The organism is Streptomyces sp. NPDC057617, assembly GCF_042800555.1.
In the GTDB taxonomy this organism is placed as follows: Bacteria; Actinomycetota; Actinomycetes; order Streptomycetales; family Streptomycetaceae; genus Streptomyces.
On sequence record NZ_JBHVGV010000004.1, the window covers coordinates 433,889 to 532,926 of the forward strand.

A 99,038-nucleotide genomic window follows, 5' to 3' on the forward strand; every position below is an offset into this window, starting at 1 on the left:
GGGGCCCGGCGGGATTTCCGCGATGGCACGGCTCGCTGGGAAAAGTGTGGTCGTAAGCACACCCAGAGGGGGGGCCGAGACTTGGGGGTCGCGCCCCCTCGTCGCACTGTCGGATGCCGGCCAGCGGGTGAGATCCAGGCCTCGGTATTCCTCTCGACAGAGACCGCCCCACGTGGAGCCTCTACGGGTGCTGCGTGCCATTCGTAGGGGTAAACAGCCGTTACTACGGGCACCATCCGTCCGGTGCTCAAGGTGGAGTACGTCCACCGGCACACCTTCACCACCCGCACCGAGGCACGGCTGAAGATCGCCACCTGGATCACCGGCTTCTACAACACCCGCCGGCTACACAGTGTGTGCGGATACCGGAGCCCGACCAACTTCGAACGAGACCATCAGGCCGACTCCGCCGTGGAGTTGGCCGCTTGAAAGATCTCCACAGCGCGAGGGGATTGACGGTCAGCGGGTCCCGTTCACAGCAAGAGCGCCCGAGCCGACCGAAGCCGACCCGGGCGTCCAGCCAACACACGTGTACGGATGCCTACTTGACGGCCCGGTAGGCCCGGTGGATCGTCTGCTTCAGGGTGTTGCCGGCCGCGTCCGTGAGCGTCACGCGCAGAGACACCGTGCCCGCCTTCGCCGGGTGGCGCAGGTCGAGGCGCTTGCCGTCGACCGCCTTCGCCGGGTGCCAGGTCCGGCCGTCGTCGTACGAGACGGAGAAGGCCAACTTGCGGGCGGTGCGCGCGGTGGCCGCGCCCTCGACCGTGAACGGGACAGAGAAACGCGTACCCGCCTTGGCCGTGCTCTCCGTGGACAGCCGGGGCGTGAAGCGGACCACTGACAGCGGCAGCCGCCGCTCGGCACCGGTGACGTGCGCGGAGGTGAAGGTCCACTCGGCGGTGACCCGGGTGGAGACCGACGAGAGGGAGGCGGGGCGGGAGACGTCCGTCGTCAGGCGGTACGTGCGCTTGGCGGCGGGGAGTTCGTACGAGACGCCGGCCAGGTCCGTGTTCGCGGCGAAGATCTTCGTGCCGCCCGCGTAGAGGGTGCTCCTGGCCTTGCTGTAACGGGAGTCGCCCACGTGCCCGGCGCCGTCGGAGAAGAGCGGAAGGTACGCCGTGAGGGTGTCACCGACGCGGACCGCGCCCGGACGGTCCTCGTTGCCGGTCAGCGGGCCCGTGAGATGCGGGCCGAAGACGCCGGTGTTGAAGCGCTCGGTGTACTGCTTGCCCGCGCTGTACGCCCGGGGGTTCACGGTCCACTGGCCGGCGTCGTGCACGGTTTCGCCGTCCGCGTCCGTGCCACTCGTCTGCCACACGGAGTACTGCCACCGCACGCCCGGCAGAACGTAGTCGGTGAGGGTGGCGGGCAGGGAGAACTCGGTCGGGTTGAAGTCGGCCCAGAATCCGCCCCCCGGCGTGAGGGGCGCGGCGACGAGCGACCCCTCCTTGTCCTTGGCGGGCTCACCGACGGGGATGGTGACCTTGGCGAACTGCGAGCGCTTCAGGTTCGCGGTGAAGCCGGCCAGATCGCCGGTACGGTTCATCGCCGGGCGGTAGCTCGTACTCCCGCGCGTCCAGGTGCCGTTGTACTGCGCGAACGCCTCGCGGGCGGGCAGCCGGGCGCCCAACTGCCCGACGCGCAGCTTGCCGAAGCTGCCCACCTCGTACGTGGTGACGCTCTGGTTCCCGTCGATGTCGAACCCGTAGTTCAAGGTGGCGTCGGTGTGCTTGGCCTTGGCGTCCGGCACCGTGATCCGGACCGGTTCGGCCTTGCGGGCGTCCATGACAACGGTGGTGTCACGGGTGAGCGAGAACTTGGGGTTGAGGAGGAGGGCCAGGCCCCCGGCGTCCGGGGTCGCGCCCGTCTCGATACGGCCTTCGAGGCTGTAACGGCCCCTGGGCAGCCGCACGGTGAACTCACCGTCCGTGTCGTCCGAGTAGTCGTTCCAGATTTCGTTGTCCAGCCCCTGTACCCCGGTCTCGGACCGCCCGGCGGGCTTTCCCTTGAGGTCGAGATGCCTGACGGTCAGGTCGTACGACTCGGCTTCGCGCTGTACGCCGACACCGGTCCGTACGGTGATGCCGGCGCCGTCCGTCGCGATGACCGAGCCGCCGAAGGCGCCGTCGGCCGTGCCCGCGCCGCCGTCGGCGGTGACCTGGGCGGTCGCGGTGCCGCCCGCCGGGACGGTGAGCCGCTTCGGCGAGACCTCGAACATGCCCTCGGCGGCGGGCTTTCCGTCCTCGCCGTACACCTCGGTGGCCAGGTCGAGGGTGCGGGGGCGGTCGCCGTCGTTGCGGTAGGTGACGGTCTTGGTGACCGGCTGGTCGTCGGTGTGCGGCCACTGCTGGGTGGGGAAGCCGAGGGTGGCCGGGCTGGTGGTGAGCTGCTGGCCGAGGGCGCGGGTGAGGTCCGTACGGCCCGTACCCTGCGCGAACGCCGAGACGCCGAAGGTGGGCTTGGCGGATGCGGTGAGTGCGGCCTTGAGGCGCTCACCGGTCCAGTCGGGGTGACGCTGGGCGAGGATCGCGGCGGCGCCCGCGACATGCGGGGTCGCCATCGACGTACCGCTCATCGACACGTAGCCGTCGGCGGCCGGGTCGCCCTCCGTGCCCTCGGCGGCCTTCGCGGCGACGATGTCGACGCCGGGGGCGGTGAGGTCGGGCTTGAGGGAACCGTCCGCTGTCGGGCCGCGGCTGGAGAACTCGGCCATCGCGTCGGCACGGTCCACCGCGCCCACGGTGAGCGCGGCGGCGGCGCTGCCCGGCGATCCGACGGTTCCGGCGCTCGGGCCCTCGTTGCCGGCGGCGATCACGAAGAGGGCGCCCGAGGAGGCGGACAGCTCGTTCACCGCCTGCTCGACGGGGTCGTCACCGGGGCTGTCGGGGCCGCCCAGGCTGAGGTTGACCACCTCGGCACCCTGCGCGACGGCCCACTGCGCGCCGGCGATGACCGCGGACTCCTCGCCGGAGCCGCCGTCGTCGAGCACCTTGCCGCTGATCAGCCGGGCGCCCGGCGCGACCCCCTTGTACTTGCCCCCGGAGTGCGCGCCGGACCCCGCGACCGTGGACGCCACATGCGTGCCGTGACCCACCCGGTCGACCGTGTCCGCTGCCGCGGAGAAGTTCTTCGCCGCGTCGATACGGCCCTTCAGATCCGGGTGCGTGCCGTCAACTCCGGTGTCCAGCACGGCGACCTTGACGCCCGTGCCGTCGTACCCCGCCGCCCGGGCCCCGGGGGCGCCGATCTGCGCGGTGCTCCGGTCGAGGGCCGCCTCGACCTTCCCGTCGAGCCAGATCTTCTCGACCCGGTCGGCGGCGGCCGACCTCTCCCGCGCCGTCCCCCCGCTGCCGGTGAGCGTCTCCCACAGGTCGGCGCCCTCGGACTTACGGGCCTTCAGCGCGTCTCCGTTGACGCTGGGCAGGTCCCGGCCGACCCGGGCTCCGGCGGCGGACAGCGCGCTCGGCGCGAGGGTGCGGCCCTTGGCGTACGTCACGATCAGCGGGAGGTCGGGGCGGGCCGCGTCGTCGTAACCCCACTCGACCAGCTGCGTCACGTCGAACAGCCGCCGGTCGGCGGTGCCGTTCGCGAGGAGCCGCTCGGCGTCACGCGGGACGACGTAGGTGCCGTCGGCGCTCCGCGCTATTCGGAAGGTGGTGCCTTCCCGACCCTTGCCGGCACGCACACCGGTGACGTGTCCGGTGGCGTCCAGCGTGACCCGGTCACCGGTGACGAGGGTGACTGTCCTGGCCTTGCCGAGGGCCCGGGCCGTACCTGCCGTACCGCTGTCGAACTGTGCGGCCCCGGATTCCGGGGCACCGAGCAGGGCCGAGGTAAGGGCGGCGACGACGAGCGCGGCGAGAGCGGAAGCCTCACTCGCTCGCCTCTTACGGTGATTCAAGGCATGCCTTTCTCTCCGGACTTTCGGGCATGGCGGAGCAGCCCGGCGGACGGGACAAAGAAACAGAGGGGAAAGAGGCGCCCCTTCGCGAAGGGGCGCGGGGTTACGGACTCAGACGAGCCGCTTACGGCCCCAGAGGAAGAGGAACGCCACGACACCGGCGGTCAGGGCGAACAGGATCGACGCCCCGAACCACTGCATGGCGTTCATCTGCGACAGCGGGAGGTACTGCGTCGACCAGCCCACGACATCGGCCTTGTCCAGGCACACCTGCCGTGCCGCGTCGGTCTCCGACCCCGAACAGGTGCCCCAGCCCAGCAGATCCCCGCTGCCGGTGACATACGACTGGTCGACTTCGTAGGCGCCGCGGGGGAGCGACGGGAACGCGTTCTCGTCCGTAACACCCTTGTTCGTCGTGACCGTGACGACGTTGCCGAGCGACAGCATGAAGTAGCCCCAGACGAGCTGGAGGACGACGGTGAAACCGAAGGTGACCACCATGGCCGTCAGCGTGCGCCGCAGCACCACACCGATCGCCACCCCGCCGAAGACGGAGAGGAGGGTGAGGGCGACAGGCACCGGGCCCGTCGTGTTGAACGCCTCGCCCGAGGTCCACTCCATGGCCAGGGCCTCGGACTTGACGGGGTTCCACCACCAGCCGAACACCGCCGACAACACGCCCGTGCTCACCACGACCACCAGTCCGGCCAGCGCCAGCTTCGTGGCGAGCCAGCGGGTCCGGCTCCCGGACTGGGCGGCGACCAGCTTGGCGGTGCCGTTCTCCAGGTCGCCCGCGATGAGCGGGGCGCCGAGGAAGACACCGAGCAGGACGGGTATCGCCTGGAGACCGATGGAGACGAAGGAGAATGCGTCACCGTACTGCGTGAACGTGCCGCCCGCCTCGTCGAGGCTCTTGCCGGGATAGCCGTAGCCGTCGAGGAAGTCGACCAGCTGGCCGCACTGGTAGACGATCCAGGCCACGGCGAGCGCGGTGGCGGCGAGGATCGTCCAGAACGCGGCCCGGTGCTGGCGCCAGACCAGCCAGGTCATACCGCTGAGTCGGGGGCGCCGGTTGGCCTCCGTGGTGGTCGCGTTCAAGGTCCCGTCGGTGGTCCCGTTCATGATCCCGTTCTTGCCGTCGCTCGTGGAGCCGGTCGAGGTGCCGGTCGAGGTGCTGGTCGAGGTGCTGGTCGAGCTGCGGGTGAAGGTGCTCATGCCGCCACCGCCCCGGTGCCGAACCCCTGGCCGTGGACCTGGGCGGTGGGGGTGATCAGCGGTGGTGCGTCGGGCGAGCGGAGATAGGCGAGCAGGAGTTCCTCCATGTTCGGGGCGTTTATGTCCCAGGGGCCGGTGACCGGGCCCTCGGGGCGGATGAGCGCGGTGAACTGCCGTCCGCTGGTCCGGGACTCGACGAGGGTGTGGTGCCCGAGGGCGGGAGGCATGCCGTCGCCCTCCTTGGCGCCCGTGACCAGGGTGTGCACGGACATCAGCTCGTCCACGTCACCGGCGAGGCGCACTCCGCCGCCGGAGACGACGACGAGGTAGTCGCACACGTTGTCCAGTTCGGCGAGGACGTGGGTGGACATCAGCACGGTGGTTCCGCGCTCGGCGGCCTCGGCGAGGAGGGTGCCCATGATCTCGTGGCGCACGACCGGGTCGAGGTCCGACATCGGCTCGTCGAGTATCAGCAGGTCGGGGCGCTTTCCGAAGGCGAGGGCGAGGGCGACGCGGGTGCGCTGGCCTCCGGAGAGGGTGCTGATCTTCGCGTCGAAGGGCACGTTGCCCGCGCGGATGATGTCCTCGGCGGCGCGCTGGTCCCAGCCGGGGTTCAGCTCCCGGCCCAGACGCAGGGTCTCCGCCACGGTGAAGCGGCGGAACAGGGGCTTCTCCTGGGCGAGGAACGCTGTGCGCCGAGCGGACTCCACCGAGCCCGGAGCCTCACCGAACAGGCTGATCGAGCCGTTCGTCGGCTGCAGGACATGGGCCGCGATGCTCAGCAGCGTGGTCTTGCCCGCCCCGTTGGGTCCCACCAGGCCGCAGATCCGTCCCGCCGGGAGCCGGAAGGAGCAGTCCCGCAACGCCCAGCCCCGCCGGTAGCGCATCCCCAGCCCGTACGCCTCGATCGCCGGTTCCCCCGCGTACATACCTTCACTCACCTGTGCTCCTAGTTGTCGTGGACCCCGTGGACCCCGTTGTCGTGGACCCCGTTGCCGCCACGTTCCCGGCGGCGTACTGCTTCTCCATCGCCGACGTGACCAGCGCGGCCACGTCCTCCTGCTCCAGACCGGCCCCGGCCGCCTTCGACATCCACGCCACCAGCTCCGCGTACAGCGGCGAGTCGGTGCCCGTCTCGGGGCGGCCCAGCGTGCGGCGTACGAAGGTGCCCAGGCCCGGTCGCGGTTCGACCAGGCCCTCGCGCTCCAGCTCGCGGTACGCCTTGAGGGTGGTGTTCGGGTTGACCGTGCTGGTCTCGGCGACCTCCTTGGCGGTGGGCAGCCGGTCACCCGGCACGAGTACGCCCAGCCGGAGGGCCTGCTTGGTCTGCTGCACGATCTGCTGAAAGGCGGGGACCCCGCTCCGCCTGTCGATGCGGTACTCCACGATCACCACCATCATTCCACTACTTGATTAGTGGAATGATGGTGGAGGGGTGCGAGGGCGGTTGTCAATGCCGACCGGGGACGAGGAGAAGCGGGTGGGAGGTACGCCGACCGTCTTTTTTGGGACATCAGCGGACAGGGAACAAGGCACGTCCAGCAAGAGACGCCTGATGGTGGCCGGTCTGACGATGGCCCTCATGGCCGGGCTCGGCGCATGCGGAAGCGGAAGCGGGCAGAACGACAACCCATGGGAGGACTCCACCGCCAGCGGGGGCAGCAGTGGCCGACGCGACGAGGGCCACAACGACGACCAGGGCACCGCGCCGGACACCGCATCGGAGGCGGCCACCGTCACCGGACTCCGCGACGCCGTCCGCCACGTCTCCAGGAAGACCACCAAGGTCACGCGCGCACACGGTCAGGAAGTGCACGTCGCCGGGTCGCCCCTTCCGGCGTCGCGGCTGGACCGGCAGGCCCCCTACCTGGGCGCTCACCAGTCGCCTCCTCGACCTGCTCGCGCTCCTCGGGCTCCATCGCCGAGCGTCGCAGTGCGCGCCCGCATGGCAGCGCCAGAGATCAGCAAGCACTATGGGGCACGGGAGCCAGTTGCACGAGACGCCGTGCGAGCAGCGGCATACGAGCCGGAGTTCATTGCGGAAGCGTTCGACTTCACCCGCACGCTGTACGTCGCCTACCGTCGCGCCGCTCGAACAGCCGAACAGGTCGAGGCTGAATACGAAGCCGCCTGGGCCCAGTTGGTTTTCGACCGGCCGCTACGGCTCTTCACCGGCTCGTTGCTCGCGATACCCGCGTGGATCACCATCGATGTCGTCTTCACCGCTGGGTGGCTTATCAATTGGGCGCTGCTGGTCTTTCTGACCACAGCCTTCGTGGCCGGCCTCATTCTCGTCGCCGATCAGCCCTCGAACCAGCGCGCACGCCAAGCGGCGGAGGTAGCGCGTTTACGCCTGTGGGTGACCGCGTGGCGCAAGGACCGCGCCGATGCGCGCACGAAGTGGAGTACGGCCCTCAAACAGAACGCGGTCCTAAACCCAGGTGAACGCCCCCGTACGCACCCCAGCACTGCACCAACACGGTTGGAAAGCGCGTGGGGGGCGACCCCTCACAAGTTCGAATCTCGTATCCTCCGCCATTGCTCTCACCGCGCAATACGTTGTAGGGCCCCACCACACGCGGTGGAGCCCTACAACGTTATTTCCCTCACTTAGCGCCTGAGCGCAGTGCCTCGGCAATGGCCTGGCCGGTCTCACGAGCCGTAAGGTACGGGCGCACGTCGTGAGCCTTGGTGCCGTTGTAAACCAGAAGGTCACGGATACGATCACCGAACGATGGCGCCAATTCTTTTGCGAGCGCGACAACGTCACCCGCGTCAGCGATGTTGGTCCAGCGCTTCACTGGAGCAGGCCAGCGGGCATGGCCGTTGACCGGTCGGGGCATGAGGCGTTCGAAGATGAGGTTGCGTACGGCCAGGGGTGAGCCCAACGTCACCAGCGTCAGATCCGGGCAGTCAGGAAGGGCGTGCAACGTCTCGTACGCGGCGACCGTCCCGAGCGAGTGAGCGACGATGACCTCGGTCTCACGAGTCACGCACCGGGCGATCCTGTCCCGGATGCCGGCACGCACATCGGGCTCGGTGAAATAGCGGCGTACCTGTCGGACACTGGCAATCATCATGCGTTCGCTGAGCCCGGCAAAGAAGGACGAATGACTGAGTGCGTCCAGGGCCCGCTGAACAAGGTGGGGGGTACGCAGCCGAGCCTGCGCGGCCGGACCCGCGACACGTGTGTCCCACTCTGACGCGAATTCCCACCACTGAAGCAGCAGTTCGCGCTCAAGGCCGTCTTTAACGTCGGAAGCGTCCAGCTCCGGGGCTCCGAGTCCACGGTGGCCCGCGGGCCGGAAGAGGTCACCGTAGAAAGCCATGGAGACGTCGTCGCGCGCCACACGCATGCCGGCCGCCAGAGCAAGGCCGTCGCTCAGGGCCGGATACCAGTCGGCGAGCAGCGTCCCGGGGCCTTTGACCTCCTGCGCGATGCCGTGGACGAGGACGATACGGGTCACAGGACACCCCGCTCCTTCGTGAGTCGCGAGGAGTTGAGGCGGAGCGCTACCACTCCCATGTCGGTCGCCGCGCACACCCGCCCGTCACTATCGAGTGCGATGCCGTTGATGCCGCTGCCGATGTCGAGTTCGGCCGTCCATGAGGGGGAGTTCATCTCCCAGACGCGCATCAGTCCGTAGCGATCGGCCGCGACCGTGGTGAGTGTGCCATCAACGTCTGCGGCGCGGATCGCCCGGACCGCCGAGGGGAAGGGCGCGAGTTCCAGTCCGGCGTCTTGCTCTTCAGCTATGTCCCAGAACCGTAGGCGTCCGTCGCCCGCTCCGGAGATGATGACGTCCCGGCCGTCCAAGTGCGCAATCTCCAGACCGAACGCACCCATCTCATGACCGCCCAGAGGCGCAGCGAACGGGCTGCCCTCGCCTATATCCCACAGCCGTACTGTCCCGTCACGGGAGGCACTCGCCACGACCGGGGTGCCGCCGACCACTGCCGACCGTACCGTCATCACATCGGCGGTGTGGCCGGTCATCGGGGGACATACGGGGGCCTGTGTGTGCAGATCCCAGGCATGGAGCGCGTAGTCACCCGCGACCGATACCACGACGGCACTGCCGTCCATCATCTGTAGGCAAGTCCGCCAGGAAGTACCCGAACGTTTGCCGAGACGCCTTCGGGACCCGAGACTCCACACCTCCGCCTCCCACCAGCTACTGCGCACCACCACGCTGTCGCCGTTCAGACGAACGGTCGTCGAGTCAGTGATCTGCTGCGCCGCCGAAGTGAGGTGGGCCGCCACCTGGCGTCCGTTGTCGAGATCATGTGTTCGTACGACGCCGTTGGTAGCTCCTGTGACGACAATCGAACTGCCTTCTGACGGCCGAAGGATGTCGACCGACACCAGGCTCCGGTCCTCGCCGCAGAGCGGCTCTCCGAAAGGACGCATGGCGACCGCATCCCAGATCCGCACATCACGTGAGGTGGCGATCAGCATCACCGGCGCCCCGTCGACCTGAGCGAACAACGGCGCCGCGAGTAGCCCCCGCGGGCCCCCGGTGAAGCCTTCCAACGGCGATCCCATTGGTGCGGCTGTCTCCAGATCCCAGATTCGGACGGTGTTGTCGGAGGCCATGGTCGCCACGACCGTGTTCCTGCCAAACCGACCAAGGGTTCCCACCATCACGTACCCGGTGTGCCCGAGAAACGGACCACCGACGGCTGAGCGGTTCGCGACGTCGTGCACATGAACGTTGTTGCCCTCAAGCATGGACAGCACCACCGGTCGTGTCCCATGAAATGCCACGCCAACGGCCAAAGCGGAGGGGGCGAGGTCTTCCACGTTGAAATGCGCATAGGGTCCGGTCGGCCAGCGGGCTCCACGGCCGGTCACTTGCCATACGTATGCGTGATCCGACGAGGTCGCGAGGACGATCTCCATTCCCCGGCCCGCACGGCGTACGGCAAGGTGGGAGATGCCTCCAGTGTGCCCGACCAATGGGGAGCCCACCGCATCTCCGGAGACGGCGTCCCAGATCCGAACCGTGCCGTCCTCACCACCACTGACGACGACCGGCACACCGTCCAACTCCCCAAACACGGCACAGCGAACCGCGTTGGTATGTCCCATTAGAGGCGGGCCCAGGGCAGCCCCCCGAAAGGGGTCCCAGAGCCGGAGCGTGGTGTCGGACCCACCCGTCGCGACTACCGCCCGCCCCCCTATAGCGCCAAAGGCCACAGCGGACACCTCGCCGGAATGCCCCTCCATAGGACTACCGATCAACGTACGGGTCCGTAGGTCCCACAGTCGGGCAGTGGCGTCCCTTCCACCGGTGACGACCATCGGGCGACCTTGGATATCGCAGAACGCCATGGAACACACCGGGCGCGTGTGGCCCTCGTCTGGTTGATCTGCCGTCAAATCCCATATGCGCGCGGTGCGATCGTCGCTGACCGTGACCGCCAGAGAAGCGTCTCCCCGGTTGGTGAGAGCTGCCGCGGTGATGCGCTCAACGTGACCGCGCAGCGGATGTCCGAGCGGCTGCAGGGTACGTAAATCCCACAGACGGGCTTCGTGACGTCCACTGCTCAGCGCCACCGGACGACCGTCGGACTCTCCAATCATGGCGGAGGCGACTCCGCTACCGGCCCAGTAGACATGGGCCGTGACCGGTTCGCCGATCTGCCGGCGATCGGCCAGGTCCCATCGGCTGAGCATTCCCGCTCCGTCTCCGACGAGTACCACGGTCCTGCCGTCAAGTCGCGTTACGCACACGGCCGTGACCGCTTGCGCCGGGCCGATGAGCGGACTGCCGTCGATGCGCGCGTCACCACGGTCGAAAAGCTCGCTCAGGTCCCAAATATAGACGGCCTTGTCATCACCGCCGGTGACCGCGATGGGACGTCCATCGAGCTCGCCCAGATCAGCGTCCCGTACCGTCCGCTTGTGCGCGCTCAGATCGCAGCCGAGTTGCTGCCTGCTGACGAGATCCCAGACCCGTGCCGTACCGTCCGCGCTCGCCGTCAGCACCACCGGGCGCCCGTGGACAGCTCCTACCACGATGCTCTCGACCCGGTTCGTGTGGCCCATCAGCGCTCGGCCGTACTCCTGGCCCGCAGACAGGTCCCAGATCCTCACCGTACCGTCCTGCGCACCAGTGAGGGCGACGGTGTAGTCGCCCAGATCCCCGATAGCGATGGCGCTCACCGCGATGCCCACGGACAGCGGATCGCCGATCTGACGCTGTGAGGTGAGGTCCCACACCAGAGCTGTCCCGTCCGCGCTTCCCGTCACCGCGATGGGACGCCCGTCAAGACTCCCGACCGCCACGCAGCCAACTACCTTGCTGTGGCCGTTGAGCAGCCTGTGCACGCCGCTGGTCGACCACCATGCCCAGCGTGCGGACCATGGAAGTGAGACGCCCAGTTCGCCGATGCGGTCGGCCAGTTGATCAGCCTCGCACCGGCGGGCCGACAGTTGCAGATCGGCAGCCCGCTCCCCCATCGCACGGTCGCTTGTCAGCCGGTGTGCGACCTGCTCGTACGAGCTCCGGATCCGTCTCGGCCCCTCGCCCTCGATCGACGCGAACGCCCCCAGCAGAGCAAGGCGTTCGGCGGCGAGCAAGAAGCCCGGATCTTCCACGAGGTCGGCAAGCACGCCCGCCGCCGCCGCGTGTGTGGCCATGTGCTGACGCACGTACGGAACAGCCACGAACCAGTCGGGGCGTCCGTCCGACGATTCCGGGACAAGGGAGTTGAGCGCTTCGACAACCGACCTCTGGATCTCTTCCGGCGGACGGTCAGCGGTCGCGCGCAAGTGCTCGGCCAGCGCCTTGTGGTAGAGCCGATAGGCGGAACGCCGGTCGTCGTCGATGACTTCGGCGATGTACGCCTCGGCGACATCAAGAACCCAGGAGACATCCTCCTCAGTGCAAGGAATCCCCGAGATCACCGAGCTGAGCGCCGTCCAGACCAGACCCCGGGGAAGCCCCTTGCCCTCGGAAAACGCGAGGGCGAGCAGCATACGGCGCACACGTGGTTCGTCCGGGCCGAAGCGGGCCAGGTAGTCGTCGAACGCCTCGCCGATCTCACTCGGTAATGCCTCCGCCCAGCCGGGGAGGCCGATGTCCACCGGGGTCCGGTCCGACCGCAGGGTACGTGCAGTCGTCCTCGCGTAGAGATAGACACCAGCGGCCTTCTCAGCAACGCCCTTCGCGACAGCCCTGGCGAGATCTCGCCGGCCACGGTACGGAGTGCGTACGTCGGACTCCTCCGTAGCGAGAAGTACCCGGGTGACATATCCGGCCACATCGGCCTCGCCAGCACGGTATTCGGGCCGGTCCAGGTCCATACAGGTGAAGGTGGGGCCGAGAGGCGCGACCAGTTCGTGGCGAGTCCCCACGAGAAGTCGTACCCCCTGGATCTCCGACATGGGACGCAGCAGTTCCCGAGTGATTCTGCGCGGCTCGCCATGGCCACCCGCGTCCGCCGCGGTGTCCGACCCAGCCTCATCCACGGCGTCCACGACAATAATCAGCGGCGGTCCCTGGCGGCCTCGCCTGGTGAGCTCCTGGAGCAGCGCGGCGGCACCGTCAGCCTCCACGTCGAGGGCGGTGGCGAGCCGTTCCACAACCTCTTCCAGCCGCTTGTGACGGGCATGCACAGCCGCTGTTACGCATCCCGCCGGCACTACAGTCCCAGGGTCGACACCCCCGAGGTCGAGTCGCGAGCGATACCGACTGTCCGACAACGCGACGATCCTGCCGAGAACCGCGGACTTACCACAGCCCGGACTGCCGGTAACCACCCGCCCCCGGCCGTCCCCGACCTCTGCGGTCAGCCAGGCCACCAGCTCGGACAACACACGCACCCGTCCGCTGAAGTACAGGCCCTGCTCCGACTCGAACTCCACACCGCGCGAGCGTGGTCCGAAGTGCTCGGTGAGGTCCCGCGCGACCACCCGGCGCTGCACTTCGAGGTCGGTACCGAGGGGTGGCAGTTCTTCCTGGTATCCGATGTTCGGCAGGAAGGGGGCCAGTCCTGTGACGAGACCACTGGTCAACTCGGCTCGCTGACCGCGTCCGTCGCCCTCGAAGCGTTCGTTGACCGCCTTCACCAGTTCGGTGAGGTCGAGATACTGCTGCCGCTGACCAGTACGCCCCGTCGTCGTCTCCACCGCCTCGCCCAAGGCAGCCACGAATGCACCGTCCTCGGCGATGTCCTTGCGACGGGCGGAGGCGAGGAACCACAGCCCCGTCGAATCGGCGTGCGCGTTGCGGTACGCGATCGTTCGCAGCGCGACCGCAGACGCTTCCGCGGCGCCCGCGCTGCCGGCACACGTGTCGAGAATCAGCAGAAGATGACGGAGATTACCCCTGCACAGGATGCGTACCAAGTCTTCGGTGGCCAGCGCTGTGGTCGCGAGGTCCTCGCCGCGCGAATCCCAGCAGAGCAGATAGTGCCGATCGCGCTCCTCCACCGAGCCGTGGCCCGCAAAGTACACAACAACCACGTCATCACTGGTCAGAGCGGTGTCCTCCGACCAGTGCGACAGCTTCTGGCGGATCTGCTCAGCCCCGTCGTACTCCCCGAGCCCTGACAGCACTGACTCGTACCCAAAGCCGGCGAGGAGCTCTGTCGTCGCGCGAACGTCGGTGGGCACGGATCGCAGTTGTTCGTCCTCAGGAAGATGACGGTACCGGCCACTCCCCAGCGCTATGAAAAATCGCCGACCCACTCGACCGCCCTACCGCTAGATATCGCCGAACCTGCGAAAACTGTAGCGACACGATCACTTACCGCACCCTGCGAGCCGAAGATTGGCGAGACGTCTCGGCTCTACGCACCCGAACGACCTCCATACGGAGCGGCCGTGCAGGCCAACTCCCCACGGGCCCCAGATCCTTCGGCCGGACGGCCTCTGCGAGTTTGGGGGGCGTCGACCACGATGCACTGTCAGCTCTGGACTGGGGCGGCTCTCTTCTTCCTGGTTGCAGTTCTGTTTGCCTTCAACGCTGTTCGGCGGCGTCCGGACGGCGCTGGACAGACTGCTCCACCGCAGATCAGGACGCCCTCACCCGCCCCTGAACCCTCGGACTGGCATCTGGAAAGCGTGCTGGTGCGTGCGAGCGGACGGGTCTCCGAATCCTTCCCATGCGCACACACCCCTCTGGCTATCGGCACGAAGTCCCTCATCGCGTACGCCAAGGTCACCCGAGTCGTCTTCGTAGTCGCTCCGCCACAGGCCAGCCCCCACTCCAGCCCTTCGGGGCGGTACACCAGGGTAAGAAGCGGGCAATTCAACCGGCTCAAGCACAACTCACAGGCCCAAGTAATCACTGGTCAAAGCACTGTGGTGCTTCCGTTGATTCCCAAGCTCAGAGCGCGAGTTCGATTCTCGTCACCCGCTCCGCATGAAAGCCCCAGGCCAGCGGCCCGGGGCTTTGTCGTTGTCTAAACCTCTCATGCTCTCACGCGCCACTTGAGGGGCCGAAACGTCCGCCCGGACGGCCGCCCCAAGCCCTTCGCCGCATGCTCAATGAGCATCCCGAATGGCGAGATCGTTTTCGCATGACCCGCGTCACACACGCACGCCTCGACCGGGTGACGCTCTCGCAGTGCCGGTCAGCCCCCGCGCACCACTGCTCCCACGTTGAGTTCGTGCATCGCACGGATCGTCCGAAGCTCCGGCCTCGTCCGTCACGTTGCCGCGTCGCTATCGTGGGGAACGCCTCTGTATCACGGTAGGCAGCACGTATGCGTGGTCTCGGAGATCACCTGAGCATCGGTGAGCGGATCGCCTTCCACCGCAGACGCCGTGGCTACACGCAGCAGGTACTGTCCGGGCTCCCCGGCCTTCTTCAGACCCCCAGGAGCTTAAGGACCGCGCCGCCCGCGCCGCTGCGGAACGCCGGGACTGCTGGGCCGTTTCCGCCCGGGTGCACCACCTCGCCGCCACCGCGCTCGCCAAGATCAAGGAGTCCGACGAGAACCGCTGGCAGACGAGCTTCGGACCGACGAATGTCCTGCTGCACTGGCTGTCGGCGCGGCTGGACCTCGACAACATCTCGTTTGTCGTGGACCACGGTCAGATCAATGTGGACCACATCCCCCGGAGCGCGGCGTCTCCCACCGCACCTCTCAACGATGCAGGGCGGCGGAGTGAACACCGCGAAGCGCGGAGTCCTCGGGGTCGTGGGCACGAGTGCCGGCGGAGTCGAAGCGTTGCGCACCGGGCTGGTGGAACCGGCTATGGCGCGTGGGTGGCAGGTCGCCGTGACGCTCACCCCGACGGCCGGTAGGTGGCTGCGGATGAACGGTGAGGTCGACCGGCTGGAGAAGCTGACCGGCCTGCCGGTACGAGACGAACCACGGCTGCCCGGCGGGGCAAGGGCCGCACCCGACCGTGGACTGCTACGCGGTCGCCCCCGCCAGCGCGAATACGGTGGCCGAACTCGCGCCGGGTATCGCCGACAACCGGGCGCTGACACAGGTTTGGGAAGCTATCAGGCACTCTGGGACTACCGGTCGTCGTCTTTCCAAGGGTGAACGCAGCTCATGTATGCCACCCCGCGTGGCGGCGCCATATCGCCGCGCTGCGAGAGGCCGATGTTCGAAGGTTGCTGCCATGCCGGAGATGGTCAAGCGGCACAGCGCAGGAACCGCACAGACGGACCACCGCACCCAGCGGTACACCCCATTCGGGCCCCTCAATGCCGTAGTTCGGCAGAGGCGGTGGCAGCGGTAAAGGCAACCCTCCCCGCAGAGGAAACGGCACCCGCCGACACCCGGCTCCGTCAGGCGATCTGCGTGGACATCGCCCCGCAGCTCCACCTTATGGCCCCCGTACCACACGCGGTCGTCGCACCCTCCGGCTGTGGGGTGTCCCCGAGGTCGCCGACAGCATAAGGCTGCGATCTCGGCGAGGCCAATCAGAGTCCGACGATGTCGAAGTGGTTGGGCGGTAGCCGACTACGCCGAAGTCTTGTGCGACGCGCCAACCGGCAACCACATCGACATTCGGCCACGCTCACCACACTGCGGCGTGATTGATGCAACGTTTACAGACGGACGCCCGCCCCCAGGCCGCAACTCTCCCATGCTCCGGCAAAGTTGATTCCAGTCGATCTTCTACCGTCGAGCCCAATGGTCACTTTTTCACACCTACAGTTCCCATACACCTTGTCAATCAAGAAAGGGTGTGTGGTTCATGCACTCACGAATAGGCCGCTCGCACGGAAGAACGAGAGCTCGGCTCGCGGTCGGGGCCGCCTTACTGCTGGTCGCGGAAGTCGCGCTCGCGGCGGGGACGGCAAGCGCCGCCACCCCGTCTGCGGTGGAGGATTTCTCGGCGGCCAAAAGCTCATCCTCCGAACCGGCCAAGGCCTCGAAGCCTCCCAAGGGGTCCAAAGGCTGGGCGATTTCCGAGGCCAAGAAGACCGGAGAGAAGGTGGTCGCCACGGACGAGACCACCGCGACCTCCTACACCGTCGCCAACGCGGACGGAACGCTGACCACTGAGCTCACCTCCGGGCCCGAGCGTGTGTGGCGGGCCGGCAAGTGGCGGAAGGTCGACGTCACCCTCATCAAGAACACGGACGGCACTGTCCGTTCGAAGGAACACCCCCACGGGCTGCGCCTGGCCGGCAAGGGGGGCACCAAGGCGACGTCACTCAAAGCCGCGCAGAACTCGTCGGCGCGGGACCTGGTCACGCTGGGAAGCGGCGACGGGAGCGTGACCCTCCAGTGGAAGGGTGCATTGCCAGAACCCGAACTCGACGGGACCCGCGCCCGCTACCACGACGCTGTCCCGGGCGCCGACGTGATCGTGGAGGCGACCCGTACGGGCTTCGAGCAGTTCGTCGAGATCTCCGAGAAGCCTGCCGCCACTGAGTTCGCGTACACCCTGCCGCTGCAGGCAGAAGGTATGAAGGCGAAGGCGAACAAGGACGGCTCGGTCACGTTCACCGACGCCGAGACCGGCGATGTCCGGGCCACGATGCCCGCCCCGGTGATGTGGGACGCCGCCACTGACGACCGGTCCGGTGAACACACGCACCGGGCCCGCGTCGACATGGAGGTCCTCGACAAGGGGCACGGGGAGATCGACCTCGTCGTCACCCCCGACCCGGGCTTCCTCGCCGACCCGTCGACGCAGTATCCCGTCACGGTGGACCCCTCCACCTCCGCGCTCGCGAACACTTTCGACACCTACGTGCAGCAGGGCGAGACCGTCGACTGGTCCGCCGATGTCGAACTTGACTTCGGCAACCCCGGCACCACCAACCCCGACGGGACACCCCGCACGGCGAGGTCCTTCATCACGTGGAACACCACCGCGTTCCAGGACGCGTTGATCGTCGACACGAACCTGGCGCTGTGGAACTTCCACTCAGGGAACACCGACTGCTCCGCACAGGGCTGGACCGTCGGGAACACCAGCGCGCCGTCGACCTCGTCACGGTGGACGAACCAGCCGACGTGGACCCAGTACCACTCGTCCACCCAGACGGCCGGCAACCCAGGCTGCACGAGCACCCAGCCCGACGGTTGGATCAACGCCGATGTCGACGCGCTGGTGCAGACCTGGGCCTCTGCCAAGGCGACCCGCGGGCACATGGGCCTGCGCGCGGCCAACGACAGCACCCTGGCCTGGAAGCGTGTCAACTCCGCGAACAACGCGTCCAACCAGCCCAAACTCAGCGTCACCTACAACTACCGGCCGCTGGACGGCACGGCCCAGCAAGCAGGCCCGCCGTTCCGGTCCTACAACGATGTATGGGGTGTCAACACCCTCACACCGACGCTGAGGGACAAGTTCGAGGACGCGGACGGCGACCTGGTGAGCGGCACCTTCCAGGTCTACGACGCGGAGACCAACACGCCGATCACCACACCGGCCGGCGAGGGGCTGCTCGTCTCCGACTACGTCACCCCCGGCGAGTGGGCGACAGTGCAGGTCCCGGACGGGCAGCTCGTGGACGGCAAGATGTACAAGTTCCGTACCAACGCCTACGACGGCACCCACTACAACCTCAACTGGTCCCCGTGGCGCACGTTCGTCGTAGAGACCGCAGCCGCCGGCGTGCCCACCACCCTTCAGCCAGGCGATTCCTACACCATCAACGACCCCGAGCTGATCGCCGACCCCGCCAGGGTGGAGGAAGTCCTGAACAGGGACGGCAACTTGGAAGCACTCGGCGTGCAGCCGCGTGGTGGCCCCTCCGCCCGGGAAGCTACCGAAACACGGGCCGTCTGGGAACGCACCTATACCATTCCCAGCACGAGGTTCCCCCGCGGTCGCAATCCCGAGACTTCGGGCTTCGATAAGTATGAGTATATCGCCGACGTCGACGAATGTGTCGACGCTGACGATTCGGACAACAGGGCCGGATATATAAAGAACCGTTTCTCCTACTGCCAGGAGACCTTGACGGTAATGCCGGCCATCAAGTGTGGACTGTGGCCGCCAGGATGCTATCTGCAAGGCACCTTCATATCGCGGAATACCCTTATCGGGCAGGGCAAAATAGGCGGCCTCGACAGCGGCCCGTTCACCCGGTACGTTGAATTCGACTTCAACGTGGATGTCTTCATCTCCAGCGGAGACTTCAATAAGGTCGGCGCCAAGCTGGACGCCTCCTTGGAGTGCGAGGGAAGTTGGGACGCCGGAGCCCCGCCGGAAGCCAAGGAGGAGGAGGCTTGCTACACCGGGCTCCACCCCGGCCGTAGCGATTCACCCAGCCAGTGGAAGTCTGACGGCGACACAAAATTCGACCTGTGGTCGTCGGCTCCGAAGCTCCCCGATGTCACCAATGGTGATCAGATCGCTACGGGATTGTTCACCCCGGTCCTCAAGTTCACGGTCCCCGGCTATGGTCAGGTCCTCCCCGCCGAAGGCGAGGAGGGGGAGGTTCGTTTCGACAGCGCTGCCTACAACCAGCGCGCCCAACTGGGTTCCGTATTTCCCGACGCCACACCCGCCTTCCGCTACGACAGAAGCGACACGAGCGATCCCGCTGCTCCTGGAGAGCCGTACCTGGGAGTGGCTGCGGTGGCCGACCACGTCGGCGACGCCCTCGAGAACCCGGGCAGCACCTTCCCGATAAAGGCCGACAAGAACCTGCCCGGCGGAGAAGCATTGCGGCCGATGCACCGCCTCGTACCAGCGGCCGGGGCGCTTGAGTTGACTCGCAACACGGCCAATCGCAGCGTTGTCACTTCCACCTGCAACAGCCCCGCGATGCCGGGTCGTCCCGGCGAGGGCGAGGCGCTCGACTGCGACGAGTTCCCCATGGCCTCTACCTATGAGGGAGCAGCGCGCGCGGATTATGAAGGAGCTCAGTACACCGACGAATTCTCCGTTCGCTACATCGATCCGGTTGAGAACCAAGAAGCCGGGCGCCGCCTCGGAGCCTGGTACAACAACGATCGGATCCTGAACCACGACCCCTTCATACTCGTCATCGGCGACTAACCAGGAAACAACCGGAAGTAGTCAAGCTGCGGGGCCGGCTCATCATGCCGGCCTCGCATCCTTTTCACCCAGCTTTGACATCGGCGGCTATCCGCCAAATCTGTACGAGGCAGTATTGATCTTTACCGCCCAACTCTTCTTCCTGCCCCGGCGGAATTTGCAAGGTGCGCCACGACAGTGGAGAGGTGAAAGGACCCCTCGCGCCGTTGAACATCCACTGCCAACGCATCTTGTACAGGCCGGGCGAGGGCAGGATCAGGGGGACCCGTTGCACCCCGCCGTCGATGGCATGAATTCCAAGGTCACCCCCGGGAAGTTCCACCTCCACCTCTTCCCGGCCGAACCAATGGGCATCCTTTTCCGGAGGGAGAGTGGACCAGCTCTCCAGCCGAACGGCTAAATTAATAACCTGGGACGGCACCTGCAAATAAACCAGGCCGGGGGCGGAGATCAGCCAATGCGCATCATCCGCATCTGGCCCATAGGTATCGACAGTTGTATCAACCAACCCAAACAGGCGGTAACTTGGGCTGACCACGGTTTCATATGTGTCCAGCAGTCTACTCAAGGGGCGCCCTCTCACATCGAAAGCCAAGTCACAAGTAAGCATGGATACCCGAACATTAAAGCACCCGCATCTCTCGGCTGCCTCGACGGATCTCGGCAAGAATAAGTGAGGTCACTGGCCTCTCGGTCTCGGGCGGAAGCAGACGCTGATCTTTTTGCAACCTCACGACGACGCGAGGCGAAGGAGGAAAGGGGGCCAGGACGATCGCGGTGATGCGGTTAGTGCTGCAGCGAAGCTTCCGCAGGGGGCCAGAACTTCAGGGTGGTCATGACCTGCTCGCCGAGGCGGCGGGCCTTGGCGAGCGTGCTCTTGTGTCACCGCTTGAGGCGACGGTCACGGAGGGCACCCGGACAGACCGTCGGCACCTTGGTGCGCCCGCGCCCACGTCGACAAAGGCTCCCTACAGGCGGCGACCTATTTCTGGGGCCTGTTCAGTACCGAATCCTGGGCTTTCGCGGGTGGGTTGTCACCGGTCGACTGCTGGAATCCAAGCCGCCGGCTGATGACGACGGCGGGCAGTTCCGAGGCGATAGTGCTCGTCGGTCTACGGGGTCGGTTCCTGTATCAGGCGGCTCCGGGCTCGGAGCCATCCATTGGGTGAGAGAGCGAACGAGCATCTGGATCCATGGTTTCCGACGCCTCCGGACCCGCGGGGAGGGACGCGATGACATCCTTGAAGCACTACTCAAACTGGTCTACTGCATGATCATTTGCCGCCGCGTCAGGAACGTTCTGCTGGCTCCTTCTACGAGGCTGCCCTGGTGCCGCCCGGAGCCCTGCGATCCTCGATGTCCTCGACGTGGGTTAGCAGATAGCGGGGCCCGTCCACGGTGTCCGCGACAACGGAGTTACGCATGGACGCCCGGACGAACGAGCCGTCGCGCCGCTTGAGGCGCAACTCGGCGCGGCCGCCCTCGGCCGAGGTGCGCAGCAGGGTCCCGATGTCCTCGGGGTGCACGAGATCGGAGAACGAGTACCGGCGCAGCGCGGACGCGGGCCGGCCGAGCAGCCGGCACAGCGCGTCATTGGCCCGCACGATCCGGCCGTGCTGAGCGCCCCCCATCTCGGCGACGGCCATGCCGCTCGGCGCGTACTCGAACGCCTGCCGGAACGACTCCTCACTGGCCCGCAGAGCCTGCTGCTCCCGCTCCAGGCGCACCAGGGCCCGCTGCATGTTCCCACGCAGCCGGGCGTTGCTGATGGCGACCGCGGCGTGGGCCGCGTAAACCTGAAGTGCCTCCCGGCCCCATGCGCCGGGGCGCCGCCCGTTGCGCGGCCGGTCGACCGATATGACGCCGAGGAGTTCCCCCTCAACCTCTCTCGGCAGGTACATCGGTGCGAACAGCCGGTCCGCGGGGTGCCATTCGTCCTCGAACTGGGGTGCGGGGCCCTCGGTGTACCACTGCGGTACGTCGTCGTTGTTGAGCACCCAGCCCTCGGTGTGCGGAATGAAACGGAGGGAGCCCCATTCCTCACCCATGGTGAGGCGCCGGTTCCAGGAGGCTCGCGAGCCCACTCTGCCGGTGATCAGAGAATCGGCGGCAGGGTCGCCGGAGAAGGCGGCTACCACGAGGTCGCCGTCCGGACGTACCAGATTGACGGCGGCGAGTTCGTAGCCGAGTCCCGCGACGACGCCGTCGGCGACGGACTGCAGGGTGTCGGCGAGGCTCCGCGCGGGCGACACGTAGCTGATGAGCTGGTCGAGCAGGCTCCGGAGGCTGGCGAGCCGGACGTACGGTTCCGTCTCGGTGACGGTCGACTCGCCGTAGTCCCCGGCGGTCGCCTGTGCCGCGGTCCAGTCGTCCCAGCCACGCTGCGAGGTCGCGGCCACGGGCACAAAAGCCGTGTTGCGGAGGAAGGGCGCTTTGCCCAGGCTGTCACGGCAAAGCCGGTGCGGCTCTGGCAGGGCCTTCAGGCCGAGTTCCACCCGCAGCCGCTGGTAGATCGTGTCCAGATCGAGGAATTCATCGCCCTCCAGGACACCGTCCTTGATGAGTCTGATCAGTTCGCCTGTGAACGCGGTGAACCGCTCGCCGGGTGGGGACACCGCGACCGCGTTCTCGGCGGCGGCAGCGAGCAGATAGGTGCCCTCGACCTCCAGTTCGGCGCCGGCGGACTGGGCGCCGAAGGTGCGCGCGCTGTAGCAGCAGTCGGCGATGAGGATCCGCCGGGCGGCGGGGCTGTGCTCGATCGACCGGCGGATCCACTCGTGCGGGACGGCCGTGTCGTGCACGGACATCCGGTCGCTGTCCCCGACGGCCAGGTGCAGTTGGCCCGTCCTCGGTTCGATCAGCCCGTGCCCCGCGTAGTACACCAGCAGGGTGTCCTCGGCGGCTTCCGCCGCCTCCGCCACGGACTTGGAGAGCTGACGCGGTGTCTGTGGATCGAGCACCACATGGCAGTTCTCCGGGGGAAGTCCCCAGATGTTCTGCTGTGCGAAGAGATCCGCGAGGGTCTTCACCCCGCTCGCGACAGCGGGCAGATCATCGAGCGTCTCGAAAGCGCCGACCCCTATGAGCACCGCGCGCGAGGTCGCGGGGTCAGGTGGGTTCGCCACGCCCGTCCTCTTGCCCGTCGGTCCAGTCCTCGCGACTGCCGGTCCGGTCGCCTCGACTGTCGGTCCCACCGTCAGTCAGGGACTCCAGCAGGCGCCGCGTCTCATCGGGCGAGGAGTCGGAGATAGTGACCCTGGCGCCGTCGGGGCGTTCCACCGTGACGACTGGCTGCCCTGGCCGTGTCGCGCGCCAAGAGGCCAGGGACAGCGCGAGCGAGGCGGCGCTGAAGCCGCTACTCACCACTAGCGAGATCAGGTCGATCACATCGCCCTGGGCTCCCGCCCGGGGCGACCGTGCCGTGTCGAGTACGGGTCGCGCGTGGCGACGGGCCGCAGGCTCCGCAAGCAGCCACGCGTGCAATGACCGCAGCTCGCCCTCTGCCGTATCGTCGTCGCCCAAGCCGACGCGCAGTCTCACCCACGCCCCCTTCGTTTCCCACCCGCCCACGAGGGCGGGTGGGACAGCTTAGGGCCCATGGCACGGAGCACGACATTCCGGTGATCAAGGGAACGGGAATAGGCAACGGGAATTACGAAGAGCGCGCATCAACTGGCGGTCTGACACCGTTGCGAGCCCTCCAGGGCTGATGACGACCACCGTGGAGGATCCGGACGGCCGCCGGTCCCTCGGCTCCTCATCGACCCAGGGGCTCCTCATCAACCCAGGCGAGTTCGCAGTTCGCAGCAGCATCCCGCAGTGCAACTGCCCAGATTACGGCAGGTGCTCATCATCCCAGGTGGATCCTCATCCAGTCCAAGACCGGCCGACCCCCTCGGCATGCCTCTCGCAAGCGCCCGCCTCACGCGGCGTTTTACGAGGAGCCGCATGCCACTACGTGCCATTGCCAGGGGTAAACAGCGGTCGCTACGGGCCCTGTCCGACCGCAGGCCAGGAGGACATCCGCACTGGGTTTTCGCTTGTCAGAGTCCTGCACGGCGGCCGCATGCCATAAGGCACCGATTGTCGCAGGAACGCCGGGCGCCAAGCGTCGAGGATGGGCCTGTCATGGCGGTGCGCCGACAATTCTGATCGATCGTCAGGCGTCCGCCGATGGCATCAAAGTCCTGTACTGACCGGCCCACGCCGAGGGGTGCCTGGAGCTTCGTGTTCCGGGCACCCCTCGGTCTACGTAGCCGTCTGGTGTCATGTCTGCTGGCCCAGTTCCCGCATCAGGAGGTCGGCGGAGCGCGGCACGGCGGTCTTGGGCTTACGTCGGCCCCGCTCCGGCCATGGTCCTGTCCGTGACAGCCGCCGACCTGCCTTTTGCCATCGGACGCGCACCCGCACCCGGAACGTGAGCCCTCGGGGTCAGTGCGATCGGGGTTTCGCGTGGGCGGGGCTGAAGAAGGTCGCGGCGTGGTGCGCGGCCTTCTGGTCCGGCAGTTCGCCGGTGCTGCGTGCCTGGTGCAGGAGGGCGCCTCCCCAGTGCATGTCCAGATAGCGTGCGGTACGCCGGAGCATGCCCACCAGGGGCTCGGCGTCGTCGGCCTGGCCGCGGGCGAAGGTGCTGACGGCCCAGAGGGTCTTGCCGCGCATCCGACCGCGGAAGTCCAGGTCGGCATGGCTCATCCACGCTGCCCAATGGTCCAGGTAGAGCTTGGTCTGCGCGGAGACGCTGTACCAGTAGAGCGGGGATACGACCACGATGTCCGTGTGCTCCAGCGTCGCGTCCAGCAGCAGCCTCTCGTGCCTCTCCCCATCAAGGCGATCGTCCTTCGCGAGGGCCGCGGAGGACGGGCCGAAGCCTTCCACTCCGGAGTGATGGAGCCCGCTGAGCCGCAGCCAGCTCCGTTCGGCCTCCGCGGGGAGGCCCTCGGCCGCGCGTCGGGCCAGCAGTTCCGTGGCACCACCCACGCGTGGGCTGCCCAGCATGAAGGCGAAGCTGCGCGCGCGAGGCCCGTCGAGAACCCTGCCCACCACCGTCGCCCTCCCGACCTCAGTCATGGGCCGGTACGGCGGCACCGGTGCCGGCCGCGAGGCGGAGGTGGCGCTCAGCATCCTGGCGCAGTTCCTCGCTGTACCGGATCTCGCCGCCCCGTCCCGCGTAGCGGCGGTCGCGCACCCCGCTGGTGCGGCGCAGCACGGTGATGCTGTTCTGCATCAGCTTCTGCGATTCCAGGAGGCTCACCACCTCCAGTTCTCCCGGGTTGGCCTGCTGGAACTTCTCTATGTAACGCAGCAGGGCCTCACCCTCCGGATAGGTCATCAGATAGTGCATGACCACGAGTCCGCCGTCCGGGTTGATCAGCTCCCAGAAGCGGTCGAAGAAGTAGAGGCATTCCCATGCGTCGACCCAGGCGAAGTCGATGGGGAAGAAGTCCTCGGGGAGACGTTCGGCAGCGTCCTTGAGGTCGGCGTTCACGACCGTGACCCGCGCGTCGAGGTCCAGCTCACGCAGAGCCTCCTGGACGCGGTCGGCGGAGGAGTCGGCGATGGACAGATTGTCCACGGCCACCAGGCGCGGGAGGTAGGGCTCCAGGTGGTGCGAGGGCGACACCAACGGAGGGTCGGCCAGCAGCCACGCGTCGTCCAGCTCCGCCCCTCGGCCGAGATGTTCTCGGGTCTTGGCGGCGAGCGCCCGGGACTCGAGCCGCACAGCGTCCTCCGCATCCGCGAGGGCACCGGCGAGGAAAGGCGTGGTGTACCCCATCCCCACTTCCAGGACGCGCTCCGGTCGCAGCAGTTGAACCAGATTCGCGAGCAGCGGGCCCACAACTTCGGTGCCCATACCTGGCACACTCAGCCCACCCACCACATTACGGAACTTTTCACTGTGAATTCTCTGGGCCATATTCATGTCCTCTTCCTGTGAAACCCGGCTCGGCAAGCAATCAAGGGGAGATACCTGATGCGCAGGAACGACTGTTTTGTATTTTTTTTGGGAGACTTGTCGGGCTCAATCCCCGGCGGTACTATCTGCACGCATTACACAATCGAACAGGAGGACATTTGGGGCACAACCGATGCAATCAGGAGGATTGCGGAGCAGTGCTCTGCGAGGTGGGGTTACTCCAGTACCGGGAGGCGGTATCGGTCGGCTCGATCGCCGCGGACTCGGTGACTCCTTGCATCACCGCCCTCGGCCTGCTGGAACCCGCAGCGGACGACGCCGGACACCTGATTCCCGTACCCCCCTCCGTGGCCGCCGGCCGAGCCCTGGCCCCCATCGAGAAGGAGGTCGCGGCCAGGCGCCAACACCTTCTCCACCTGACGGAGTCCTTTCAGACCGCGGAAGAGGTATTCACCTCGGCACGCAAAGGTGAACTGCCCAGCTCCACGGTGTTGCGCGGCGGTGAACTCATTGCCCGTACTATCGATGCCTCGGTGGCTGCCTGCAGGTCCGAGTTGCTCACCGCGCAGCCCGGAGGCCGCCGACCGCCGGAAATACTGGAATCGGTGGCGCAGCGCAATCTCAATCTCCTGGCGAGGGGAATCCGCCAGCGGACGCTCTATCAGCATTCGGTGTGGTCGCATCCACCGACCGTCGAATACATCAGGAAGGTCGCGGAGGCCGGCGGGGAAATTCGGACGGTGGATGAAATGTTCGACCGGCTTATCATCTGCGACCGGGAGGTGGCCTACATTCCCACAAAACCGGACTACTCCGACGAGGCGCTCGAGGTTCGCGATCCGGCGATCGTCTGGTTCCTCACCAACTTGTTCGAATACGCCTGGGCACGGGGTACCCCTGTCGAGCCGAACATGAAGAACCGCCCGCGCGTCGTCGTCTCCGAGATAGAGCAGAGCATCATCCGCTTCCTCGTCGCCGGGCACACCGAGGAGAAGGTCGCCCGTGGGCTCGGTATCAGCCGACGCACGGTGGCCGAGTACATCAGCCGCATCTCGCGCCAGCTCGGCAGCGTCAGCAGGGCGCAGCTCGGCTATCTCATCGCCATCCATGGTCTGCTCTCCGACCAGGTGGTCGTCGCCCCTCACGACGCGGCGAACCATGACGTCACTGAGTAGGCGATGTCCCGCCTTCACTCGCCCGCCGCCTTCCGCGGCGCGTCCACTCGGTCCGCGCGCTCCCACGTCGCGCAGAGGCGCGCCGAGAGAGGTGTCGCTGATCCGGTCGGCGATCTTGTCGGGGTGGCCCTCGGTCACGGACTCCGAGGTCAAGAGACGAACCGGCATGGCAGGTGCTCCGGAAAGAGGGGGAGGAAACGTGGACGCCGGTCAGCGGCCCGCGAGGGACACGGCGGCGACCTCGTCGCGGATGGCGGTGCATACCTCGTCCACATGCTCGAACAGGTAGAAGTGACCGCCCGGCCAGGAGCGGGCGGTGGTCCGGGCCGTGGAGTGCCCGCTCCAGGGAGCGGCGATCCGCGGACCGGCCACGGGGTCGTTCTCACCCGTGAAGACCGTGAGCGGGGCGTCGAGCAGCGGTCCGGGGTGCACCTGGTAGGTGTCCACGATCGAGAGATCGCCGCGTAGCACCTCGACCATGAGGTCCAGCAGGTCGGGCAGCTCGAAGACCTGCTCGGGAGTGCCTCCCAGCCCCTGCATGAAGGCGGTCAGCCGCTCTCTCGGCCACAGGTGGCGCTGGGCGCGGTCAGGCCGGTGACCGGGCGCGGGCGCCCCCGAGAGCCCCACCCACTCGGGCCGCAGGCCCGACGTCGAGAGCTCCCGGGCCGCTTCGAAGGCGATCAGCGCACCCATGCTGTGCCCGAAGACCGCATAGGGGCCGGACAGCAGGGAGCGGAGTTCCCGCGCCACGTACGCGGCGGCCTGCACGGAGGTACGGCAGGCCCGCTCCCCGGTGGCCATCAGTCGTCCCGGAAGGTCGACGGACCACAGGTTCCAATGTGCGGGAAGCTGTCGGGTGAAGGGTGCGAAGGACGCCGCCGACCCTCCGGCGTGGTGCAGGAACACCAGAGTGAGGGGCGCGAAGGAGGACTCGGTGCGCGTCCCTCCCCGGGCGGACACCGGCGCGAGCGAGTGCCGCAGATCCTTCACCCCGGCCCCCATGGTCATGCCGTTCATAGGCCTCGGTACTCCACTGCCGTAACGGCCCAGGTGAACCCCATGCCGCTGCTGGCGAGCAGCACGAGGTCGCCCTGTTCGAGCCGCTTGTCATCCATGAGGCCGCGCAGAGCGATCAACAGGTCGGATCCGCCCATGTGCCCGAGCCGGTCGTAGTTGAAGACGCTCTTCCGCGCGGGGATGCCCAGTTGGTTCAGCAACCGTTCGTGCATGCCCTTGTCACCCTGGTTGATCAGGAGGTACGCGACGTCGGAGAGGTCCCTGCCCAGCGTGGACAGGACGTCCCCGACCCGGGCCGGGAAGTTCTCCAGGTAGGCGTCGGCGAGGCCGGGCCTGCGGCCGCGTCGGCGCATCAGAATCCGATCGTCCTCGACGTCCCCCGAGTAGTAGTCCGCCCAGGACGGGTCCGTGCGCATCGACGACGTCAGCACCTCGAAGGCGCAGTCGCCCCGGCCGAGAAGCAGGGCCGAGGGGGCATCGCCGAAGTTGAACAGCGCCTTGGAGTCGGGATCCTGGTAGTCGACGAGTTGGCTGAGGCGGTCGCCGACGAGCACGAGGACGAATGGGCCGCCGCTCACAGCGAGTTCGTTGAGACCGGCACGTACGGCGGCCATGCCACCGTTGCAGAAGTTGGTCACCTCGAAGCAGTGCGCGCGGGAGATGTCCAGTTCCAGCGCGACCCGGGCAGCCGGTGACCAGAAGGGCAGATCCCACTCGCCCGAGCCGGTGTAGATGACGTGACTGATCTCCTCGGGCGACACCGCGTTGCGCTCCAGCACCGCCCGTGCGGCCTCGGCCGCCAGCTCCCACGCCTGTTCGTGATCCCCCAGGACGGGGAAGTCCTCGGTGTGTGTGATCGCGAGGATGTCATCGATCGGAATGCCGGATTCCGTGTGCATGTGGTACGCGTCCGCGCGGGACGTGGGAAAGCGCACCTCGAAGTCGACTATGCCGCCCATGGTCCTCTCCGTTGTCGTGTCGTCGGGGTCCGGTCCGCCCGTCCGTGTCCGCTCACCGGGCCCCGTCGTCCTGGGCGGAGAGCATGCGCAGCCGGTTCAGGTGGGTGAGACCTGTCAGGACCGAATGCGTCGGCAGTCCGAAGTCGATGAGACAGGCCACCTCGTCCACACCGATCTCCCGGAAGCGGTTCACGGTGTCCCGTACCTTCTCCGGCGTGCCCAGCAGACCGCCGCCGTCGTAGTAGCGGTCGAAGGAGCGGTTGACGATGAAGTCCACGTCCTCGGGAGCGAGCCGCGACGCATCGATCCGGCGACCGTCCAGCTGGGAGCCCAGGAGCAGACCGAGCGAGCTGCGAAGGTAATCGGAGAGCGGACCACGGACCGCCGCACGGATGGTGTCCTCGTCATCTCCCAGGAAGGTGTGCACCATGAGGCCCACATGACCGGTCCACCCGTCGGACCTGCCCTGCTCCATGACCGCCTTGCGGTACTCCGCGATCTTCAAAGCGAGGTCGTCCAGGTCCTGGCCGAGGAGGTGGGTCAGCAGCCCGGCGCCGAGCCGCCCGGCGTTGCGGAAGGTCTCCACTCCGCCGGCGCTGGTGACCCAGACGGGCAGCTCCGGCTGGACCGGAGGCGGGAACACACCGAGCTGCTGTGTGGTGCCGACGCCGTCGGTCACCGACAGCTTCTCGCCCCGCCAGAGCGCCCGTACCTGCTCGACCCGCTCCAGCAGCAGTTGCCGGCGGTTCTCGTAGTTCTCCGGGTAGAACGCGAAATCGGCGGCGTGCCAGCCGGAGGCGAAGGACAGCCCGACCCGGCCGTTGGACAGGTTGTCCACGACCGACCACTCCTCGGCGATCCGCAGCGGATGGTGCAGCGGCGCCACCACACTGCCCGCGCGGACTCCGACCCGCTCGGTCACCGCGGCGACCGCCGCCGCCGTGACGGAGGGGTTCGGGTACAGGCCCCCGAAGGGGTGGAAATGCCGTTCTGGCGTCCACACGGCGGAGAAGCCGTTACGGTCCGCGAACCGGGCGCCTTCCAGCAGGAGCTCGTAGCGGTCCTTCTCCTTCTCGGTGCTGTCGTTGGCGAAGTAGAAGAGACTGAAGTCCATGGGTTCTTCTCTCCGGGCGGCCCAGGGCCGACCCGCTCGGCGGACGGACTACGCGACGGACTCTTCGACGCCGGACGGCGGCGTCCGGCGGGTCCCGGCGGCCCATGAGGCCACCGCCGGCGCCACCAGTCCCGCGGCAAGCAGCAGGGCAGAGAAGACCAGCCAGCCGGCCGCGCCCAGACCGGCGATCAGCGCGGTGGCCAACGCCGGCGTCACCACCGTCCCGAGCTGGGTGGACATACCGAACATTCCCTGGTACTGGCCCTGGGCGTGGTCCGGTGCCAGCCCGAAGGCGAGCGACCAGGAGCCGGCGCTGTAGAACATCTCGCCGACCACATGGACGATGGCTCCCGCCAGCAGAATCAGCACGGCGAGCCACACGGGCCGGTCTGCCGCCAGGGCGAAGAGCACACAGCAGACCGCGAGCAGAACACCCGACTTACGCAGCGTCCGGGCTCCGCCCGGCACGTCGTCGCTGCCCTTGCCGGCCCGCACCTGGAACAGCACGACCATGATGGTGTTGAGGATGATGATCAGCGAGTACACCCACGTGGGCGCCGTCGTCCGGTCGGTCAGCCAGACGGGCAGCGCAACGGTGAGGATGGCGACGTTCATCACCAGGACCGAGTTGAGCAAGGCCACGAAGGCGTAGGGAACGTCGCGCAGCACGATCCACTTCGAGCCGGACTGCTCCTTGGGAACCGACGCGACCTGCGGCACGGTCAGGTAGGCCAGCCCGGATACCACGAACATCGCCCCGCCCGCGATCAGCAGACCGACGTAGCCGGCCCGGTTGTCGAAGAACAGGGCGACCGCCCCGGCGGCGGCCCCCAGTGACACGCCCAGATTGCTGACCGCTCGCATGTAGGACCAGGCCCGGACCCGCTCCTGCTGCGGAATCAGCCCGGCGATCAGCGCGCCGCGGGCCGCGTCCGTCGAGGACTCCGCCATCAACGCCAGGCTTGTGACGACCACAAGGCCCGGGAACCCGTCGACGAAACCGTAGCCGCAGACGAACACACCGAGCAGCAGCAGGAAGCCCACCGTGGTGTTGCGCGGCCCGGCCAGGTCCGCGAGCCGGCCGGCCGGGATACTGGCGGCCATGCCCACCGCGGCGCCGATCGTCATGGCCAGACCGACCCGTTCAGCGGGTATGCCCACGGTCCGCGTGAAGAACAGCAGGCTGACGGACATGAGAATGCCGTGGCCCGCTGTCTTGGCCAGGTTGCTCAGGCACAGCGTGCGCACCACGCCCTTGGGCGGGACGATGTTCTGAAGGATGGACACTGTGATCTCCTAGGCGACCGTGGACGCCGGATCCGGTGACATCAGGTCGGACGTGATGCGGAGCCGGTCGATCTTCCCGTTGGCGTTGAGCGGCATCGTCTCCAGATGCCGGAAGCGGCGCGGCACCATGTGGAGGGGCAGCTGCTTGCGCAGCGCCCGGGCGAGGATGCCCGGCTCGGCCGGCTCGCCGGTGTAGCAGCCCACGAGCTCGGTCTCGTCCCCTCTGCGCAGCGCGACCACGACGGCCTGCTGCACGGCGGTGTGCCGGCGCAGGGCGGCCTCGATCTCGCCGAGTTCGATGCGGTAGCCGCGCACCTTCACCTGGTTGTCCAGCCGGCCCAGGTGCACGAGATGTCCGTCCTCCCACCGCACCCGGTCGCCGGTGCGGTAGTAGTGCTCCGCCGTCAGCTCGCCCGTACCGTCGTACACGGCGACGCCGTCCCCGCCGTGCAGCAGGAAGCGCCCGCTGTTGTCGGCCGGGTCGAGGTAGCCGTCGAAGCGCTGGGACCCGCGCACCACCAGCTCGCCCTCCTCGGCGGGGTGGCCCTGCTCGTCGAGGACCAGATGCTCCAGGAAGCCGTAGACGGGCCCGATGGGGACGGTGTCGTTGGACGTCTTCGGCCAGTCGCCGATCTCGGCCGGCAGGGTGTACTCGGTGCAGGCAACGGTGAGTTCGGTGGGGCCATAGACATTCACGAGGGTCGCCTCGGGGGCCACCGTGTGCCAGGCCGCGGTCTGGTCGTACGACAGCTGTTCGCCGATGAACACGCTCATCCGCAGGTTGGTCGCCCGCCCTGCCCGCAGGTTGCCCAGTTCCTGTCCGACAGAGACCACGGACGGCACCGAGAACCAGTGCGTGATCTCCTTGTCCACCACATAGTCGACCGGCGACAGCAGTTCGGCCCGGTCGGGCACGACGAGGGTCGCGCCGGCGCCCCAGGTGACGAACAGGTCGAAGACCGACGGGTCGAAGGTGAGGTCGAATGTGTGCGACATCCGGCAGCCCCGCCCGATACCGAAGCGCGCGATGTTGTGCGCGAGGTACGGCGAGACGTTACGGTGCCGGATGGGCACGCCCTTGGGCCGCCCCGTCGATCCAGAGGTGAACAGCACGTACGCCACATCGTCCGGGGACGCCGTACACGCGGGCAGCGGGCGCGTCGGCGGGGTGCCCGCGCGCCCGGCGGACGCCACCTCGTCCGCGGCCAGCCGCAGTTCGGTCGGCACGACACCGCCCAGCTCCTTGTCGAGCTGTGCGGAGTCGGCGGCGTCCGCGATCAGTACCTCGCTGCCCGCCAGTTCGCAGATCACGCGGTTGCGCGAGGCCGGGAAGGCGGGGTTGACCGGGGTGACCGCGGCACCCAGGCGAAGCGCCGCCAGGTAGCCGGACAGGGACACCACGCTGCGAGTCGCGATCACGGAAACCCTGCTGGGTACCGTGCCGTGCTCCTGGAGGATCCGGCCCGCGACCGCCTCGGCGGCGGCGTGCAACTCCCGATAGGTGAGCCGTTCGCCACCGGCTTCGAGAGCCGGCTGACCGGCGTGGCGGTCGACGGAACGCTCGAACCACTCGTACATCGTCAGCACGTCAGTCACGGCCCACCTCCCCGGCAGGCCGGGCCGTCCCCAGGTCGGGCGCGTCGAGACGCATCGTGGTGGGCGGATCCTGCCGGACAGGTTCGATGTGCAGCAGCTCGACGCCCTCGTGGTCCGCGGCATCGGCCTCGCCGCGGAGGACGTCGGAACGCTCTCCCTCGTACGGGGCGAACCCCGCGAAGCGGTAGGCGACCTCCATCATCCGGTTGCGTTCGGTGCGCCGGAAGTCCGCGAAGAGCCGTACCCCGGAGCGCGCCGCCTCGTCGACAAGCCAGCGCAGGAGCACCGCGCCGGCGCCGAAGGAGACCACCCGGCAGGACGTGGCGAGCAGCCTGAGCAGCCAGGCGCCGGCGTGCCGCTCCAGCAGCACGATGCCGACGGCCCCGTGGTCACCGAACCGGTCGCGCAACTGGACCACGAGGACCTCGTGCCTCGGGTCGGTCAGCAGGGCACGCAGGTGTTCGTCACCGTAGTGGACACCCGTGGCGTTCATCTGGCTCGTACGCAGGGTCAGTTCCTCGACCCGGGCGAGGTCCGGTTCGACTGCCCGGCGGATGGTCATCTCCAGGGCAAGAGTGCGCAGGAACTCCTCGTCGGGCCCGGCGAACTCCTCACGGGCCGTCTCACGGCGGAAGCCTGCCTGGTACATCTCGCGGCGGCGGCGGGAGTCAACGGTGACGACAGGGCTGAACTCCGGCAGCGAGCCCAGCTCCACGGCCTGTTCCGCCGGGTAGCAGCGCACCGCGGGCAGGTAGTGGGCGACCTCGGCCCGCTCGGCGGGCTGGTCGTCGACGAAGGCGATCGTGTCGAGCGCGAAGTTGAGCTGGTCGGCGATCCGCCGCAGGGACTCGGACTTGGGACCCCACCCGATGCGGGGCAGCACGAAGTACTCGGCAATTCCCAGCTTCTCCAGCCGCGCCCAGGCGTGGTCGTGGTCGTTCTTGCTGGCCACCGACTGCAGGATGCCGCGCTCGTCGAGGGCCTTGACCACTTCGCGTATCCGCTCCGGCAGCGTGACCTCCCCGTCCTCCAGGAGGGTCCCGTTCCACAGCGTGTTGTCCAGGTCCCACACCAGGCACTTGACCGCTTTGGCCGGTCCCGGCGGGGTGGAGGCGTCGGCCTCGTTCATCCTGTCCATCTCCGTCTCGCTTCCCGCTTTCGCCACTGACACGGTCAGACCTCCCACAACGTCACGGCCCAGGCGGCGACCGGGCTGTTGTTCAGGACCAGAACGAGGTCGCCCTGCCGCAACTCGCCGCGGGCCAGCAGCCGGTCGAGGTTCAGCACAACGTCCATGGCGCCCAGATGTCCGTAGGTGGCCAGGTGCTCGTTGCAGACCGGGTGGATGGGCAGACCGAGGAGGGACTCGTAGAACTCGTAGGCGCTCGCCGTCACGTTCTGCATGAGGGTCGCGGCGACGTCGTCCTTGGCCACGCCCGCCTCGGCGAGGGCCTCGTCCACCATCCGGCCGAGTCGCAGCCGGCTGTGCAGGGCCAGATCGAAGCGGTAGCGGTCTGCCGAATTGCACTCCTCGCGCCACTCGTAGGACGGCACCTGTTTGTAGTCGACCCGGAACAGGTCGTGGAAGGAGCCGTCGGTCTCCATTCGATGGGCCCGCAGTACGGGACGCCCGCCCCGCACCAGGGTCATGGCGCAGGCGCCGTCGCCGATCACGGTGACCGGGTGGCGGACCCGGTCCAGGCCGGTGGGCCGGCTGCCGTGGGCGATCAGCACGCTCTGCCGTGAGGGATCGGCCAGCAGCAGGTCGCGGCCGAGTCCCCAGGCGGCGCTGGAGCCGGTGCAGCCGAGCCCGTCCACGGTGAACGCGAAGGCACCGTCGAGCTTGGTGTCCGCCTGCACGCGGCACACGTCGGAGCCGAGCAGCACATCGGGCGCGCGCGGAGCGACCAGCATCAGGGTGTCCGGCCGCTGCGGGGCACCAGGCGTGTCCTCGTCCAGCCGGGCCAGCAGGCCCTGGACGGCCTCGACCGCCAGGTCTCCGGCGGTACGGCCCTCAAGGACACCCACCGTCGCGATGCCGCTGCTCTTGAGGAACTCGGCTTCGTCAGGGCCGAGTTCGGGGACCTCCGGGAGGTCCCGCACGTGCACGGACTCGGTGGGCAGCACACAGTGGATGGCGCCTATTCCGATGGTCATGACCACACCGCCAGTGCGTGCTTGCCCAGCAGCAGCTGGCTGATCTCGTTGCTGCCCTCGATGATCTCCATGAGCTTCGCGTCGCGGTAGGCGCGCGCCACCGGCCCGCCGTCGCCGGCTCCGGCCGAGGCCATCACCTGCACAGCCGTGGCAGCGCCGCGCGCCGCCTGCCCGGCCGCCAGGTGTTTGGCGGTCACGGCGGCGGTCACCAGTTCGGGGCTCCCCTCGTCCCAGCAGCGGCTGACGTGCTCGCAGCAGCGGGTGGCGGCCTCCTGGGCGACGTGGAGCTCCGCGAGATGCCGGGCGACCAACTGGTGCTCGGCCAGCACGACTCCGAACTGCTCTCGGGTGGCGGCGTGCCCGCAGGCCGCCCGCAGGCAGGCACGCAGTATGCCGACGCAGCCCCAGGCCACCGAGATCCTGCCGTAGGTCAGCGCCGAGGTCACCAGCCAGTCGATGGGCAGACCGGCGCCGCCGAGCAGGCTGTCGGCGGGCAGCCGCACCCCTTCGAGCCGGATACCGGCGTGGCCCGCTGCCCGGCAGCCCAGCGGATCGGCCACCCGCTCCACGCTGACGCCCGGGGCGTCGGCGGGGACGACGACCGCGGCCGCTCCCGTGCCGTACCGGCCGAAGACGACCAGGAGGTCCGCGTACGCACCGACGGTGACCCACACCTTGCGGCCGTCGACGACGACGGTGTCGCCTTCCCGCCGGATCGTGGTCGCCATGGCGGCGAGGTCGCTCCCGGCGCCGGGCTCGCTGAACGCGACACCTGCCAGCTGACCGGACGTCAGCGCGCCCAGGTAAGCGGCCTTCTGTTCCTCGTCGCCGAAGCGTTCCACGGCCCAGGCGGCCATGCCCTGGGAGGTCATCACGCTGCGCAGGGAGGAGCACAGGGAGCCGACGTGCGCGGTGAGCTCACCATTGGCGACGCTGCTCAGGCCCGGGCCACCGTACTCCGCCGGGACCTGGGCCGTCAGCAGGCCCTTGCCGCCCAGCTCGCGCAGCAGGTCGCGGGGCAGTTCTCCGGCCAGGTCCCAGGTGTCCGCGCGGTCGCCGACCATGTCGGTGGCCAGCCGCTCCAGCTCCGGCCGCGCCGCGTCCGGGGACGGCACGGGCTCCCGCGTCTTCCGTTCACGCATCGGTACCGCCGCGCAGGCGCAGGACGAGTTCGGTCATCCGGTTCACGCTGCGGAAGTTGTCCAGGGTGAGGTCCGGGCCGGCCACCTGCACCACGAAGGTCCGTTCCACGTGGACCAGTAGTTCCATGGCGAAGAGCGAGGTGACCAGACCAGTGGCGAAGAGGTCCACGTCGGGAGCGACATCGGTCCTGGTACGCCCTTGCAGGAACTCGGTCAGGTTCTCGCGGATCGACTGGGCGGTCTCCGCCTGGCCGGTGGGGGTGGTCATGACGCGCTACCTCCGTACTCGAAGAATCCGCGGCCGGTCTTGCGGCCGAAGTCGCCCGCCGCGACCTTGTCCAGCAGCAGGGCGCAGGGCTCGTAGCCGGCGTCGCCGGTGCGCTCGTGCAGTACGCGCAGCGAGTCGACCACGTTGTCGAGGCCGATCAGGTCGGCGGTGGCGAGCGGGCCGGTGGTGTGGCCCAGGCAGCCCTGGAAGGCGGCGTCGACGGATGCCGGGGAGGCGATGCCGTCGGCCACGATGCGAGCCGCCTCGTTGATCATGCGCTGGAGGATCCGGTTGATCACGAAGCCCGGTCCGTCACCGACGACGATGCCGTTCTGCCCCAGCGTCCGGAGCAGGGCGCCGGCCGCGGCGACGGCGTGCTCCCCGGAGCGCGGCCCACGGATCAGCTCCGCCGTCTGGATCATGTAGGGCGGGTTCATGAAGTGGATGCCGACGAGGTCCTCCGGCCTCCGCACCGCATCCGCCTGTTCGTCGATGGGCACGGCGGAGGTGTTGGAGACCAGCAAGGTCCCCGGGGCGACCAGCGCGGACGCCTCGGCCAGTACCTTGGCCTTCAGCGGGGCGAGTTCGGTGACCGCCTCGATCACGGTCGTGGCCCCGGCGATGTCCTCCAGGCGGGTGGTGACGACCAGGTCACCGGTCACGCCCTCCCGGGGCAGCTTGCCCATCATCCGGGCCAGCCGCAGCTGGTTGGCTATGTCGGTGCGGGCCTTGCCGAGGACGTTCTCGTCGAGATCGACCAGAACGACGGGCAGACCGTGGCCGACGGCCAGGGTGGTGATGCCCTTGCCCATGACGCCGGCGCCGATCACCGCGAGCCGGTGGACCGGCCCCTCCGGGCCGGCCTCCGGGCTCTGCGCGGCGCCGGGGGTGTGCCTCTTCTCGTTGCCGGTGTCGCTCATTTCTCCTCCTTCGCGGCGTTCCGCGCGCCCTCGGCCGCCAGCTCGGGCAGCAGGGAGCCGATCTCGTCGGTCCGGTGGGCCAGGAACGACAGGCCCCTGCGCAGCTGCTCACCGCTGACGACGGGGGACAGCCGGGAGCGGCGCAGCCAGGGCTGCCAGCCCTTCGCCTGGACGCCGGCCTCGTCGAGTTCGTGACCCTCCATCTCGTACAGCGCGGTGGCGGAGAGCACCTTGCTGCCAGTGGCCTGGGCCTGCTCGGCGATCAGCCGCTGCCACTCGGTCAGCGGCACGACGCGGGTGGGCAGACCGGCCTCCTCCAGGGCCGCGAACAGGTCCTCCAGGCTGGGCGAGGTCTCGTCCACCAAGTGGTACGCGCGGCCGACGGACTTGGCGGACAGCATGAGTTCGGCGACCGCACGGGAGAGCACGTCCACCGGCGAGACCGGCATGCCACGGTCGTCGACCGGACGCGCCCCCACCACCAGGCCACTGGCGAGCAGGAACCAGATGAGGTCCTTGTCGTTGCAGGCACCGGACTGGGAGGAAGCCATGATCAGGCCGGGCCGGAAGAGCCGGACCCGCATACCGTCCTGGTCCGCGCGGTCCAGAATGCGTTCGCCGACCCACTTGCTCACGCCGTACCCACCCAGCTGCGGGTCCAGCGCCTGATCGCGGGTCTCCAGCAGCCGTCCCTCGGGCCCGGCGGGCGCGGTGGCGGCAACCGTGGAGATGAAGCCGATGTCACGGATGCCCAAGGGACGCATCCAATTGAGCAGCCCGACCAACGGCAGGACGTTGTCCTCACGCAGCATCCGGTACGGCTCGGTGAAGACGACCTTGGCCGCGCAGTGCAGGACGTGCCCGATCCGCGTGGCCAGCTCACCGCCCCGGTACTCCCCGCACACGGTGCCGATGTCCCGCAGATCACCAGGGACTGCGTGCACCCGCTCCGGATCCGGCTCCGGCAGTCCGAACTTGGCCGCGGCGGCCTTCAGCCGAGCCATGCCCTCGGTTTCGTCCGCAGCCCGTACGACGCAGTAGACGCGGCCCTTGGAGGCGGAGACCAGTGCGTCGAGGAGGAAGGCGCCGAGGTAGCCGGTGGCGCCGGTGAGCAGCACGTCCCGGCCGGGGGCCGACTGCTTGGCCAGCGGCTCCAGCGGGATCTGCAGGTCCGCGTCGATCATCGCACCGTCGCCGTCGGCGGCGGGGTCGACCTCGGCGTCGCCCAACCCGGCACCGTTCTGCAGCCCGGAGACCATCTGCGCGAGTCGGCGGAGGGTGGCCTGGCTGCCGCCTGCCCGGTGGATGTTGATGAGGACGCCGTACCGCTGCTGGATCTCCAGAACCATCCGCACGGACAGCAGGGAGGTGCCGCCCAGGGAGGCGAACTCGTCGTCGAGGCCGATGGTGTCGTGACCGAAGAGCTCCTTCCAGAGCTCGGTCAACTGCGCCTCCAGGGTGGTGGGCGCGACGCCCGCCGGACCCGCGGTGCCTGCCGCAGAACCCGACCCGGCCGGGGCGGTCACGCCGGTGTCCGGCGGTCGCGTCGCGGGCTGGTCGAACCCGGGCAGCCGGTCCAGGGCCCAGTGCCGCTTGCGGGTGAACGGGTACGTCGGCAGCGTCACCCGGCGCCCCCTCCCGTCCGCCAGCGCCTCCCAGTCCACCTCGACGCCGTACAGCCAGGCCGCCGTCGCGGCCTCGTCCAGGAGTTCGGCCACGGTGTTCTCGTCCGCGTCGGCGCAGGACTCCGCGGTGATCACATGACGGTCGTCGGCCGGCTCTCCGTGCCCGGCCAGGAGCACGAAGCGCCCCTCGGACCCCTTCTCCAGGGGGTCGGTCACGACCTGTGTACCGGTCGGCAGCGCCGTCTTGAGCCCCGCCACCAGCGCGGCGGGCGGCTGCGGTGCCCCGGCCGGCGGAAGCACCACCAGCGCGGAGCGCGCACCGTCGATTCGCCTGGTCCGTACGGAGGGCGGGCGCGGCAGCCGGAGCGCGGCGGCCAGCCGGTGCGCCGGAGCGGTGACCACCCGTCGCTCGTCGAAGGCGGCCCGGCCGACCCGGAGCGTGTGGGCGACATCCGCGGCGGGCAACTCGCCCTCGTCGAGGGCGTCGGCCAGCCTGCGGGACTGCTGGTCCAGCTCGGCACGGGTGCGTGCCGACAGGACCAGCCGTACCGTGGACCGCCGCGGCGCGACGGGCCGTACCGGCTGGGGCGGCGGGGCCAGCACCACGGCGGCGTTGGTGCCGCCGACACCCATGGAGTTCACGAGCACATGGCGCTCGGGCTCCGCGCAGTGCTCGGGCGCGGTGGTGACGAAGAACGGGCTCTCCTCCAGGATGCCCGGGTCGCGGGGCCTCTCGAAGGTCGGATGCGGCGGAATCTTGCCCGTGCGCGCCACGTGCACCGCCTTGATGAAGCCCGCGATGCCGGCTGCCGGGCCGGTGTGTCCGATGTTGGACATGACCGAACCGAGACCGCAGTAGCCGCTCTTGGCCGTGGTGGCGCGGAATGCCTTGGTGAGGGCGATGAGTTCGATGTTGTCGCCCACCGGGGTGGCGGTGCCGTGGGCCTCGACGTACCGGAGCCGGTCCGCGGAGACGTCGGCGGTGCGCAGCGCGGCGGCGACCACGTCGGCGACGCCGTTGGGGCTGGGGGCGATGAAGCCGAGCCGGTCCCCTCCGTCGTTGCCGACCGCACTGCCGCGGATCACCGCGAGCACCTCGTCACCGTCGGCGAGGGCGTCCTCCAGACGGCGCAGGGCGACCACGCCGACGCCCGAGCTGTAGGTGGTACCGGTGGAACTCGCGTCGAAGGAACGGCAGTAGCCGTCCTCGGAGAGCACCCCCCCGAGCTGGTACTGGTAGCCGCGGAAGGGCTCCAGCACAGTGGCGCCGCCGGCCAGCGCGATGTCGCACTCGCCGGACAGGAGGCTCAGGGTGGCGTAGTGCACCCCGTACAGGGAGGAGGAACAGCCGGTCTGGATACTCAGGGCCGGGCCCCGGAGCCCCAGCTTGTAGGCGACCCGGGAGGTCATGAAGTCGGCCTGGCCGCCAACGGTGAGTTCCAGGTCGTCCACCGCGGCGCGCAGCCCGTGCTGCCGGGCCTTGGCGGCGAGCAGGGCCGCCGAATAGTTGCCCGCGGCACTGCCGGCGAAGACACCGGTCACCGGCCCGTCCCTGCGTGCCGGGTGTCCCGCGGCCTCCAAGGCCTCCCAGCACGCCTCCAGGAAGAGCCGCTGCTGGGGGTCGATCGTCTCTGCCTCGCGCGGCGGGTAGCCGAAGAACTCGGAGGCGAATTCCTCCACTCCCGGCAGCGAGGTGGCCACGCCCACGAAGGCGGGGTCGGCGAGCATCTCGTCGGTGACGCCGGCGGCCTTGAGCCGCTCCGCGGACATCTCCCGCATCGAGATGACGCCACGGTCTATGTTCTGCCAGAACTCGTGCGGGGTGGTGGCGTCCGGGTAGCGGAGGCCGACACCGATGACCGCTATGTCCGTGCTGTTCGTCATGGATGTGTCCCGTTCGTTCGCCATCACTCGGATACGAGCTGGCTTCGGCGCGCCCGTCTCAACAGGCCCTCACGGTTGTGCGCGCCCAGCCGGGCGGCCGGCTCCTCACCGGTCTCGTCGGAGCCGGCGAGCAGGGAGACCTGCGCCTGGACAGTGCTGTGCTGGAAGAGGTCGGAGACCTTCAGGGTGCGGGAGGCGAGCGGGTGGAGCTCTTCCCAGAGCATGATGAGCAGCAGCGAACTCCCGCCCGCTTCAAGGAAGTTGACATCGTTGGGCACCTGGTCCGCGCTGTCCAGGTCGAGCACGTCGGCCCATGCCTGCCGGACCTTGAGGAGAAGTTCCGTCTGGTTCGGGGCCGACGCCTGCTCGGCTGTGGCGTCATTCACGGCATGCTCCTCTTGAGTGGATGCGAATCCGGGTCGGCGACCAGGTCCGCGGCTGCCACCGCCATGTCGGCGAGCAGCGCGCGCACCGTGTCCTCACCGAACAGGCCGGTGTTGTAGGAAAAGGCCAGTTCCATGTCGTGCTCCCCGTGCTCCGTCACCACGAGTTCGAGCTCGTACTTCAGGTGCAGCGGGTCGAGCGGCAGATAACGGCCGGGGTTACCGGGGCTGAGCTCGTCCGGTACAGGTGCCGTGTTCTGGGAGCTGAGGTAGACCGGCGTGAGGGCCGGGCGGCTCAGGTCGCGGTCGGGGTGCAGCTCGGCGGCGAGCGCGTCCAGCGGGACGTGGGCGTTGCGGTACGAGGTCATGCTGCTCTCCCTGACCCGGGCCAGCAGATCGGCCCAGGTGGTGCTGTGCCGCAGGTCCACCCGTAGCACCAGGGTGTTGACGAGCATGCCGACCGCCTCCGCGCTGCCCCGGGTCTCCCGGCCCGCCCAGGGAAAGGCGAAGAGGAAATCCCGCTGACCGCCGAGCCGGGCCAAGGTGACCGCGAGCAACGCGGCACTGGTCATGAACATCGTGCAGCCGAGGGCCCCGCTGGTGACCGTGCGCAGCTTGGTGACCACCTCACCGCCGATCCAGGTGGTGCACAGCCCGGCGTTGGTGGTCTGCAATTCGCCGCGCGGCCGGTCGTGCGGCAGGACGACATCCACCGGTGCGCCGCGCAGGTGCTCCTGCATCGCCGCCGTCTGCGCGGCGGCGTCCGCGTCGGTGCGCGTGTCATGGGCGGTGTCGAGCAGCGCGGGGTGCACGGCATCCCGCAGTTCCGGTTCGCGGCCGCTGGTCCGGGCCCGGTACACCTCGGCGATTTCGGCCATCAGCAGGTCACGCGACCACCCGTCAGCGACGATGTGGTGCACCACGAGCACCAGCAGTGTGCGGTCCTCGCACACCACGATCTCCGCCTGGGCGGGGGTGCCCCGCGCCAGGTCCATCGAGGCCCAGCAGAGCCGGGACAGGTGCGCTCGCAACCGTGCCGCGTTCCAGCCGGAGGCGTTCGTGACGGACGTGTTCGCCGGTACGCCGTCCGTGCTGTAGTACACCTGCCGCTTGCGGCGATCGAGGAAGAACCGGGAGCGCAGCGAGGGGTGCCGGGCGAGCACCGCGTCCACCGCGGCCCGAAGCGCGTCGCAGTCCACCGCGCCGGCGTACTCCACGACGGTCGGAATCAGGTATGCCGCACGCAGCGAGGGCAGCCGGTCCAGGAACCAGAACCGCTGCTGGATCGCGGACGCCGGGTGCTGCTGCTCGTCGGTGACCGTGACGGCCGGCGGACGGGCGGCGCCCGACGAGGCGCTCTCCCCGGCCACGGCCTCCGCGGCGGCGAGCAGCCGGCCGAGACCCCCGACCGTCGGGTCGGCGAGGAAGTTCCGGGGCGAGAGCACGAGACCGTACCGGCGCTGGGCGTCCGAGAGCAGCGTGACAGCAAGCAGCGAGTGGCCGCCGAGCACGAAGAAGTTCGCGGTGGGCGCGAGAAGCGCCGGGTCGACCGCCGGGCCGGAGTGGTCCCGGCCGGAGAGCGCGGCGGCGAAGAGTTCGGCCGCCCGGCGCTCGTCCCCCGTTTGCCCGGGCCGCTCGGCGAGTGTGGCAGAGCGGGCCGTCACCGGATTCGTCATGCCGCTTCCTGACGTCACGGGGACGCGTGCGGCGACGGGCCGCGGCAGCGGTGGCAGCGCCTCGGCGGGTGGCTCCCCCGGCAGCGGGGGGAGCTCTCGCAGCGGGGCCGAGGGTTCCTCGACGACCCACTCCAGCAGTTCCGCCAGCCCGTCCGCCACGGCCTCAGCCGTCTCCGCGGGGTAGCGGTCGGTGTCGTACTCGACGGTGACGAGGAGCCCGTCCTCGGTCTCGTCGACCATCAGCAGCAGATCGAACTTGGCGGTACCGGTCCCAAGCACCTCGGGCGGCGTCCACCAGGTGTGCGCCGACCGCGGAACGGTCATGTTCTGGTAGACGAACCCGACGTCGACCAGTGGCCGTCTGCCCTCCCGCTGCGCCACGGTGGCGGCCGCGGTGAGCCGGTCGAACGGAATGCTTTGATACGTCAGCGAGCGGAACGCCTCGCGCCGGGCGGCGCCGCACAACTCGGTGAAGGACTGTTCCGGGTCGACCCGGCAGCGCAGCGGCACCGTGTTGACGAAGAACCCCACCGCCTCTTCGAGGTCGGCGTGCGCCCGGTTGGCGGTCATCGTCGCGAGCAGGAACTCGCTCCGTCCCGACCAGCGGTGCAGGACCGCCTGGAACGCCGAGGCCAGCACCACATACGGAGTCACCCGCAGCGAACGTGCCAGCTGTGCCACGCCCTTGCGGACCTTCTCCGGAACGCCGCGGGCGACCTGCCGCCCCGGGCGGGAACCGTCCGGGGCGGCGAGGGCCGGCATGCGTCCGGCCAGCTCCAGGCCCACGGGAATGCTCAGCAGCTCCGCGACCCTGTCCTCGACGCCTTGCCGAAGGGCGGGATCGTCCGCCGTACGACGCTCACGCGCGGCGAAATCCTTGTAGGCGGCGGGCAGAGCGGGCAGCGCCGCGTCGCGACCGTCCAGGGCCGCGTCGTAGGCCGCTGCCAGGTCGTCGAAGAGCGGGGCGAGCGACCAGCCGTCCACCGCTATGTGATGGACCGTCAGCAGGACGGCGTTCCCGCCCTCCGGCAGCCCCTGCCACACCGTGCACCGCAGCAGCGGCCCTTCGGCGAGATCGAAGGGCAGGCGGCTACGGGCTGCCGCTTCCGTGCGCACCCGTGCCCCGGCATCCGCCGAGCCCGCGACGTCGACGACCTCCACCTCGACGGGGCGTGCCTCCAACACCCTCTGTACGGGCCTGCCGTCGTCCAGTCGGAAGACGGTCCGCAGCGGCTGGTGCCGTACCGTGACCGCTTCCAGGGCACGGGCCAACGCCGCGGCGTCCAGCGGCTGGTGGCAGCGGAACAGCAGTGGGACGTTGTAGGTGGCGTTCCCGGGGGCCGCGGCGTCCACGAACCACAGCCGCTCCTGCGCGAAAGACAGCGGAAAGACCGGCGGCTCGACCCGAGCGGCGGTGTTCCCGGTGCCAGTTCCGGCCGTCACGATACGGTGACCTCCCGCTCCGGTCCGGCCGGCTCGGAGCCGGCCGCGAGACCTTCGCCCGGAAAGGCGCCGGCCACATGGACGGCCAGTTCCCCCAGGGTGTCGCACAGCAGCACCGCGCCCGCGTCGACGGGTGCGTCGAGACGTTGCCGGGCCCTGGCGGCCACCTGCATGGCGAGGATGGAATTGCCGCCCAGTTCAAGGAAGTTGTGCTCGGGGAGCACCTGCTCGGTGCTCAGCACCTCACGCCAGATATCGCCGAGCACGGCCACGAGCTCAGAGGTGACGGGCGGCTGCGCCAAGGTAGTTCCGGCCGTGGGGGCGGAGCCGGCCGGGTCCGGGGCAGAGGGCGCGGCCGAGAGCAGCTTCAGCAGCTGCGCCCGGTCGGCCTTGCCGGTGGAGCCGAGCGGGACCCTGTCCAGCACCAGCCAGCGGGCGGGGCGCATGTAGTTGGGGAGGGTCCGGGCCAGCCTCGCGTCCAGCAACGCGGGCAGTTCGGCGACGGCACCGGCACCCACCGCGGCGAGTCCGTCCGCGGACGGCAGGACGAAACCGACCAGGGACGCGGCCGGGCCCTCGCCGACCTTCTCCACGAAGGCGGAGTCGGCGAGCCCGCAGTCCAGCGCGGCACGCTCGATCTCCTCCAGCTCGATGCGAAAGCCGCGCAGTTTGACCTGGCGGTCGCTTCGGCCGAGGAGTTCGATCGCCCCGTCCGGAAGTTGCCGACCGGTGTCACCGGTGCGGTAGATCCGCTCCCCGTTCTCGGGGAGGGTGGTGAACCGCTCGGCCGTGAGCTCCGGGCGACGCAGGTAGCCGAGGGCGACGCCGGGGCCGCCCACGCACAGCTCGCCGGTGTCACCGGTCGGGATCGGCTTCAGGTCCTGGTCCAGCAGGTGGAGTGTGGTGTCCTGGAGCGGGTATCCGACGGGGATACGTTCCAGACCGGCGAGGGTGTCCTCGGTGCAGTCGAAGTAGGCGGCGAAGGTCGTCGTCTCCGTCGGTCCGTATCCGTTCACCAGCCGGCCCGGCGGTTCGGCCGCCAGCACCTTCCGCACGGCCGCCATCTCCAGCTGTTCGCCCCCGACCACAAGGTTGCGCAGCGTGCCGAACGCGTCCGGACGCTCCCTTGCCACGGTGTGGAACAGGGAGGTGGTCAGGAACATGGTGTCGATCCGCTCGCTGCGGATCAGCGCCGTCCAGTCGTCAAGGGGCAGGCCGGTGGCCGAAGGGAAGACGACCACCGTTCCGCCGGCGGTGAGGGCGTTCCACAGTTCGAACGTGGTGGCGTCAAACGCGGGATTGGCGGCGCTGGCCACCTGGTCGCCGGGCTCGACGGCGTAGAATCTGGGCCGCAGGGCCAGCCGCAGTACCGCGCGGTGGGGGACCACAACGCCCTTGGGCCGCCCGGTCGAGCCGGAGGTGAAGGACACGTACGCGGGGTCGTCCCCCTGGCTCCGCACATCGGGCACGGGATGCCCCGGATCCTCGTAGAGCACGGGGAGCGGTTCCACCCCGCGGGGCAGCCAGGACCTGAGCTCCGCCCAGCAGCCGGCCGGCCCGGCGAGCGAGTCCTGGCGGGGCGAGTGGACGGCCCAGCGCGTGCCCGACTCGGCGACGATGCCGGCAAGCCGGTCCTTCGGGGCGAGCCCGTCCAGCGGCAGGTAGGCGGCGCCGCAACGCAGGATGCCGAGGAAGGTCACGACGAGGTCGACGGACCGGTCCTGGGGGACCGCGACCAGATCCCCCTGACGGACTCCGCTCCGCGCCAGCTCCGCGGCGAGCCACCCGGCCCGCTCCCAGAGTTCGCGATACGAAAGCCCCTCCCCTTCTGCCGGATCACGTACGGCGCAGCCGTCGGGTCGCTGCTCGACCTGTTGTGCCACGACGTCATGCACGCTCAAAGCTGCCATCACAGCCCCACCCTCATTCCTGCACTGGAATTCCGGCTCCGGAAGGATCGAAATGCGCACGCCGCTGTCGCCATTACGGCGTCAGGGGCCCCACCCATGGTCGGCAAGCACCTTGACCTCGGCCGCCCCAGATGCACTGTGCCCGGCAATGATCTGCGCCGAAATAACGCACGAAGAAGCGCCGAATATGACGGTAATTGCCATGCCCAAGAGCCCAGAAAATGATCTATTCACGTACTTTCCCCCTGAATGGAAAGTTACCTTGATAAGACAATTCGCTCAGGACTCAATCCTTGCGAGTGGCCAAAACCCACACAATAGATTTCGCCTGCACATCCATGCGCTGCACGATCACGCTAGGATGATTTACCAAGACATATATGGACACCACTGACTACATTTCGGCCATCAGCGCCCAACCCTTCAGTTGTAGTGCGCTGATCAGGTTCGTCGGGGTGACTTTCCGTCCTGGAAGAGTGGTGCGGTGAGGTTTCACAAGTAGCCGAGTGGGACGCCGAGTCGGAGGAGTTGTTGCCGCAGGTCGGCGACGTCTTCCCACGGGCGGACTTGCGGCGGCGGGCGAAGGCGTGTGTGTACGCGGGTTGTTGGGCCCGGTGTCGCGCGCGAACGGTCGGCAGTTGGCCGGTGGCAGTTGGCCGGGTAGCCGTCTGGCGTCGTCCCGACGGGCAGCAGCACGTGCTGGACCGGGCGAAGTGGGAGGTTGACGAGTTGCGCGACCGCGTCCGCCGGTATGCGCCGGACGGGCCGGCCGACAGCGCGGGCGGGGTGCTGGTCATCGATGAGACCGGGTTCGCCAGGAGCTGCCGCGTGTCCGGGCCGACGATCGCGAGCGCCGCGCGACCGCGCATGTGCCCGGGACGGTGGGCTTTGCCACCGAACCCCGCATCGCCGAGAGCCGACAACTGCCTTACGTGGTCAACGTCTCCGGCGCCCGGACGGTACTGCCCCGGCCGGGCCGGCGGCGGATCGACAAGCTGGTCGCCGCCGCGGGCCACAAGCCCAAGCAGCTCCGCTACGAGGGCTCCCGGCCGCCTTGCGATCGCACGCACCGGACGCCGCTCCTTGACGGGCAAACACTGCCGGTCGCGGCACTAGCATGGTTCGGCACTGCGACCGAATACCCGGAAATCACGAACGCGGGAGACTTACTGTGGCACTTTTCGGCCATCTCTTGTCCGAAACTGCAGAGTTGCGCCCACTGGAACCCTGGCAAGCCACGGCATTCGCCGCCTACGTGGACCGGCTGCGCCCCCACCTGTCGCCCTGGCTCCCCTGGGCCCACGTCATCACCGACACGGAATCGGCCCGTCAGTGGCTCCAGCGGTATGCCGATGAACAGGCCAAGGGAAATGGCCGGATATTCGGAATCTGGGTGGACGGAAAACTAGAAGGCGGCGCCCTGTTTCGGGTCTTCGACACCCAGTCCGGGGTGTGCGAACTCGGCGCCTGGCTCTCCCCCGAGGCAGGAGGAAGGGGACTGGTGACCCGGGCGGCCGACCACCTGGTCAACTGGGCGGTGAAAGAGCGGGGGATGGCCCGCGTGGAATGGCGGGTCACCCCCGCGAACACCCGGAGCATCGCCGTCGCCAAACGCCTGGGAATGCGCCACGAGGGAACCCTCCGCGAGGTTTTCCCCTTTAACGGCCTCCGCCAGGACCTGGAGATCTGGGCGCTCCTCGCCAGTGACCTGACGACGGGTCGCCCCACGGACTGACCCTGCCGAGCAGCGCCGCCGGCAATCGGGTCGTTCGCCAACAGTCGTTCCCACTGACCGTCTCCGCCGACCCGATCGGCGGGATCGGGTCCTGACCCGGTCGGGGTGTATCCAGCGCCACCGCATGGCCGGGTGGTGTGCCCAGTGTTCTGTGTTCTTGCTGTCCGTAGCGTCTTGGGCATGGCGCAGGGTGCGTCTCGGTGGAAAGGGCGGCGGGCATGTTTCAGGGGAAGAGCGGGGCTGGAGTCACCGGGAGCGGTGAAGCGCCGTGGCAGGCCGGGGCCGGCAGTGTCGGCGGCGGGCGAAGCGGTCTTGCTCTCTTCTTCGCTGTTACGTTTACGACGACCTGGGTGTTCTGGCTGATTGCGATGGTGCTGGGCGGGTCGCCGACGGGTTCTCCGGCTGCTGTTCCGTATCTGCTGGGTGGGTTCGGCCCGGTGTTCGGTGCGATCGCGGTACGGGTTCGCCGTACCCGCCGCGGGGAACCCGTGCCCGCCCGTGCGGTGAGGTTCCGGCAGGGCGTGCGGCTGTTGTGGGTGCTGCCTTTGCTGGTGGCGGCTTCGGGGAGTGTGGTGGCGGGTGCGCTGCTCGCGGACTTCCTGGGGGTTGCGGGGGTGAGCCTGGCCGGGGGCAGGGAACTGATCGCGAGCGTCGGCGGCATCGTGCCGTTCTTCGTCGGCATGCTGGTCGCCGGTCCCCTGTCCGAGGAGCCCGGCTGGCGCGGCACGGCATACCCGCGCCTGCGCGCCTCCATGAGCCGTCTCCAGACCGGCCTGGTGCTGGGCGCGGTCTGGGCGGTATGGCATCTGCCGCTGTTCTTCATCGAGGGAACGGTCCAGGCCGAACTCGGCCTGTTCAGCTGGAGCGGCCTGATGTTCTCACTCAGCGTCATCCCCGTGGCACTCCTGACCGGCTACGCCTACGAACGCGCCGGCCTCGCCGCATCCATCGCCGTCCACCTCGCCACCAACACCACCATGGCCATACTCACCATCGACACCCCCGCAACACAGGCACTCGTCCTGACAATCCAGACCATCCTCGCGACCACCCTGCTCACCACACAACACGACCACCGCACACAACCACCCGTACAGACGGCGGCCCCCCACCCACACCACACCACCACCAACACATCCCCCCACATCAGCCCCACCCGAGCCTGACCGATTCCGGGCCTGGGCGATCACCTCGGCCGTGAGGCCCGCCGCCAGGAGAGCCGTCAGCATCGCGAGCGGTGGATCAGGTACGCGAACGACTGGCCGCCGGGCGCGAGGCCGAACGGGAAGATGGCCGACCGGTCGTCGCCGATCACTGGCTTCCGCCCAGTGGCAGGCCGGCCCCATCCCAGCCCTTCAGTGCGGTACACCGCGGTCGGAAGCGGTCAACCCGACCGGCTCCGATGCGGCTCGCAGGCCCAAGTAATCCCTGTTCAGGGCAGTGCGGCGCTCCCAGGCGCCGTTGATTCCCAAGCTCAGAGCGCGAGTGCCTCGGTCCCGCCGGGGCAGATGTGTCCATAGGTCCGGGCGAGTACGCACACTGCGTCAGCCATGGCCTGACGCAGTTCTTCCGGCGCGACGACCTCGACATCGGTACCGAGCCGTAGCAGCTCGCCACACGCATGCTCGGTGCTCTCGGTCGGGATGACGGCCTCGCTCCAGCCGTCGGCGCCGACCGCGGTCGCGGTGGCGTCGAATGCCCGTACCACCTCAGGGGGGACGTTGGCAGCCAGCCGCTCGCGCCCTCTCGGCGACAGTCGGATGGTGGCGGTGCCCGTATAACGACGCGCCTGGAAGCCGTCCAGATAGGACGACCAGTACTCGCCCAGGACGAAGTCCTCCGGCCGTTCGAAGCGCTCATCGCTCAGAACCGCGTCGAGGACCTGGGTGACCCGGTAGGTGGCGGTCCGGCCCTGGGCCGCTGCCACGAGATACCAGGTACCGGACTTGAGCACGAGGCCATAGGGGTACAGCCGGCGGTCCACTTCTTGCGGTTCGCGCCAACGCCGGTACCGTACGTCCACTGCCCGCCGGCGGAACACCGCGTCCACGAGCACGGGCAGATACGGAGTCGCCTCGGCCTCCCGGTACCAACCCGGGGCATCCAGGTGGAACACCGCGTCGGTCCGCGTCGCCTCTTCGCGCATGCCTGCGGGCAGAGCGGCCAGCAACTTCAGCCGCGTCGCGGCCACTTCCTCGGCGAGCCCCAGATCGGCGGCGGGCGTGGGCAGTCCCGCGAGGAACAGCACCCTGGCCTCGCGCTCGCTCAACCCGGTGAGGCGGGTGCGGTAACCGTCGAGCAGCTGATAGCCGCCGGTGCGGCCCTGCTCGGCGTAGACCGGGAAGCCGGTGGCGCGCAGACGGTCCAGGTCGCGGTAGGCGGTACGCACGGAGACCCCCAGCTCGTCGGCCAGCCGTCGTGCCGACATGCGGCCACGGGTCTGGAGCAACAGCAGCATCGACAGCAACCGGTCGGCGGACATACGAGGATTCTGCTCCGAAACACTGACAGGCACTGGCACACCTGGGCCCTACCGTCGGCACGGGCCGGTCCACCCGGCTCGAAGTGTGGGAAAGACTCGAAGTATGCGAAAGAACGGAGTCCGCTGTGCCCGGAACCGGCCCCGCCGTCCGCCCTGCTGTGATCGAGCTGCGCCAGTACACCCTGCGCCCCGGCCGACGGGACGAGCTCATCGAGCTGTTCGACCGGGAGTTCGCCGAAACGCAGGAGGCGACCGGGATGGTCGTCCTCGGCCAGTTCCGCGACCTCGACGATCCGGACCGTTTCGTCTGGCTGCGCGGCTTCACGGACATGGAGGCCCGGCGGCAGGCACTGTCAGCCTTCTACGGCGGGCCGGTCTGGGCCGCGCACGGCCCCCAGGCCAACGCCACCATGGTCGATTCCGACAATGTCCTGCTGCTGCGGCCCCTGCCGGCCTGGCGCGGTTTCGGGGTGACCCCGTCCGAACGGCGGCAGCCAGGCGCCACTGCACCGGACCGGTTCGTGGCCGCCACGCTGTGGCACTTCCCTCCGCACACCCACGACGGCATCGAACTGATCGAGGACGGCCTCGTCCCGGTGCTGCGGCAGACAGGGCCCGCACCGTTCGCCGTACTCACCACGGAGACGGCAGCCAACACATTTCCCAGGCTCCCGGTCCGCACCGGGGAGAACGTCGTCGCGGTCTTCACCTCGTACCCGGACGAGAACGCTCACCGCCGCCACCTCGCCGATGCGATGGCCCATCCCCTCGTACGGAACAAGATTCTTCCGGACATCGAGCGGGCGCAGACCGCGGCCCCCCAGCTCCTGCGGCTGGCGCCCACAGTCCGCTCACTCATCCGTTGAGGTAACGGGGCGCCCTCTCACACCCGGCGGGGTATTGGCCCCCGACAGCAGTCAATACGAGGGCCACAGCCACAGGTCTGCAAGAACGCACCTCACAGGCGCGTCTCCGCAGGCCAGAACCACCTTCCGGCACCAAGCGCCGGGTGATTCCAAAGCTCAGAGCGCGAGTGCGACTCTCGTCACCCGCTCCGTGAAAGCCCTGGACCTTTTAGCTCGGGGCTTCTTTCTTGGTCCCTCACGCGACCCCTCAGCCGCGTTTCTGTCGCAGGTGACGGGAGGCTGCCAGACAGGAGGAAAGCCATGCCGCCTCCGGTCGATTAATGATCAGTCCGTCGACAGTGATCATCCCATCCATGGGGCCGTCGACCCGAATCGAGTGATCACCGACCCGGAACATCTCCCAGTCCGCGTCGCTGTGCCAGAGCCGGGCTGTCTTGTCGCCCCGGCGTTGGGCGAAAACGAGTTCCTCGCCGTACTCGTTCAAGAAGTAGCCGACGTAGTCCTTGCTGGTGATGGTGCCACCGCAGAGCCGTGCCAGGAGCGGCTCAATCGCCGGCGGGGTGTCATTCATGCCGTGGGTTCCTCGATTGGGTCCGGGTCCGGCCCTGCCGACGAGAGCGCCAGCATCCGGGCCGCCGACTCCAACAGGGTCTCGTACGTGATCACTTCTATGCGTGCCAGGTGCGTGTTGTAGGTCCGCAGCGTCTCTGCGACCTCCTGAGGTGTGATACTCCCGCTCACGTACTTCGGGTGCCCGATCACGACTGTGGCCGAGGCCCTGCGAGTATCGACGCCGTACCGCGCGAGGATAGTCTGGCGGTTCTCGTCCATGGTCCGCAGGTAGTTCTGTGCCTGGGAGACCGCGTGGTGTGCTGGGGCGCCCAGCATGAGGTGGCCGCTGGGCCGGATGACCAGTTTCTCGACGTTGGCGCGCTTGAGTTCCACCACATGCAGAGAGCCATCACCACGCAGCAGCGGAATGTCGAGAATCGTTTCCGGGGTGTACTGACGGCGGGCAAGCTCGGCCACAAAGGCGCCACCGAAAATCCACTCCTGGTTTTTCAGACAGGCGTGGAGGGCGCCCTCGGAGCTGTCAGGGTCGTCCACGGTGGCGCGCAGGGACGCGAGGCCGGCCCGCCTGGCCTTCAATTCGAGTAGTTGAGCCAGCATTCCTACGTCCGCGTCCGCGAGGACATCGCTCATCATCCGGGCGGCTTCGGCGGAGGCCGGCCGGGGCAGGTTTCGCAGGACCAGCTCCATGTGCCCATATTCCTGAAGGCGCTTCAGGTACTTGGTGGACAGCTGGATTCCACCCTCTCCGGCCCCGATACCCAAGTGGTCAGTGGAGCGGGCGATGCCGCGGAAGAGGGCATGGGCGTCGGCAGCGCTTGCGCTGGGGTTGTCAGCGCACAGGGCGTCCAGGACGGCCACCGCTCGCTCGGCGCCGATGGCAGCCATCCGCCGCATGTATTTTTCGCTGCGCTGCCTCGCCTTGTCGTCGTAGTAATTCTCCAAGGTGTCGAGGAAGAGTTTGCCGTCGGCGTAGCCGGCGAACCTCTGGAAGCGCTGGGCGAGCGCGATGTCCGAGTGCAGGAGGGACTCTTGAGCGACATCCTCCAGGGCATCCACCAACGGTCTGCCCTTGCCGTACGTCCCGCCCAAGCCATCCCCCATGATGCGCAGCACCACGTCAATGCGCTCCCGCACGCTCGCATGCTCGGTGAGCTTCCGTGCCTCTTCGACCATGAACCGGAGCGAGTAGCTGGATCGGAATGTCGCCATGCAGGTAACCCTAGGAGTTGCCACTGACAACCACGGCTCGTGAGATCCGAGGCAACAGAAGGGGTGTCAGCGCACAACTGGCACGATGACTCGATACGTAAGATTATTGGTCGGCCCTTGTAGGCGCTGGTGAACTCCTGCTTCCCGGCGACGGCGAAAGCTGGAGGAGCGTCGAGAGGGTGCTGAAGGACTGCCGTCGGCAATCCACTGCCACTCCGTTGATCACCACTACGAGATCACCGAGGCCAAGGGACCCTGATCGGGCGAAAGGCCCGTTGTCCGGCGGTGCAGGAGTGCAACGGCTTCCTTGACATATCCCTTCCGAATGAGCAGCTCCGCCAGGTTGGTCTCATTTCTTCCGGCATGGCAGGTTGGCCGCAGGACCACGATGGCCTCGTCCAATCGGCCGGCATCAGCCAGTAGATCGGAGAGATGCCATGCCCCGTACCAGGTGTCGGCCTCGGGATGCGCGCGCAGCTCCGCGATTGCCTGTTCCGTTCGGCCGCCGTAGGACAGAAGTCAGAGGCTTTCGCGGAACAGCTCAAACCACATCCCGTCGGCCTGCGCGGCAAGATCGTCGATGAAGGCCATTGCCTCCTCTGCGCGTCCCTGATCAGCAAGCAGCGTTCGGACCACCCACTCGGGGTCGCCGATGCGGGCCGGCACCGGAAGCAGGACCTCGACAGCCTCGTCGGCGCGACCGTGCCTGGTCAGCAGTTTGGCCAGCCGGACAGCCACACTCGGTGAACCGCCGACGGCGAAAGGCCGCATGACCTCGACAGCGCCCTCGATGTTTCCTCGCTCCTCCAGCGACTTGGCCAGGTGGCGGACGGCATCCTCGTCGCCTGCGCGCGCGATGTACTCCCGCAATTCGGGCAGACGGTCTTGCCGGACCTGCAAGTCGGCGAGCTGGTGACGGCCGTTGACCACCGTGGCACGGCTGGTGTGCAGCAACGCCACGGTTTCGTCAACCGGCCCCTGCCGCTCACGTACCGTGGCCAACAGCCTCACGGCGTTTGAGGGTTCGGCGCGCCACACGCAAAGCCTCGACATGCGGAATCAGCAGATCGGCCACTTCTTCGTCCCGGTCCAGGCCACCAGTCACATCGACCAACTCCTCCGCAAGGAACCAGTCCTTGGTGTGCGGGCCTAACAGCCCGAACGCCTCGTCGCCGCAGCCGTGCCGAGTCAGTAGCCTCGCCAGATACTCCAAGGCGAGCTGCTCCCCCGCATCCGCGTGTGGCCGGGCCAGAGCGATCGCCTCGTCCGTACGACCCCAGCCGTCGAGGAGGTCGGCAACCACTTCGGTCGCGCGCCACCACTCGGCATCGACGAACGGGACGAGCACGTCCAGGGCCGCATCCCGCTCATCCTGTTCGATCAGCGCCTGCGACCACGCTCTCGCGCAGTACCAGTCCCCGCCGCGCGCTTGGAGCCGCACTTCGTCGAGGTGTCCGTGCTCGACCATCAACGAGACCGTCCAGGGCGGGATCCGACCGACGTCAACGACTGAGCCCCGTATATCTCAGTTTCCGCATCTGCCTGGCGTGCCACTACATGCCAGTCATTGGGGTATATGCCAGTCAACAAGGGACTCTCCGGAACCTGGAAGACCTCCTCTTGCGCGGCCATTTCGGCAGGTCACCGGGGTTAAAGACGGTCGAGTACTGGTTGATCCCCAGGCTCAGAGCGCGAGTTCGATTCTCGTCACCCGCCCGGCCTTGAAAGCCCCAGGTCAGCGGCCCGGGGCTTCGTTGTTGTCTAGACCCCTCATGGCCAACCCTCTTGCAGGAGTGAGGAGTTGAGTGGTCACAGGTGGAGCCTCAGCCGCTCCACCGATGCCGATTCCCAGGCTGAGGAGACCGCGTCAGGGGCCGACACGTGTCGCGTCGGCCCCTGAGTGCGGGTGTCGGAGCGGTCAGGCTTGGCGCACCACTGGCGCACCATTTGAGTCGCTGCCCGAGTCGGACCGCCCGTCGCCGCGGTTGCTCGTGGCGTCCTTCCGTGCGACCCGTACGCGGGCGTCGAGGCCCTGGGCGACTTCCTTCTGCCGGTCCATGCGCGTGCCGCCGGACTGGGCGACGAGCGTGTTACCCGTGTGCCGCAGGTCGTAGAAGCGGAAGCTAGGCGGCAGCCCGACCTTGTCCCGGGCCTTGTGCCACTTCCGCCCGAACGTGGAGCGGCGGAAGAGAGCGGCCCGCTCGCTGTCGAACAGCAGTCAGTCGGGCTCCTTGGCGGCGAACCAGTCGAGACGCCGACGCACATCGACATACAAGAAGCAGTGAGGTGGTGGTGTGAGTCACCTGCTTCGAAGTGCAAGGAAGCTGCGTGCAGGCATGGGGTGCTCAGCCTGCGGGTTTGCGATGACCGCGTGGGGGGTGACCCCGTCGCCTCCTACTGGAAGACGGCTACGCCTGCGACGTCGGCCGCTGAGCCGCCGGCGTGAAGTGGCGGGAGCGCCCCCGAGCCGGGGAGCGCCCCGTCACCCATTACCTTTCGGGCGGTCCGGCGCCGTCGGCTACGAGGACGTTTCGCGGCGGATCTCGTAGCCGTACCCCTCGTCGGCGTCCGTGTCGAAGTACAGTTTCGGGCGCACGCCCGCTTCCTCGACCTGCAGAAGCGTGGACTCGGAGTCGTCCGAGAAGGAGCCTGCGGCGTCGAAGCGCAGCTCGATGGTGCCACTGCTGTCGTCGCCACCGTCGAGGCTCCACCGCCCCCGCCCGGAGAGCTTTCCGTTTCCGGGCGGGGGGTCGATGAAGCCGAACTCGATGGCGCTCCGCGGGATGCCCGACATCGCGAAGCTGCCGTCGTCGTCGAACTCGACCCGGCCGCCCCCGGCGCCCTTCCAGACCCCGGCGACCTGCTTCGCGTCCAGTTCCTCCGGCGCGCCCCCGCCGCAGCCCTCCAAGGCGAACAGGCCGCCGAGGAGCAGTACGGGGACGGCTGCGGCTATCGCGCACCCACGAAGTACCTTCACGCCCTGCCTACTTGTAGATCGTTTCTTGCCACTTGATCTCAACCCGGTACCCCGCGAAGTAACCGCCAGTGTACTGCGGAGTACCGTTGAAGGATTCCTGCCACTTGCTGTGCCCGGGGACGAACGACTCGTTGTCGATGTCCGTCCACGCTCGGTAATTGACAGTGAGGGTGTCTCCCTTGGACTTCGTGACGTTGTACTGCAGCGAGTAGGACCCCAGGACGCCCTGTGCCTTCCGGTCTTCCTTGCCCACAACCAGACCGCCGAGGTCGGAGACGTACACACCGGCCATCTGCAGGACGTTGAGGTCCTCGCCGTCCCGGTTCTTCGTCGTGCTGTAGTCCTCGCGTCCGCTCTTCTTTCCCGTGAACGCGAAGTTGGCCGCAATTGACTCGCGCGCGTCCTTCATGCTGGAGCTCTCGACCAGGATGCGCGTCAGCTCGTCGTCGCCGTCGAAGTTCTGGTCGCCCATGCGGTTCTTGAGTTCCGGGCTTCCCCAGATCCAGCGCCAGGCCAGGCTCCACGGACCACCACTGCGGACCTTTCCGTCACCGCCGAAGTCCTTGCTCGCCAGTTGGCCGGAGGGCGGCCGGTTGGACATCTGGGCCTCCATGAACATCTTCTGGAGCCTGCGCATCTCCGGGCTCTGGCTGAACGTGATCGGCAGCGGGTCCGGGCCCATCAGCAGCACCACCGGTTGGAACTGCGCCAGGGTCAGCGGCAGACCTCCGCTGGGCAGCACCGACGACGTGCCAGCAGTGCCCGAGTTGCCACTGGAAGTGCCGGAGCTGCCACCGGAGTGGAACGGCGGAGCGACGTTCTTGTCGGCCTCGATCATGTCGTCGGAGCAGTCCACGCCAATGGTGCAGCTGATCGAGCCCTGACCGCTGGGGTCCGCGAGGGTCACCGGGTTGTTCTCGGCGTACCCGTAGCCGTTGAGGGACTGGTGCTTCGCCGTCTCCAGGAGCGGGTCGACGCTGATGAAAGCGCCGAGTACCGGGTCGTACTCCCGGGCCGCGACATGGGTCAGGCCGGTCTTCTTGTCGGACGTCTTGCCGAGGAACCCGCGGTCGTCGACCCAGGTGCCGACCGCGGCCTGCGTCCGCTCCTCGCCGAAGGCGTTCAGTGAACGCCGGGTGATGGCACGCGTCCCGGCCTCGATGGCCAGACTGGATGTGCCATGGTGGTCGCCGACGAGGTAGTAGAGCTTGTTGGTGCCGCTCTGGTTGGTGCGGACGGCGACCGTCAGTTCCTGGGTCCCGTAGTGGCGCTGGGCCCAGACGGTACCGTTCTTGCGCAGGTGGACCTCGGTGGCCCCAGCATAGAGCACCCGCTCACCGTTCGCGGCGGCCCGGATGAACAGGTTGCCGTCGGCGTCGTACGTGTAGTCGGTCGCGTCCGTCCCCTCGGTGAGCCGGGCGAGCCTGCCCTCGGCGGACCAGGTCAGTTCCTGCCTGGCCGTGGCGCCGGGGCGGTGCCAGGTGTTGCCGGACGCGTCGTAGTCGTAGGTCTGCGCAGGGCTCGCGCAGTCGCCCTTGGTTGTGGTGCCGGTGACCGCATGCTTGGCGGCTGCGGCAAAGCAGTAGGTGGTCGTGGTGTCGCCACCGCTGATGTGCTCGGTCTCGGTCTTTCGCTGGCCGGCTTCCGTGTAGGAGTAGCTGGTCCAGTACGGGGCCGGACCGCCCAGGCTCGTGGCGCTGCGTACGGCGGAGCAGCTTTGCGAGGCCGGGGTCCAGGCGTCGGTCAAACGGCGGAAGCCGTCGTAGGCGAAGCACTGGGTCTCGGGCTTGGCGCCGGCAACCGTGCTCGGGTCGCTGATCGACTTGATGTTGCCGGCGTCGTCGAAGGTGTAGTTCAGGTCTTGGACCAGACCGAGGGTGAGGTCGGTGACGTGGCTGCGCAGCAGCCGTCCGGTGCCCTCCTCGTAGGTGTGGTTGACATACGTCTTCTTCTGGTCCTCGGTGTTGGCCTGGCCCAGCACGAGTTGCTGAACCTGGCCGAGCATGGAGTAGTCGGTGTCCAGGAGGTAGCCGGTGGAGCCGTTGACGGACTTCACCTGAGCGAGGCCGGTATATCCGTACTTCACGGCTTCCGAGGGCAGTCCGCCCAGTGCGGGCTCGGTCTTGTTCTCCAGGGTTCCGTCAAGGTTGTAGTGACTGCTGAATGCGATGGTCGAGGGCACTCCCGCCGTCACCAGGGCGTCGTCCGCGGGTAGGACGATCTCCGTGGCCACCGCGCGGTCGAGGCTGTCGTACTCGGTGACCTTGCGGATGTAGGCCTTGCCCGTGGTACCGCTGCCGCCGACGTAGCGGATCGACTGCGACGGCTTGCCCTTGACGACATCGTCGTAGACCTGTTTGGTGAGCTGGTTCGCCGCGGTCTTGGAGTTGGCCCAGGTAGCGGTGATGCGGCCGATGTCGTCGTAGTCGGTCAGCACGGACTGCTGTCGGGCGTCCGTGACCTTGACGGCCTGGTCAAGGACGTTGTAGTCGGTGTGCGCCGCGCCCTTGTCCGGGTCGTCGACGTTGGTGCGCCGGCCGAACAGGTCGTACCCGTAGGTCCACTTCGCCTGGTCGGGACCGGTGACGGCGAGTTCCTTGTCGTCCAGCGTGTAGGAGGTACGCACCGAGGTGTAGGCGGCTCCGGCGTCGTCGCCATACTCCAGGTCCGCCGGGCTCTGTCCGGCGTACTGACGGGTCTCGACGGTCCGTCCCCGCCCGTCGACGATGGTGCGCTGGGCCACACCGCCCTCCAGGGCCGACGTCGCGATCGAGTCACCGGTGTACGTGGTGGTGCTGGTCCAACGCTTCACGCCGTAGAAGTGGACCGTACGGCTGGTCTCCCGCTCGGCGCCGTCGTAGGTCGTGGTGGTGTGGGTGGGCGACTGGCCGTATTCGGTGCGGGTGTAGGTGCTGGTGGGAGTGGTGGTGGAGTCGTAGATGTCGGCGTACGTCTCGTACGGCATGCCGCGCGAGTTGTAGCGGGTGTCGGTCAGGACGCGGCCGGTGCCGGCCGGGGTGGGCGACTGGGTCTGCAGCTTGCGCAGCAGTGCGTCGTAGAGGTCGTACGTCGTGTTGTAGGTCTTGCCGTCCGCCTTGAGCGTCGACGTGGACACCCAGGACGGCTTGGTGGCGCTGAGCTTGTAGGCGAACGTGCTGTTGGCGGCGTCGCTGGCGCGCTTGCGGTTGGGCAGCCAGACGGCGGTCAGCCGGCCCATCGCGTCGTAGGCGAGTTCCGTCTTCTTCAAGGCGGCGTCGTAGGTGCGCTCGGCCAGGCCGCGCCGCGGGTCGATAAACGTGGTGGTCTTGTGGCCCATGGCGTTGGTGACCACGGTCTTGGTCAGCGGACCGGCCGTCGGCGGCGTGTACTCGGTCGTGGTGGGCTTCTGGCCGGCGTCGGTGATGCCGACGACGCGACCGAGGGTGTCGTAGGTCGTGGTGCTGATCGTCTGCCAGCCGGTCGGCAGGCGCAGGCCTGCCGCGTCGGCCGTGGCCGGGTAGCCGGTGGCCCGGCCCGTCCAGGTCACCTCGCCCTTGGTCGGCTCCTGCGCCGGCTTCCAGGTACTGGCTCCCGCGGTGTCGTACACGCTGGCCGTGTCGGACAGCACATCGCCGCGCTTGTCGACGGCCGCGGGCAGCGACAGGGAGCCGTCGGTGACCGGGCAGAGCCTGCCGACCACCTGGACCCGTGAGGTCAGGCCGGTGATCCCGATGGTGTCGTTGCGCGCGTACCAGGTGCGCGTGCAGGTCTCGTCACCGCTCTTGGCGGTGTCACCAGTGTCCTCCGCGGCAGTGATCATGCCGTAGTCGTCGTAGGTGTTGGCGATCGTGCGGGCCCGCCACGTCTTCGGTGCCGTCAGGTACGTGTAGGTGGTGGCCTCCGCTCCGCGTACATATCGGGATCGGTGGTCGGTGGCGCCGGGCACCGTCTGGTGGGCGGTCTCCTTCGACCACGGCTTGTTCACGGTTGCCTTGATTGGCGTCGTACCGTTGTGGACGACCTGCTCGCGCAGTTGCCCGGCGTACTGCGGGCTGTCGGTCAGCGAAGGCAGTCCCAGGGCGGGAGTGGCCAGCGGGGCGAGGCTGACCGAACGGGTGGTGCCATCGGCCTTCTTGTCGCCGTCCATGCCCTGGAAGAAGAGCGAGACGGTCTTGGAGCGGGTCGAGCCGACCGCGCCCTTGGTGACGGTGACCTCGCGGTAGCCGCGCCAATCGGACCAGGTCCGCTCGTCCGAGGGCGTGAACGGATCGTCGTTGAAGTGCCAGGCCGCACCGGTGTAGTCGTAGGCGTTCTCCACCGGCTCGTTGTTACCGGCCGGGTCAGAGGTGACCACGGCGAGTACGCGGTACTTATGGAACCAGTCCACCGATGCGTTCTCAGCGCCGTTGATGTTCCAGTACTGCGGGTAGCAGGAGCGCGTGTTGGTGTCCTGCGGAGCGTTGATGACGCTGCCGCGCACACACTCCTCCGACGACAGTGTGACCGTTGTCAGGGCACCGGTCTCCGAGGTGATGGTCGAGACGCGCGGCCGCCGCAGGGGCAGGATATCGTCGGTGCCGTCGACCCGGTTGGGCCGCATCTGGTAGGTGAAGCCGATCGGTTCGTTGGCGATCTCGGTGCCCGCCTTGGCCGTGCGGCGGATCGACATCAGCGCCAGGGTCTGGTCACTACTGTCGCCGATGTCGCCGCCGTCCAGGTATTTCTGGGTGAGGTCCCAGGTGTCGACTGCCTTGTAGGCGCTGTCCGCGGCCGACCAGGAGAACGTGTTGATCTGGGTCAGGCGCTTGCGGGTGAAGAAGGCCGGGCCCGACGAATTGCATTCCTTGTCGCCGTCGGAGCAGATCGCGTCGAACGGCACGTCCGGCCAGTTCTTCGCCGTGTCCTTGGTCAGCGAGGAGCAGTCGTCGGCGGTGCAGCGCTCCGCGTGTCCGAAGGTGACCTTCGCGTCGGCGTCGTCGGTGAACAGCGCGTCCTTGCGCAGGCCGTACTTGATCTCCTTCAGATAACCCCCGCGTGTGTAGGCGGTATTGGCGGTCTCGGCCTTGTTCTTCTTGTAGTGGTTGGTTTCCTTGGCGTACCAGTACGTGCCGGCGTTACCGCGGGTGGTCTCGACATAGTCGAGGTTCCACCGCCAGGCCTGGGTGAGTGCGCGGTCACCGAAAGCGTCGCCCTTGACGTAGCCGGGCTCGCCGGTGTCGTCACCGAAGACCGGGACGGTCCACACCGAGTTGGTGCGCTGGTCTCCCGCGCCGTCGAGCTTGTCCAGGCCGAACACGTACTTTGTGCCGTCGCCGGTGACGACGGTCCAATATTCGCCGTCGTCGTCGCCGTTCTCGGCGCCGGTGCCGCGGGTCACCGTAGAGGCGTCGTCGTCCTCCAGGCGCCAGTGGTCTGTGTCGTCGTCCTTGACCAGTCGGCTGGACTTGCCGTTGAGCACGAGGCGCGCGTTGTCGTACTTCCAGCAGCGGTCGAAGATGTCCACATGACCGTCGTCGTCGCAGCTGCCATAGGCTCGCTCGACGTAGGAGTCGGTGAGGCCGAAGCCCTCACCGACAGCGGTGCCCTGGTTGTTGGTGGTCGCCGTACGGCCGTCCACACTGCCCGAGTCGTACGTCAGGGTCAGCGTCGGAGTCGGGTCGGCGGCGGCCGGCGGCAGGGGGAACTTCTGCGACCAGGTGAAGGCGCCTGAGCTGCCGCCGGCCTCCCAGGACGAGGCCGCGGACAGCGCGGTCGCCGAGTAGTCGCCGGTGCCGGACGGGGATTCACCGGCACCCGCCGAGAGGGCGGTGACGGCAAGGACGGTAGGGGCCGCCGCCGTCTCCCGCCGGGCGGCGGTACCGTTGCCGGCTCCAGTGAGGTGCGCATCGGCCGACACGGTCCTGGCGGTCCGGTCGTTCTTGGACTCCAGCGGGGTCTGCCGGCGGCACTCGGCCTTGGCCGGCGTGGTCAGCGCACACGCCGGAAGCTGGACAAGGCGCAGCCGCCCGGCCCAGTCGCCTCCGATCGCGCTGGCGAACGAGTCGTAGCCGACACTCACGCGCGCGCGTCCGGAGGTATCGGCCTCGGCGGTGAGCAGGACACCGGTGACACCGGACCGCTCCGCCGCCTCCTGGTCCAGCACGGAGACGCGTGCGTCGGTGCCGGCCGCAGTCAGAGCCTCCGCCCTGGGCTGCACCGTCACAGGAATGCCGGCCGGTGCGGCCGCGCCCTTGCGCTTGCCGCCGAGGGCGATGACGGCCGTGCCGGGCTTGGGCCAGGTGGCCCTCCGGTCGTCCGCCGCCCGGAGCGCCTGCCCGCTGTTGGCCTGCCGCAGTTCGGCGGCCTTCTGCCGGGCCCTCTTCGCGCCGAGCGTGCGCACCTCCTCGACCTCGCTCACCCGCTGTTCGGGTACGTCCGGTGGGCTCACGGAGTCCGTTGCCGCCTCCGCCAGGCCCACAGGTGCCAGCAAGGAAAGTGCCACCGCGACAGTCAAGAACCGCACGTCGCGGCGTCTGTGTGACGCGCCCCTGCCAAATCTCATGTTCTGCCCCCACCGTTCTTTCCGGCCCACAGGCCGGAATGTGAATTCATCGAGTCGGGTTGCAGCGCCTCACCATGCCGAGCCGCATCGTGGCGCGGCGCACCCGGTCGCGGCGCGGTCGGCGGCCCGTCATGGCCGCCGACCACTCCTGACTTACCGTCAGTCACCAACGAGCGTGTCGATCTGGTCCGGGCCCGCCATGGCGCCGGCCCACACCAGGACCTCCTCGATCCGGCCGGGCAGGTAGTGCTGCCAGGCACCGTTCGTAAAACCCTTGCCCAGGGCGAAGTCGCCCGTTCCCGTCTTGGCGGTGAACAGCAGGTCGTCGCCGTTCTGGTTGTGCCCCAGGTAGAGGCCGATCGTGCCGGTCTGGGCGTCGAAGATGCCTGTAAGCCGTACGACACTGTCGGCCGCCGCAGCCTCGTTCGAGATGACGGAGCTGAAGGTTCCGTCGGCGTTCAGTCGGCCGAAGTGCCACTTGCCGGTCGGCACGACACGCTCCTCCAGCGTCTCCTCGTCCAGCACCGTCTCCTTGTCGGTGATCTGGTACCAGAGTCCCCACGCGGAGCCGTCGGTCGTGCGCTGGCCGAGGATATGGCCTATGTAACCGGTCTCCTTGGCCGCGAGTTTGGCGGCGTCCAGTTCAACCCTCGTGGTCACCGTGAACGAACCGGTGTCGTCCACGAGCGGTCCGCCCGTAGTGGCCCCGTCGTCGACACCGTCCAGGACAATCGATTCGCCGTCCAGGGTGGCCCCGTTGGCCAGGGTCAGGTTCTTGCCGTAGCCGGAGATGCTGTCGGCGACGGACGTACCGCTACCGAGGGCCGCGTCCCAGTCGGCGACCAGTTCCACACCAGCGTGGCTCTCCGAGGTGAGCAGCCTCGCCTCATCGGCGATCTCCTTGTCACCCAGGGCCCGCTGCCAGACGGCGACCTCGTCGACGGAGCCGTTGAGGTAGTCGAGGTAGTTGTCCGCGTGCATCAGGCGCCCGATCTCCAGGGGGCCATCCGCGCTCCACGCCTCACCCGCGTCGACCTTGGCCTGCAGGATTCCGTTCAGGTAGAGGGAGACCTTCTTGGCCACAGCGTCATGAACGCCGACCACATGCGTCCACACTCCCTTGGGGGACGGGTTCGGTGCCGCAGCCTCCCGGAAGGTACCGTCCTTCGCCAAGACGCGCAGGCTCCACGTGCCGCCGTAGGAGACGATGAAGGGGCTGAACTTCTTGCTGAACGGACTCGTCGTCGCCGCGGTCTGGCTCAGGACGGTGACGGTCTTCGTCGATGCCGGGTCCACCCGTACCCAGGCCGCGACGGTGTACGACGACCGGGTCTCCAGGACGTTGGTGTCGGTCGCCGCGTACCCGGTGCTGCCGTCCAGCACCAGGCCCCGGTCGGTGACAGGGGTTTCCAGCGGTACGCCGGCGGCGTCATGTGTGATCAGCCCGCGCCGTCCGCGGTCGTCGCGGCTCGCCCCGCCGGAGAGCATTGCGTTCCGCCGACTGGTGCCTACGGCGGTCGCCGAGTCGATGGCCGCTCCCTCGGTCTCCGCGAACCGCCACCGTCCGACGGCGCTCTGGCCCGCGTCGACAAGCACGTCTACGACGTTCTGCGCACCGGGCCGACCGCTGCCGACGTTGTCGATGGCACGGGCGTAGATCCGCAGCGTGCCCGAGCGGTCCGGTGTGATGGTTGCCGTCGGTTTGGACGCGGGGATCGACGTCGACCAGGCCGCCTGGGTGCTCAGCTTGTACTGGTAGCTGGCGATGTTGGTGTCACCGCTGGAGCCCTTGGCGAAGGTGAAGGTCATGCTCTGCCCGGGGCCGCCGTGCGCGCGGCAGTCTGTGCTCGTGCACAGGGTGTACGGCGTGCCGACGGTGATCACCGGGGCCTTGGGCGCCGTCGGGTCGACCTTGAAGTAGCAGTACCCGGTCGTCGACCCGTTCGACGGTCCGGACAGGTAGCTGCTGCCGCCGTTGTAGTACGAGCGCACCCACGCCCGGTACCGGTAGAGTGTCCCCTCTTTCAGGCTCGGCCAGGTCGTCGACAGAGCGGTGCCGTCGACCGCGTATCCCGACGTGGGTCGCTGGTCGGCTCCGGCGGTGACGGGAGTGTCGACCCAGGTGTTGCCGCTCTGGGCGTCCACGTCGAAGGCCACCCGCAGTTGAGCGTCCTTCTCACCGCCGGACGCGGTCTGCGCCGTGGCTCGCAGTAGCGGCGTCAGCGTGGACACGATGGCCGGGTCGGTCACGTCGGTCTCGCAAACGGTGCCCGTGCCGGTCGCCACGCCGATATCGGTCGGCTTGGCGGGTAGCCCCACGAAGTCGACGGACAGCACCGCGTCGTTCTTGAAGCGCTTCCAGGCGGAGGTGTCGCTCTCGTCGTGTGCCCGGATTTCTAGGGTGAGGCGGGAGAACTTGCCCGCAGCGAAGTCCCGTACGGTCGGCGTGAGATTCTCATCCGTCTCCTCCGGGTTGTCATTGAATTCGATCGGTGCATCCGGTGAGTCCGGGTCACACAGCGACCCGCGGCCCGCCGAGACGTCCCGGTCACCCATCCGGTCCAGTTCCTTGGGACGCGAGGACCAGGTTGTGGCGGACGAGATGTTGTTCGTGCGGACGAGATCCACCCAGCGCGGATCGCACTGGAACGCCCACGGCTCGGTAACCCGGAACGTGGCGTCCAGGACCTGCTTGCCCTTCAGACTGGCCGGCGAGAACTCGAAGTAGAGCCGCTGTACATAGCCCGGACCGCAGTAGTAGCTGTTCCATGTACCGCACTTGCCCGCGCCCTTGCCCAGGCCATCGTCCCCGTTGCCCCAGGCGTAGGACTCGTAGCCATCGCTGCGCAACAGTGTGCGCTCGGACTCGCTCCAGGTCACACTGGGGTCGATATACAGCGGGAAGTGGTCGGCGGCCGTACTACCGAGCATCTCCGTGTCCGGGGTGAGGGCGAGCGAGTCCTGGGTGACCTCGACGTCCATCTTGGCGACGTTGTCGCCATTGCGGGGTTCGGTGAGGTCGGCGTCGGCTGTAGCCGCAAGGTCGGCCGGGGCGTCGGCGGACGCCGAACGCTGGACCGGCCCCGCCTGCTCAGCTGTGAGCGCCTTCTCGGCGGTCGCCGTGCCGGCCGAGTCCCACATCTGCGCCGGGGGTGCCCGGAAGGGCGTGGCACCGTTGCTGTCCAGGGCCATCAGGTTCCCAGCCGTGCCCTCGCGCAGCTTCAGGCCCACGGTCCGCAGGTCGTACGTGACCTCCTTGAGCGCGGCCCCGGCGGCCGCCTGCGGTGTCTTGACGACGAGGATGTGCTGGAAACCCTCGGTCGACGCTGTCACCCTGAGGTCGACGTCCGGCAGGACGTCGCTGTACACGGCACTCGCGCCGTCGAGCTTCGGCGCGGGCAGTCTGCCTCGCCAGCTGAGGGCCAGCGAACGGCCCCGGTCGGAGATCCTGACCAGCGGATCATCCGCTCCGCCGCCAGAGAACTCCATGTCTACCGCAGCGGCCTTCGGCGCGACCGACCCGTCCGCCCGGACCTCCAGTGTCGGGTCCGGTGCCTGCCAGCCGCCGTTCTTGGCCACGCGGACGGGGATGGCTGACTCCTCCAGTGTGAAGGTGTAGCCGTCCGGATTTGCGAACACCGTCGTCCGCTCGGACCGCTGACCGGTCACTTCAACGCGGCTGCCCGACTCCTTGGCCTGCTCGAGCAGTTTCTGCTCCACGGTCAGCTGAGGAGACTCCTCGGCACGCGCCGGCGCGATGAGCAGCATGGGCAGCAACGCCATGCCTGCGCCGACGGCGACAGCTCCCAACCGTCTTCTTCGCGTACCGCCACGGCGACGCCCCCGCCCGATCTTCACAGCTCCCACCCCAGATTCACAGCAGACACATGAGCCCCCAGGAGAACAAGACGAAAAGTGAACGGTCAATGGATTAACGAAGTACGCAGCCCTGGACGGCCGAACACCAGCAACCACTCAGCCAATCTCAATGATCACTAACAGTGATCATGTTTATAGAGTGCTCCCATGGGCAAGCGCGTCCGCAACTTCGTTCAGACGCCAATTAGTTGTGGGCGCGGTGGAAGTTGCACGAGAAACCATCGCTACGCTGAGTGACCCGCACGGCCGAGTGGAGCATTCGGCCCAGCTGGAAAACGGCCCGCTTCACACCCTCGTCGATGGCGTGATCCAGCGCATGCACCGGCGGGGACGTCGGTCTACGCCCCGGTGTGGGCAGCCGCGCGGACAGGGTTCCGTCAGAGCTCAGGCAAGGGCGACTACATCCGCACGAGTGGAAGACTCGGCGACAGGTGCCCGTTCCTCCCCGATGTGCTACTGGCTTTCGACCTACCGGCGGAGGAAACAGGTGCTACTCCTTGCTCGCTGCGGATGCGAAGTACAAGGGCTGTGCCAAGAAGTAACGTCTCCCGCGAAGACCGCCACCAACTCCTCACCGACATCGCAGGCAACACCCGCCGGAGCAGCCCCTCGCGCTGGTGGTCCACCGCGCTCCGAATCCCCCTGAACGCATCCTGGGGTTCAAGGGTCCCTGCGGCCTCCTGATGCCTCTCGCAAGAGACCACCCCACGTGGGGGCCTTTACGGGTGCCGCGTGCCACTACGTGCCATTCCTAAGGGCCAACAGCGGCCACTACAGACACCATCCGGCCGCTGGCCAAGGGCACTTCTGCACAGGACTTTCCCTTGTCAGAGTCATGCCTGTCGATCAAGCGCTGGTTGATTCCCAAGCCCAGAGCGCGAGTTCGGTTCTCGTCACCCGCTCCACGAAAAGCCCCCAGGTCACAGCCCCAGGGGCTGCTTGTTGGCCAGACCAGGCCGGGCCGGGCCGGGCTGATCCTGACCTTGATGGCTTGTCCCTCAACAAGTCCGGTGAGTACGGTCCGTGCTTCCTGTCGGGCCGATCCGGAACGTTGCCCCACGGATTGAACGAGCGGCGAACCAGGTTCAACGGAAGTCGCTCGCGAGGCTCATTGCAGTGGCAGCCGGGGGCATTTCCTGGGCCAGGGTCCGGAGGACCGCAAGGTGGGTTCTGGTGACCTCGATGCCGTAGCGGCTCAGGTGGTTCTTCAGGTGCTTGGCGTGGATGTGCTGGCCGGGGCGGTTGCCCGGGAAGAGCCAGGGGCTGCTGCGGTTGGCCTCGACGTTGCGGGGGCCCCGGTTGAGGGCGTGGTCGCGCAGGACCGGTGCGAAAGGATCGGGCACCAGGCGGGGTTCGTGCGGTCGGTCGATGCTGATACGGACTTCGTGGTTGCTCAGGGCCAAGTCGTCAATGGTGAGCGCGGTGATGTGGGCCAGGGGCTGAGCGAACAGGATCAGGATGATGAAGGCCGCGCGGTCGCGGAGAATGTAGTCGGTCGCGGGATCGAGTATGTCGCGCAGGAGTCGCAGGCGTTGTTCGTGGTTGAACGTGCCGCGTGCGGGTTTCCGTCGGCGGGTGACCTGAAGGTTGTACGGCACGCTGAGGTGGTGCGGGAACGCTCCGTCCCCGGCGCCCCACGTGATGAAGGCCCGGGTGCCTTGGCGGCTCGTACTGCCCGTGGCGATCCAGGTGTCGATGTGGGCCTGGGCGCAGGTGGCCGGGGTGGCGTCGTGGTCGCGCAGCCAGGCCAGGAAGGCCTTCGCGGAGTTGATCTCGTGCTGCGGACGGTCGACCAGGCCCGGCGTGAGGGGCTCCTGAGTGGCGCGCTCCCGCAGGCGCAGGCTGTGTCCGGTGGCGAACCGGCTGATGAGTTGCCGGTCTTCCGCCAGTTCGATGGAGGCGAGGGTCCGGGAGAGCCAGGCTTCGAACTGGACCAGGTAGCGGTCGCGCTGTTCGAGGATCTTGTGCTGGACGAGCAGGTCGCGCAGGTGTGCCGCGGACTGCGGGGAGGGATGGTCGTTGAGGGATTCATGGCTGAGGGGCAGCCGGCCGGTTGCCAGATCGGCCAGCAGGGGGGCGACGTGCCGGTTGCCGACGAGCCAGACCAGCCCGGCGTCCGGACGGGGCTGGGTGCGGATGGCCTCGTGCAGGGGCAGCAGGGCAGGGGAGACCTGGCCGGTACCGTCGTCGAGGACCTCGGTGATCCGTTCGGTGAGATGGCAGCGCGGGCATATCACGCCGTCCTGGCGGTGTGCCCACCAGCGGTGCTGTTGCCCCTGGTGCCGGCAGCGGGGACAGGTGAGTTCGGGCATGGCTCAATCGGTACGTCGGAGTCGCTGGATGATGAGGTGATGTGCCACGGTTGATCTTCGGCACAACGCTCTCGGGTCAAGCGGCGGGCGGCGGGCGGATGGTCGTCATGCGTCGGCAGGCAGAAAGTGTAGGCGTGGTCCGCGCTCACCACTTTCCACGAGCCACGCGGCAGGGTCCAGCGCTTCGTCGCGGAGATCACGGAGATCGGGGAGATCACGGAGATCGCTGACCGCCGTAGCGGTGGCGTGACGGCGAACGGATCAACCCGCCCTGCTGGGACATCCGGCTCAATCGTGTTGATTCAACTACGAGTTGCAGCTTTGGGGATGGAACGAGCACCACGTCGCACAGGTCGGCAGAGCAGCGACCTGCGTGCGATACGCCTCCGCATCGAATTGTTCGGCGGCGCTGCCACCGCCATCCCGCGGCGAAATGGCAGTTAATCGTTCTTCGTCTGTTCAACTCGGTTTCCGTCTGAATGCTCCGCCACCCGCCTAGCGTCCGTGAGGGCCGTGAAGGAAGGGACTCATGGAGACACTCAACGCGATCCGGGCTCGTGGGATCACCAAGACATTTGACGATGTCGTCGCACTTGACGGCGTCGACCTGGATGTGACGTCAGGTCAGATTCACGGCCTGGTGGGCCCGAACGGAGCCGGGAAGACAACGCTGCTCGGCCTTCTGCTGGGCTTGGCCGTCGCCGACGCCGGCCAACTGGAGATCCTGGGTACGCCCGTCGGGCGGGCGCTCACCGCTCCAGACGGTGTCGCCGGTTTCGTGGACGGTCCAGGTCTGTACCCGTCGCTCACCGCCAGGCAGAACCTGGCCGCGCTGGCCGCGCTCCGCGGTCACGAAACACGCGCGGCGGGGGTCGACGACGCCCTCGATCAGGTCGGACTCACCGCTGTCGCCGACGACAAGACCCGCGGTTTCTCGCTCGGCATGCGTCAGCGGCTCGGTCTCGCGGCCGCGCTGCTCACCAGGCCCCGGCTGCTCGTACTCGACGAGCCGTCCAACGGTCTGGACCCCGCCGGCAAGAGACACGTACACCGTGTGCTCACCCGGCTCGCGGCGGAGGGGGTGAGCGTCGTGCTTTCGAGCCATCGCATGGACGACCTTGAGGAACTGTGCTCGGAGGTCACCATCCTCGCCACCGGGCAGGTGGTCTTCTCCGGCCCGCTGAGCAAGCTGGCGGCCGAGAACCGTGAACTCGACTATCGCCTGATCACCTCCGATGCCCAGGCCGCCCGCCGCGTCGCTGTCGAGACCGCCGGGATCCTGGTCGTCGACGAGGCCCAGTCGCGGTACGACGCGGAAGCGCTCGTCGTACGGGCGCTGGTGCCGGCCGTGGACGAACTGGTGGTGCGACTCGTCAAGGCGGGCGTCGCGCTGCGCGAGCTCGCACCCGTCGTATCGCCGCTGGAGGCCGCGTTCCTCGCCCTCACCGAGCAGCAGGAGGACTCCCGATGACCGCGACCGCGCCTGCGGCCCTTGTGGACCACCCGAATGGCGGCACCCGTCGCATCCCGGTGTATCGCGCCTACCGCTTCGAACTGGTCAAGCTGGTCTCGCAATGGCGGATCCGCCTGCTGGTCCTCGCCTGCTGGATCGCGCCGGCACTGTTCGTCGTCGCGGTGAGCCAGCAGACAACGTTGCCAGTCGACACTCTCTTCGGCCGCTGGATGCAGGCCACGGGCTGGGCGGGCCCGCTGGTGACGCTCGGTTTCGCGGGCACCTGGGCCCTTCCGCTGCTGACGTCGGTGGTCGCGGGCGACGTCTTCGCCGCCGAGGACCGCCTCGGCACCTGGCGCCACCTGCTCGTAACCGTACGGTCGCCCCAGCGGATTTTCGCGGCGAAGGTACTGGCCAGCCTGACCGTCATCCTGCTGCTGGTCGTCGGCCTGGTCACGTCCAGCGCTGTCGGCGGGCTCGTGGCGGTGGGCAACCATCCGCTGGTCGGCCTCGACGATCACCTCATGACGCCCGGCGCCGCCGCGGGCACCGTGCTGCTCGCCTGGGCCTGCGTGCTGGCCCCGACGCTGGCCCTCGCCGGGATCGGACTTCTCGGGTCCGTCACGCTGGGGCGCTCCCCGATGGGACTGCTGCTGCCCGCGCTCGTAGCGCTCGCGATGCAGCTGGCCCAGATGCTGCCGCTGCCGGCGGTCGTGCGCCTGGCCCTGCCCGGCTACGCCTTCATCGCGTGGAACGGTCTGTTCACCAGCCCTGCACAGCTCGGCCCGCTCCTGATCGGCATCGTGGTGAGCCTGGTGTGGGCCGTGACCGCCACGGCGCTGGCCTATCTGCTCTTCCTGCGGCGCGACTTCACCAATCTGAGCGATGACGGCTTGACGCGCCGCGCGCTCACCGCCGGAGTCCTGCCGCTGGCCGGGCTGCTCGCGGTGACGATCGCGGTCCTTCCCGTGGTGACGACCGCGACCTACTCGGGCTCGGGCATCCAGCAGGCCAAGGTGGAGCACTCGCTGGCCACGGCATTCGCGCATCTCTACCGGATGCAGGCCGATGAGCTCCACCGTCCCGCCGTCACCGAGGCGCAGCTGAGGTCCAGCGCCGCGTGCACCAAGGGCAACGTCGACCACGACGCCGAGGGCGCGGGCAACGACTGGCGCTGCGTCGTGTCGTGGCACCTGCCCGGCAGCGAGGCCACCGGGCAGGCCATCTATCAACTCGACCTCACTGCGGACGGGCGGTTCGTCGCCGACGGTGACGGACCGAAGGAAGTCAATGGCTACTTCCTGGTGCGGACCCCTTACGGGGACACACCGAACCCGCTGTGGCAGTTCGACAGCAACGTCGAACTGCTTTCCACCTCGAAAGGATAATTTGATGCAGGTAGCACGCCGCCGCATCCAGACGGAGAAGGCGGAGAGGGACGACGCCGTCTATCTCGGCAACAGACGCATCGGGCGCCGGGTCCCGCTCATGACTGCCGGGGTCACCGTCCTGGCCGTCGCGGCCGCCGGCACCGCTTTCGCCGAGACCGACTCCTTCGGGACGGTACGGGTCGGCCAGACCACCAGCAACGGGCAGCTGATCTCCAGCGATCAGTACCTCGCCCCCTACGGCAAGCGCCTGGTCATCAACAACGGCAAGATCATGTCGTCCACCATCAGCCCGGACGGCAAGCACATGGCCGCCACCGTCACCGACGGCGGGATGGTGCTGAACATCATCGACCTGAAGAACTACAGGCTTCAGCAGGTCATCGGCAGCGGCGCCGGTGCCGACCTGAAGATCAGCGGTGGTGACGTGGGCCAGGAAGGCCCGACGTACTCGCCCGACGGCAAGCAGTTGTGGCTGGGCCGGGCCGACGGCTACACCAAGTTCACGGTGAACCCGGACGGCAGTCTGTCCAACCCGACCACCGTCTCCATCCCGGCACAGGGCTCCAAGCGCGCTTTGGCGTCTGCGGCGGTGTTCTCCGCCGACGGCTCCACGGTCTACTCCGCGGTCAACGGACAGAACCGAGTGGTCGCCATCAACGCGGCGACCGGCGCCATCGAGCAGAGCTGGAACACGGGCAACGCCCCACGCGGCATGGTCCGGGTCGGCAACAAGCTCTACATCAGCAACGAGGGCGGGCGTCCGGCGGGTCCCGGTGAGGACACGATCAACTCGTACGGTACGCAGGTGCCGGCCAGCCCGGTGACGGGTGCCACCACCACCGGTACGGTCAGCGTCGTCGACCTGGCCAACCCGGCCGCCGCGGCCAAGAGCATCAGTGTGGGTCTGCACCCGACCGCGGTGTACGCCACGAAGAAGACGGTGTTCGTCACCAACACCGCCGACAACAGCGTCTCGGTCATCGACACGGCCAAGGACAAGGTCGTCCAGACCATCTCCACGCAGCCGTGGCCCGAGGCGTCGGTCGGGTACGAGCCCAACGCGGTGACGCTCACCAGCGACAACCGCCTGCTGGTGACGCTCGGCCGTGCCAACGCGGTCGCCGTCTACAAGTACAAGTCCGCGCAGGAGCCGGTCAGTTACGTGGGCCTGCTGCCGACTGACTACTTCCCCGCGGAGATCGCGACCGTCGGCAAGGAGATCGTCGTCTCCAACACGCGCGGTATCGACGCGCGCCGTCCCACCACCGCCGCCGGATTCGGCACCCACGACACCACCTCCAGCCTGACGCACTTCACGCTGCCGGACGACAAGACCATCAAGTCCCAGACGAAAAAGGTCTTCAAGCAGAACGGCTGGACCAACAACTCCGTCCAGCTGTCCAACGGCAAGAGCAAGGCCAAGCCGGTACCGGTGCCGGTGAAGATCGGTGACCCTTCGACGATCAAGCACGTGTTCCTGATCGTCAAGGAGAACCGGACCTACGACCAGGTCTTCGGCGACATCCCCGAGGGCGACGGCGACGCGTCGCTGGCCCAGTTCGGCGAGAACGTCACCCCGAACCAGCACGCGCTGGCGAAGCAGTTCGGCCTGTACGACAACACCTACGACGTCGGCACGAACTCCGCCGAGGGCCACAACTGGCTGATGCAGGCCGACAACCCCGAGTACACCGAGTCCTCGGCCGGTGAGTACCTGCGCAGCTACGACACCGAGGACGACGCGCTGGGCCACCAGAAGTCCGGCTTCATCTGGACCGGCGCGCAGGCCGCCGGCAAGTCGGTGCGCAACTTCGGCGAGTTCCACCAGTTCCTGTCCAAGCCGGCCGACGCGAGCTGGCAGAACCTGTACTGCGATGCCAAAGACATGAAGGCGTCCGGCAAGCAGTCCGCCTACACGCTCACCTCGTCCTCGCCGATACCGTCGCTCAACGACGTGTCGGTGCCCGCCTTCCCGAAGTACGACACCAGCGTCCCAGACGTCTACCGGTCCGAGATCTGGAAGCAGGACTTCAAGAAGAACGGCCCGGCGAACCTGAACATGTTCTGGCTCTCCAGCGACCACACCGGCGGCCCGGTCAGCCCGGCGGCCCAGGTCGCGGACAACGACCTCGCGGTCGGCCGGATCGTCGACGAGATCTCGCACAGCAAGTACTGGAAGGACTCGGCGATCTTCATTGCCGAGGACGACTCCCAGGCCGGCCTCGACCACGTCGACGGCCACCGCGCCCCGGTCCAGATCATCAGCCCGTACGCCCAGCACGGCGTCGTGGACAGCCACTACTACTCCCAGATCACCATGATCCGGACCATCGAGCAGATCCTCGGGATCCGCCCGATGAACCAGAAGGACAGCGCGGCCACCCCGATGGCCTCGGCTTTCACCAAGAAGCCCGACCTCACCCCGTTCACCGCGCTGCCCAACCGCGTCCCGCTGACCGACGGCGTGAAGACCACGCCTTCGTGCGGCGTGGACACCCCGGCCCCGCAGGACCCCCAGGCCGCGGCCGTGCCTGCGGCGAAGGTCCCGGCGAGCATGACGGCGCTCGCGAACGAGTGGAACGACTGGAAGTCGCACCAGCGGCTGACCGGACCCAACGCCGTGCCCGACTACGCGCCCCCCGCGCAGATGGACCACCTGACCTGGTACGAGACGCACAACTGGTCCGAGCCCTACCCGGGCGAGAACAAGATCCACGCACCCAAGGACGTTCCCGGCGCCTACATCCCCTCGTCGGACACCGAGTGACATCGGCTGACATCAGCGGCTGACATCGGCTGAACTCCCGACAGTTGTAAGGGCCCCTGGGCGGCGTCATCGCCGGCCGGGGGCCCTTCCTCTTTTTTCATAGTCACGGGCCAGAAGCCGCATTTGCACCGATTGTCGGGCTTAGCCCGCAGCCCGAGACAAAACGCTCTGAGTAGAACAGCGGCGGCCTGCAGCGGACCGGCCGGGCGCCCCTGACGGTGTGACAGAGAGTCTCTGGTGTGTCGCGCGTATCGGTCAGGCTCGGGTGGGGCTGATCTGGGGCGATGTGTTGGTGGTGGTGGTGTGGTGTGGGTGGGGGGCCGTCGTTTGTACGGGTGGTTGTGTGCGGTGGTTGTGTTGTGTGGTGAGCAGGGTGGTCGCGAGGATGGTCTGGACGGTCAGGACGAGTGCCTGTGTTGTGGGCGTGTCGATGGTGAGTATGGCCATGGTGGTGTTGGTGGCGAGGTGGACGGCGATGGATGCGGCGAGGCCGGCGCGTTCGTAGGCGTAGCCGGTCAGGAGTGCCACCGGGATGACGCTGAGTGAGAACATCAGGCCGCTCCAGCTGAACAGGCCGAGTTCGGCCTGGACCGTTCCCTCGATGAAGAACAGCGGCAGATGCCATACCGCCCAGACCGCACCCAGCACCAGGCCGGTCTGGAGACGGCTCATGGAGGCGCGCAGGCGCGGGTACGCCGTGCCGCGCCAGCCGGGCTCCTCGGACAGCGGACCGGCGACCAGCATGCCGACGAAGAACGGCACGATCCCGCCGACGCTCGCGACCAGTTCCCTGCCCCCGGCCAGGCTCACCCCCGCAACCCCCAGGAAGTCCGCGAGCAGCGCACCCGCCACCACGCTCCCCGAAGCCGCCACCAGCAAAGGCAGCACCCACAACAGCCGCACGCCCTGCCGGAGCTTCACCGCACGGGCGGGCACGGGTTCCCCACGGCGGGCACGGCGAACCCGCACCGCGATCGCACCGAACACCGGGCCGAACCCACCCAGCAGATACGGAACAGCAGCCGGAGAACCCGTCGGCGACCCGCCCAGCACCATCGCAATCAGCCAGAACACCCAGGTCGTCGTAAACGTAACAGCGAAAAAGAGAGCCAGGCCGCTTCGCCCACTGCCGACGTCACCCATCTCGGCCTGCCACGGCGCTTCACCGCTCCCGGTGACTCCAGCCCCGCTCTTCCCCTGAAACATGCCCGCCGCCCTTTCCACCGAGACGCACCCTGCGCCATGCCCAAAACGCTACGGACAGCAAGAACCCGGCACACTGGGCACACCACCCGGCCGTGCGGTGGTGCTGGATACACCCCCACTGACCGGTCGCCGACTGTGCCGCTCAGCAGCCAACCCCGCCCGTTCCTATCCACAGCCGGGGCAGGCAAGGCGTTCCGAAGGGATCGATACTCGGAGCCATGAACGGACAAGCACAGCTCGGTGACTTCCTGAGGACGCGGCGTTCCCAGCTGCGTCCCGCAGATGTCGGAGTGCCCACCTACGGCGAGCGCCGGCGCGTGCCAGGTCTTCGGCGCGAGGAGCTGGCGCAGTTGGCGGGTGTGAGTGTCTCGTACTACACGCGGCTGGAGCAGGGCCAGTCGCAGAGCGCCTCGGCCGAGGTACTGGACGCGATCGCCCGGGCCCTGCGGCTGGACGAGTCCGAGCGGCTGCACCTGCACGACCTGGCCCGGGCGGACCGCCATCGCCCTCGGAACCGGCGGCCCGCGCCGGAGCGCGTGACCGAGGCGGCACGGCAGTTGCTGGACGTCCTGGGGGATGTTCCCGCGGTCGTGCTCGGCCGGCGCAGTGACGTTCTGGCGTGGAACCGCCTGGGCCACGCACTGTTCGCCGGGCACCTGGACCCCGGCGCCCCGGAGAGCGTGGGTGAGCGTCCCAACATGGCCCGGCTGGTGTTCCTCGACCACCACACCCGCGAGCTGTACGCGGACTGGCCCAGTAAGGCCAGGGCGGTGGTGGGGAGCCTGCGGCTCGTGGCGGGCCAGTACCCGCAGGACAGCGCGCTGCACTCGCTGGTGGGTGAACTGGGTTCGAAAAGCGCTGAGTTCGCGTCGATGTGGGCCGACCACCGGATCAAGGCGTGCACCGTCGCGGCTTATGAGATGCGGCACCCACTGGTCGGCACTCTCACCGTCATCCAGCAGACCCTGAGCCACGGGCCCGGCCCCGTGGTCGTCGTCGCCACCACGGAGGCGGACTCGCCCTCGCGTGCCGCACTGACCCTGCTCACCCAGGCCACCATGCCGACCACCACATCGGCCGTCACCCGGCCTGTGACGCAAGAGCCCCTCCCGGCAGAGCCGGCGCGGCCGGGACCGCGGACGCTCACCGGCTGACCCCCTTCCCGCCGCACCCCACCGCGTACCGGGCCTACCGGGCAGCGGCCCTCCGGCCGTCGGCGGATCAACCGCGTGGGTGCCCGGCCCACTTCCACCTCCAGCCAGCCGTACACACACGTCGGCGTGCCGCTGCCGCATGCCCGAAACCAGTGAAGGAAACACCATGTCCAAGAAGTCGCTCGCCCTCGCGGCGGCGTCAGCCGTCCTGGTCGCGGCCACCGCCGCAGCGGTCAGCCCGGCCTCGGCCTCGACCGTTGCCGCGCCGCTGACCGGCCCGCGGGTGTCCGTACACTTCGACCTGGCCAAGGGCCAGACACCGGAGAACATAGCCCTGGCACCGGGTGGCGACGCGTATGTCACCTTCGCCGCGGCCCGCCAGGTCGCCAAGGTCTCCCGCGACGGCACCACCCGGATCCTGGCCACCCTGCCCGAGCCCGCCGACGGCGGCATCCGCACCCCGGTGCTGGGCTTCCCGCTGACGGTTGGCATCGTCCGCGCCGACGACGGCACCTTGTACTTCCTGTACGCCACCGGTACCCCCGACCTGACCGGTGTGTGGCGCCTGAGCCCCGGCGGCACACCGCAGCGGATCGCCGCGCTCCCCGAGAACGGCCTGCCCAACGGCCTGGCCCTCGACACACGCACCCGCATGCTCTACATCACCGACTCCGTACTCGGCACCATCTGGAGGGTGCGCACCACCGGCGGCACCCCCACCGCGTGGTCCACCGCCCCCGAACTGGCCTCCACCGGCTTCCTCGGCGTCAACGGCCTGAAGATCCACAAGGGTGCGGTCTGGGCCACCAACCTCGACAAGGGCACCATCCTGCGCATCCCCATCCGCCCGGACGGTCGCGCCGGCCGGGTCCGGACCGAGGCCACCGGCCTTCAGGGGATCGACGACTTCGCCTTCACCGGCCGCGGCGACCAGTTGCTGGCCACCCTCAACGGCACGAGCGAGGTCGCGCTCGTCCAGCCCGACGGCAGGCACTCCATCGTGCTGACCGCGGCCGACGGCCTGCAGAACCCCACATCCATCGCTGTGCGTGGAGACACCGTCCATGTGACGAGCGCCGCCTACCTCACCGCCAAGGACCCCAATCTGCTCCGCGTCCGCCTGGAGCGCTGATCACCGCGGACAACGCCCCGACAGGGAGCGCACCGGCCCGCCCGGAGCCGTCGCGCCCCTGCCGGCGGCCCCGCCACGCCACCCCACACCTCGCCCGGAACCCTCACAGTACGGAGACACACCATGCAGGACACGAACGAGATCACCCTGGGCGATGTCACGATCACCCGGATCGAGGAGATGCACGGGCCGGTCATGCCCACGGACCAGTTCTTCCCGGACATGCCCGAGCAGGCCTGGAAGGACCACCGGGACACGCTCGTACCCGACCACCTGGGGGCCGACGACGCCATGGTGCACGTCGCCATGCAGACCTGGCTGCTCCGCAGTGGTGGCCGGACGATCCTGGTCGACACCGGTGTCGGCAACGACAAGACCCGCCCGGCCGTCGACGGGTGGGACCACCTGAACCTTGGCTACCTCGCCAATCTCGCCCGCGCGGGTGTACGTCCCGAGGACGTCGACCTGGTGGTCAACACCCACCTCCACGTCGACCACGTCGGCTGGAACACCCGCCTGATCGAGGGCGCCTGGGTACCCACGTTTCCGAACGCCACCTATCTGATGCCCAAGGCCGACTTCGAGTTCTGGAACCCGGCGAACAACCCGGACGTCGCCGGCGGGGTCAACGAGAACGTCTTCGAGGACAGCGTCGCCCCCGTCCACGCCGCGGGCCAGGTCCGGCTGTGGGAGGGAAGCCACACCATCGACGCCCATCTGCGTCTGCTGACGGCCCCCGGCCACACGCCCGGCTCCAGTGTCGTCGAACTGGCCTCGGGCACCGACAGGGCCCTGTTCGCCGGTGACCTGATGCACACCCCCTTGCAGGTCACCCACCCGGATCACAACAGCTGCTTCTGCCACGACCCGGCCCAGGCCCGCACAACCCGGCGCAGGCTGCTCGGCTGGGCCGCCGACACCAACGCCCTCGTCCTGCCCGCTCACTTCAGCGGCCACAGCGCTCTCGAAGTCGAGCGCGACGGCAACGGCTTCGCGATCAAGAACTGGGCGCCGATCAGCCGGTACTGACCAACCGGCTTCATGCTTGCCGCCGCCCCGACCGGCCGAGGCGGCGGCACCGCCGCAGCAACCAGCGAGGAGACGCCAGATGACGTCCGCCGACTTCACCACCGTGACCACCACCCACGGTCCGATCCGCGGCCGCCACGACGAGCACGGCACGGTCTTTCTCAACGTGCCCTATGCCGCACCACCCACCGCACGCGGTCGTTTCACCGCGCCGAGACCGCACTCCGGCTGGACCGAGGTCCGTGATGCGACACGGCCGGGGCCGACCGCGCCCCAACCCGCCCGGGACTCCTTCGGCACCCTCGACATGTCGCCCTACTTCCGTCCGGGTTGGCAGCGCGGCGACGACTACCTCACCGTGAACATCTGGGCCCCGCGGCGGGAGGGACCGCCCCGGCCGGTCATGGTGTTCGTGCACGGCGGAGGCTTCGTCGCCGGCTCCAACCGCGCACCGCTCTACGACGGAACGGCCTTCGCCCGGGACGGCGTGGTCCTGATCACCGTCAACTACCGCCTCGGCATCCCCGGCTTCCTGCACCTCTCGGACGCGCCTGACAACCGCGGCATGCTCGACGTACTCGCCGCCCTGCGCTGGGTCCACGACAACATCGCCCGCTTCGGCGGCGACCCCGGCAACCTCACCCTCTTCGGCCAGTCCGCCGGCGCCATCATCGTCGGCGGCATCCTCGCCGGCCCCGCCTCCTCCGGCCTCGTCCGACGGGCGATCATCCAAAGCGGCAGCGGCACCGCCGCGTTCACACCGGAGCAAGCACGCGTCGTCACCGCGGCGGTCGGACGCGAGCTGGAGATCGAGCCCTCGGCCGAAACCCTGGCGGACATACCGGACGCGCGTCTCGTCGGTCTCCTGCCCCACCTGACCGGACTGGACCTGCGCACCTCCACCCATCACCACCCGCTGGCCGGCGTCACCCCCTTCAGCCTCGTCAGCGAGCAACAGCCCGCCGCCGCGCTGGCCACCCGTGGATCCGGCATCGACCTGCTGATCGGCTCCAACCTCGACGAGGGCAGCCTCTACCTCGCCCCGCTCGGCGTCCTGGCAGGCAGCACCGAAGCCGATCTCCTGGACACCGCGGCACGATTCCACCCCCGTCCCGCCGACGCCGTACGCGACTATCAAACAAAACACCCTGCCGCCACCAACGCCGAACTGCGCACCCTCATCCTCGGCGACGGGCTCTTCGGAGCAGGCACCCGGCGGATGGCCGCCGCACACGCGAGCGCCGCGTCCGGGCGGACACACTGCTACGAGTTCCTCTGGCGCTCCGACGCGATCGACGGACAACTCGGCGCCAGTCACGTGATGGAACTGCCGTTCGTCTTCGACCGCCTGTCCTTGCCGTCGCTGCACGGCCCACGAGGGCTCCTCGGCAGCACCGAACCGCCCGCCGGGCTCGCCGACAGGATCCACCGGTCATGGGTCAGGTTCGCTGAGACCGGCAGCCCCGGCTGGCCCGTCCACCAACCAGCGGGAGGACACGTCGAGCCCCTCGGTGCGGGGTGACACGCCGGCTCGCCGCCACCTGTCCCTTCCACGACATGCCTCGGCCGGGGCTGGACGAGCCCATGGCCTCTCGCAGGCGTTCCCACCGGGGGCGGCGCCACGGGACGCGAGGGCACAGGGCCCTGTACCGGAAGGCAATGAAGGCGCGCACCGTCCCTCGCGGATGCGGCCCCGCCACAGAATCGACCGACGGGCCCGTCCGAGCGGTTCGGACCGTTCACCGCCACCGACGAGCACAGCAGGAGTTCCACGCGCAATGTACGAATCTTCCACCGCGTCCGTCGCCGGCCCGACGCCCGTCACCAACGCGACGCACGCCCAGCGTCCGTCCGGGATGCCGGTTCACAAGTACGGTCCGTACGAGGCCGTCGACATCCCTGACCGCACCTGGCCGGACAACCGCATCACCGTCGCCCCCCGCTGGCTGTCCACGGATCTGCGTGACGGCAACCAGGCGCTGATCGACCCCATGTCGCCCGCCCGTAAGCGGGAGATGTTCGACCTGCTGGTGCGTATGGGTTACAAGGAGATCGAGGTCGGTTTCCCGTCGTCCGGGGAGACCGATTTCGCCTTCGTGCGGTCGGTCATCGAGGAGGGCGCGATCCCCGAGGACGTGACGATCTCCGTCCTGACGCAGGCGCGTGAGGAGCTGATCGAGCGGACGGTCGAGTCGCTGCGCGGCGCCCACCGCGCGACCGTCCACCTCTACAACGCCACCGCGCCCGTCTTCCGGCGTGTGGTCTTCCGGGGGACGAGGGAGCAGGTGAAGCAGATCGCGGTGGACGGTACGCGGCTGGTGATGGAGTACGCGGACAAGATCCTGGGCCCGGAGACCGTCTTCGGCTATCAGTACAGTCCGGAGATCTTCACCGACACGGAGCTGGACTTCGCCCTGGAGGTCTGTGAGGGCGTGATGGACGTCTGGCAGCCGGAGGCCGGCCGCGAGATCATTCTCAATCTGCCCGCGACCGTGGAGCGTTCGACGCCGTCCACGCATGCCGACCGTTTCGAGTGGATGTCGCGGAATCTGTCCCGCCGCGAGGTTGTCTGTCTCTCGGTGCATCCGCACAACGACCGGGGTACGGCGGTCGCCGCCGCGGAGCTGGCGCTGATGGCCGGTGCGGACCGGGTCGAGGGCTGTCTGTTCGGGCAGGGTGAGCGCACCGGCAATGTCGATCTGGTGACGCTGGGCATGAACCTGTTCTCGCAGGGTGTGGATCCGCAGATCGACTTCTCGCAGATCGACGAGGTCCGCAGGACCAGTGAGTACTGCAACCAGATGGAGATCCATCCGCGCCACCCCTACGCGGGCGATCTGGTCTACACCGCCTTCTCCGGCTCCCACCAGGACGCCATCAAGAAGGGCTTCGACGCCCGGGACGCCGACGCCGCCGCGCGGGGCGTCCCGGCCGGGGAGACGGGGTGGGCCGTGCCGTATCTGCCGATCGATCCGAAGGACGTGGGGCGTTCGTACGAGGCGGTCATCCGGGTCAACTCGCAGTCCGGCAAGGGCGGTATCGCGTACGTCCTGAAGAACGACCACAAGCTGGACCTGCCGCGCCGGATGCAGATCGAGTTCTCCCGCATCATCCAGGCCAAGACCGACACCGAAGGCGGCGAGGTCACCCCCGGCCAGATCTGGTCCGTCTTCCAGGACGAATACCTGCTCACTTCGCAGAACACCTGGGGACGCCTCGCGCTGCGCGCCGCCCCGACCTCGATCTCCACCGACGGCACGGACACGCTCACCGTCGCGGCAGTCGTCGACGGTGAAGACGTCATCCTGACCGGCAACGGCAACGGCCCGATCTCCGCCTTCGTCGACGCTCTGGCCGGCATCGGCATCGACATCCGCGTGCTGGACTACAGCGAGCACGCGATGACCGAAGGCGCCCGCGCCCAGGCCGCCTCGTACGTCGAATGTGCCGTCGGAGGCCAGGTGCTGTGGGGAATCGGCATTGATGCCAATGCGACCTGGGCATCGCTCAAAGCAGTGACTTCAGCGGTGAACCGCGCACGGAAATGACAATTGCGGCCTACCGGTATTGGACCCGGCGAACCTTTCCCAGTAAACCGGGCTCCAGCCGTCTCCGGCCGACGTCGAGCCGTCGAGCACCACCTCACGGATTATCAATTGCCCGTCAGTCCACAGCACGCTGTACAGACGGGCCGAGTTCGGGCCAGGTGCGTGCGGAAGTGCTGGAAGGCCGTGGAACCGGGCGGGTGACACATCAACTGTCGCCTACGATCTCGTTCGGTCAAGAAGCCTCACCGAAAGCTCCCTCTCCTCCCCCTGACGAACACCGTCAGGCCCGAACCAATTACGCACAATCGGAGTCGATACGGCGATGGAAGACCCGGAAAGAATCGGACGGCGCTTTCAACTTGCTAAGCCACCTCTCATGACTGATCGCCCGGCCGACCCGGCATCCGCAACTGTCCGGTCAATCGCGCACGGCGGTACGAGAGCGTGAAAACCAAAATCGATCCGTTGTCCGTGGCGGCGATGGTGGTCACCGTTGTCTCCATATCGGCCACCGCCCCGCTGACCGCCGCCGGCTCCGCCTCGCCGCTCGCCATGGCCTTCTGGCGCAACTGCCTGGGCTTCGCCGTGCTCGGGCCTTTCCTCCTGTTGCTGCGCCGTCGCGAGGTGGTGCGTGTCGCGCGCGGCGAGCGCGCCCTCCTGCGCCGGGAGCAGTGGCGGCCCTTGGTCTTCGGCTTCCTCGCGGCCACGGCGCTCGCTCTCCACTTCGCGGCGTTCATGACGAGCACCCGGCTGACCTCGGTCGCCATGTCCACCGCCCTCGTCGCCACCCAGCCCGTCTGGCAGGCCCTCATCGCCGCGGGTCAGGGAGCCCGGACGTCCCGCAGAACATGGGCGGGTCTCACGCTCTCCGTAGTCGGAGCGGCCGCGGCCGCCGGTCTCGACATCGAGTCCGGCGGTACGGCGCTGCTGGGCGACCTGCTCGCCCTCGCCGGGGCCCTCGCTCAGGCCGGGTACACCGCGCTGAGCGAACGGTCGCGCGCGGATGTGAGCACACCGCTGTATTCGACGTTCACCTCGCTGGTCTGCGGTATGGAACTCCTCGTGGTCTGCTGGCTGGCCGACATCCCGCTGACGGGTTTCGACAGGGCCACACAGTGGTCGCTGCTCGGGCTGCTCGTCCTCCCCCAGCTTCTGGGGCTCGGCGCGCTGAACTTCGCCCTCGGCAGGACATCGGCGACGACCATGAGCATCCTGCTCCTGCTGGAGACCCCCGTGGCCGCGCTCACCGCGTGGTGGCTGATGGGACAGCACATCAAACCCGCGACCATACCCGGGCTCCTGCTGATCATCGTCGGCGTCACCATCGTGCTGACGAGCAGCAACGAGGAAAGGGCCGCGGCACAGCAAGGCACCTACCGCCCGGAAATGCCGCCGTACCCGGCCTATGCGCCGTACACCCCGCAACCGCTTCCCGCACCTCGCCACTTGACGTCCCGGCACGATGCCGAACGCGATCCCAGAGTGGACTGGGCCACATACCGCGACAGTCCCACGGTCAGGTTCACCTATCACGGTGCGGGAGCCTTCGACACCGTGCACTTGCGCAGACCGCGCTTCGCCGAGGACGAGCCCGAGCCCTGACCGCCTCAGCCGGCCGGGAGCGCCGTCCCGTCCCCGCCGTGCCGGCGTGGCCCGGCATCGAGCAGCAGCCCCTGCCGGACAAGGCTGCCGTCCAGCCAGGCCGCGGCCAGCTCCACCCGGGAACGGCACCCGGTCCGCCGGAACAGCCGCGTGAGCCGCTGCTCCACCGTCTTCTCGCTGCACGCCAGCCGGGCAGCGATCTGCCGGTTGGTGGACCCCTCGCTCACCATGGCGATCAGCCGCGCGTCCCGCTCACCCCGCCCTTCCCGGGCCGCCCGGCGCCTGGGGAGGGAAACATTCCGCCGACGCGCCGACGCGCCGAGCCGGCTGCGGATGGGCCGCCCCATGCCCAGCGCGTGCCCGCTCCGCGTTGCCTCGGCCAGCCAGAGCTGGGGGTCGTCGCCGACTTCCGCCAAACACTGACAGCAGTCCAGCCGCAGGAGCACGTCGACTCGCTGCCGCGCCAACCGGTACGCGGCCAGCGCGCTGTCCGCGTCGCCGTGCACCATGCCGCGTCCGAGGAGCACCACCTCGCGCGTCATGGGCGAGGCCGACTCCTCGTGCAGTGTCTCCATTTCCTCCATCGTCCGTCGCACCGCCGCCGGGCTGTTCCCCTCAAGTGTGATCGACAGGATCCGCAGCAACACTCTGTCGACGCCCGCGAGCCGTCCGCTCTCGCGCGCCCGCCGCACATCGCGCCAGGCCTCTTCCAAAGCCTCGTCAGCCTCGTCCTCCTGCCCCGACCAGTACCGGACACCCAGTCGCGCCCGGGACACCAGGGGATGGCTGACGGAGTCCGGGATCAGGTCCAGCCACTCGCGGGCGCGTCCGAGCTCTCCGCGCACGAGCTGGATCTCGGCTGCCAGCGCCCGGGCGAGCTGTCCGACGCCGGCCGCGCCGTCGGTTCTGCCCCGTGTCTCGATCCGACGGGCGACTGACAGCGCGCTGTCCCAGTTCCCCGCCAGGTACTCGCGCACCATGGCGTGGTACTGGACGGCGGTGCTCTGCCCCGCCATGACGTAACGCCCACCGAGCACGGCCTCAAGAGCACCCGCCAGGTCCCCGTACGCGGCGGCGTTCCGCAGCCGGTCCAGGGCCGCCTCGCCCAGGGCATCCCGCGGCAGACCCCGCCGGGCACGCTCGAACTCGGCGCCGGCGCCCACGGCGGCTGCCAGCAGTCGCACTTCCGCGGGCGACGGGACCGCCCCGGAGCCGGACTCCTGGTCGGCGTCAGGGACGCGGTCGGCCGTCGGCCCCGGCCGGAATGTCGTCGGCGTGACCGGGCCGATCCCGTACAGTCCGCCGAGCCCCGCCAGCACGGCAGCTGCGGGCACCCGCCCGAGCGCCACGTCGTATCGGAGGCCGGCATCGCCGGTGTGCGGGGACCGATGCTCGTGCAGCGCCGACAGAGTCCATGCCCGGGTGACCCATTCCAGACCGGCCCGGTCCTCGCCGTGCGGTCCGTCGAGGCAGGCGAGCAGCGGCTCGCCGAGCGCGAGTACGCCGGTATGGTCGGCGTGCCGCAGGCCCAGGGCCGCGGACTCGCGCAGCACGCCGGTCGTTCTGGCGTCGTGCGGCGGCAGGTGCCGCAACGCCGAGTGGTAGCCGCGGGACCCCCAGGGACTGTCGAGCTTCGCGCTGCTACGGGCCGCGGCCAGCAGCAGCGGTACGGCGAGCGCGGCGCCGAGCGTCGGCCCCGCCGCCGCCACGTGGCCGGCCAGCCGCGGGTGGGCGGCACCCGTCGCGGCGGCGCCCAGCCGATCGGTCACCGATCTGGTGATCATGGCGTGCAGCGACCGCACGTCCCGGCGGACGGGCAGCGTCAGCAGCGCCGCCGCGAGCGCCGGGACCGCGAACGCCGTCCCGCCATCCCGGTCGACGGTCACCACCCGGTCCCTGACCAGGTCGTCCAGCGCACGGCCGACGGCTTCGGGCAGCCCGCCCAGCGGCCGCACACGGTGCAGGTCGTCAAGCCGCAGTTCGGCCCGCTCGGTGAGACGGGCGAGCACGGCCGCCATCCCGATTGTGTCGGCATCCGGTGACGCGTCCGGCCAGCCGAGCCGGCCCAGGTCCGTGACGTCCGCGGTGAGGCGCAGCTCCCGCTCCGGCACAGTCAGGCATGTCTGACCGTCGAGTTCGAGCAGGCCGCCACACTCCTCCAGCGAGGCGAGCACCGACAGCACGGCCGCCGGGCTCCCCGCCAGCGGGCCCAGCGAACGCAGCACCGCCGCCACCAGGCCGGGCTCGACGGGGCGGCCCAGCCGCTGCACGATCAGCTCGCCGACCTCGGCTGACGACAGCGGCGGCAGTTCGAGCACCCGGTCGGCAGCCGCGGGCAGCCGCTCACCGCCGACCTGCCCCCGGCCCGTCGGCCGGCCGGCCAACACCACCGGCACACCCGCCGGGCGGAACGCGCGCAGCAGCAGCCCCAGAGCGGAGGCCGTCGGACCCGGCATCCGGTGGGTGTCGTCGACGATCAGGGCGAACGGGACGTACTGAGCCGCGTCCGCCAGCACCTCGCCCAAGGTGGAGAGCACGGCCAACTCACCACCGGGGCCGACGGCCTGCGACTGCGCCCGGCGCACCACGGTGATGCGTACCAGGTGACGACCGTCATGGATCTTGGCGAGTACGCCACAGACGGCGTCCGCCAGGGCGGCCGTACCGGCCGGGCCCTGTCCGGTCGGTCTTCGTGGATCAGCCCGGGGCGGCTGGTGGAGGGGGTCCCTCCCGTGCCGTTCAGGCCACGGGGGAGCATCGCAAGGCGGAGGATCGGCGTTGTGGATGGCCCGGCCGTACTCGGGCGACTCCGACAACGCAGCGAGGTGCCGTGCCAGGCGTTCCGGGCCCGCGAAGACCGGCCGGACAGGGCCCGGGCCCTGCGCGCCTTCCCAGCCGAGCCGCAGGACCTTGACGCCCTCCTTGGCCGCCGCCCGCCGCGCCTCGCCCAGCACAGCGGTCTTACCGGTTCCGGCCCCGCCGGTGACCAGCAGGGTCCGCACCGCGGCACCGTCGGAACGCAGCACTCCCGCCACGTCCTCGACTTCGCCATGCCTGCCGACAAGAGGTGAACGGTACCGCTGCACGACGACTCCTCGGTTGCCCCCATTCTTCACGTCGAACGGCTTGGTGAGACTGCGGGTTTGCATGGACTTCCCGAACAAGCAGCCGTCTTTTCCGGCAAGTTGGTCATGATGGCAAGATCCTGGACCGGGGCCGGCCGGCCGGGTCGGCCCGAAGCGGGCGCCCGCCCGCCAGGTACGTGTGTCGATCGAGGATACGGTGGAGTCAGTGGCTGCCCGGAGAGACACCGAGTTGGTCTTCGGCGGCACGTCCGCGCGTTTCCACGGAACGGGCGAGGGCCTGCTCGGCCGGGAGAGCGAGTCGGAGGAAGTCGACGGCAGCCTCCGCGATCCGACCGGGCCGGGCCTGGTGCTCGTCCGGGGGGAACGGGGCGTCGGGCGCAGCGCGTTCATACGCGCCGCCGCCGAGCGGCTGCGTGCCGAAGGGGTCACGGTCCTGCCTGTGGCCTGCGTTCCCGATGACGCCGAGCGTCCTCTGCTCCTGGCACTGCGACTGGTCATGGCTCTGGAGGAGCACCGGACCGCCGCGGCGAGGCATCGGCCGGCACATAAGCCGGCGGTGGCGGCGCTGCCCGCGGTGAAGGAGGGCGACAGTGCGGCGATGGCCGAAGCGCTCGCCGCCGCTCTGGCGCAGCCGACGCCCACGGCCGTGGTCGTCGACGACGCCCAGCATGCCGATCCCGAATCCCTCGCCCTGCTCGGCAGAGTCGACTTCGAGCGGGTCCTGCCCGGCACTCGGCTGCTGGTCACGGCGGTGCGGCACACCACGTCGGACAGTACGTCCCGACCTCCCGGGTCCGCCCGGACCGGCCGGGCCGTGGAACGGCTGGCCCGCAACCGGGCGGTGCATACGATCGTTCTGCCGCGCCTCGGACCGGAGGATGTCACCGCCCTGGTGGCGCGGCGGCTGCGGGCGGTGCCCGACGCCGGCCTGGTACGGCGGGTCCACGGGCTGAGCCGTGGGATTCCCGGGGCAGTCGACGCCCTGCTCTTCGAGTGGGCGGAACGGGACGCGATACGCATGGCCGACGGGCACGCCTTCCTGGGCGTCGGAACACCGGCGCCGGTGCTGCCGGACGGCGACAGGTACGTCGTGGCCCTGCGGTCGCTGGGCGAGCCCTGCTGGACGGTGGCCTCGGCGCTGAGCGTCCTGTGGCCGCTCGGCCGGCCGGCCGCGGCGCTGCTCGCGGCATCAACCGGGCTGTCCCCCGCGGCTGTCGGCCACAGCATCCGCAGTCTGGTGGACGCGGGCGTCGTGGACGAACTGCCCGGGCAGGACGGAGCCGCGTGCCGGGGGTGGACGTTCCGCGTACCGCTGATGGCACACACCGTCCGGGAGCGGCTGGGGCCACTGGAGCGCGGCCGCCTGTCCGCCGCCGCGGTGGGAGCGCTGTGGGCGGGCGGGGGAACGGCGGCCACCGGGGCCCCACACGACTCACCGGCAGCGGCGATCCTCGACGAGGCGGACGCGGAGACGTATCTTCCGGACCGGATCGCCGACGCGGGAATCCTGGTCGACCCCGAACGCGCGGTGGCGGAACTGACCACAGCCGCGAGAGCGCTGTACCCCGACGTCGACCGCCGGGGGATGCTGCGGTGGTACCTGGGGGCCGTGCGCCTCATCGAGGAGCCGTCCGCCCGCGACCTGGCGGTACTGCGATGCGGTCAGGCCGCACACGGTTGCGGTGACTACCGCACAGCCCGGACAGCGGTCGAGCGGATCGTGTCCGCCCCGGCCGAGGGCCTCGACCCGCTGACCCTCTACGAAGCAGCCACCCTGCTGGTGGCGTCGGCAGGCGCCGAGAAGGACTGGACGGCGCTGTCCCGGATGGGCGCCGCGTCCTGGTGGGAAGGACTGCCGCTGCCCGCCGTGGCCACCGTGTCCGGCCGTGTCCAGGCACTGTGGCAGTTGGAGAAATGGCAGGAAGCACTGGCCCTGCTCTCGCAGACCGAGCCGATATGGCAGACCACCTCTGAGAGCCACGCGTTGCTGGAACTGTTCGGCGGAGTCGCGGAGTTCGTGCTGGGCCGACCGGATCGCTTCACGCGCGTACTGACGATGCCGGAGGTGCCGGACGTGCCGCACAGCAAGGCGTTCGCGATGGTCATTGCCCAACTCGACATGCTGCTCGGCACCGGAGACCTGCAACGGGCAAGGGCCCTGCTGGCCGCCCGAGGGCTGTCGGCGGAACTGCTTCCCCCCTGTAGCCAGTTCCTCCTGCGGCACCTTGAGGGCCGGTGGGACGAGGCGCTCCCCCTGGCACGTCGGCTCCTGGTCGACGGCGGGGTGCTGAACGTGGTCCCCGGGCACCATCTGCTTCCCGCCCGAACGGCAGCCGTTCTCCTCGCGAGGGGTCGCGTCACCAGCGCGGGCCGCCTGATCAGCAGCGCGCGCGGGCAGGCGAACGGGCCTCTCGAACACGTCCTGGATCACACCGACGCCGAGGTACTGCGGTCCGTCGGCGACCTCGGCCGAGCCGAGGAGACATTGCGGCGGGGGCTGAGCGCGGCGGATGACCGCGGATCCGTCTACGGCACCGACGAGCTGTGGGCCTCTCTCGCCGAGGTGCACACGGAAGCGGGACACACCCGTGAAGCGGTGGCCTGCCTGGAGCGCCTTGAGGGACTGGCCGAGCGGATGAACAGCGGACGGACACGGCTGCTGTACCTGCTGACGTCCGTCCGAGTCCTGGGGCCGGAACTCGCGGACTCCCGCAGGCATCTGCTCGAAGCCGTCGAACTGTCCCGCGAACGCGGCCAGATGTTCGAAACGGCGGTGACGCTCGGAGCCGCCGCGCGCGCGAACGTCGGCCCGGCGACGCTGCTGCACGAGGCGTACGAACTGTTCGGCGAGACCGGTGCCGCGCTGTGGCGCTTCCGCACCAGGGCCGCGATGCGTGAGACCGGGCTGGTCGTGCCCGGCCGCAAGCAGGCCACGACGGAGAACGAGCACCTGCTGGCCACCCTGCTCGCCGAGGGCCTCACCAACCGCCAGATCGCCAACGTACTGCGGCTCAGCGAGGACGCGGTCGCGAACCGCCTGTCCCGGTTGTTCGCACGCACCGGTATGCGATCCCGCACCGAGGTCGCGACAGCCGTGCTTGCCGGCGGTCCGCTGACCCGCGGATGACCGCCGACCGCCCCTCGCCTCGGCCTCGCAGAGCCGCACGCCGGGCCGCCCGGGCCGCCCGGACCACGTTTCCCTCCTTGGCACATTCCCCGTGGCCGGGCCCACTGGTGACAGATTTCCCTGCCCTTAACGGACCAGCGCCCCATGACAGCGGATCGGCGCAACCGCCCGTGGCACGATCGCCTCCTGAAGCGCATGAACCACTTGAGTCCGAGATGGAGAGGGCAAATGCCTCAACAGGCACTCACGGACACGGTGCGCGTGGCCATTCACTCGCCTGACGCCATCGTCCGCGCAGGGCTGGTGAGCTGCCTTCAGAACGACCGCCGCACCCGCGAGGTCCCACCGGGCAAGGTCCAGGAAACCGACGTCATCGTGGTCGCCGTGGACGTCGCCGACGCCTCCTCCCTGGACCTGCTGGGCAGCCTGAGCGACAAGCCCGACGCACGCTTCGCCATGGTGGTGGGAAAGCAATGGCAGGCCGACGTCTCGACCGCGGTCGACCGCGGGGTCCGCGCCGTACTGTGGCACGACTCCTTCAGCCCGGCGGCCTTCATCCAGACCCTGCTCACCATCGCGGACGGCGGTGGAAGCCTCCCGCCCACCCTCCAGGGCACCCTGATGGAACAAGTCAGATGGACCCAACGGGAGGTCCTCGCCCCACGGGGTCTGACGGCGTCCGGGGTCAGCCCGCGAGAGGTGGACGTACTGCGCCTGGTCGCCGAGGGCAAGGAACTCTACGAGATCGCGACGAAGCTGTCCTACTCCGAACGCACCGTCAAATACATCCTCTACGGCCTGATGAAGCGCATGCGGCTGCGCAACCGCGCCCACGCCGTCTCCTACGCCATACGCGCCGGCCTCATCTGATCCACCCACCGGAGCGCGAGTTCGCTTCTCGTCACCCGCTCCATACGAACGTCGCCAGTACTGGTCCGTCACGAGTGACAGAGCACCCGCACCACCATCGTGTCGCCGGGCAGGCCGTCCAGGCAGGCGTTGAACATCCGCTCGTAGTCGGGGCCCCCGCCCTCCACCCACCGCCCGTCGAGGGTGAGCAGGGCGGGGGTGGACAGCACGGCGGCCACATGGCGGGCCACGTAGGTCTCCAGGTCCTCGTCGAAGTGGAGGACGGGATCGGAGGTGAACCGCTCCTCAAGGGCGGGGTCGGCCTCGATCGCCTGGATCAGGGGCTGTTCACGGAAGGCGGCCACGGCCGCCTCCCTGGCGTGTTCGGGCTCCAGGGCCCTGACCCGCTCGGCGAAGTGGTGGAAGGGGAGCGCGGGCGGGTAGCGGTCGGCGAAGGCGTGGTACGCCGTCCAGGTGCCGGCCGCCCAGCGGGCCTCGGCGGCGCGGGGCGTGTCAAGGTCGAGGACGCCGCGCGGGCCGCCGTGGCAGCGGGAGGGCGGCAGGTCCTCGGGGGGATCGGTCCAGTCGTCGTACCGTACGAGCCGGGGGTCGTCCTCGTGGCCGGGCAGTACGTCGAAGAGACAGCCGGCGCCGGAGACGAACCAGTAGCTCCACTCTCCCACCCAGTCCGGGTGGGGGCGGTCCTCGCGGTCGTACCAGAAGGGAGCCATCGCCTCCCCGATCGCCTGCTTCAGCCCGTCGGGGCTGACGGGCGGCAGACAGACGGTGATGCGCTGTTTGCCCATGGGGTCCCCTTGTGCGGTGCGGTCCGTGCTGGGTGCTCGGTGCGCGGTCGTGTGGTGTGGTACGCGGCCCACCTTGGCAGGCCGCGCGCCGGTCGGGCGGTCGGTGGTGGGCCGCAGGAGACGACGACGTCATCGCAGCGCCGGGGCTTTCTGGCCGACCTGCGGCGCGGACCCCCTCGCCCCGGAAGGAGAAGAGGCGGACCACCAGGACACAGGAGAAAACCTCATCTGAGCCCACCGCGCCGCCGCTCCTCATCAAGGGCAAACAGGGCTCGCAACCCGGCGCTGTGTGGTGTGCACGCTCCCTAGGGCGTTCCGGGAGGGACGGGCTCCGCGGTACCGCGCCGTGCCACGAACACGAACTCCATGCCCGGCCGGTCGGGTGCGTCGCGTACGTCCTCGACGACGAAGCCGTGCTCGTGCAAGTCCCGCTCGATCTCCGTACGTTCACGGAAACGAAGTGTCGACTCCGAGATCAGTACGTCCCCGTCCGCAGCGAACACATGCGTACCCCGGAAGCTCACCAACGGCAGGCTCACATCCGTCAGCTCGGCCCAGGTCTCGACGTGGCCGACGCCCGGGATGTCCGTCATGCGGTACGTGGTCTCGCGCGTCCACTGCGCCCACTCCTCCCACACGCGCCGCGCCGGATCGCGCGTCTCGAAGACAAGCCGCCCACCGGGCCGCAGCGCCCCGTACGCGCCGCGCAGCGTCGTACGCCACGCCTGCGGACCGGCGATCGCCTGGGCGACATTCCCGGTCATCGTCACCAGGTCGATCCGCATCGGCGGCAGGTCCCCGGCGTCGCCGTCGAGCCAGCGCACCCGCTCCGCGCCCGGCTTGCCACGCGCGACGTCGACGGACGCCCGCGCGGGATCGATCCCGGTGACCGTGATCCCGCGCTCGGCGAGCAGCAGCGCGAACACGCCCGTACCGCACCCGATGTCCAGCACGGACCGCGCGCCGAACTCCTCCGCCATCGCGAGATACGCGTCTAGATCGCCGCGGTCCGGATCGAGCAGGTCGTAGACGGCGGCGAGGCGCGGATGCCCGAAAGCTGCGTCAACCATGGAGGCGAACGTATGCGGCCCCGAGCCCGCGCGGCCACTGCTTTTCGGGTTACGGCGCCAAGCAGGTGCGGCGAAGCGCGCCGTTGATCCCGGCGCCCCTATCCGGCACGGGTCTGCCGGTCAGGCCGTCCCGGGAGCGGTCGTCGGCGGGGCTCTCTCGAAGGGGCGTGCGTGCGCTGTCCGCGCGGGGGATCGGGTGCTCCGCGGCAGGTCGCGGAGCACCCGGGCCTCGGACGCGTTCTCGTCGGGATCGACCGCACCGAGGTCCACCGGCCGCTGCCACCGCCCTCGACCCGGCACCCGGCCGCTGCCCCATTCCCGCGTTGCCCGTTCCGTCGCTCACTCCCGGCTGTCGGCGTACCGCCGTACGGCGAGCGGTACGAACAGCACGAGCAGCAACAGCGACCAGAGCACCGATCCAGTCACCGGATGCGCCACCGGCCAGGCGGCGCCCGGCGGCGGCGCGGTATCGCCGCAGAGAACGCGGACGGCTGTGGCGAGCGCGCTGATCGGGTTCCACTCGGCGACCGTGCGCAACCAGTCGGGCAACCCGGCCGTGGGGATGTACGCGTTCGAGAGCAACGGCAGCACGAAGGTCGCGGCGCCCAGTTGACCGGCCACCTCCTCGTTCCGGATGAGCAGTCCGAGGCAGGTGCCGAGCCAGTTGGCCGCGAAGCGGAAGAGCAGCAGCAGCCCGAAGGCGCCGAGCGCGCCGGGCACCGAGCCGTCGATCCGCCAGCCCACCGCGAGCCCCACCAGAATCAGGGGCACCATCCCGACGGCCGTGGTGAGCAGATCCGCGGCGGTCTGTCCGAGCGGTACGGCGATCCTGCTCATCGGCATCGTCCTGAACCGGTCCATGACTCCGCGCTGTACGTCCTGTGCGGCCTGGAACATCCCGGTCATGATGCCGCCCGCGGCCGTCGAGGCGAGCAGTCCCGGCACCAGAAAAGCGCGGTACTGCTCGCCGGGCGTCGCCAGCGCGCTGCCGAAGACATAGCCGAAGAAGAGCAGCATGTTGACCGGCATGGTCTGGGTGAGGATCACCACGCCCGGCGCGTGCCTGATCCGCTGGAGATGACGTCCGAGGACGGTCCCGGTCTCGTACACGACGGCGCTCATGCCGCGTGCTCCTCTCCGTGGTGACGGGTGTCCGCACTTCCGCGGTGACGGGTGGCCGCACCGCGGTCCGAGCCGCGGCCGACGGCCGGGCCGGTGGCCGGACCGGTGGCCCGGTCCCCGTCCCTGTCCCCGTCCGCCCGCCGGTCCGGGGCGTGGTCGATGGCACGGCCGGTCAGTCGCAGGAAGACCTCGTCGAGAGTCGGCGGGCGCAGACTCGCGTCGGCCACCGGCACACCCGCCGCGTCCAGTTCCCTGACGAGCCTCGGCAGGGTCAGCGCCGGGTCCGTCGCCACGGCTCCCGCCGTACGGCGCTCCCGGTCGAGCACGGGCTCCGCACCGGTCAGCCGGTCGAGCACGCCCGCGGCCGTGATGAGCGCCTCCTCGGCGATCCGCCCCGCCGTCTCCCCGGCGAGCACCACCTCCGCGTACGAGCCGATCAGCGACTTCAACCCGGCCGGACTGCCCTGATGGGCGGCACGGCCCCGGTCGATCAGCACGATGTCGTCGGCCAGCCGGTCGGCCTCCTCCAGATACTGCGTGGTCAGCAGAACGGTGGTGCCCCGGTCGGCGAGTTCGCGTACGGCGTGCCAGATCTGGTTCCTGCTGTGCGGATCGAGTCCGGTGGTCGGCTCGTCGAGGAAGAGCACGCGGGGCCGGGTCAGCAGACCGACGGCCAGATCCAGCCGCCGCCGCATCCCGCCCGAGTAGGTCCGTACCGCCCGGTCGGCGGCGTCCGTCAGCTCGAAGCGCTCCAGCAGCTCATCGGCGCGGGCCCGGCCCGCGGCGCCTCTGATACGGAGCAGCCGGGCAAAGAGCCGGAGGTTCTCACGGCCGGTCAACTCGCCGTCCACGGAGGCGTCCTGACCGGTCACGCCGATCGACCGGCGCACCGCGCCCGGATCGCGGATCACATCATGTCCGGCGACCAGGGCGGTGCCGGCGTCGGGCGTGGTGAGGGTGGTCAGGATGCGTACGGCGGTGGTCTTGCCCGCGCCGTTCGGTCCGAGCACCCCGCAGACGGTGCCCTCGGCGACGGCGAGATCCAGCCCGCGCAGGGCATGCACCCGGCCGGCGCCGTACCGCTTCTCCAGACCTTCACTAAGTACGTCGTACGTAGTTGTCATGCGGCCCACCGTACCCCACTACGTACGTTGTACGTAACTAAGATGGTGGACGAGGTGATGATCGATGGCGGGGCGACCTGCTGAACCCCAAGTGATCTGGGCACGCCCGGAGCGGTCAGGCCGCGGCCCCAAGCCGGCGTTCAGCCGCGCCGATATCGCGGCGGCGGCCGTCCGTGTCGCCGATGCGGGCGGCATCGACGCCGTGACCATGCGTCATGTCGCCGCCGAACTGGGATGCGGCACGATGTCGCTGTACAACTACGTGCCGCGCAAGGAGGATCTGTACGAGCTGATGGCCGACCGGGTCGCCGGTGAGTACGACCTGCCCGAGAAGCCGTCCGGGGACTGGCGGGCCGATCTGACCGCCCTCGCGCACCGGGCCCGCGCGATGATGCGGGCGCACCCCTGGATGGCGCGGCTGATGTCGGCGGTCTACGGATTCAGTCCGAACGCGATGCGGTATCTCGAATACAGCCTGGCCTGCCTGGACGCTCTCGACGCGCCCTACGGCGAGAAGATGGAGCTGGTGGCGATGGTCAACGGCGTCGTGACCACCTATGTCGCCAATGAGCTGCAGACCGCCGAGCGCGCCAAGTCCCTGCCCTGGTCCGCGGAGCAGGAGCATGCCGTACGCATCGCCTATATGGGGCGAGAGATCGCCTCCGGCCGCTATCCCCGGCTGGCTGCGGCGTTCGCGGAGGACTCGGGGCCGATCGATCTGGACGCCGTCTTCGACCGGGCGCTCGCGCGCGTCCTGGACAGTTTCACCACTCGGCGCCCGGAGAAGCCCTAGGCCCTGTCCGCCCTGTCCGCCCCGTCCCCTCTACTTGCTCTGTCTGCTCTGTCTGCTGGTGCCAAGAGTCCGGGTCCGAATGCCGGTACGGGCGAGGCTCGTTCACCGCACGGGGAAGCCGAAGGCGTATCCCTGCTGCTTCAGCCAGGGCAGCACCTGGCGCAGAGCGGCCACGGTCTGGGAGCGATCCCCTCCCGCGTCGTGGAAGAGGACGGTCGGGCCGTCGGAGATCTCCCGCTTGACGGTGGCGACCATGGTGTCCACGCCGGGACGCTCGAAGTCTCTGGAATCGACGTTCCAGCCGAGCGGCCGCATCCCCCGGGACGCGGCGAGCTGCCGGCTGTACGGGGTGAAAGCACCGCCCGGGGCCCGGTAATACTGCGGCCGGACACCTCCGGACGCCTTGGTGATCATGCGCTCGGCGTCCAGGATCTGCTGGGACTGGTAGGCCTCGGACCGGGTGTCCATGGTGGTGTCGTGCGAGACCGTGTGGTTGCACAGCCGGTGGCCGGCCGCCACGACCGCCTTGACCAGGTCCGGGTACGCCTGGGCCTGCGTGCCCACCATGCAGAACGTGGCCTTCGTACCGTTGTCCTCCAGCAGTTGCAGCACCTGCGGCGTCCAGACCGGGTCCGGTCCGTCGTCGATGGTGATGTTGACGCCCTGGGCGCCGCGGTCCGAGGCGTGCGCGATGTCCGCCGCCACCTTGGCCACTGTCCGGTCCTGGGGCCGGTCGTCCGGCGCTGAGACACGCGCCTGCGGGAGGCGCCCTCCGGCGGGGTCGGCCTGCGCGGTCCACACCGAGGTGGCGGCGGCCAGCACTGTCACCCCGAGCGCCGCCGCGAGAAGCCGTCCGTGCCATCCCCTTCCCTTGTGCCGTGCCATGTCCGACCACCCCTTCGCTGTCTCCGCCGATGCCGTGCACCCATGAGGACATGCGAACGCCCGTACAAGATCCCCCTGTTACCGATCACGGACGAATACACAGGAGGGCGGCGACAAACGCAGGAGTTCCGCGACGGATGAGGGGGCGGGTCTCCGTCCGGCGTGCGTCAAGCAGGCGGGTGAGCGCGCCCCGGACGGCCACTTCTGGCGAGGAGGTCCGGTACCGGATCGGCCGCGCCCGTCGGCGGCCAGGGCGTGTCTTCAAAGTAGCGTCGTCCGCCCGCAGGGCGGGCCCGGCGGCGTCTGGTGCGTGCGATCGCAAGGCGGAGGGTCATCCTCGTACTGGACGTACCTGGATGATCCCGACAACGCGGCGAGCGTGCATGCCAGGCGTCGCCGGGCAGACGGGACTTTGAATACACGCCCTGGGCCCTCGACTGGGTCCGTGGGCCCTGCGTTTGGGCCCACGCCCATCCTTACGCTGCTGTCACTTGGGGGAACGGGTGGTGACGTCGGCGAGGAGAACAGATGAAGGGGTCCGACAGGTTCCAATTGTGGCATGAGCACAACAATGAACGGAAAGGCCGACGGCTCGGCGGGCCTGGAGACAGAGGGCAGAGCGGGGCCGAGTACGCCGCGATGGTCGGGGTCGTGTCCCTGGTCGTCGCCGCGATCGTCGGCCTGAGCGTGCCCGCTGACGAGGCGACAGGGCTGAAGAGCGCCGTGTGCCGAATACTTCACCCGCTGAGCGGCGCCGAAGCGTGCGCCTCCGGTGACTACGCGGACGACGGGGACGGCGACGGAGGCGACGGCGGAGGCGGGGGTCCCGGCGATCCCTTCGTTCCCAACGGCGACCCGTTCGAGCCCGCGAAGTGTCTGCTGTCCCAGGACCAGACCAAGGACACCGTCGTCATCCAGGTGGCCTTCATCAAGATCAGCAGTTCGGAGACGGTCAAGCTCCAGCAGTGGTCCGACGGAACGGTCACTCTGGAGCGGGTCAACGAGACCTCGGGCGGGGTCACGGCGAGCATCTCCGCGGGGATTCCCGGCCTGAAGGACTGGGGCGGCAGCGCCTCGCTGAGCGGTAGCTACATGTCGGGCAGCGGCAGTGGCGGGCAGTGGCTGTTCAACGGGAACAAGACCGGCAACCCCCAGGCGGACCTGGAGGCCAACCTCGCGGACGCGCAGAAGTTCGCCGCGTACCTCAGACAGAACGAGGGCTGCCGCTACCAGGCCGGCTACAACCCCGGGGCGAACATGGGAGCCTGCCAGCAGGACGCGGCCTCCAGGAAACCCGACCTCGATCCTGAGTTGGCGCCGGACGTCGACATCACCAAGACCACCACTGAGTTGGCCGGCGGAGTGAGCTTCGGCAAGACCTTCAAGGGCAACGGCAAGAGCGGCAAGGACACCCAGGGCGGCAAGGACGGCAAGGGCGCCGACGGTCCCAAGGACCTCGGCAGCATCTCCTTCGAGGGGCTCTCGGGTGCGATGACCGAGGACGTGGTGGTCATGCGCGCCAAGACAGGCCCGGACGCCGGGAAGATCACGTTCGTCTACACCTTCACCGTCAGCGGCACGGCCGGCGGGGTGGCACAGGCCAAGGGCAGCAGGATGCAGCAGGTGGCGGTCACCTACGACGCGGCGGTCTACGACGAGGAGGAGAAGAACGGCGACCCGCACCACCCGCAGAAGCTGGTGATCACCACCAGCCAGGAGTCCGGGGACGGACCCGGTATCCAGGCCGGCGCGGGAGCCAACGCCGGTCCCGTGACGATCGATGTCGGTGGCGGTGGCGGCACCATCGAGTCTCAGATCCACACCGAGTCGGCCGAGGTCACGCTCGACAACGACGCGGACAGCACCGCCGTAGAGGACTGGCTGCGCGGGCGCGGCGACGGCCCTGCCGGCAACCCGCTGCCCACCCCGTCGGACGCCGCCGAGGCGCTGGGCGACGACGCGGGGCCGATCGAACGCCTGCTGCACGACAAGGGCAAGCTGACCCGGCTCGACTACAAGGCCAACACGGACTGGTGGAACGCCTCACTCGGCATCGGCTTCGGCATCTCCGCCGGACAGGTGAGTCTCGGCTTCAAGCTCTTCGGCATCGACATCACCCACGAGAGCAAAACACAGACCATCACCGGCGACCCCACCTACGCCACCGGCCCCCGGAGCGGCGGCGCCCGCCCCTGGGTGGAGTGGAAGAACTGCACGCAGACCCAGCCCATCCCCACCTGACGGGCAGGAGGGCACGTCGGTCAGCCGGGCCAACAGGCCCACGAACGTGCCAGACGGGGCAGGCGGTGAACGCCTGC

Annotated in this window: 61 protein-coding genes and 3 pseudogenes; 21 read left to right on the forward strand and 43 right to left on the reverse strand. The window is 68.8% G+C overall.

Features of this window, described 5'->3' with window-relative positions; genetic code table 11:
* Positions 1 to 243 precede the first annotated feature (243 nt).
* Positions 244 to 429 carry an IS3 family transposase gene (locus ACFU9P_RS13570; RefSeq protein ID WP_384079800.1) on the forward strand — a complete coding sequence of 62 codons (186 nt, stop codon included), beginning with the start codon at positions 244 to 246 and terminating at the stop codon, positions 427 to 429.
* Between the two features lie 112 nt (positions 430 to 541).
* On the opposite strand, the gene ACFU9P_RS13575 is transcribed toward ACFU9P_RS13570, so the two are convergent.
* The 4 genes from ACFU9P_RS13575 to ACFU9P_RS13590 all read right to left on the reverse strand — a co-directional run bounded on the left by ACFU9P_RS13575 (position 542) and on the right by ACFU9P_RS13590 (position 6,517).
* Positions 542 to 3,901 (reverse strand): S8 family peptidase, encoded by a 3,360-nt coding sequence (locus ACFU9P_RS13575; protein WP_384079803.1) that lies wholly within the window; start codon positions 3,899 to 3,901, stop codon positions 542 to 544.
* 111 nt (positions 3,902 to 4,012) lie between these two features.
* Positions 4,013 to 5,116 carry an ABC transporter permease subunit gene (locus ACFU9P_RS13580; protein ID WP_384079806.1) on the reverse strand — a complete coding sequence of 368 codons (1,104 nt, stop codon included), beginning with the start codon at positions 5,114 to 5,116 and terminating at the stop codon, positions 4,013 to 4,015.
* A complete protein-coding gene (locus tag ACFU9P_RS13585) occupies positions 5,113 to 6,045 on the reverse strand; it encodes an ABC transporter ATP-binding protein (RefSeq protein ID WP_384080069.1) in 933 nt (310 codons plus the stop codon). The genes ACFU9P_RS13580 and ACFU9P_RS13585 overlap by 4 nt, the downstream gene beginning before the upstream one ends.
* Positions 6,046 to 6,049: 4 nt before the next feature.
* A complete protein-coding gene (locus ACFU9P_RS13590) occupies positions 6,050 to 6,517 on the reverse strand; it encodes a GntR family transcriptional regulator (protein ID WP_376373769.1) in 468 nt (155 codons plus the stop codon).
* 52 nt (positions 6,518 to 6,569) lie between these two features.
* On the opposite strand from ACFU9P_RS13590, the gene ACFU9P_RS13595 reads away from it, so the two are divergent.
* A complete protein-coding gene (locus ACFU9P_RS13595; RefSeq protein WP_384079809.1) occupies positions 6,570 to 7,730 on the forward strand; it encodes a hypothetical protein in 1,161 nt (386 codons plus the stop codon).
* Here ACFU9P_RS13595 and ACFU9P_RS13600 read toward each other — a convergent pair.
* Positions 7,723 to 8,583 carry a hypothetical protein gene (locus tag ACFU9P_RS13600; RefSeq protein WP_384079812.1) on the reverse strand — a complete coding sequence of 287 codons (861 nt, stop codon included), beginning with the start codon at positions 8,581 to 8,583 and terminating at the stop codon, positions 7,723 to 7,725. The two genes, ACFU9P_RS13595 and ACFU9P_RS13600, sit on opposite strands and share 8 nt — an antisense overlap.
* Positions 8,580 to 13,814, reverse strand: coding sequence for a caspase family protein (locus ACFU9P_RS13605; protein WP_384079815.1), 5,235 nt, complete (start codon positions 13,812 to 13,814; stop codon positions 8,580 to 8,582). The genes ACFU9P_RS13600 and ACFU9P_RS13605 overlap by 4 nt, the downstream gene beginning before the upstream one ends.
* Before the next feature lie 1,668 nt (positions 13,815 to 15,482).
* Here ACFU9P_RS13605 and ACFU9P_RS13610 point away from each other — a divergent pair.
* Positions 15,483 to 15,824: a flavoprotein gene (locus ACFU9P_RS13610; RefSeq protein ID WP_376373778.1), complete on the forward strand. Its 342-nt coding sequence runs from the start codon at positions 15,483 to 15,485 to the stop codon at positions 15,822 to 15,824.
* A gap of 588 nt (positions 15,825 to 16,412) precedes the next feature.
* The gene (locus tag ACFU9P_RS13615; RefSeq protein WP_384079818.1) at positions 16,413 to 19,553 is read left to right on the forward strand and encodes a DNRLRE domain-containing protein; all 3,141 of its coding nucleotides are present in this window, start codon (positions 16,413 to 16,415) and stop codon (positions 19,551 to 19,553) included.
* Positions 19,554 to 19,617: 64 nt separating this feature from the next.
* Here the strand turns inward: ACFU9P_RS13615 and ACFU9P_RS13620 are convergent, their stop codons facing one another.
* The 6 genes and pseudogenes from ACFU9P_RS13620 to ACFU9P_RS13645 form a co-directional block, all read right to left on the reverse strand.
* Positions 19,618 to 20,121: a hypothetical protein gene (locus tag ACFU9P_RS13620; protein ID WP_376373787.1), complete on the reverse strand. Its 504-nt coding sequence runs from the start codon at positions 20,119 to 20,121 to the stop codon at positions 19,618 to 19,620.
* A gap of 775 nt (positions 20,122 to 20,896) precedes the next feature.
* A pseudogene (cdgB, locus tag ACFU9P_RS13625) lies at positions 20,897 to 21,829 on the reverse strand (diguanylate cyclase CdgB); the annotation flags it as partial.
* A 222-nt stretch (positions 21,830 to 22,051) separates the two neighbouring features.
* Positions 22,052 to 22,747, reverse strand: a pseudogene (locus ACFU9P_RS13630) (caspase family protein); the annotation flags it as partial.
* On the reverse strand, positions 22,662 to 23,123 hold the full coding sequence (locus ACFU9P_RS13635) for a hypothetical protein (protein WP_384079821.1): 462 nt from the start codon (positions 23,121 to 23,123) through the stop codon (positions 22,662 to 22,664). The pseudogene ACFU9P_RS13630 and the gene ACFU9P_RS13635, both read right to left, overlap by 86 nt.
* Before the next feature lie 861 nt (positions 23,124 to 23,984).
* Positions 23,985 to 24,620, reverse strand: coding sequence for a flavodoxin family protein (locus ACFU9P_RS13640; RefSeq protein WP_384079824.1), 636 nt, complete (start codon positions 24,618 to 24,620; stop codon positions 23,985 to 23,987).
* Complete coding sequence (locus ACFU9P_RS13645) at positions 24,613 to 25,404, reverse strand: hypothetical protein (protein ID WP_376373795.1); 792 nt, start codon at positions 25,402 to 25,404, stop codon at positions 24,613 to 24,615. Before ACFU9P_RS13645 ends, ACFU9P_RS13640 begins: the two co-directional genes overlap by 8 nt.
* Before the next feature lie 260 nt (positions 25,405 to 25,664).
* On the opposite strand from ACFU9P_RS13645, the gene ACFU9P_RS13650 reads away from it, so the two are divergent.
* A complete protein-coding gene (locus ACFU9P_RS13650) occupies positions 25,665 to 26,642 on the forward strand; it encodes a LuxR C-terminal-related transcriptional regulator (protein ID WP_376373797.1) in 978 nt (325 codons plus the stop codon).
* An 81-nt stretch (positions 26,643 to 26,723) separates the two neighbouring features.
* On the opposite strand, the pseudogene ACFU9P_RS13655 reads toward ACFU9P_RS13650, so the two are convergent.
* From ACFU9P_RS13655 to ACFU9P_RS13725, 15 genes and pseudogenes are all read right to left on the reverse strand, one after another.
* Positions 26,724 to 26,810: pseudogene (locus ACFU9P_RS13655) on the reverse strand (S-adenosylmethionine synthetase N-terminal domain-containing protein); the annotation flags it as partial.
* Positions 26,811 to 26,852: 42 nt separating this feature from the next.
* Positions 26,853 to 27,659 (reverse strand): thioesterase II family protein, encoded by an 807-nt coding sequence (locus tag ACFU9P_RS13660; RefSeq protein WP_384079829.1) that lies wholly within the window; start codon positions 27,657 to 27,659, stop codon positions 26,853 to 26,855.
* A complete protein-coding gene (locus ACFU9P_RS13665) occupies positions 27,656 to 28,618 on the reverse strand; it encodes a 3-oxoacyl-ACP synthase III family protein (protein WP_376373802.1) in 963 nt (320 codons plus the stop codon). Before ACFU9P_RS13665 ends, ACFU9P_RS13660 begins: the two co-directional genes overlap by 4 nt.
* A 52-nt stretch (positions 28,619 to 28,670) precedes the next feature.
* Positions 28,671 to 29,732: a MupA/Atu3671 family FMN-dependent luciferase-like monooxygenase gene (locus ACFU9P_RS13670; RefSeq protein ID WP_384079833.1), complete on the reverse strand. Its 1,062-nt coding sequence runs from the start codon at positions 29,730 to 29,732 to the stop codon at positions 28,671 to 28,673.
* A 48-nt stretch (positions 29,733 to 29,780) separates the two neighbouring features.
* Positions 29,781 to 31,019, reverse strand: coding sequence for an MFS transporter (locus ACFU9P_RS13675; protein WP_384079836.1), 1,239 nt, complete (start codon positions 31,017 to 31,019; stop codon positions 29,781 to 29,783).
* Between the two features lie 9 nt (positions 31,020 to 31,028).
* Complete coding sequence (locus tag ACFU9P_RS13680; RefSeq protein WP_384079839.1) at positions 31,029 to 32,615, reverse strand: amino acid adenylation domain-containing protein; 1,587 nt, start codon at positions 32,613 to 32,615, stop codon at positions 31,029 to 31,031.
* Positions 32,608 to 33,744 carry an HAD-IIIC family phosphatase gene (locus ACFU9P_RS13685; protein ID WP_384080072.1) on the reverse strand — a complete coding sequence of 379 codons (1,137 nt, stop codon included), beginning with the start codon at positions 33,742 to 33,744 and terminating at the stop codon, positions 32,608 to 32,610. The genes ACFU9P_RS13680 and ACFU9P_RS13685 overlap by 8 nt, the downstream gene beginning before the upstream one ends.
* Before the next feature lie 44 nt (positions 33,745 to 33,788).
* Complete coding sequence (locus tag ACFU9P_RS13690; protein WP_384079841.1) at positions 33,789 to 34,772, reverse strand: 3-oxoacyl-[acyl-carrier-protein] synthase III C-terminal domain-containing protein; 984 nt, start codon at positions 34,770 to 34,772, stop codon at positions 33,789 to 33,791.
* The gene (locus ACFU9P_RS13695; RefSeq protein WP_384079844.1) at positions 34,769 to 35,914 is read right to left on the reverse strand and encodes an acyl-CoA dehydrogenase family protein; all 1,146 of its coding nucleotides are present in this window, start codon (positions 35,912 to 35,914) and stop codon (positions 34,769 to 34,771) included. The genes ACFU9P_RS13690 and ACFU9P_RS13695 overlap by 4 nt, the downstream gene beginning before the upstream one ends.
* Positions 35,907 to 36,182: an acyl carrier protein gene (locus tag ACFU9P_RS13700; protein ID WP_384079847.1), complete on the reverse strand. Its 276-nt coding sequence runs from the start codon at positions 36,180 to 36,182 to the stop codon at positions 35,907 to 35,909. The genes ACFU9P_RS13695 and ACFU9P_RS13700 overlap by 8 nt, the downstream gene beginning before the upstream one ends.
* The gene (locus tag ACFU9P_RS13705; protein WP_384079850.1) at positions 36,179 to 37,102 is read right to left on the reverse strand and encodes a 3-hydroxyacyl-CoA dehydrogenase family protein; all 924 of its coding nucleotides are present in this window, start codon (positions 37,100 to 37,102) and stop codon (positions 36,179 to 36,181) included. The genes ACFU9P_RS13700 and ACFU9P_RS13705 overlap by 4 nt, the downstream gene beginning before the upstream one ends.
* Complete coding sequence (locus ACFU9P_RS13710) at positions 37,099 to 40,611, reverse strand: beta-ketoacyl synthase N-terminal-like domain-containing protein (protein WP_384079853.1); 3,513 nt, start codon at positions 40,609 to 40,611, stop codon at positions 37,099 to 37,101. Before ACFU9P_RS13710 ends, ACFU9P_RS13705 begins: the two co-directional genes overlap by 4 nt.
* Positions 40,612 to 40,634: 23 nt before the next feature.
* Complete coding sequence (locus tag ACFU9P_RS13715) at positions 40,635 to 40,997, reverse strand: phosphopantetheine-binding protein (RefSeq protein WP_376373826.1); 363 nt, start codon at positions 40,995 to 40,997, stop codon at positions 40,635 to 40,637.
* Complete coding sequence (locus ACFU9P_RS13720; protein WP_384079857.1) at positions 40,994 to 44,113, reverse strand: condensation domain-containing protein; 3,120 nt, start codon at positions 44,111 to 44,113, stop codon at positions 40,994 to 40,996. Before ACFU9P_RS13720 ends, ACFU9P_RS13715 begins: the two co-directional genes overlap by 4 nt.
* Entirely contained in the window at positions 44,110 to 46,023 is a 1,914-nt protein-coding gene (locus tag ACFU9P_RS13725) for a non-ribosomal peptide synthetase (RefSeq protein ID WP_384079860.1), read from the reverse strand. The genes ACFU9P_RS13720 and ACFU9P_RS13725 overlap by 4 nt, the downstream gene beginning before the upstream one ends.
* 1,171 nt (positions 46,024 to 47,194) lie before the next feature.
* On the opposite strand from ACFU9P_RS13725, the gene ACFU9P_RS13730 reads away from it, so the two are divergent.
* Together ACFU9P_RS13730 and ACFU9P_RS13735 are read left to right on the forward strand one after the other, a co-directional pair.
* The gene (locus ACFU9P_RS13730; RefSeq protein WP_384079863.1) at positions 47,195 to 47,758 is read left to right on the forward strand and encodes a GNAT family N-acetyltransferase; all 564 of its coding nucleotides are present in this window, start codon (positions 47,195 to 47,197) and stop codon (positions 47,756 to 47,758) included.
* Positions 47,759 to 48,108: 350 nt separating this feature from the next.
* Complete coding sequence (locus ACFU9P_RS13735; RefSeq protein WP_384079865.1) at positions 48,109 to 48,924, forward strand: CPBP family intramembrane glutamic endopeptidase; 816 nt, start codon at positions 48,109 to 48,111, stop codon at positions 48,922 to 48,924.
* A 308-nt stretch (positions 48,925 to 49,232) separates the two neighbouring features.
* Here the strand turns inward: ACFU9P_RS13735 and ACFU9P_RS13740 are convergent, their stop codons facing one another.
* On the reverse strand, positions 49,233 to 50,240 hold the full coding sequence (locus ACFU9P_RS13740; protein ID WP_384079868.1) for a helix-turn-helix transcriptional regulator: 1,008 nt from the start codon (positions 50,238 to 50,240) through the stop codon (positions 49,233 to 49,235).
* 125 nt (positions 50,241 to 50,365) lie between these two features.
* Here ACFU9P_RS13740 and ACFU9P_RS13745 point away from each other — a divergent pair, with 125 nt between their 5' ends.
* The gene (locus tag ACFU9P_RS13745; RefSeq protein WP_376386543.1) at positions 50,366 to 51,106 is read left to right on the forward strand and encodes an NIPSNAP family protein; all 741 of its coding nucleotides are present in this window, start codon (positions 50,366 to 50,368) and stop codon (positions 51,104 to 51,106) included.
* Positions 51,107 to 51,353: 247 nt separating this feature from the next.
* Here the strand turns inward: ACFU9P_RS13745 and ACFU9P_RS13750 are convergent, their stop codons facing one another.
* From ACFU9P_RS13750 to ACFU9P_RS13785, 8 genes are all read right to left on the reverse strand, one after another.
* Complete coding sequence (locus ACFU9P_RS13750; protein WP_376386541.1) at positions 51,354 to 51,677, reverse strand: hypothetical protein; 324 nt, start codon at positions 51,675 to 51,677, stop codon at positions 51,354 to 51,356.
* Positions 51,674 to 52,888, reverse strand: coding sequence for a Shedu anti-phage system protein SduA domain-containing protein (locus ACFU9P_RS13755; RefSeq protein WP_376386539.1), 1,215 nt, complete (start codon positions 52,886 to 52,888; stop codon positions 51,674 to 51,676). The genes ACFU9P_RS13750 and ACFU9P_RS13755 overlap by 4 nt, the downstream gene beginning before the upstream one ends.
* 519 nt (positions 52,889 to 53,407) lie before the next feature.
* Positions 53,408 to 53,899: a hypothetical protein gene (locus ACFU9P_RS13760; protein WP_376386537.1), complete on the reverse strand. Its 492-nt coding sequence runs from the start codon at positions 53,897 to 53,899 to the stop codon at positions 53,408 to 53,410.
* Positions 53,874 to 54,356 (reverse strand): hypothetical protein, encoded by a 483-nt coding sequence (locus ACFU9P_RS13765; RefSeq protein ID WP_376386535.1) that lies wholly within the window; start codon positions 54,354 to 54,356, stop codon positions 53,874 to 53,876. The genes ACFU9P_RS13760 and ACFU9P_RS13765 overlap by 26 nt, the downstream gene beginning before the upstream one ends.
* 1,050 nt (positions 54,357 to 55,406) lie before the next feature.
* Positions 55,407 to 55,865 (reverse strand): hypothetical protein, encoded by a 459-nt coding sequence (locus ACFU9P_RS13770; RefSeq protein WP_376386533.1) that lies wholly within the window; start codon positions 55,863 to 55,865, stop codon positions 55,407 to 55,409.
* A gap of 7 nt (positions 55,866 to 55,872) precedes the next feature.
* Complete coding sequence (locus ACFU9P_RS13775) at positions 55,873 to 62,385, reverse strand: RHS repeat domain-containing protein (RefSeq protein ID WP_376386532.1); 6,513 nt, start codon at positions 62,383 to 62,385, stop codon at positions 55,873 to 55,875.
* A gap of 159 nt (positions 62,386 to 62,544) precedes the next feature.
* Complete coding sequence (locus ACFU9P_RS13780) at positions 62,545 to 66,168, reverse strand: LamG domain-containing protein (RefSeq protein ID WP_376386549.1); 3,624 nt, start codon at positions 66,166 to 66,168, stop codon at positions 62,545 to 62,547.
* A gap of 1,181 nt (positions 66,169 to 67,349) precedes the next feature.
* Positions 67,350 to 68,576, reverse strand: coding sequence for a hypothetical protein (locus ACFU9P_RS13785; RefSeq protein ID WP_384079875.1), 1,227 nt, complete (start codon positions 68,574 to 68,576; stop codon positions 67,350 to 67,352).
* 529 nt (positions 68,577 to 69,105) lie between these two features.
* On the opposite strand from ACFU9P_RS13785, the gene ACFU9P_RS13790 reads away from it, so the two are divergent.
* The 3 genes from ACFU9P_RS13790 to ACFU9P_RS13800 are packed head-to-tail and all read left to right on the forward strand — an operon-like array spanning position 69,106 to position 74,187.
* On the forward strand, positions 69,106 to 70,047 hold the full coding sequence (locus ACFU9P_RS13790; protein WP_376386528.1) for an ABC transporter ATP-binding protein: 942 nt from the start codon (positions 69,106 to 69,108) through the stop codon (positions 70,045 to 70,047).
* Positions 70,044 to 71,417, forward strand: coding sequence for an ABC transporter permease (locus tag ACFU9P_RS13795; protein WP_384079879.1), 1,374 nt, complete (start codon positions 70,044 to 70,046; stop codon positions 71,415 to 71,417). Before ACFU9P_RS13790 ends, ACFU9P_RS13795 begins: the two co-directional genes overlap by 4 nt.
* 4 nt (positions 71,418 to 71,421) lie before the next feature.
* Positions 71,422 to 74,187 carry an alkaline phosphatase family protein gene (locus ACFU9P_RS13800; protein WP_384079882.1) on the forward strand — a complete coding sequence of 922 codons (2,766 nt, stop codon included), beginning with the start codon at positions 71,422 to 71,424 and terminating at the stop codon, positions 74,185 to 74,187.
* A gap of 255 nt (positions 74,188 to 74,442) precedes the next feature.
* Here the strand turns inward: ACFU9P_RS13800 and ACFU9P_RS13805 are convergent, their stop codons facing one another.
* Positions 74,443 to 75,261 (reverse strand): CPBP family intramembrane glutamic endopeptidase, encoded by an 819-nt coding sequence (locus ACFU9P_RS13805; protein ID WP_384079885.1) that lies wholly within the window; start codon positions 75,259 to 75,261, stop codon positions 74,443 to 74,445.
* A 350-nt stretch (positions 75,262 to 75,611) separates the two neighbouring features.
* Between ACFU9P_RS13805 and ACFU9P_RS13810 the strand changes: the two genes are divergently transcribed.
* From ACFU9P_RS13810 to ACFU9P_RS13835, 6 genes are all read left to right on the forward strand, one after another.
* Positions 75,612 to 76,547 (forward strand): helix-turn-helix domain-containing protein, encoded by a 936-nt coding sequence (locus ACFU9P_RS13810; protein ID WP_384079888.1) that lies wholly within the window; start codon positions 75,612 to 75,614, stop codon positions 76,545 to 76,547.
* Between the two features lie 166 nt (positions 76,548 to 76,713).
* Positions 76,714 to 77,679 carry an SMP-30/gluconolactonase/LRE family protein gene (locus tag ACFU9P_RS13815; RefSeq protein WP_384079891.1) on the forward strand — a complete coding sequence of 322 codons (966 nt, stop codon included), beginning with the start codon at positions 76,714 to 76,716 and terminating at the stop codon, positions 77,677 to 77,679.
* Positions 77,680 to 77,802: 123 nt separating this feature from the next.
* Positions 77,803 to 78,708, forward strand: a complete 906-nt coding sequence (locus tag ACFU9P_RS13820; RefSeq protein WP_384079894.1) for an MBL fold metallo-hydrolase — start codon at positions 77,803 to 77,805, stop codon at positions 78,706 to 78,708.
* A gap of 79 nt (positions 78,709 to 78,787) precedes the next feature.
* Positions 78,788 to 80,230 (forward strand): carboxylesterase/lipase family protein, encoded by a 1,443-nt coding sequence (locus ACFU9P_RS13825; protein ID WP_384079897.1) that lies wholly within the window; start codon positions 78,788 to 78,790, stop codon positions 80,228 to 80,230.
* Positions 80,231 to 80,486: 256 nt separating this feature from the next.
* Complete coding sequence (gene leuA / locus ACFU9P_RS13830) at positions 80,487 to 82,256, forward strand: 2-isopropylmalate synthase (RefSeq protein WP_384079900.1); 1,770 nt, start codon at positions 80,487 to 80,489, stop codon at positions 82,254 to 82,256.
* 444 nt (positions 82,257 to 82,700) lie between these two features.
* A complete protein-coding gene (locus ACFU9P_RS13835; protein ID WP_384079903.1) occupies positions 82,701 to 83,858 on the forward strand; it encodes a DMT family transporter in 1,158 nt (385 codons plus the stop codon).
* 5 nt (positions 83,859 to 83,863) lie between these two features.
* On the opposite strand, the gene ACFU9P_RS13840 is transcribed toward ACFU9P_RS13835, so the two are convergent.
* The gene (locus ACFU9P_RS13840; protein WP_384079906.1) at positions 83,864 to 86,944 is read right to left on the reverse strand and encodes an AAA family ATPase; all 3,081 of its coding nucleotides are present in this window, start codon (positions 86,942 to 86,944) and stop codon (positions 83,864 to 83,866) included.
* Between the two features lie 205 nt (positions 86,945 to 87,149).
* Here ACFU9P_RS13840 and ACFU9P_RS13845 point away from each other — a divergent pair, with 205 nt between their 5' ends.
* Positions 87,150 to 90,071: an AAA family ATPase gene (locus ACFU9P_RS13845; RefSeq protein ID WP_384079909.1), complete on the forward strand. Its 2,922-nt coding sequence runs from the start codon at positions 87,150 to 87,152 to the stop codon at positions 90,069 to 90,071.
* Positions 90,072 to 90,299: 228 nt separating this feature from the next.
* Positions 90,300 to 90,941 carry a response regulator transcription factor gene (locus ACFU9P_RS13850; protein WP_384079912.1) on the forward strand — a complete coding sequence of 214 codons (642 nt, stop codon included), beginning with the start codon at positions 90,300 to 90,302 and terminating at the stop codon, positions 90,939 to 90,941.
* A gap of 68 nt (positions 90,942 to 91,009) precedes the next feature.
* Here ACFU9P_RS13850 and ACFU9P_RS13855 read toward each other — a convergent pair whose 3' ends face one another.
* The 4 genes from ACFU9P_RS13855 to ACFU9P_RS13870 form a co-directional block, all read right to left on the reverse strand.
* Positions 91,010 to 91,726: a hypothetical protein gene (locus ACFU9P_RS13855; RefSeq protein WP_384079915.1), complete on the reverse strand. Its 717-nt coding sequence runs from the start codon at positions 91,724 to 91,726 to the stop codon at positions 91,010 to 91,012.
* A gap of 305 nt (positions 91,727 to 92,031) precedes the next feature.
* Complete coding sequence (locus tag ACFU9P_RS13860; RefSeq protein WP_384079918.1) at positions 92,032 to 92,796, reverse strand: class I SAM-dependent methyltransferase; 765 nt, start codon at positions 92,794 to 92,796, stop codon at positions 92,032 to 92,034.
* A 339-nt stretch (positions 92,797 to 93,135) separates the two neighbouring features.
* Positions 93,136 to 93,918: an ABC transporter permease gene (locus ACFU9P_RS13865; protein WP_384079920.1), complete on the reverse strand. Its 783-nt coding sequence runs from the start codon at positions 93,916 to 93,918 to the stop codon at positions 93,136 to 93,138.
* Positions 93,915 to 95,042, reverse strand: a complete 1,128-nt coding sequence (locus ACFU9P_RS13870; protein WP_384079923.1) for an ATP-binding cassette domain-containing protein — start codon at positions 95,040 to 95,042, stop codon at positions 93,915 to 93,917. Before ACFU9P_RS13870 ends, ACFU9P_RS13865 begins: the two co-directional genes overlap by 4 nt.
* Positions 95,043 to 95,106: 64 nt before the next feature.
* Here ACFU9P_RS13870 and ACFU9P_RS13875 point away from each other — a divergent pair, with 64 nt between their 5' ends.
* On the forward strand, positions 95,107 to 95,835 hold the full coding sequence (locus tag ACFU9P_RS13875; RefSeq protein WP_376386666.1) for a TetR/AcrR family transcriptional regulator: 729 nt from the start codon (positions 95,107 to 95,109) through the stop codon (positions 95,833 to 95,835).
* A 102-nt stretch (positions 95,836 to 95,937) separates the two neighbouring features.
* Here the strand turns inward: ACFU9P_RS13875 and ACFU9P_RS13880 are convergent, their stop codons facing one another.
* A complete protein-coding gene (locus ACFU9P_RS13880) occupies positions 95,938 to 96,720 on the reverse strand; it encodes a polysaccharide deacetylase family protein (protein WP_384079927.1) in 783 nt (260 codons plus the stop codon).
* A gap of 528 nt (positions 96,721 to 97,248) precedes the next feature.
* Here ACFU9P_RS13880 and ACFU9P_RS13885 point away from each other — a divergent pair.
* Positions 97,249 to 98,961 carry a hypothetical protein gene (locus ACFU9P_RS13885; protein ID WP_384079929.1) on the forward strand — a complete coding sequence of 571 codons (1,713 nt, stop codon included), beginning with the start codon at positions 97,249 to 97,251 and terminating at the stop codon, positions 98,959 to 98,961.
* Positions 98,962 to 99,038: the final 77 nt, after the last annotated feature.

Bases quoted from the DNA above. Each gene is read 5' to 3' on its own strand.
- ACFU9P_RS13640 (WP_384079824.1), bottom strand. From the start codon at position 24,620: ATGACTGAGGTCGGGAGGGCGACGGTGGTGGGCAGGGTTCTCGACGGG.
- ACFU9P_RS13875 (WP_376386666.1), top strand. From the start codon at position 95,107: ATGGCGGGGCGACCTGCTGAACCCCAAGTGATCTGGGCACGCCCGGAG.
- ACFU9P_RS13740 (WP_384079868.1), bottom strand. From the start codon at position 50,240: ATGTCCGCCGACCGGTTGCTGTCGATGCTGCTGTTGCTCCAGACCCGT.
- ACFU9P_RS13670 (WP_384079833.1), bottom strand. From the start codon at position 29,732: ATGGACTTCAGTCTCTTCTACTTCGCCAACGACAGCACCGAGAAGGAG.
- ACFU9P_RS13710 (WP_384079853.1), bottom strand. From the start codon at position 40,611: ATGACGAACAGCACGGACATAGCGGTCATCGGTGTCGGCCTCCGCTAC.
- ACFU9P_RS13700 (WP_384079847.1), bottom strand. From the start codon at position 36,182: ATGACCACCCCCACCGGCCAGGCGGAGACCGCCCAGTCGATCCGCGAG.
- leuA (WP_384079900.1), top strand. From the start codon at position 80,487: ATGTACGAATCTTCCACCGCGTCCGTCGCCGGCCCGACGCCCGTCACC.
- ACFU9P_RS13765 (WP_376386535.1), bottom strand. From the start codon at position 54,356: ATGGTCGAGCACGGACACCTCGACGAAGTGCGGCTCCAAGCGCGCGGC.
- ACFU9P_RS13870 (WP_384079923.1), bottom strand. From the start codon at position 95,042: ATGACAACTACGTACGACGTACTTAGTGAAGGTCTGGAGAAGCGGTAC.
- ACFU9P_RS13865 (WP_384079920.1), bottom strand. From the start codon at position 93,918: ATGAGCGCCGTCGTGTACGAGACCGGGACCGTCCTCGGACGTCATCTC.
- ACFU9P_RS13780 (WP_376386549.1), bottom strand. From the start codon at position 66,168: ATGGCGTTGCTGCCCATGCTGCTCATCGCGCCGGCGCGTGCCGAGGAG.
- ACFU9P_RS13690 (WP_384079841.1), bottom strand. From the start codon at position 34,772: ATGACCATCGGAATAGGCGCCATCCACTGTGTGCTGCCCACCGAGTCC.
- ACFU9P_RS13660 (WP_384079829.1), bottom strand. From the start codon at position 27,659: ATGAACGGCATGACCATGGGGGCCGGGGTGAAGGATCTGCGGCACTCG.
- ACFU9P_RS13590 (WP_376373769.1), bottom strand. From the start codon at position 6,517: ATGATGGTGGTGATCGTGGAGTACCGCATCGACAGGCGGAGCGGGGTC.
- ACFU9P_RS13820 (WP_384079894.1), top strand. From the start codon at position 77,803: ATGCAGGACACGAACGAGATCACCCTGGGCGATGTCACGATCACCCGG.
- ACFU9P_RS13645 (WP_376373795.1), bottom strand. From the start codon at position 25,404: ATGGGCACCGAAGTTGTGGGCCCGCTGCTCGCGAATCTGGTTCAACTG.
- ACFU9P_RS13850 (WP_384079912.1), top strand. From the start codon at position 90,300: ATGCCTCAACAGGCACTCACGGACACGGTGCGCGTGGCCATTCACTCG.
- ACFU9P_RS13790 (WP_376386528.1), top strand. From the start codon at position 69,106: ATGGAGACACTCAACGCGATCCGGGCTCGTGGGATCACCAAGACATTT.
- ACFU9P_RS13595 (WP_384079809.1), top strand. From the start codon at position 6,570: ATGCCGACCGGGGACGAGGAGAAGCGGGTGGGAGGTACGCCGACCGTC.
- ACFU9P_RS13880 (WP_384079927.1), bottom strand. From the start codon at position 96,720: ATGGCACGGCACAAGGGAAGGGGATGGCACGGACGGCTTCTCGCGGCG.
- ACFU9P_RS13810 (WP_384079888.1), top strand. From the start codon at position 75,612: ATGAACGGACAAGCACAGCTCGGTGACTTCCTGAGGACGCGGCGTTCC.
- ACFU9P_RS13815 (WP_384079891.1), top strand. From the start codon at position 76,714: ATGTCCAAGAAGTCGCTCGCCCTCGCGGCGGCGTCAGCCGTCCTGGTC.
- ACFU9P_RS13755 (WP_376386539.1), bottom strand. From the start codon at position 52,888: ATGGCGACATTCCGATCCAGCTACTCGCTCCGGTTCATGGTCGAAGAG.
- ACFU9P_RS13885 (WP_384079929.1), top strand. From the start codon at position 97,249: ATGAAGGGGTCCGACAGGTTCCAATTGTGGCATGAGCACAACAATGAA.
- ACFU9P_RS13665 (WP_376373802.1), bottom strand. From the start codon at position 28,618: ATGGGCGGCATAGTCGACTTCGAGGTGCGCTTTCCCACGTCCCGCGCG.
- ACFU9P_RS13795 (WP_384079879.1), top strand. From the start codon at position 70,044: ATGACCGCGACCGCGCCTGCGGCCCTTGTGGACCACCCGAATGGCGGC.
- ACFU9P_RS13775 (WP_376386532.1), bottom strand. From the start codon at position 62,385: ATGAGATTTGGCAGGGGCGCGTCACACAGACGCCGCGACGTGCGGTTC.
- ACFU9P_RS13585 (WP_384080069.1), bottom strand. From the start codon at position 6,045: ATGTACGCGGGGGAACCGGCGATCGAGGCGTACGGGCTGGGGATGCGC.
- ACFU9P_RS13855 (WP_384079915.1), bottom strand. From the start codon at position 91,726: ATGGGCAAACAGCGCATCACCGTCTGTCTGCCGCCCGTCAGCCCCGAC.
- ACFU9P_RS13705 (WP_384079850.1), bottom strand. From the start codon at position 37,102: ATGAGCGACACCGGCAACGAGAAGAGGCACACCCCCGGCGCCGCGCAG.
- ACFU9P_RS13725 (WP_384079860.1), bottom strand. From the start codon at position 46,023: ATGGCAGCTTTGAGCGTGCATGACGTCGTGGCACAACAGGTCGAGCAG.
- ACFU9P_RS13580 (WP_384079806.1), bottom strand. From the start codon at position 5,116: ATGAGCACCTTCACCCGCAGCTCGACCAGCACCTCGACCAGCACCTCG.
- ACFU9P_RS13785 (WP_384079875.1), bottom strand. From the start codon at position 68,576: ATGCCCGAACTCACCTGTCCCCGCTGCCGGCACCAGGGGCAACAGCAC.
- ACFU9P_RS13860 (WP_384079918.1), bottom strand. From the start codon at position 92,796: ATGGTTGACGCAGCTTTCGGGCATCCGCGCCTCGCCGCCGTCTACGAC.
- ACFU9P_RS13825 (WP_384079897.1), top strand. From the start codon at position 78,788: ATGACGTCCGCCGACTTCACCACCGTGACCACCACCCACGGTCCGATC.
- ACFU9P_RS13800 (WP_384079882.1), top strand. From the start codon at position 71,422: ATGCAGGTAGCACGCCGCCGCATCCAGACGGAGAAGGCGGAGAGGGAC.
- ACFU9P_RS13750 (WP_376386541.1), bottom strand. From the start codon at position 51,677: ATGAATGACACCCCGCCGGCGATTGAGCCGCTCCTGGCACGGCTCTGC.
- ACFU9P_RS13695 (WP_384079844.1), bottom strand. From the start codon at position 35,914: ATGCGTGAACGGAAGACGCGGGAGCCCGTGCCGTCCCCGGACGCGGCG.
- ACFU9P_RS13685 (WP_384080072.1), bottom strand. From the start codon at position 33,744: ATGAACGAGGCCGACGCCTCCACCCCGCCGGGACCGGCCAAAGCGGTC.